Source organism: Mycolicibacterium aubagnense (assembly GCF_010730955.1).
GTDB lineage: Bacteria > Actinomycetota > Actinomycetes > Mycobacteriales > Mycobacteriaceae > Mycobacterium > Mycobacterium aubagnense.
Genome location: NZ_AP022578.1, coordinates 1 through 115,343, shown reverse-complemented (window position 1 = coordinate 115,343; position 115,343 = coordinate 1). Strand labels below are relative to the sequence as shown.

The window sequence follows — 115,343 nt, the reverse complement described above, 5'->3', positions numbered from 1 at the left end:
GAAGCATTTTTCGAATCGGCTCCGCAGACCCGGGTGTCGACGGAGGAGTTGTTGTTCCGCGCGCCCAAGTCGATGACGATGGGCGAGCAGGACTTTCTGGCGACGTTCGCGTCGCTGGCGGGCGATTTCCTCGCCGACCTCGATGACCGGTCGAAGCTGCCGCCGGTGAAGATTCCGACGATGGCTCCCGAAGAGCTGACGCACCGGTCGATCGCCGCGGCCGCGGCACGTCTGCGAGCAGCGATGGGCGTGGAACACGATGAGCCCCTTGATGATTTGATGTACGAGGCCGAGCGCCTCGGTGCACCGGTGATCGTGCGGCGCCGGGTGGCCGGGGAATGGGAAAGCGAGTTCGCCGCATCCCCGGCTCCGGCCCGCGACGAGAAGCATCTGGGTTATTCGAGCTGGGTGGGCCGGATGCGGGACCGGCCGCTGATTGTGTTGCGGGACAGTGATTCCTGGGAGCGGACCCGGTTCACGATCGCCCACGAGCTCGGGCATTTGGTGTTGCATTCGCACGCATACTGCTCGGTGAGCTCGGCCGATGAGCTCGAAGCCAACCGGTTCGCCACCGAACTGCTGGCCCCGGCGGCGGTGATCGCCGATGAGCTGCCCCGGTTGTTGTCGCTACTGAATCTGCGGCCGCTCAAAGACAAGTGGGGGTTGTCGCTGGGCTCGCTGATCATGCATCTGCGCGATTCGGGGTTGATCCCGGCAGAGCGAGCGAAAATGCTGACCACGCAACTGCATCGGCGGATCAACCCGGCCACCGGGCACACGTGGGGCATGACCGAGCCCGGCTTTAATGACCGTGCCCCGGAGCGGCCGCGGCTGCTGCGCAAGTGGGTGGAACGCTGCTACGGCGGCGCCTCGGTGCCGATGCTGGCCGCGCGGGAGTCGATGATTTATCCGGCCGACGTACTGGACTGGTTCCTGGCGACCCAGCGGCCGGCGCCGGCCGCCGAGCGCCAGCCGATGGCGGCGAGCGTCGTGCGGGCCGCACTCCTCGCCGGTGGGCGTGGCCCCGTCGCGGGTGGTGCGGCTCGATGATTTCCGTAAGGGCCGGCCGCGGTGACCGCGCCGGCGCGGGGGCGCTGCTGACGATGGCTGCGGTGCAGCGGATGTGCTTTGCCGATCGCCCGCCCACCTACACGGTGGTGGGCGTCGACAAGCTGCCCGTTGCCCCGGCCCGCGAGTACCTTGCGTTTCTTCGTGATCAGGGTGCGTCGCCAAATACGGTGCGCGCGTACGCCTATGGGCTGGCCGCGTGGTGGACGGTGCTGGAGCACACAGGTACCGCCTGGGATGACTTCCCGGCCAGCCTGTTCGGCACATTCCTGACCTACATGCGCCGCGGAGACTTACCGGGGGTGGCGCGCATCGGCGAACCCGAGACGATCAGAGCGGAGTCCACGCTGGGGCCGCGCAGCGCCGCGGTGTTGGCGATGTACCGGTATTTCGCCGATGCGCATGATTTGGAGCGCCCGTACCGCCGGTTGTATTCGACGCATGCCCGCAGCAGCCGCCGGGGCCGCTATGCGCCGTTTCTGGCCGGCGTGGGGCCCCATCCCGAGACCAACGGGCCGTTGTATCGGCTGCGGGCGGTGCAACGTTCCGAGACGCCGGTGCTGCTGCCCGAGCAGGTCAACGCGATCCTGGATGCGTGCAGCGTGCAAACGGTCACCGGCGCATGGTCGCGGGGCCCGGCGGGGCTGCGGGACCGGTTCTTTTTCGCGTTGCTCGCTGAGACCGGGATGCGGATCGGTGAGGCATTGTCGTTGCGGCACCAGGATTTTGACATCGCCGGTGGCGGTACCCCGTCGGTGCTGGTGGCCGGGCGTGATGATCATCGGCGCGGCCTGCGGGCCAAGTCGGGGCCGCGGCGCATCTTCATCGGCGATGACCTGGTCGCCCTCTACAGCGAGTACGTGTGGCAGCTGATCGCCGACGGCGCCGATATCGCGGTCGGGGACCTGTCGACGCATTTCGTGTTCGTGAACCTGGTGCGCGGGTGAAGTACGCGGCGCTGAGCGCGGACACCATCTACGACAAGGTCGATCTGATCACGGCGCGCTGCCCGGACATGCTGCCGGCGGACTGGACACCGCACTGGTTGCGGCACACCCATGCCACGGCGCTGCTGTTGGCCGGGGTGGAGCCGCATGTGGTGATGCGCCGTCTGGGTCACGCCGATGTGCAGACGACGTTGTCGATTTACGGGAACGCTCGGGAATTGCATCTGATGGGCGAGAATCACCTGGTTGCCTGATGGAGTCGGGGTTTTAGGCTAGCGGATATAGGGCATGAAAAGGGCTGCTGGCCAGTCTATTTGCCAAAGTGATCTCGTTTGATGCATGATTCGATCACTGTTCGGTGGCGTTGGGGGTCGGGTTGCGGCAGGTTGATCTGGCTGGGGCAGCACATCTGGAGCTGGTGTCCGGTATCGCACACCTGCGTCCGCAAGATGCGATGGCGGAGGCGATGTTTCGTGGCTGGCGTGCTCAGCAGGCTGCTCGGGGCTTCGTGAGGAGACAGTCACGGCGCGGGAGAAGCTGGTCCGTCGGTTCATGGATTTCGTCAATGACTATCCGTGGCAGTGGACCCCGACGCATATCGACGAGTGGTCGCTCTGGTTGGTCAGCGAGAAGCACCTGGCACCGTCGACGATCCGCGGCTACCAATGCTCGTTACGGCTGTTCAGCGAGTTTCTGATCGACGGCCGCTACGGGTGGGCGTTGGCATGCGAGGAAGAGTTCGGCACCCATCCGGTGGCGATCTGCCACGAATGGAACACGATCGCGCATTTGAACGACTACGAGGGTCGGCCGGAGGCCAGGCCGTTCACACGTGAGGAGATGCAGCGGTTCCTGGACTACGCCGACGACCAGGTCGATCGTGCGGTGCGGGCGAAACGTAAAGGGGCCCTTGCTGCTTTCCGCGATGCCACCGTCTTCAAGGTGATCTACGGGTGGGGGTTGCGTCGGACCGAGACCGCCAAACTTGACCTGGTGGATTTCGGCCGCAATCCTGCGGCGCCGCAGTTCGGCAGGTTCGGCACGCTCAACGTGCGTTACGGCAAGGCGAAACGGGGACAGCCGCCGCGGCGGCGGAACGTGTTGTCGGTGATGGATTGGGCGGTAGAGGCGGTCGCTGATTATGTCGAGAATGTGCGGCCGAAGTTCGGCTGCCCCGATCATCCGGCGCTGTGGGTGACCGAGCGGGGCGGGCGGATCAAGGCCGCGGAGATCAACGCTCGGTTCGTCTCCTATCGGGATGCGCTGAAGTTGCCGAAAGACCTTGTGCCCCACTCAATCCGTCACTCCTTTGTCACGCACCTCACCGAAGATGGTGTTGACCGGCGGTTCATCCAATCCCAGGTTGGGCACGAATGCGACAGTTCCACGGCCATCTACACCCACGTCAGCTCCGATTTCATGAACACCATGCTGCACAAGGCGCTCGCGCCCGTGCTTGGTCGGACCCCTCCAGCAGACAAGGACTGATGATGCCCGCCAAGCTCGACTACCACTGGCATCTGCGCACGGTCATGGCCGCCGGCGGCATGTTCGCGACCACCGATCTGATCGAGCCGCTGGAGCAGCGCGGCATCACCTTGTCGTCCAGTCAGGTCTACCGGCTCGTGGTCGAGCGACCCGAACGGCTGAGCCTGAAGATCCTGATGGCGCTGCTGGACATCCTCGACTGCACGATGGACGACTTGATCGAGCCGGCCGTCTCGGCCCGAGCGGGCGCCCGCGGGAAGAAGGCGGTCGGCGCCGAAGCCGGCCTCGGGGGCTTGCGACCCAAGCGGGCGCGCATTCGCGGCGCCGAGTGACCACCAGCGATCGGTCGGTTTCAGACCCGGTCGGGTTCATCACGGACTTGGTCGCGGCGGTCGATGATCGGCTCACACTCGAGCGGGCCAGGTCCGTCATCACCCGCGTCGCGGGTGGGCGAGCGAAATCGCGGCGCCTGGCAGCGTTTCTTGCCCAGCGCCCAGCGGTGCTGACCGATGGACGCTCTCCGGCGCCGCGGGCGGTCGGTGACCTGCTGATCGCCCTGAGAAAGGCCGGCGCAGAGGTTTCGCCGCCGGTCTGCGCCGAGTGCGGCACGCCGATGCGGACCCTCCAGCGTCGTGGTCAGGACTGGTTCTGCGGGGCCTGTAGCGTGCGTCCGGCCCCGTGTGCGGCCTGCGGGCAGCTTCGGCATGTCTCGACCCGGGATCGCGCCGGTGGGGCCGCTGCGCGCAATGCCCTGACCGCGACGACCGCGATCCGATCTCGGTCATCCACACCGTGGTGGCCCGGCTGGATCCGGCCGTCGACCGCGACCTCGTCGCCAGTGCGGTCAGCAGACTTGCGTCCCGGCCCGCGCATCAACGCAAGGTCGCCTGGGCCTTGGAAGCTGCACCCGAATTACTCACCGGCGCCGGGCATCTCGCCCCATCCGGGCGATCATCCCGCTGATCGATGCCCTGCACGCAGCAGGAGTCGCCGGGATCGTGCGGCCGGCATGCCCGCGCTGCGGTCGCGTCGTGCGGATCGACAAACCTCTTGACGGGCAACGTGTGCCGCACCTGCATCGCCCACACCCGCATCGAAGAATGCGCACGCTGCGGCGCGCGCCGCGAACCGGCCACTCGTGACCAGCAGGGCCGACCACTATGTCCAAACTGTTTGGTCACCGACCCTGACAACCTCGAAGACTGCCTCAACTGCGGTCGCCGCCGTCCGGTCAGCCTCCGGACCCCAGACGGGCCGATCTGCAGCACCTGCCCGTCCTTGCCGACCGCTTCCTGCTCGATCTGCGGCGACGAAAAGCCCTGCGGCACATCTCGAATCACCGGCCGACCATGGTGTCCTGCCTGCCAGCGCCGCACCGCCCGATGCAGCTCGTGCGGACGGACCGCCGCAGTGATCTCGGGCACCCTCGCCCAGCCGCACTGCGAGGACTGCACCACCCGCGCCATCTGGCGCGATTGCCCAACCTGCAGCGACCCGTCCTATCCGCACCCTGGTCAATGCGTTCGATGCCGAATCAATCAGCGTCTCAACGAGATCATCGGTCCGCCGTCGGCATCGCTTCATCCGGGGCTGCAGGCTTTGCGGCACAACATCGCTACCGCAGAACACCCCATCACCGCCATGCGATGGCTGAAGAAGAAGTCCGTCGCGCCGGTGCTGGCCGATCTCGCTGCCGGGCGCAGGGCGTTGACCCACGAAGCGCTCGACGAGCTGCCCCACAGTCAGCCTCTGGCGCACCTGCGCCATGTCCTCATCGGCGTGGGCGCCCTGCCGCGACGCGATGAGCACATGGTCCGCATCGAGCGGTTCATCGATCAGACCCTGGCTGCGCACGCGAACCTCGAGCAGCGGCAGGCGCTGCACCGCTACACGGTCTGGCACCTGATCCGTCGACTGCGGCAACGCAACAACGGGCACGCCATCACCATCCAGCAGTTCAACTCGGTGCGCCAACGCACCCACGCGGCCATCGCCTTCCTGGACTGGCTCACCGAACACCAGCTCACCCTCGGCAGCTGTCAGCAGGCCGACCTGGATCGCTGGCTCACCGACGCCGCCGCGACACATCGCGGGGCAGCGGGACACTTCATCCGATGGGCGCACAAGAACAAGCTGACCAGCGTCCGCATCGGCGCACACCGCTGGATGGGCCCCACCCGACCGCTCGATGACCAGAACCGCTGGAACATCGCGCGCCGCCTGTTGCACGACGACAGCCTCAAGCCCGATGACCGGCTGGCCGGCCTGCTCGTTCTCCTCTACGCGCAGACACCGGCTGCGATCTGCCGAATGACCATCGTCGATATCGAACTCGACGCTGATCCGGTCCGGCTGCACCTCGGCAGCTCGCCGATACACCTACCCGAGCCGGTTGCCGGCCTGGCCCGATTGAATATGTCAAATCGCAAGGGCCACGCAACCATTGGCGCGCTGACCCCCTCGATCTGGCTCTTTCCGGGCGGCCAACCCGGCCGGCCCATCAGCACCGGCCAGCTGACCCAACGATTGAACCGACTCGGCATCCGTCCCGGCGCCGCCCGCAGCACCGCACTGTTTCAACTCGCCACCGAGATCCCGGCAGCAATCCTGGCCCGCACCCTCGGCATCCATACCGACGTCGCCGTCTCCTGGCAACGCCTCTCCGCCGGCGACTGGACCAACTACGCCGCCGTCATCAGCAGCCGACCACAATCGCTGGCCCGCAACACGGAAACACGGGCATAGTGCCTACATGCGACACACCCCAACAGTGAACATCCCGGGGCTGGTTCTGGTCGCGAAATCGGACGCCGTTTCATCGCGAATCTCGACAATACGTAGGTGTGGGGAAAGTTCGAGTCCGTGAAATATTACGTCACCGCGGGTCTTTGACGGACGGCATGGGGTGTGGTCTCTCACTGGCGAAGAAGTACAGGCCGATGACCGCGGCGAGTGCCGCCCGGTACTGAACGTGGCCAGTGCTGCGGTGAACCCGGTGGTGAGCAGCGCTTGGAACAGGAGGCTTCCGGCGCCGAAGCCGATGAACAGGGTGCAGACGTTGAGGCCCATCGCCTGGCCGCGTTGGGCGGACAGCTGGGTGACGATCCCGGCCAGCAGCGGCTGGGTCAGGTCGTAGCCCAGGGACAGCATGCCGACAGCGAGGGCAGCCAGGATCAGCGGAACAGGGAGTGCGAGGAGCAGGGCGGCAGTGGACGCGACGGCCAGACCGAGGGGGATGAGTCGGGTGCGCCCGTATCGGTCGGCGAGCCGGCCGATGGCAGGACCGAAGAGGAAACCGGGAACGCCGTAGAGCAGCAACGCCAGGCCGATACCGACCAGCGTCAGACCGAATCGCTGGCTGAAATAGACGCCCAGCCAGGTATAGATGCCGGAGTGGATCACCGCGTTGATCAGGACATAGCCGTAGGTGCGGCGGGCACGCTGTTGGCGCAGCAGCGTGAAGTAGCCGCGCGCGATCTGCCCGACGCTTCGACGCTGCAGCGCGGACCCACCCTGCAGCTGCGAGCGCCGAAGCGTAAGTGCCACAAGCACGATCGCGGCGAGCCCGGCCACCCGAGAAACAGACCCTGCCAGCCGATCAGCGGTTCCAGCAGCGCCCCGGCACTGGAACCGAAGGCCATACCGCCAGCCATCGCGCCGAAAAGCCAGCCCAGCGCATGACCGCGCCGCTCGTAGGGGAACACATCACCGATCAGGGCCAGGGAGATCGGCACCACCCCGCTGGCGCCGAGCGCGGTCAGCAGCCGGAACGCGATAAACATGCGGGGGCCATCGGCCAGGGCGGTCAGCGCGGTGAGCACGACGAACCCGCAGCAGACCCCAGGATCACCCGTTTCCGGCCGATCCGATCCGAGAGCGGACCCCACAACAAGGTCATCGCCCCGTAGGGCACCAGGTAGGCGGGAACAGCGAGCCCAAGCAGATCGGTTGAGCTGCCGAACTCGTGCGCCAGTTGCGGAATGAGCGGCGCCACCATGAACGCCTGAAAGAAAATCAGGAACGTAGCGGCGGCCAAAGTCCGCAACAACCATTCCCGTGACCGCTGCGGTGAAGCCGGGGACGACAACGCGTGCCTCCTCTTTGCTCAGATCGCTGGCAATGCGTGCCGGCGGCAACCGGGTGAGGTCACTGTCAGGCCCCACCCCGGTGCGTTGGTGCCTAGCTGACTTTCTCCATCGTCTGTCCGCAGCAGCAGGTCGGATTCTGCTGTCCCTGACAGTCCGGCGGGGCACTCTTAGTCACCGTCACCTCGCATCCGCATTCGGGCACCGGGCAGCGATACACCTCACCCTCACGAAATGGCATGATCTACCTCCTTGTCGTGTTGTTCCAGCTAGACGACAGTAAGAGCTGGCCCTCGGGGCCAGGTCAAGTTGATCAGGAGGAAATCATGGCCTCGGACACTCTCACCGCCGGGCAGGCCGCCTCCCGCGCCGGCATCACGCGCAAGGCGCTGCGCTTATACGTGGCGAAAGGCCTCGTGGACGAACCCCCGCGCACCCCGGCCGGCTACCGCCTCTACGGCGCCGACGACGTCGCCGTGCTCACCTTCATCCGTCAGGCCCGCACACTGGGCCTACGCCTGGATGACATCGCCGCCATCCTGGACATCCGCCGTCACGGCTCGGCGCCATGCACCGCGGTTCGCGCGTTCATCGACACGCGCGTTGACGAGATCGATGCCGCGATCGCCGACCTGCGCGCCCTACGCCGCAGTCTCGTCAACACTCGAAATGCCCATCCAGTCGACGGTGCCACCGCGACCGTGCCGGCCACAATATGCCCCATCGTCGAGCACACCACCGAAAGCTGACCACAGGTTCCCCGACCGATCCCACTGACCGTGGGGCGGTTCCCATCCAGCCGACACTGCGGCAATCAAGATGACGTCAATATGGCGATAAGCGATCTTGAAACTCCACCAACACCGCCAGAATTCGCGATCAACTAGCGTCAGAATTCGCGATCAATGCCACGGGCATTCGGACAGTTCTGATATCCGACGTCACCATTATGGGTGACCGCCGATGCGGCGATGCGCACGGTGGCCGAATGGACGAACTATGTGGCGGGGTGGAAGGTGCACAGTGGCGGGCAATGACCGACTTACACACAGCGGGCAGCAGGGCGGCGCCGAGGAACACTGGACCGCGCAGTGGGATCGGGTCCCGGCGCCGTGGCGGACTCTGGTGTATCACCTCGATCAGGCCCCAGCCAACGCGCTGTTTGCGCCCAACCCCCGGTATCGGCCGGTCAGCGAGGGGCACGACTTCACTCCTGCCGATGTGCCGCAACGGATCTGCGACGAGCTGGCCTGGTGGGTGTGGCTGTGCGGTGAGGAGGACACCCGCAAGGTCGAGCCGTCACTGTTGAGATGGACCAGCCGCGCGCTGGGGATCGCGGCGGCCGACTACCGCCAGCAGCATCGCCGGCCGCTGGCCTCCATCGCCGATCTGACGCCGGAATCGATGGTGCGCCACGGGGTACTCGATTTCGAACGCCGCAACGGGCGGCTGCCCTCGGCGGGTTTTCGCACCAACGTCACCAATTTCGTCGAACACCTGCACCTGTATGTGGCGGTGCGCTGCACCGGGCGGCCCTGGTGGGACCACGACATCTGGAACTTGTACGCCGACCCGAGGATTCCGCGGCGCGAACATGAACCCCAGCACGACCAGGTGGTGCGCCTGGGCGGGGTCGAACCGGCGTGGTTGCGCGACGGTGTGCGGTTCTGGCTGCGCACCGCGCTGACCGCGGAACTGTTGCGGTGGTCCTCGCTCACCTCACGGGTCCGCGACATGAGCCGTCATCTGGGCCCGTTCCTGGCCGCACGCCGGATCGACGACCCGGCCCTGCACGCCGACCGGGCGGCGGTGCGGTTGCTGTTCACCGATTTCACCGACTACCTGAAATCACCGGCGGCGCAGGCGAAACCGGACCGGCCGTTGTCCTCGACCGCGATCGCCGGGATCCAGTCGCGTATCCAGACGTTCTACACGTTCATGGTCGATCATGCCGAGGAAGCCGCGGTCGCGACCGGTGAGCCGCGGTGGGCCGGCTTGACCGACACGCACACGCGGCTGTGGGGTGCGGCGTTCCGCCCGCCGCAGCCGCACCCGACGGAGCTGACCTGGTATTCGACCGCCGAGCTGCAGCAGATGCTGTGCTATCTGGATGTTTTGGCCGCCGACAAGGACATCCCCGTGGTCATCACCCACCCTGATTCGACCATTTCGGTGGTCGCAGGCCTGGGAGACCCCCAAGCGGCCCGGGCGTGGCTGCTGCAAGCGCTGACCGGGCGGCGGGCCTCGGAAATCTTGATGCTCGATGCCGATCCGCTGGAGGCGATCCCCGGCCGTGACCGCGCTGCCGCCGCGGACCCGGAAGGTTTTGTGGCCAAGCTGCGCTACCAGCAGACCAAGGTCGACGGGGTGTGCCCGACCATCCTGGTCGAGCAGGCCATCGTCAACGTCATTGTCGAGCAACAAGACTGGGTGCGCCGGCACCACCCGGGCCTGGCCCCGAAGTACCTGTTCTTGGGGGTGCGGTTCCAGCACCAGGGGCAGCGGGCCCGTAGCTACAACTCCTACCGCCTAATCCTCGACAAGCTCGATGGCATCCACGGCCTCACCGACAGCGCCGGGCGACCGCTCAAGTTCAGCCAAACCCACCGGCTGCGGCACACCCGGGCCACCGAACTGCTCAACGACGGGGTACCCATCCATGTGGTGCAGCGCTACCTCGGACATGCCTCCCCGGAGATGACGCTGCGCTACGCGGCGACCCTGCAGGCCACCGCCGAAGCAGAATTCTTGAAACACAAGAAGATCGGTGCCCACGGCACCGACATCACGATCAGCCCATCGGACATCTACGACATGACCCAACTCGCGGCGCGCACCGACCGGGTGTTGCCCAACGGGGTGTGCCTGCTGCCCCCGGTGACCACCTGCGACAAAGGCAACGCCTGCCTGTCCTGCGGGCATTTCGCCACCGACGCCACCCACCTGGACGAACTGATCGACCAGCGCACCAAAACCCTCACCCTCATCGACGTGCGCCGCGACCAATTCCACGCCCGCACCGGCCGCGAGCTGACCGACGACAATGTCTGGATTCACCAACGGCGCCGCGAGGTGGCTTCGTTGGACGCCATCATCGGGCGCATCGAAGCCACCGACACCGACGAGGCCGCCGGGGTCGGTGGCGCGGGCACCGCGGGTCGTCAACCCGGCTTACAGGTCAGCACCCGGGGCAGTCACGAATCGGTGCTGCGCAAAGCTGACCCGGGAACGCCCCGGTGACCCGCACACCCCCGCCGCCGCCGACCGCCAAAGCCAAAGCGGCGCTGGCCAAATACCGTGACGGTGTCAGCGCCGACAAGCGCCGCGACATCGAAAAGGCCATCGCCTACCTGCGCAAAACCAAGGCCACCATCAACGTCTCCGCGGTGGCCCGCCGCGCCAAGGTAACCCGCAAAACGGTCCTCAAACATGACGACCTGATGGTGATCATCAACCAGTACCGCAACCGGCCCGCCGCCGGCGGCGACCACCCGCCGGCCACGAGCCGCGAAAGCAGCATCATGGCCGCGTTGCGCCGCAAGATCGCCGCTCAAGAAGCCGAAATCAACAACCTCAAAACCACGGTGGCACAACAGCAAGCCACCATCGAACTGCTCTACGGTCAACTGGAGGACCGGCACTACGGCGACCCCGCTGGTTAGGTGCAGCAGTTGGGGTCCAGCACGACGCAGAGGGCGACCAGGGCGTCGCGGTGGGCGATGTGAAAGACGTTCATGCCGCCCACCGCGGGGGCCGCGGACCGGCCGGGCTACCGATAGGTCAGCAGCCGCAGCCCTCACCGCGCCAGGATTCGATGCCCTCCCGCACCGCCGCAGCAGCGATGAGCAGACCGATGGCCGGATCGAGCCACCAACCCCCGGGCCAGATCGCGGTGACCGCCAAACCGATCAGTACCGCGGCGGCTTGGGCGGCGCACAGGTAGTTCTGGGTGCCTTCACCGGCGGTGGCCCCCGAGCCCAGGATCACTGCCAGCCGGTGTTTGGCATAGCCCAGCAGCGGCATGATCACCAGCGCCAGGGCGGTCAGCGCGATGCCGATGGCGCTGGTCTCGCTGTGCTGCCCGCCAGCAGGTGATGGATGGATTCCGCGGCGATGTAGGGGGCGATCAGCCAAAACGACACCGCCACCGCGTATTGGGCGCGCCGCTCGGCGGTCGATGACAGGGTGCGCGCCCCGGTGAACCGCCACACCACAATCAGGCTCGCGAGCCCCTCCACCGCGCTGCCCAGCGCCCATCCGGTTAACGCGATCGACCCGGCCATCAGGCCCTGCCAGAGCCCGACGAGCCCCTCGGTGAGCATCCAGGCCAGGCTGACCCAGGCCAGCAACCGTGCCCACCGTGCAGCCCGATGCCACCGCGCATCGCGCACCGGCCCCGCCGGCACGGACCCGCACCCGTCGTCGCACGCACCGTCGGGGGGCACGCTGGTGGGACGGGCGGCCGGGCCGCCGTGGGTGGTCATTGCGGCTGCCCGGCGGCCGGGTCTGCGCCGTAGGTGGGGCATAGCGCCACCAGGTTGCCGGTGGCCTGCAATACGGCCTCGGCGGCGGCCAGCACCTCGGTCAGCGCCGGCTGGGTGAGCCGAAACACCGAAGCCCGGCCCGCCGGCTCGGAGTCCACCAGGCCGCACTCACGCAGGCAGCCAAGGTGTCTGGACACCGTGGACTGTGCCAATCCCACCGCGGTCGCCAAGTCGGTGACCCGCGCCGGGCCGGTGGCCAGCCGGCGCACGATCGCCAGCCGGGTGGGATCGCCCAACGACCGAAACAGCGCCGCGGCCGGCGCCAACTCGACACGATCAACCACAACATTGGGCGTTGTCATCGTCATTTGACGATGCTATAGCAGGACGGCGAAGTGGGGACCTTCGCCTCTGGAGGCCCGGCACCCACCGGATGCATGCTGGCGGCAGCGATCACGTGGTCAAGCGATCGACTTGTTCCTACGACACGGCCCAGGAGGCGTCATGTGCGGTTGGGGTGGTAATGGCTGGATGTGGAACGGCGGCTACGGCGGCGGATGGGGTTGGGGCGGCTGGATTCTGACTGCCGTGGTCGCGGTGCTGTTTTTCGCGGTGCTGATCACCGCGATCGTGGCGGCGGTGCGCTACCTGAGCGGCACCCATCACGGGGCCGCGGGCGCCGCACCCGGGGCCCGCACCGCCGAGGACATGCTGGCCGAACGCCTGGCGCGGGGGGAGATCGATGACACCGAATACCGCCAGCGCATGACGGCACTGCGCGAACACCGTTGAACGCCATGAAAACTCACCGTTTGTGGCTGGTCGTGGCCATCGCGGCCAGCTCGCTGGTGCTCGGGCTGGGCGCCACCGCGATCGCGTACCGCACCGGCCCCGGTGCCCGCCCGATCCCACCGGCCAGCGCCGGCCCCTACCCGGCCTGGCCCGCCTACCGCGGGTATCCGGGCGGCACGGGAATGTGGGGGTCGTGGGGCCCGGCGATGATGGGCCCGTGGCGCCAATACCCGGGCGGCCCGACGTCCTGCGCGGCGCCGGCGCTGCCGGGGACGGTTGTCGATGTCAACGTCACCGACATGGGCTCGATGATGGGCCCCGGCAGGCACATGATGATGGGGCCGCGGATGATGCCCGGCATGGGCATGATGCGGATCTACCTGTCCCCGGCCACGGTGCCCGCCGGACCGGTGTCATTCCGCGTCCTGAACACCGGTGCGATGGTGCACGAGCTGGTGGTACTGCCGCTGCCCGCAGGACAATTCGCGGGCCGGCGCCCCAGCGGCCCCGACGGCACCGTCGATGAGACCGGCAGCCTCGGTGAAGCCTCCCGCAGCTGCGCCGCCGACCGTGGCGACGAACAATCACCGGACTACGGCATCGCCCCCGGCGCCCTGGGCTGGACCACCATCACCCTGCCGCCGGGCCGCTACGAGCTGGTCTGCAACATCGCCGGTCACTACGTCTCGGGTATGTCCGCCGAACTCGACGTCACCGGGCCGCCCCGATAAGCACCAGGAAAGGACCGCCGCCATGTTCACCGCACGCACCACGATCACGGCACTGGCCGCCGCCGCGCTGGTCAGCGCGCTGGTCCCTACATTCACCGCCGTCAGCAGCGCTGACACCGCTACCCCGCAACCGCGAACCGGAGTGTGGGCGCCGATCGGCTCGGACCTTCCGACGCAAGGCCCGCCGGGCTGCTGGACCCCCAACGGCTGGGACCCCGGATGCTATTGGGGCCCAGGCATGATGGGGCCCGGTTCCTGGGGCCCAGGCATGATGGGGCCCGGCCCCATGATGGGACCCGGCTCCTGGGGACCGATGATGGGCCCCGGCCCTTGGGGACCGATGATGGACCCCTGGTGACACCACTAACCCACCAATCACGCAGGGGCACAACACATACCAACGAGGCGCACCGGTCTCACCCGGGCAGCCCGCGCACGCCGCCACACCCATCTCATCGACGTATCTGCCGTCGTGAACGATCAGCACCCAGAGGAATCCACCGATGAACATCGCGATCTCCACCACGCTGCACACCGACTTCGATGACGCCGTCACCCGCACACGAAACGCCCTGCAACAACAAGGCTTTGGCGTGCTCACCGAGATCGACATGAAAGCGACCATCAAAGCCAAACTCGGCACCGACATGGAGGACTACCTCATCCTGGGCGCCTGCAACCCCCCGCTCGCCCACCAGGCCGTCACCATTGACCGCCAGATCGGGTTACTGCTGCCCTGCAACGTCGTCGTGCGCGCCCACCCCACCGACACGGGCACGGTGATCATCGAAGCAATGAACCCCATGCTGATGGTCGACGTCACCGACGAACCCGCACTCAAAGACATCGCCGACCAAGCCACGACAAAACTGCAAGCCGCAATCGACGCCCTCACCGCATAAAACCCAACCCGAAACCGCAGCGCCGACCTGCCCGAATCGCGAACAGAGTGCGCAGGCGCGGAATTCCAGGCACCGCCAAACCAATCCGGCGCGCCACCACTTCAGCCACAAGAGCCGCCGAATCGCCACCTAAACGGAAACACCCTGCAACGCAATCGTATCCGCTTACGCCCAGACCAGTCCCATAACCTAAGGGGGAACAACAGAACACACCCGAATACAACCCCAGATAAACAACCAGCAATCCGACCTCACCGCCACACGCCAACGCCACAACCCAGGCGACGGCGGCGACACTGACCACGGTGGACGGCAAAACCGTCGAACTGCCCGCTGCCGCCCCGACCGCGATCCTGTTCTTCTCCTACGGGTGCGGCGAATGCGTCGGCGGCGGTAAATCCCTGGCCGCTGCTCGGGCGGCCGTGGAGAAAGCCGGAGGCAGCGCCAAGTTCCTAGCCGTCGACATCGTCCCCACCGAGAAACCCGCCGATGTTCGCCACTTCCTGGACCAGATCGGCGGCACCAGCCTGCCCGCGGTCGTCGATACTAACGGGGCCCTGACCAGCCGCTACCAGGTGACCGCGCCGACCACCGCCCTCGTCATCGACCCGTCCGGGCAGATCAGCTACCGCGGCCACGCCCCGTCCCAGGATCAGATCCTGGCCGCCCTCGGCAGCAGCGCCGCACGGTGAACCTGCTCGCGCTCGCGTTTACCGCTGGCATGCTCGCCCCGGTCAACCCCTGCGGGTTCGCGCTGCTACCGGCGTGGATCACCGGCACCATCGCCACCGGCGGCACCGATGCGGTGCTCGTGCGGCTGGCCCGGGCACTGCGCACCGGGGCCGTCCTGACCATCGGGTTCACCGGCACCCTCACCCTCGCCGGTATCGCGATCAGTGCCGGTGCCCGGACCCTGGTGACGGCTGCTCCCTGGCTCGGGATCACGATCGGGCTCACCCTGGCCATCTTGGGCGGCTTCATGCTCACCGGCCGCACCATCGGTCTGCGTATGCCTGCCCGGACGCGTCATCGGCCGGACTCCCCAACAGCCGGTGGTGTGCTCGCGGCCGGAATCGGCTACGCCCTGGCGTCACTGTCCTGCACCTTCGGGGTACTGCTCGCGGTGATCGCCCAGGCCCAGGCCACCAGCGGATGGGGCGGTCTGCTGGCAGTGTTCACCGCATACACAGCCGGTGCCGCCACCATCTTGATGCTGGTCAGCGTCGGCACCGCCATCGCCGGCACGGCCCTGACCCGGCATCTGGGTATCCTCGCCCGCCACGGGACCCGCGTCACCGCCGTTGTCCTCATCGCCACCGGCGCCTACCTCGCGTGGTACTGGCTGCCCGCGGCCACCGGGCACACCGCCAGCGGCGGCAACCTGCTCACCGGCTGGTCGGCCACCGCGACCGGATGGCTGCAGGACCACGCCCTCCCGGCCAGCGTCATTGCCGCCTTCGCTGTGGTGGTCAGCGCGGTGGCCGCGTGCTGGACCACCCACCGCCGGCCAATCACCGGCAAGCAGCGCCGCCGGTGATGATTCACCGGCCGATACACCCAGCCAGATACCACTGTCCCTAACGATTAGAAAGCCGATAGATACAACCGTCGGACACAGTCAGATGCACACCACAAGTGCCTTACTGATAAGGCACATTCAAGACTGCCGACCCCTAAGCGCGACACGCCAGTTCTGCGCCGTCTGAGCGTGTCGTCAATACGGCAGTGGCGAATAGGCGTCGGTACTGCGCCCATTGCTCGACGGGGGTGGCGTCGGCATGGTGGGCGCCGGTGCGTTCGTTGATGCGGTCGAGCAGTAGCGTCGGCCAGGCGGGTTCCGTTGGCGTCCTGGGCTGTTCAACCCGAGGGCGAGCTGTGAGCAATGTTGCGGCTACGGCGATCACATCGGGGTAGGCCACCACGTGCGCTTCTAGGCCATTCTGCAGAATCCCCGCCGCCACGTGACGCTCTGCGTGAGCCCAGAAGACCAGGATGTGGCGGGCGTCGCCCAAGGCGTCATGAAGGTCGACCTCTGAATACTGACGGGCCAAGCGCCGATGCGTGCGCCCGGCACTGAGCACCGTGGGCCGGTCACGAAGATCCACCTGGTCGTCAAGAACGCGCGTTGGTGAACCGATCCAGCGTCGGTGACGGTGGCATACGGAGACATGTGCAGGCAGGTAGCAGTAGACGGGTTCGTGTATTCCCTTGCGTGCCATACATCTTTGACACAAAGGGCGGCGGAGATATTGCTTGAGCGCGGTGGGGTCGCCAGCAAGCCCGCAGAGACGGGACCGGATTACCTGCTCAGGTTGGCCGCTGACGACGGCCAACCAGTCCGGTCGCGGCCGGGCTGCGCATGATTCGGCGACATGGCCGCGCAGTGTGGAGACGCCGATATGGTTGGCGCGGGCCAGCCTGTCGATGTAGGACGATACGGCTTCCCAACGGAACGGTGCGATCGTTCGCGGGAGCCGCTGGCGTGGTCCGCGCGGCCACGGCCTGACAGTTGCCACGTCAGCTGGCCGTGCGGGCCGCGGCCGTGTGGGCGGCGTAGTCGATCAAAATATCGTCCATGGCCTCGCGGGTGATGTGCTCGGTGCCGTCGAGCATCGCTTGGATTGCTGAAGCCCGGATCAAGTGGGCCAGGCTGCCGATCATCCCGCCGGTGCGGCGGTGCAGGTAACGGGCCTGGGCGACAAGGCTTCCCGGTTCGTGTCGATGCAGACGCAAGGTACCTTCCATGGCGGCGACGAGTTGTCGCCACTCCTTGGCGTCGGGGAATGCGCTGGTGTGGATCACCCCGCAACGGCCGGCCAACTGCCGTCCCCGCGTGCCGGTGAACAGCCCCGAGCGTTCCACTTCGATCCCGGCGTAAACGAATGTCGCAGGCAGATGCTCGGTGAAGTATTTGAGGTGGTCGGACAGTTCTTCGCCGGCGCGGGTGTCGAGGTTGAGGTTGTGGATTTCATCGACCACCACGATGTCGGTACGGGCATCGATGAGCACCTGGCACACGGCATCGGAAATATCGGTCACGTTCATCCGCTGATTGAGCGTGGGAAGCCCCAGAAACCGTGCGAACTCCATCGCCAACTTGCGGGGCGACCCTTTCGGCGGGGCCGTCACATACACCACCGGAATCCGGCTCTCATCGCCGGGAAACCGTGCACGGGTGCGCAATTCGTGAAACCGACCCAGTTGCTTGATCGCCGTAGTTTTCCCCGTCGCTGCCCCGCCGGAGATGATCAGCCCGCGCCGGGCCCCGATCTCGCGCTGGTTGAGCAATGTCAACAGCCGGCCCTGATGGGTGATCGCTTCGATCGCCGACGTGGTGACCACCACCAGCTCCGAATGATGCGCAACCCGGGCCTCGTTGTAGGCCGTCCGCTCGTCCTCACCGAGGCTGGCCCACTCGTCGTCGGCGAGCAACGTGAACTCCGGCGGATCGGCATCAACAAAACGCCGCCAGCCCTCCAGCGTCGTGGTCGGCTGGCGGCGATCCTCTAACTGACCCACCGCCGCAATCTCGGTCACAGTCGCCACGTTTGGGCCTCCTTGCGTGCATCAAACACCGGCAGGGGTATGACCTCCGCCATCTCGCCGTCATCGTCGAAAGTCTCGTTGTCGGCGGCCCGTTCCGACGGTGACGGGCCATGATGTTCGGATGATTCCGTCGGGTCCGGCCAGTCCCGGCCGGCGCTCGCGGCGCTGGTCCGTCCAGTCACTCGGCGCTCGGCTTTCGTCTGCTGCTGCGGCCCAGCGGCGGCGCGGTCCAGCAAGTCCTCCGCGATGGCCGCAATCTCCGCTTCCTGGGTCTTCTGGGCCCCTCTGCGGTCGGCTACGGAGCGGGCGTGGCGCCACAGTGTCTCGCCGAACGGCACCGGCGAGGACCGAAGGTGCGTCCACGTCGCGGCCAGCCATCCGTCTTCGTGGTGATTGCGCACCCAAATCCTCGACACGTCATACGGGTCGTAGTGCACTTCCCACTGTCCGTTACGGGCATCGACCCCGGAATGCTGGCGCCGGTATGGGTTGAGCGCCTTGGCGTCATAGGTGCGATGGTTGATCCGGACCCCGTAACTGTTGATTGTGCGCCACTGCACGGGAAGCAATTCGATATAGTCGTCGGCGTCCAGTGGGACCGGTACATAGCCAGCCACCTCAACGAGGGCAGTGTATTTCTCGTTGGGAGACAACGCTTTCCCCGGCGTCACCGGATCCCGCAGGCCATCGTGGGGGCGGTTCTGCCACACCGCGATGATCCACTCGTCCAGCAGCGCCTGCAGCTCAATCATCGACCACACCGCGTCGTCCTCGGCGTTTTTCCCACGCCGCTCCACCGATGAACCGACGTAACCGGCCACGTACTGTGCGAACAGGGTGCCCACCGACTGCAATGTCCGCTCGATCTTCGGCTTATCGGTCGGGCAGTCGGGATGAGCCGGCTGCAGATTGATCCCCAATGTGCAGCACGCTTGCCGAAATGTTTGGGACAGATACGCTTTCCCGTGATCGCAGACGATCGTCTCGGGAGCGATCACCGGCCTGGCCGCAGCATCGGCCAGGCGCTGATCGACACTGGTCAGGCTGTGGTGCGGAAGTACCGACCGGGACATCCGCAGCGCATCGGCCCATCCCGGGCGCATCGGTTCGGGCGTCAATGCCCGCGCCAAGAGCAGTGACGCGTCCACTGCTTTGGTCGTCGGTCGCAGCACCGCGGCCGGGATGGACCGCGTAGCGTTGTCGACCATCGCAGTCAGCTCGACTCGGTCTACCATGCCGTCATCGAGCACTACCCGTACATCCAGAAGGGTTGAATCGATTTCCACCATCTCGCCGGGGCGCACCACGGTGATCGACCCGAATGGGCCATCGGGCTGCTTGGACAGCGATCGCCGCGTCCGTGCTGACCCGAACGTGTGCCGTCCTTCCGCGAGGCGCTTGACCAGCCGGTAGAAGGTGGGCTGCGACGGCATCGCGGGCGCGTCGTCGGCACCATAGGTGGCCACCAGCGTCTTGGCGACCCGCCGTTGCAGACGCTGCACCGTTCCCGTTGACAGGTCGGTCTCGCCCTCGATCGCATCCCGCACCGCGGCGACGACACGGTCGTCCACACGGCCGAATACCGCGCGCCGCCGATTATGGCGCCCGTCAACCACTCCCAGGAGCCCGTCCCGTTCGTAGGCAAATCGGCGACGCTGCAACGCATTCCGACTCACGTCGTGGCCGGCGGCACGCAGCTCGTCCAACTTGGCCAGCTCACGCTGCCGCAGAGATCGTTTCGCCGTGTCGAACTCTGGGCGGGGACGAATGCCCGCGGCCGTCCCAGGCGGGCGGCCGCTGAGGATCTCCACGATGTGGCGCTCCCACCACCGTGCTTGCTCGACGGCTGCCTCGGGAATGCCAGCCAGCATTTCCTCAGAACACAGTGGCGGTCGCGACCCCGACACCAATTCCAATGCCGGATCAACCATCAGCTGCGAGAGCGGCACCACAATCTGCTCGCCGACAGCGTCAACCAGTCGAGCTGATCCGCCCGACAGGGTTACGACGGTGAAAACACCTGCTGATAAACGGATTTCGTCTCCCTCTCGGACGACACCCGTTCGCACGTCAGGTCACCACCCGGTCCCGAGGCCAATCGCCGTGTCGTCGCCAAGTGCCGCTCCTTGCAGATCGGCAACTAAACGGCCGTGCCAGAGCAGATGAAACAGTACGGGCAGCACCACCAAAGGAGTCCCGACCGCGTGCACACCAGCCATCAACGGACGGACCCGAGCGAAGACCTCCGCCAGTTGATCAGCCAAACCGATCTTCAATACTCGCGGATGCCGATAACCCGACAACCAACGTAGATTCGCCCGCAGCACTGGATCGAGGGAACCGACACGCAGGTAATCCCAACCGACCATCGCGCACGTGGCGGCAGACCGATCGAACACGTCCCGATCAGCGTCAGAGATCCGGTCGTCCTCACGAACGTCGACTACGACGACAGATCCATCGCGGCGCCGCACGAAGTAGTCAGGAGCATGCCGCGTGCCGTCACGCCAATGAATCCAAAATGGTTGCGACAGAACACCAACAACATCCGGATCGGCATCCAACGCCATCAACTGGTCACGTTCTACCCAGGACTCGTGACCTACATGTGCGCCGGTTGTGGCGAACCACCACAGCCCGGGAAAGTTACGCTGACCTCGAAACGAGGGGAAATTCCGCACTGGTGAACAGTCCAACTCAAACCGGGTTGCAGCACATCGGTCCAGCGATTGCCGCGTGCATCCCTCGCGGGTGTTGAACTCCAAGTCCACTGCACTCGCTACACCTGGCCCAGCCGAAACAGCCGACGTCAGCACACATAAACGCTAAGCCTCGTGCCCCAGATTCAATGAGAAAGACACGCACTTACCCCAGATTCAATGAGAATGCCCCAGAATCAATGAGAACGGACATCAACGGCAGGAGGTTCGCGCCCGTGGACCACAGCGTGCTGCGCGAACCCTGGACCGCCATTCGCGTACCTATGGCAGCTTCAAAATATTCGTCACTGTGACGGAATTGCGCAGGCCCTGACATAACGGTCTCCGGCGGGCTCCGCCGCACTCAGAGAATAGCCGGGATTTCCACCGAACGGATATGCGCGGCACCCTCAGCTGTGACACGGACGCCCAACTCAAGGCTCTCGCGAAGACCATTGATACGCCGGGATGCTGCACCATGCATCCTCGCGCCGGCACCCTCGATCTCCTCGGCGTTGCGCACGAGAGCATCGCGCGTGGCTCCCCTCACGGCGGTGGTCTCGTAGATACTCGCAGCGAACTGCTCGGTGGCGTCCCGGTAATGGTCGAGCAGATCGCCGAGAGGAGCGATCTGGGGCAGCAGCTGTGTTGCATCCCGCTGGGCCAGGTATGGCATGGCAGTTCCCTTCGGAGAATCGGTTTCGTCCCTTAGGGATCACGCTAGCCGCTTACGGGGCGCTGCGCGGACGACTTTTTCCGGCGCACCACCGCCAGCTCGCACCCCGCACCAGGGCATGCCCGCCGCCTGGGCTCATTCGACCGCGCTGTTCGCCCGACGTCGTCGAACCACCCATCTCAGAGTCCGCACGAGCATCACAACGATGGTTACCGCGATCGCGGCCAGGCCCGCCACGTCGATGGCGGAGACGACAAACAGCCTCCCCGCTTCCGAACCGCACAGGTCCCAGAAGCTGTGCGCCACAACGACTCCTGTCATAGCCGCCCACACCATCGCTGGGATAGGCGTGTTACTGGCTCTCTTGCGCAGGTCAATCCGCATGACGACAAAGCCAAGGACCAGTATCCCGCCCGACCAAATCGCAATCCACAGCGCCCACCGGCCGACGTTGTCCATCTGCGCGTAGTACAGGTGCGGAAGCAGACGCGCAACGATATTGATTGCGAGAGCGCCCAATTGAGTCCGCATTCGGGCGCGGGCAAACAGTGCCCAGGCCACGCCAGTGAACGCAAACTCCTCTTGGAAGCCCGCGAGGATGGAGTCCATGATCGCCGGCCCCGGCGGGAGCGCCTGCATTGTTGCGATGTGACACCACGGCTCAGCTCCGAAACCACTCTTGACGTAAGCGTTACCTGCCACCTGTGTCGCCAGCATCGCCAGGAAGGCGCACCCAGACAGGCGAAGCAGCGCCGATTCCCGCCAAAAAGGTTGCAGCCGTGCGGCACTAGGATATGTGGCAGCCAGGACGGCGGCCAGAACGAAGGCCCCCGCCGACCCTTCGAGAAGCCGGCTGAACACGTCCGGGAACGCCGCGCCGCCACCGCTGCACCGATGAGAAACCCAGCCCACGAGACCACCTGCGGCACGGGAACCAAACACCGCCACCAGGCTCAAGGCGTACACCGACAGGGCGACCGTTGAACGACTGACTGCTCTGCGGGTCAGTAGTGCCGCAACGGTGAGAGCAGCCACTAGTTGCACGAGGACGATCGCCGCTGCAGCCGCCCGGTGCGGCGGTCGGGCGTCGACCAGACCGATCACTCCGTCGACGCCGATCAGCGCGATCGCTGCTGCCATGAGCGCATTGACACCCGAAACGACTGGTGTCACTTGTCGATCCAGACCTTGAAACCCGGCCCGAACTTCGCTGAGTGCTGCCGGATCAGATGGATCACTGACCAAATGGGTTGCGCCTGACTGCCCTCATCGTCGCCGCCGCCGCGGCCGACGGCCACACCGAGACCATCCTTGAGCGCGTCGCCCAGCGCGGCATGTGGCCCGACGCCGCGCGCCGGTGGTGCACCTCCGACCACAAGCGCGGCCCGATCCGCACCGTGATGACCAAGCTGGTCGCCGAACTGCGCGACAGCGGCCGCGTCACCGGCCGCCCAGTGCGCCTACTCAAAGTCATGGGGTTGCGCGCCGAGGAAAGCAGCGCCCGCGCCCGACGCGCCGTCTACACGGCCAACCCGTCGGCATCCAATGGCCGCCGCCGCGTCGACGAGTGGTACCCCATCCACCACCTCACCGTGACCGAAGTCTGGGAGCGCATCGCCGCCGCCGGCACCCGGGCACACCCCGCCTACGCCGCAGGCATGACCCGCCTGTCGTGCCGATTCTGCGTCCTCGCATCCCGCGCCGATCTGGTGTGCTCCGCGCGCCTCAACCCGATCCTGGCCGACCGGTACGCCGCGGTCGAGGAAGCCGCCGGTCACCGCTTCCGTGCCGACCTGTCGATGGCCGACATCATCGCCGAGGCACGCGGCCTACAGCCCCAGCTCGCACTCCTCGACCTAGCCGACATCGCCTGAAGCGGTCGTATCTGCTGCTGTCCGGCGGATCGAGTCATTGACCGCCAGGGCTGGCGATATCACCACAGTTTGAGCTCAGTGCCCAACAGTGCTGCCTCAACAGCGACCGCGTCCCATCCATGGCGCACCGCAGCGCGCAGCGCCACCGAGCGCTCCCGCCGCTCCTGTAATCCATTACTGGGCACGACCGCCCGACCCCCGCCGCGCCGCATCCGAGCCATCCTGGTCATGTTGTCGCGCTGACTGCCTGCCACCACGTGCTGGCGCAGACTCCCCGGGCTGCTGATCTTCACGCACAGCGGGATATCGCACTCGTGCAGCGCCAGCACGGTGCCCTCCAGCGGACGCCCCAGCGAGCGAGCCAACGCGTATCTGTTGGGCCGCACGCACAATTCGACACCATCGCGGTAGATGCACAACCGCCCATAGCCGTCCTTGCCGATCGCGCCCGCGAAAATGTCACAGTCAGCCTCCGTCGGCCCCCGCACGATGAAACTGTCGAAACGCGCGCACTCCGCCCGGTGAATGAACGTAGCGACCCACAAGGCAGAAGCCATGGCAACCCGCATTCCCGCACAATAGGCATCGGCACCGACAAGCCGGACTGTCCCAACACATTTGGACACAGGTCCCGACCGTTGGTCGCAGCGCCCCCGCTGGACACGACAATCGTGACTGGATGTCCACGAGCCGCCGGCGCCCGGTCAGCTCAGCGATGACGTCGCGGCCGCCGGACGTCTGCCCCCTGTGAAAGCGGCCATCCACTACGTCGATTGCGTAGCGACCAGTCGTTGAATGGCCGGTCGCGTGCCGCGCCCGGCCATTCATGCCGTAGGCCCAGCGGTCGACGCGCCCGCCAGGACCTCACCTAGTGCTTCCGCGCCCGAGCCGTTGGCGCCGCCAGCTCGCGTGCCGGCCTCTCCGCCAACCTCCTGGCCCGCGCCGCCACCTAGTGCGTCCGGCGCCGCGCCGACCCCGTCGGAACCCGCGCCCACATCGTCGCTGACCAAGGTCGCCCCTGACGCGGCGACCTTGGTCAGCACACGCAGTTCCGCGACCGGCACGCCCACCAATTCGCTGATCGCGGTGAGTGTTTCGCCCCGATCCTGCATCCGTCGCAATGCCGTCGCCGCCTCGCTGCGACGTTCATCCCGACGCCGCTCAGCTTCGACCCGCACTTCGCGCAGCTGCTCCGCTTCCCAGGTATCGACCGCCCCGACCTTTCCGAGCTCGACCATCACCACGGCCGCATCTTCAACGTTGTCGCGTTCGCGCTTCACCCGCTCGGCGTTGGCCTGGGCTTGCGCTTCTTTGATTTTCCGGCGCGCTTGCGCCATCGACTTAACTTCCATGTCCCGCACCCTAGAACCGCCGCGCAATCCATCTCCAGCAACGCAACCAACTTCGCCGTCCGTCAGTTGTTGTCGTCCCCGCGCCTTTTCGTGAATCCCAACTCGCCGCCCCGTTCACAGTCAACCCACAGAAACCGATTACCGGTTTCCATTTCCAGGAACCTCACAGCCCCACCAGAAACGACACACCTCTTGCATTAAGGTCACGTTTTGGTAACAACCACCGGGGTGTTGATGGAAACCGGTGCGCCCCAGTTCATAACGTCCGGCCTGATGGGAGACCAACGGCCGTGATGTCCTTGCACAAGCTGACCGCCGGAGACGGGTACAAGTACCTGATCCGGCAGGTCGCTGCTGTCGACGCCACCGAACGCGGCCGCACCAGCCTGTCGGACTACTACACCGCCAAAGGCGAAACGCCCGGCCGCTGGGTCGGCTCCGGGCTGGGCTCGTTGACCGACACCGGAGCCCGCTGGGTACCGACCGAAACCCTCACCAAACTCTGGACGGTTGACGCCGGCTCAGAGGTCACCGAAGCACAGATGGAGGCCCTGTTCGGGGAGGGCTACCACCCCAACGCAGAAGCGATTTCGCTGTACGTCACCGGACGAGGCATGCACGGCCGCGCGGCCCAAAACGCGGCCAAACTCGGTCGCGAGTTCTACATCGGCGACGACGACAACGAATTTCTTCGCGCCCTGGCCAAGGCCTACCGCGAACACAACAACGCAGCCGGACTGCCCGGCGACACCCCGATCGCCGCGCCCGTACGCGCCACGATTCGCACCACCATCGCGCGCGAAAAGTTCGCCGAACAATACGGCCGCGCGCCCGCCGACGACCGCGAATTGTCAGGCTTCCTCGCCCGCGAAACCCGTACGCGCACAACCGCCGTCGCCGGATACGACCTCACATTTTCGCCGGTGAAGTCCGTCTCGGTGCTGTGGGCGGTCGCCCCGATGGATACCGCGCGCGAGATCGAAGGCGCCCACGATGCGGCGGTTGCCGAGTCCCTGGCTTGGCTCGAAGGTCAGGCGGCGCTGACGCGCTCGGGCACCAACGGCATCGCGCAACTGGACACCACCGGCTTCATCGGCGCGGCGTTCACGCACCGCGATTCGCGCGCCGGCGACCCTGATCTGCATACGCACGTGGCCATCTCCAACAAGGTCGCCACCGTCGATCAGCACGGCGTGGTGCGCTGGCTGGCGCTGGACGGACAGCCCCTGCACCGGTTCGGGGTGGCGGCCTCGGAGTTCTACAACACCCGCCTAGAGGCGCACATGGTGCGCCGCGTCGGGGTCCGATTCAACGAGGTCAACTCGAACCGTCGCGGCAAGCGCCCAGTCCGCGAAATCGTCGGCGTCCCGGCCGAACTCAACGACGCGATGTCCTCGCGGCGCGCCGCGATCACCGCCCGCAAGGCCGATCTGGCCAAGCAGTTTCACGCCGCACACGGCCGCGAGCCAACGATGGCCGAGTCGATCGCCCTCGATCAGCAGGCCACGTTGGAGACCCGCGAAGCCAAGCACGAGCCGCGCTCGCTGGTCGAGCAGCGGCAAGCCTGGTACACCCAGGCCGTCGAGGTTCTCGGCGATGTGCGCGCCGTTACCCGCATGCTCGGCGCGACGTTGTCCACGCCGGCCCAGCAGGTCGAGGTTGCCACCGACGCGTGGATCAGCGACCGGGCACGCGAGGTCATCGCCACCGTGTCGGCGGCCCGCGCGACCTGGCAGCGCCACCATGTGCTCGCCGAGGCGCAGCGGATCATCCGGGCCACCGGGCACGCTGCCGATACCGACTTGGCCGAGAAGATCAGTGACGCCGCGCTCTCGGAGCCGTTGTCGGTGGCGCATGCGCGGATCAGCGACGGGGATCTGTCCGAGCCCGAACTGTTGCGGCGCCGCGACGGTGCCAGCGTCTACACCCGCCACGGGGCGGCCATGTTCACCTCGGCCGAAGTGCTCTCTGCGGAGCGGCGGATCATCGCCGCGGCGCACCAGCAGAGCGGCCGGGCGATCAGCGACGCCGATGTTGAACTGGCACTGGCGGATTCGGCAGCGCGTGGCAAAACGCTCAATCCTGGGCAGGTTGCCCTCGTTGAAGAGATGGCCACCAGCGGCCGAAGTCTCGCGCTGGCGCTCGCCCCGGCCGGCACCGGCAAGACCACGGCGACGGCGGCCCTGTCGCACGCCTGGCGTACCTCCGGTGGTCAGGTGATCGGTCTGGCTCCCACCGCCGCCGCCGCGATCGAGCTGTCCACCGACTTGTCCGCGCCCACTGACACCCTCGCCAAGTACGCCGACCTCGCCGCCGGACGAACGTTGTGGACCGCGCCGGAATGGTTCGATCAGATCACCCCCGAGACGCTGCTGATCATCGACGAGGCCGGAAAAGCCGACACCCTCGCGCTGGACGCGGTCATTTCCCACGCGATCGCGCGCGGTGCGACGGTGCGCCTGGTCGGCGACGACGCACAGCTCGCGTCGGTGTCGGCCGGCGGTGTCCTGCGCGACATCGCGGCCGAGACCGACGCGCTGACCCTCACCGAATTGGTGCGGTTCGTCTCGCCCGCCGAAGGCGCTGCGACACTGGCGCTTCGGCGCGGCGACCCGATGGGACTGGGCTTTTACGTCGACAACGGGCGCGTCCACGTCGGCGCCGAAGAGACCGCCGCGGACATGGCATACCGCTCGTGGGCCGCCGATCTGGACGCCGGCCGCGACAGTGTTCTGCTCGCCCCGACCAACGACATCGTCGATGCGCTCAACGAGCGGGCCCGCCGGGATCGGCTCGCCGCCGCCGAGCCCGGCACGCTGCACGGGCACGAAATCGTGCTCGCGGACCTGCTGCACGCCTCCCCCGGTGACATCATCCGGACCCGCAAGAACGCGCGGCATCTGCGGTTGAGCCGCACCGACTTCGTGCGCAACGGCTACCGCTTCCAGATCATCGAAACCCACGAAGACGGCGCCATCGACGCCAAGCATCTGGGCACCGGCCGGATGGTGCATCTGCCCGCAAAATACGTCAAAACGCAAGTCACCCTGGGCTATGCGTCCACCATCGACTCCGCCCAAGGCCTCACTGCCGGGCACGCCTGCCACGTTGTCGGGGCGGGGTCGCTGTTCCGTCAGTTGCTGTACGTGGCCATGACCCGCGGCCGCGTCGAGAACCACATTTACCTGTCCACCGCCGAGTCCGACCCGCACCGGGTGCTCGCCCCCAAGGCCACGCACCCCGAGACCGCCGTGGACGTGCTGTCCAAAGCACTCGCCCGCGACGGCGCCCAAATCTCGGCCACCACGGCCGCACGCGACGCCCTCGATCCGTTCAAACGACTTGGCCCAGCAGCCGAAATGTACGACGACGCGCTCGGCACCTTCGCCGAAAACCTCGCCGGCGCCGACACGATGGCCGCGATCGACGCCGCCGCCGACGAGCTCCACGCCGGACTGACCGGCATGCCCGCCTGGCCCACGTTGCGCAAGCACCTGGCCACCGTCGCGGTCAAGGGCCGCGACGCCGTCGCGGCCTTGCAGGAGGCCGCCGGCCGCCGCGAACTGGGCACCGCCGCCGACATGGCTGCGGTCCTGGACTGGCGCCTGGACACCGCCGGTGAGCACTCCTTGGGCATCGGGCCGCTGCGGTGGCTGCCCTCCATTCCCGAGCAGATGGCCGCGATCAACCAGTGGGGCCCCTACCTAGCCAACCGTGACGCCCTGATCACCGAACTGGCGAACGACATTCGCGCCCAAGTGGCCAGCTGGACACCCTCGACCGCGCCCGCCTGGTCCAAACCGATCCTGTCCGCCAACCCTCAACTGGCCGCCGAAATCGCGGTGTTCCGCGCCGCACACAACGTCGAAACCGAAGACACCCGACTGCTCGGCGCACCCCAATACGCGGCGCGGCCCCGCAAGATTCAACTGCTGCTGGAAAAGCACGCTGTCGAAGCGATCGCGCAACACAACCCCGACACGCGCCGCTGGGAACGGCTCATCGACCACATCGACCCGCGCATCCGCACCGACGCCTACTGGCCGCAACTGGCCGTACGCCTGGCCCAAGTCGCCCCCAGCCGCCCCGACCTGGCCACGCTGATCACCACGGCGGCCGAAGCCGGCCCCCTGCCCGACGAACTGCCCGCCGCGGCGCTGTGGTACCGGCTCGACGGGGAACTTTCCCCCATCGCCACCCTGGACACCACCCACGCTCACCTGCGCCCGCCCTGGACACGCGAGCTGCACAACAGCTTCGGTTCCGCTGCCGCACAGGCGATCACAGCCGACGAAGCCTGGCCGGCATTGGTTGCCGCCATTGCTGCCGCCGATCCCCGCCGCTGGACCGCCACAGATCTGCTGCACGTCGCCGCCGAACAGCTCGCCGACGCCGACCCCGACCGAACCATCCCGACGTACCACTACGCCCGGCTGATCACCTACACCGTGGACCTGCTGTGCACCCCGCACCAAGCTAGCGCCGACCTGCCCGAGCACCCGCCGCTGTCCCTCGAAGAAGAGGAACTTCTCCCCCACGACCCCGAGGCCCCATGGATCGACATGTCCGCAGAACCGCACCCCTACCACGACGTCGAGCCCTGGCCTGACCAAGCAGACCACCCCGCCAACGATGCCTCGGTCATCGACTTCAACGACCTATCGCGCACCCGACCGGCAGTCCCGGCCGTGCCCGTCGCGGTGTCCAACGTCTATCTGCTGCGCGACCAATACGCCGCCACCACAGCTCATTTGGCCGCTCTCGAACGCGACGTCGCGATCTTCAACGGCCCGGCGATGCGCGCCGCCGCCGAGCAGATCAGCGCCATGCGCGAACGCGCCGACGCGGACCGCCCCTACCTGATGGCCGTCCACGAAGTCATCGCAGCATGGGCCGACGCCGACCACGACTACGACGAAGCCCTCACGTTCCACGCCTGGACCCGTGACCAGCTCGCTGCCCTGCACGCCGACCCCGACGCCGACGAACTCGACATCACCTCCGCGCGCGGCATGGTCGAGCTCGCGGCGATGCGCTTGGGCACCACCCCCGCCGAGCGATACCAGCCCCAACTGGCCGCCGCGCACGCCGCCCGCGCCGAAGCTGCCGGCGGCGCGCAGAACATCATCAGCAACCACGACATCGACAACTTCCTCGCCGAACTTCATGCGCGTGATCTCGAAATGGTCGACCAGGCCCGCTACGACAACCAGCTGGTACGCAAGCACCTTGACGCCGCTGAACGCACCGTCGCAGCCGCCTTCGCCGACGCCGAAACCCGCACCGCCGAGCATGTCGCCGCCCAAATCGATGACCTGGACACAGAACTACGCGTGCTCGACGTCGCCGGACAACATCAAAGCGCCCGGGCGCTGCGCATCGCCCCCACCGCGACCGCCGGCCTGACGGACAACACCGCCGCGGCGCTGCGCAGCATCGCCGAACTACCGTTCACGGTGAGCGTCGTGCACGCGCACCCCGACACCGAACGCACGACCGCGCTGCACATCCTGCACAGCGCCGCGACCGATGCTGGCCGAAAAGTGTTGTGGTGCGGCCCGACCGAGGAACAAGCCGCCGCCGCCCAGCGCGACAACCTCGCCGACGGCGCCACCACCATCGACGCGGCCCACGCCGAATTCACCAGTGACAGCGCCAGTGCAATGCCCGCCGGTGGCCTCATCATCGTCGACCACGCGCAGGCCGCCCAACCAGAGCAGATCGCCGACCTCGCCGAACACGCGGCACAAGCCAATGCCGGTCTGATCCTCATCGACACGAGCTCCGGCACGTGGCCGCCCGAACCGGCGGACCGCATGATGAAACTGCTCTCGGCTGAGTTGCCGTGGAACCGCGCCCTGACCACGGCCCCGTCGGTGGCCACCAGCCACGCCGGCGCACCCGACCTCGATCCCGTCGTGGCCCAGCTGCGCCGCGTCACCCCCGACGTCCTCACCGACCAGCTGCGCGACGCGCTCGAGCACGCCGACCGGGTTCGCGCCGAGAATCTGGCCGCCTACCGGCGCCACCAGGACGCCAACTGGCTGCGCACACGCAGCCATAATCAAGGTCTGCAGCGCACCCAAGCCAACACCGTCGACCTCACCGACGACTAGCGGCGAAGCCAGCTACTGCCACCGGCGCTAGTAGCCCACTGCTGGCAGAAAGCAAAGAACCCGGGTCGACCGCAGGGGTCGAATACCGGGCTCTTCAACGTCTTTAACCGGGTCACGCAAGGCGTTGTACCGGTCTGTGTGCTTCCAAATAGTACGGGCATTCCTGAAAGAAACCCAGTATCCGATGGTCGCGAGCCACCGAGCGAAAACGTAGGTTTCCTAGGCGAAATTCGCACTCGCGAGCAGCCTAACGCCAAGCGCCAAGATGTATCGTCGGCCGTTTCAAAGGTGAGTTGCGGTGATTTCTCGACAGCAATACCGTCCCGAGCCATGGACGCCAATCGCATACACAGCCGGATCAACTACGCCCGGTGCAACCTTCAGGCGCTCGGCGACAAACTCGCCGCGGCCGACTATGTCAACCTAACGGCGCAACTCGACGCACTCGAAAAGCAGCCCATATACCCAGGATTCAAAGCACGCTATCTGTTCGGCCGCGTCCTGCAGGTAGAGCGTCAGTTCATTGCCGCTGTCAAGCGTCGGAGCGCATCAACCTGATCGCTCGCGCATTTCAGTCCGATAGCGTTGCAGGACACCATTTTCCATATGCACACCCCTCCGTGCCTTCGCCCCAGTCAGAGTTAGGCATCAGAGCGCTCGATAACGCCCATCAGCTGTTAGCAGGGGCGCCCCCGTCGAGCTAAGGAAAGCCCGTTTCAGTGCCTCGAGGTCCTCGACCAGAATGAAGTGGGACAACGGCACCAGCTTCACCAGACTCAAGGTTTCGTCGCGAGCAGCGGCGACGGGCCGGCCGTTGGTGCGGCTGAGGGTGCGATACCCCCGCGCGAAGGGACCCAGTGTGAAGCCCGGGGCAACGAGTTCGGCCGTCCACGGCAAGTCCAGGTAGTCGAGGTCGAGGTCTTCGCGTATCCCGTCTCTGAGTATTCTATCGCCAGTTTGGATTGTTGCAGTGCGTCCCAATGAGCGCAGAGAACGACGACTTTGTCGTACCAACAGTGATCATCGAGCGGTGCAACAGCTATTCGGGTCCCGGGTGGGCCACCGAGCTGGTCACGATATCGACGAACGCCAGACAGTGTTCAATGCCGCCGCTCAAGTGCAAGTCCCAGGCGTACTGTCCGCACACGGGTACGATTACTATCTAGGTACGTAGATAGTGGCAGCGGAAACAGGCTGAGGTGCAACGCTGATCGCTGACACCGCGAGCGGAGATGAGGGGCGAGCGTGCGGGTGCGAGGATTCGGTGAACTTGAGGCGGTCATCATGGACCGTATGTGGAATCGGGACCCGGGCGCGCCAACGACGGTGCGTGAGGTGTTCGACGAGCTGGCCAGCGAGCGGGACATCGCCTACACGACGGTCATGTCGACGATGGACAACCTGCACACTAAGGGCTGGCTGACCCGTAAGCGTCAGGGCAAGGCCTATGACTATTGGGTGGCGCTTACGCGTGAGGAGTACACGGCGCGCATGATGCACAACGCGCTCGACGGCGGCGGTAGCAGCGAATTGGTGCTCACGCATTTCGTGGAACAGATGAGTCCTGAGGAATCTGCAGGACTACGCGCGGCATTGCGGCGTCTGGCCAATCGGGCGGCCACGCAGTGAGCACGGTGGTGTGTCTGCTCGGGTATAGCCTCGTGGTCCTCGTTCTCGGACCTCCGGTGTTGCGGCGGCTGACCGCAAGCGGACCGGCTCCCCGGCTCGGGGTAGCGGCTTGGCTGAGCGCGATCGTCAGTGTGCTCGCGACGTGGGCGGCCACGACGGCGATTATTGCAGCCCAACTGATCGGCCATTGGGGCCATCTGGATCGGCTCATCGTGATGTGTCTGACGTGGCTGTGCCGTGCGGTTAGCGGTGGCGTGAGCGGGGTGGGGCAGGCGGTCGTAGGCGGTGTGCTGGCCGCGGCAGCGGTGGCTGCGGTCGTCGCCACGATACGGCTGGTCCGCGCCGTGGGTGTGCTGCGTCGGCGTGCCCGTCAGCACGCCGAGGACGTGCGGCTGGTGGGGCGCGGTACCTCTGACGACGGCGTCGTGGTGATCGATGTGCCGCGGCCGGCGGCCTACTGTGTGTCCGGTAGCCCGCCGGCGATCGTGTTCACCAGCGGGGCGCTCGATGTGCTCGATGAGCGGGCGCGGGCGGCGGTGTTGGCTCACGAGCGCGCCCACCTGGCCGGGCACCACCTCGCGGTGATGACATTTCTGCGTGCCGTGGCCCGGGTGTTTCCGGGTGTCGCGCTGATGGCTGAAGGCGCACAGCAGGTTTCGCGGTTGCTGGAGATGTGCGCCGACGATGCAGCGGCCCGGCGCCATGGCGGTGCGGCACTGTTGTCCGGGCTGATCGCATTGTGCGGAGCGGCGCCCGCCGAGGCGCTCGGTGCTGCCGATGTCGCGGTGCTCGATCGCGCAGAGCGTCTCGCTGGGCCGCGCGCACCATTTGGCGTCGCCACCCAGATTGCGCTGGTATCGGCGATCGTGCTGGCGGGCCTCGGGCCCGTGATGATTGGTGCCCTGGCGGCTACCGGCGTGAGCTTGTGCATGGGGTAACCACCCCAACCACCGATGTACATGTAGACATCCACCCCCGTTCGACCGAGGAACCACCACAACCCAAGGACAGGCGGTACCGGGCATGGCCATCAGTGACACGCAGTGCGCAGATGATGCGCGTCTCCGCAACCCGATCCCGAACCTGGGGCGGTGAGTCCCATGTATTTTGGTCACCTGAGCCGGCGGGCGGCGCTGGCCACGATGGGTGCTGGCGTGGTCGCAGCGGCGGCGTACGTGCTGCGCGGGTTGGTTGAATCACCACGGTCGGCGGTGCGCCTGGCCGACGGCGGCTCGATGATGGGGGTCCGCGGCACCGACATGGCTCGGTACATGGAGATGTTTAACCGGCACACCGAGCTACGCCGCACCGTTGACGACATTCCCGGCGGGGTCCGCACCACCACCGAATCGGACGCCCCGGAATTGGCCGCCCAGCTCAAGGCCCACGTGTCGAGCATGTACGGCCACCTGGCGCAGGGCTCGGAAGTGATGTGCATGAGCGAGAGCCTGCCGACCTTGTTCCAGAACGCACGCGGGTACCGCCGCCAGCTGACGTTCACCGCGGCCGGGGTGGTGGCCGAGGAAACCTCTGATGATCCCCAGCTCGCCGAGGCGATCCGGGCCCATGCCCGCGAGGTTAGCGGGTTCGTGCGCGACGGCATGCCGGCCATGATGGGTGGTTCGGGGGGATGATGGGGCCAGGCTCAATGATGGGCCCGCGCTAACGCCGCCCCGGGATGCGCCGACGCGTCGCGACGGTGTTGGTACAGCCTGCAGACGCCGGAACATGGAGTGCATAAATGAGACCGAAGGCGACGGCACATGACCGCTTCTGATGATCGCTTGAGTAGGTGGAACCGGTACTGGGATAAGAAGTCCCGCAATTACGACCGGGAAATGGGTTTCTTCGATCGACACGAGCCTGTCAAGTTTTCTGTGTAAATCGCCTGTCTGATTGTCCGTATGTGAGTTGTTGTGGTGCTTACAGATAACGTTCGATGCGCTCTGGGTAGACCAGTGCGAGTTGCTCGAGTGCCTTCTTCCAGTTGGTGACCACCTGTCCTTCCACGAGGCGTCCGGGGGCTGTGCGGCCCTGTTTCTGGCCGCGTTCCTTGGCCCGCTGTGCAGCGCGTTTGTCTTCGATGTTGCAGATCGCCAGCCACAGCAATTTCACCGCCGAGGCATCGTTGGGAAACTGTCCGCGGTTCTTGATGATCTTGCGCAGCTGATAGTTCAACGACTCGATCGAGTTGGTCGTGTAGATCACCCGGCGCAGCTCAGGCGGGAACGCCAAAAACGGGATGAACTGCTCCCACGCGCGTTCGAAAACCATTGTCACCGTGGGATTTTTCTTCCCCAGCTCCGAGGCGGCGAACGCGTCCAACTCGACGCGGGCAGCGTCGGCATCGGGTGCGGTGTAGATCGGCTTGAGCGCCGCGGCCACGGCCTTGCGGTCGGCATAGGACACGAACCGCAGCGCGTTGCGGATCAGATGCACCACGCAGGTCTGCACCGCGGCCTGCGACCAGGTCGCGGCGATCGCCTCCGGGAAGCCCGTGAGCCCGTCGCAGCACACGATCAGCACGTCCTTGACACCCCGGTTGGCCAGGTCCGCGCACACCGACGCCCAGAACGATGCGCCTTCGTTGGGCTGGACCCAGATGCCCAGGACGTGCTTGACCCCGGCCATGTCGACGCCCACAGCGATGTGCGCGGCCTTGTTGCGGGTGTGGCCGCCGTCTTTGACCTTCACGATCATCGCGTCGAGGTAGATCACCGGATACAGCGGCTCCAACGGCCGGCGCTGCCAAGCCAGCACCTCATCGGAGATCTCGTCGACGATCTTGGAGATCGTCTCGTGCGACACCTCGGTCCCGATCGTCGATTGAAGATGAAATTGTATGTCCCGCAACGTCATTCCACCCGCATACAGTGAAACGATCATGTCATCGAGACCACCGATACGGCGGGTGCCTTTGGGCACCAGCGTCGGGGTGAACGAGCCATCGCGGTCCCGCGGCACATCCAGGGGCACCGGGCCGGCCTCGGTGAGCACAGTCTTGGGTGAGCTGCCGTTGCGGGCGTTGGGCAGCACCCGGCCGGCCGGGTCGCCCTTCTCATACCCCAGATGATCGGTCAGCTCGGCGGCCAGGCCGCGTTCGAGAGCGAGCTTGATCAGCCCGGGCAGCAGCCCGCCTTCGCCGGTCAGCGCCACCTCGCCGGTATCGATCTGCGCCAGCAGATCATCGACCGCGCCCGACGCCCGAAGCGCCTCGGCCATCTCCACCGTGGAGACCGCCTCAACCAGCACCCCATCCATGTCCTTGCCTGTTGTCACGTCCTGCGATCCTTCCGTTAACAGGACTTACACAGACCATTTGACACGCCCATCGACACCTGTTCGGCAACTCCCGGCAATGGGCCTGCAGCCAGGCCAGCGGCGCTGTCCTGGAGGTCGCGGTCGGCACCGGGCTCAACCTGACCTTCTATCCCGATGACGTCACCGTGACCGGAATCGACTGGAGTCAGGGAATGCTGGACCTGGCTCGACAGCGCGCCGCCAACCTCGGCCGCACGGTCGATCTACGCCAGGCCGACGCTCACCATCTCCCGTTTACCGACGCATCATTCGACACTGTGGTGTGCACGTTCGGGCTCTGTGCGATCCCCGACCACGCGCAAGCTCTCGCCGAGATGACTCGAGTCCTGCGCTCCGGCGGCAACCTGATCCTCGTCGATCACATCGAAAGCAGCTCTGCTCCAGTGCGAATCGTCCAACGACTACTCGAGGGCGTCACTGTCCCCCTTGGTGGGGAACACTTTATGCGCCGCCCGCTCACCCTGATTCGCCGCAGCGCGGCACTGACCGTCACCCAGGTGCAACGCTTCCACCTCGGGCTGGTCGAACGCGTCACCGCCCGGAAAAACTGACAACCCGCGGGTATTCAGACCATTAGGCCACGGACGATATAATCGCTCTGTGGCGATGAATACTGTTCCTGCTGAGATGCAGCGCATCGAGCTGGCTCCGGCGGCGGCGCTGTTTCGGTCGCTGGGCGATCCCACGCGGCTGGCGATTGTGCGACGGCTGTCTGCCGGGCCCGCGCGGGTCGCCGACCTCGTCGACGCGGTCGGGCTGGCGCAGTCGACGGTCTCTAAACATCTTGTCTGTCTTCGGGATTGCGGCCTGGTGACCTCCGATCCGGTAGGCCGATCCTCGGTGTTTCAGCTCGCCCAGCCCGCCCTGATCGACGTGCTCGCCGCCGCCGAGACGGTCCTGGCGGCCACCGGCAACGCCGTCGAACTCTGCCCCACCTACGGCACCGGAGGACAACCGTGACCGACAAAAGCATCGACGAAACAGCGGCCGAGCGGGCCTCACACTGCCAGCGCGGGCCTGCTTGCGCCGATGACTGCTGCGTCCCGGTCACGGTCCCCGGCCATGACGCGGCCTGGCATGCCGCCGCACGCAAAGCCAAACTGCTGTCCTGGATTTCGCTGGGCTACATGGCCGCCGAAGGCATCGTTGCGGTAGTGGCCTCGTGGCTAGCCAATTCTGTGGCCCTGCTCGGCTTCGGCCTGGACTCTCTGATCGAGGGCCTGGCGTCGGTCATCATCGTCTGGCGCTTTACCGGCTCGCGCACCGTGTCCCCGGACGCGGAGGCTCGTGCGCAGAAGGCGGTCGCCGGGACGTTTTTCCTGCTCGCCCCATACATCGCGTATGACGCCATCACCACCCTGATCGCGGGCGAACACCCTCGAACCAGCTGGCTCGGGATCGCGTTGTCGATCACGTCGCTGATCGTCATGCCGATCCTGGGCCGCGCTAAACGCCGGCTGGGCGCGCAATTGGGATCGGCGGCCACCTCCGGGGAAGGAACCCAGAATCTGTTGTGCGCCTACCTTGCTGGCGCGGTGTTGATCGGACTGGTGGCCAACACCGCATTCGGACTGTGGTGGCTCGATCCCGCCGTCGGGCTGCTCGTGGCGGCCCTGGCCGTGCGTGAAGGAATTGAGGCCTGGCGCGGCGAAGAATGCGCCTGCTGATGTGACGCGGTGACCAGCGTCTGCTTCCCGGGACCCGAATTACGCGTCGCGGGGGAAATTGTATGTGCTCGGAATGCTCTCACCAAGCTCCGGCGTGCCGTAGACGACGGCGATCTCATCATGCGGTTTCAACAGGATGGCGGCCGGATTGCCGGTCTGCGGTGCGCCGTTGACGAAGACCCGCAGGCTCTTGCCGTCGGCCGCGCGCAGTGCGCCAATGTTGTTGGCCGACAAGCTAACCTGCCATTCGGAGAAGAATTCGCCGAGGCTGAATTGTCGGTGTGCCGGAGATTCGACGTGGATTACGCCGGTGCTGTCATGGGTGTGTAGCGGGCTGATCGTGCGGTGTGTGCCGTCGATGCCGATGCGGGCCGGCACCGGCACCGCCCGGCCATTGACCAACACGTCCAGGTGGGTATGAACGTGTTCGACCATGCCCTCCTCACCGAGCATCGGCAGGCCTGCTGCGGCGACGGCGGCCGCAGCATCGGTGGGCGCGGGCCACGGCGGCATGCTGTCGGCGCCGGCGGCGACCGTCGCTGGGGAGTGATCGAGGCCGGTCGATGTCGTTGCCGCGTGGTTGCCGTTTCTGGCGGGCAGCCAGATGATCGTCGCGGCCAGCAGCGCCGCCGCGGTGACCGCGAATGCTGCGATCCACACGAGTCTGCTGCGCTGCCCACCCGATCCTAGCTGGGCGAGCGTTTTGCGTTGTGCGCGTTCGGCTTTCGCCATATTGCGTGGTGTGCGTGCGGTACCCATGCGATGCCCTCTCCCGTCCTTGCCGCTCACGTCAGGCCGACACGGGGCCGGCGTCGCGTGAGGGCGCCGAACACAGCGCCGATGCCCCCTCCCGCAGCGGCGATCGCGACTCCCGCGGCCACGATCGCCCACGGCGCGCGTGTAGGGGTGCTGGCGGCCGTCAACTGCGGGCCGTCGGCAGGGGCCGCGGCCTTCGGTGGGCTTGGCGTGTCGATGGCCGCGACCGTTGGATCGGGGCGCCCGGTAGCGGCTGCGGTGACTTTGCCAGCAGGCATCGCGGCGACGGCGGTGCGCTCGTGCATGCCGCCGGGCATCGGGTGGCTGCTCATCACACGATCACCCATGGCGCCGCTGCCCATGGCGCTGCTGGGCATGGGTGCGCCGCTGGGTTTCATCGCGCCGCTTCCCATGGCGCCGCCGGTGGGCATGCCGCCTTTCATGCCACCGCTTTTCATGCCGCCGGCGGTCCCGGTGGGCATGCCGCTGTTCGCCGGGCCGGTCGTGCCGTTGGTGCCCGTTGCCCCAGTGGTGCCGCCGACCGTTGGGTCAGTAGTCGACCCGTCCGCGCCGTGGCCGGTCGTGGTCGTGGGGCCGGTGGTGGTCGTGGGGCCGGTGGTGGTCGATCCGCTGCTACCGGTCGTGGCAGCACCGCCATCGGTGTGCGTCCCGCTGCTGGTGCCGCCAGTGGTGGTCCCGCCTGTTGTGGTCCCGCCTGCGGTGATTCCACTGGTTTGGGTGTGGCCGGTTCCGGTGGTGGTCGCGCTGCCGCTGGTGCTCGTTTCGCCGCTGGACATCTGGCTGTGCGACGCATCGCCGCGAGTGGTGGTCCCACCGCCGACGGTGTCGGCGGCCGGGCTCTGGGCAACCGGTGTCAGCGGTGTGGTGGTGGCGTGCGGTGCCAGGACCGTGGCAGAGGCGAACAAGCCGAGTGCCCCAATGGTCAGCGCTGCTATTTGCGGCCGCAGCCATCGCGTCGCGGTCACCGATACGCCTTCTTTCTTGTGGTTGTCCGTCGGCCAACGTGCCGCGGCGGTCCGTGAATTCGGCTAGGGGGCAAGCAGTTCGGCCTGGTAGCCGAGTTCGGTGATCGCTGCGGTGACCTGTTCGGTGGTGGTGGCGGTGGTGTCGAGTTCGACGGTGGTGCGCGCGTTTTTGACCGAGGTGTGCGACGTGGCGACACCGGGCAGGTCTTCGAGTGTTTCGTCGATCAGCATTGAGCAGCTGGCGCAGTGCATTCCGTCGACGCGGAAGGTGTGGGTGGTCGGCATGTGGTGTGCTCCTGGGGTTTCGCAGATGGTGTCGAGGTTGGTTGGTTGTTAGGTGACGGTGAGGTAGCCGCCGTACATGCCCATGCCGCAGTGATAGGTCAGCTGCCCGGGCTGCAGAACCCCGAGGTCGATGCGGGTGTCCCCGGTGACCGGCAGGATGCGTTCGTCCCCGGTCCGGTCGATCAGGAAAGACCGGATGCAGCCTTCGGCGTTATCGGAGTGCACGGTCAGGGTGGTGGGTATGCCGGATTTCAGTTGGATGTTCTCGGGGCTGTAGCCGCCGGGGCCGGCGGTGATGACCGCGTTCTGGTGTCCGGCGGTGATGGTCACGGTGGCCGCGTCGGCGACGGCGGCCGACCCGGTCAGGCCCAGGGTCCGGCCGAGGTGGCTCGCGGCCAGCGGTGACCCTGCCAATTCCAGACCGCCGTTGAGGGTGAACAGGCCCATCGCCACGACCGCGACACCGGTCGCCGCGGCCAGGCGCCCACTCCACACCGTGGCCAATTTGCGGGCCGCGTAACCGATCAGCGCGAACAGCGGGCTGGTGCCGGCGATGAACACCGCCATGATCAGCGCGCCCTGCAGCGGCGACCCGGACGCCAGGGCCAGCGCCTCCACCGACAGTGTCACCCCGCACGGGATGAGGATCGTGGCCATCCCGAGTAGGGCCGGCGCGACCGCGGTCTGCGAGCGGGCACGGCCTCGCACGAACCGCATCCAGGAGGCGGGCGGTTCGATCACGATGCGCCGAAAACCCGGGACACCCAATTGGGCCAGGCCGAAGCTGATGATGAGCAGGCCGGCGACGATCTGGATCCCGGTGCGGGCCCCGATCGACAGTTGCACCGCTGCCCCGGCCGCCCCCAACAGGGCACCTAAGACGGTGTGGGACAACAGTTTCCCGGCCAGGAATCCGCCCACCGGGGTTAGGTCGTCACGGATCGCCTCCAGCGTCGACCCGCCGGGGCGGGTCCCGGTGGCCGCCTCGGCCGCGGCGACCTCGGTGGCCCGTTGGCGGGTGATCAGTCCGGTCAGCAGCCCGCCCTGCACGGCCGCGCACGACACGCCTCCGGCGAGCAGCCCGGTGATCAATACGGCGGTCAGATTCATTCGTGGTCCTTGTTCGCTTGAGTCGATCAGAATTCGGTTGGGGTGGAGGCGGTGTCAGTTGCGGTTGCGGGCGGCCAGGAAGCCGGTGACGGTGCCGGCGATGCCGATCACCCCTCCCGCGGCCAGCAGGGTGAGCGTGGTGGCCGCGCTGGCCGGTGCCCAATGCTGCACGCCGACCACCACTGCCGCCACAACACCGGCCAGCATGATCGCGGCAGCGGCCGGCACCCACCGTGGCCGCCGGGCGGGCGGTGTTGCCGCAGAACCGGATTCGGGGGTGGCGGTGCTGGTGAACGTGCGTAGTCGCAGGCTGTTGGTCACGACGAAGACGCTGGAGAAGGCCATTGCGCCGCCGGCGAGCATCGGGTTGAGCAGGCCGAGCGCGGCCAGCGGGATCGCGGCCACGTTGTAGGCGAACGCCCAGAACAGGTTGCCTTTGATGGTGCGCAGGGTGCGCCGCGACAACCGGATGGCGTCGACCGCCGAGCGCAGATCCCCACGCACCAACGTGAGGTCGCTGGCCTCGATCGCGGCGTCGGTACCGGTGCCCATCGACAGTCCCAGATCGGCCTGGGCCAGAGCGGCGGCGTCGTTGACGCCGTCGCCGACCATCGCCACGACCGCGCCGCCCTGTTGTAGCCGGGCGACCGTGTCGACTTTGTCTTTGGGCATGACTTCGGCGATCACCTGGTCGATGCCGACCTCGGCGGCCACTGCGCGAGCGACGGCCTCGTTGTCCCCGGTGAGCAGCACCGGGGTCAGGCCGAGCGCCCGCAGGCCGCCGATCGCTTCAGCGGAGGTCGGTTTGACGGTGTCGGCGACCATCAGCACGGCTTGGGCCTGCCCGCCCCAGGCAACCACAACTGAGGTGCGGCCGCGGGTTTCAGCGTCCTGTTTGGCGGCGACCAGCTCCGCCGGCACGGTGATCTCGTAACTGTCCATGAGACCGTCGCGGCCCACCAGCGCGGGCAGCCCGTCGACCTCGCCGGTGACACCGAGACCCTCATGGTTGACAAATCCCGCAACCGTGGGCAGGTCGCCGACCCGTTCGCGGGCCCCGGCGGCGATCGCCTTGGCGATCGGATGCTCCGAAGCATCCTCCAACGCCCCGGCCACCTGCAGCACCTGCGCCTCGGACACCCCGGCGGCGGTGTGCACGCCGATCAGGCTCATCTTGCCGGTGGTGACTGTGCCGGTCTTGTCCAGCACGACCGTGTCGACGCGGCGGGTGGATTCGAGGACCTCGGGTCCTTTGATCACGATACCCAGCTGCGCGCCGCGCCCCGTCCCAACCAAAAGTGCTGTGGGCGTGGCCAATCCGAGCCCGCAGGGGCACGCGATGATCAGCACCGCCACCGCCGCGGCGAACCCGGCCGCCACGCCGTGACCGGTGCCGATCCAGACCCCCAACGTCAGCAGCGCTATCGCGATGACGACGGGCACGAACACCGCCGACACCCGGTCAGCGAGCCGCTGAACCTGGGCTTTGCCCTGTTGGGCTTCGGTCACCAGGCGGGCGATCTGGGCGAGTTGGGTGTCGGCGCCGACGCGGGTCGCCCGAACCACCAGCCGCCCGCCGACGTTGACCGTGGCCCCGGTGACCGCATCGCCCGGGCCGACCTCGATCGGTACCGATTCGCCGGTGAGCATGGACTCATCGACCGCCGAGCCGCCCTCGACGATCACCCCGTCGGTGGCGACCTTCTCACCCGGGCGCACCACGAACCGGTCGCCGACAGCCAATTGTTCTGTCGGGATGCGGATTTCACCACCACCGCGCAGCACTGCGACGTCTTTGGCGCCCAACTCCAACAGTGATCGCAGGGCCGCGCCCGCGCGGCGTTTGGCGCGGGCCTCGAAGAATCGGCCCAGCAGGATCGCCGCGGTGACGGCGGTGGCCACTTCGAAGTAGACGTTGCCGGTGGCATCCCCGCGGCCGGCGGTCAGGCTGAACTCGTGGTGCATCCCCGGTTGGCCGGCGGTGCCGAAAAACAGCGCGAACAGCGACCATAGGAACGCCGCGCCGACACCGACGGAGATGAGGGTGTCCATCGTAGCGGTGCCGTGCCGGGCGTTGAGGGCGGCGGCCCGGTGGAACGGCCACGCGCCCCACACCACGACCGGCGCGGCCAAGGTCAGGGACAGCCACTGCCAGTTGGCGATCTGCAGCGGCGGAATCATCGCCATCGCGATCACCGGGATCGCCAGCGCCACCGACACCTGCATGCGTTGGCGTAGCGAGCGCAGATGCTCATCGTGCTCGCCGGCGCCATCACCGGCCTCGACGGCGGGCGTCGTGGTCGGCGTGGGAGGGGTGGCGGTGTAGCCGGCGTCGGCAATGGCACCGGTGAGGTCAGCGACCGACATCCCGGCCGGGAAGGCCACGATCGCTTTCTCGGTGGCGAAGTTCACCGCGGCGGTCACGCCGTCGATCTTGTTGAGCCGGCGCTCGATCCGCGCGGCACAGGACGCGCACGTCATCCCGCCGATCATCAACTCCACCCGCTCGACGGCGGGTGCCATCGGCGCTTGGGGAAAGGGGTGGGTTTCAGTTGTCTGGTCGGTGCGATCGGTCACGCGCCCTGATCTCTCTGTTCACGCAACTGCGCCAACTCCTTACGTAACTCGGCCACCTCGGCGCTCGTCGTGGACGTACCGGCACAACTCGAGCTTTTGCCTCGCCGCATCGGCCGCACGCAAAAGACATAGGTCAGCACCACCGCCGCGGTGACGATCAGCACCGCGCCCCAGCTTGACATCAGAGCTGGTGCGCCCGTGAGGACTTCAGTTCGGCGATGTCGGCCCGCAGCTGGGCCACCTCACGCTGTTCTGCGTCGGCGGGGCTGTGATTGCCGCGCATCATCATCCACATCATCACACCCATCCCAATCGGGCAGGCCAAAGGCGCCGCCGCTAGCAGAAACTGAGTCATCGTGGCATCCCTCTCGCGTTCCGACCCGTACTTTTGGTGCACCGGATCAACACCGTCTACTATCTCCGTACCTAGATAGTAGACGTTGTCTAGTGTCACCGCCATCGAAGGGACCTCATGCTGAACCGGTTGCGCGTGAGGGCACTGGCTGTCGTGCTGGCCGGTGTGCCGATCCTGGCCGGCTGCAGCATCGGCACGGACGCTGTCGCGCAAGGTGGCACCTTCGAATTCGTCTCCCCCGGCGGCAAGACTGACATCTTTTACGACCCGCCACCATCGCGCCGCGTCATCGGGGACCTCGGTGGCATCGCCCTGATGGACTACCGGCCCATTGCGGTGTCTGACTTTGCGGGCAAGGTCGTCGTCGTCAACGTCTGGGGAGCGTGGTGCGCACCGTGCCGCACCGAAACCCCGGAACTGGAGAAAGTGTTCACTGCCACCGAACCGCTCGGCGTCGCATTTCTGGGTGTAGACGTACGCGACAACCGTGCCACGGCACAGGATTTCGTTACGGACCGCCACGTGATGCATCCATCGATCTTCGACCCCGCGATGCGTAGCGTCATCGCGTTGGGCAAGGGCTATCCGACGAGCGTGGTACCCACCACACTGATTCTCGATCGCCACCGACGCGTCGCTGCGGTGTTCCTCAAAGAACTGCTCGCCACGGATCTGCAGCCGGTCGTCGAACGGATCGCCGCGGAGTCCTGAGGGGCGTCGCATTAGCGGTCCTGCATGACCACACCGGCGCTGGCCAAACGATCCGATCCCGCCAACGCCTTCAGGCGCGACTCAAACCCGAACCAGAGGTTCGATGCGTGCCCCTCTGATGACCACAACCGAATTCCACAGCGCCTGGCTCCACGGGAATAGACGTACCCGAACCCGGCCGCATACACGGTCATCGGCCGCGCCGATACAGCCCTGCCACGGTCTGGCTACCAATGGGCTCGTGGCGGGTTCGGATCAGTGGTGCCAGACTCGGCGGCCTGTGCGGTGAGCAGGACGCGTAGCCATGTCCTGCGAGCGTGGCCGATGAGCCGGCGCAGCAGTGGTCGCGCCAGGGCGTACCCGGCCAGACTGATCGCGAACCCCAGCGTGAGCCCGGCAAGCACATCGCCGGGATAGTGTGCGCCGACGTACACGCGAGCGAACGCCATGAACGCGGCCGCCAGCACGGTGATGATGCCCAGGTATCGGTTCACCAGCCACATTCCCGCTGCGACCGCCGCGGCGATAACGGTGTGGACGCTGGGGAAACCGCCATCGGTGTTGCAGTGCAGGACCACGATGTCGTGCAGCGCATTGCATGGACGGGTCTCGTTCACCGCCAAAGCGATCGGATCGTAGACCACCAGCGCGGCAAGGACGCCCAGTGGCGTCCACAGCGCCGCGGCCATCGCCGCCGGACCGCTGCTCTTGCGAGCGACCCACCAACCGGCGATCATCAGCGCGGCGAACACCAGAATCCCGTTGTTGGCGTATCCGGCGACAACCGGCTGCAGCCACGGAGTGTTCCGGGCAAAACCGTTGATGACGTAGAAGATTCGCGTGTCGAGGTTCATTATGGTCTTTCAATCAAAAGCGGAGCATCGGTGAAGTGGAGCTCGCGCGAATAGTCGAGTACACCGCATCGCGGCGGCCGGTGCCACGATCGGCTATTCGGACAAGCCGGCGCCCCCGGCGCGGTATCGGGTTGAGGGATCCCTGACTCTAATGCGCCCACGCAATGGCCGCCATCATGAGAATTGGATATGAACTACGTGACAACTACGTACTTCGGCCCGATACTCAACCCATGATCTGGACCGTGGAAGCAAACGCAGTCCCGCAATCGGAGGTGCCGTCGATAGGCAGTCGCAGCTGGGCAGGATGGCCGGATGCCCAGAACCTCTGTGCTGCACCGCATACGGGTGCACATTCACGTGGCCAGCGGCAAGAGTTGGGGTGAGATTGGCCCATCATCGGTCCCGCTGGGGCCTGCGCAAGTTGAGTACTCAGCTGGTTCTGGGCGTGTCGGCACTCGTGTCCGCGCTGGTATTGGCTCTTGGCGCGCTATCGATCTACACGCTTCACGCATATGTAACAGCCATGGGCGACAACGCGGTTCGTTCTTCGCTCGCAGTGTTCCAGCATATGTACGACGGGTCGCTCGCCAGCGCAGCGCGCCATGCCGGCCTGGCTGGGTTGACAGGCCAGGCGCCTGGCACGGTCATCGCCGTCATGCGCGGCGGCCATGTCGCTGAGGCGGCGATGTTTACCGATACTGGCCCCGGCCTGCCCCCGATGACTGCGGTGAACTCGCTTGAGTCGTTAAGTTCACTTGCGACGGCCTCGCCGCACACCGTCAGCCTCGGGGAGCTGGGAACTTATCGACTGGCAGGCGCCGATGTCGGCCCCGGCGTGCGTCTGATCTCCGCCGTCTCGATGCACGCGGCGAACCAGATGATCGCAACGAAAACGGTTGCTGTAGTTGTTATTACGATCATCGCCGCGCTGACTGCCGCCGCGTGCACCGTCATCTTGGTCCGACGCGCATTGCGCCCCTTGCATCGGGTCGCGGCCGTTGCTGCTCAGGCGTCTCAAGCGCCGCTGGGCGAAGCCGGTCACCGCATCACGATGCGTGTCCGGCGCGATGACGCGGCCCCTGACAACGAGGTGGGCATTGTCGGGGACGCATTGAATCGGCTGTTGTCCAGTGTCGATGCCGGACTGGTGGCGCGCGGGCGGGAGGAGCGGCGTATGCGGCGCTTTCTCAGTGATGCGAGCCATGAACTGCGCACTCCGCTGGCTTCCATCCGCGGCTACGCCGAACTGACCAGGCAGGATAGCGCAGCGCTTCCTCAGACTACCGAGTATGCGCTGGCACGCATCGAAGCCGAATCCTGCAGGATGACCGCGCTAGTCGACGACATGTTGCTGCTCTCGCGCCTGGATGAGGGACGCGCCCTCGATTTCTCAAGCGTGGAATTGAGTGCATTGGTCAGCGACGCCGTGAGCGATGCCGCCGTTGCCGCGCCGGACCATCGGTACACATCCGAGCTACCGGAAACCCCGGTGTGGGTGCGGGGGGACGCTGCCGCCCTGCACCAAGTGGTGATGAATCTGCTCGCGAATGTGCGGGCACATACGCCGCCGGGCTCCACAGCCGTTGTCTCGCTGCGGGTTTTGAGCGGTGAGAACATCGCTGAACTTTCCGTCTCTGATGATGGCCCCGGCATTGACCACACGATGGTGGGCGACATCTTCGGCAGATTTGTCCGGGCCCGAACACCGGGACCCGAGGGAAGTCCCAGCACCGGGCTGGGGCTGGCGATCGCCAAAGCCATCACCGAGGCCCACGACGGCAGCATCGGCGTCGACGCAAGTCCGGGGCAGACCACCTTCCGCGTGCGCCTTCCCCTGGGCGATCCATCGATGTCGGAGGTGGAGGTGCACCGGTAGCGGCCGCTGCCGAGTCGTCAGATACACGCCGGGTCGGCGCTCGGTGGCATGCGCGAGGGGCGGGCGACGATCAAAGGAGAAGCTCGGTCACGTCAATGTTCCCGGCGCACACGGCGCCCTGCACCCTCGGCGCATACCACTGCACATCGGGCTGCAACGCTGACGCGCCCGCACGAGCGGATCAGTGATTGCCTGGGCGGGAGCTCGCGTGTCCCAGGCAGCGAAAACGCCGCGATCTAGCCGTGCCGAAGTCGCGGCTAATCCACAGGGCACCAACTCATTTCGACCGATGATCGGCTACCGTCCCATCGTCCGGTACGCCACACAGCGTCTACTATATTTGTCAGTAGTTCATGGCATGGTCGTGCGCAGCCGCGGTCCGAATGTCGAAGACAGGGGGCGGTGTTGGGCATCAGCGGGAAAACCTGGGCGCGGGCGGTGGCCTCGGTGTTGTTGGCGGTGGCGCTGATCGGCGGCGGGGTCATCATCTTCACGCAGCGCTGCGGGTTCGGTTGTGCCGGTGACCGTGGCAGCGCCGCGCAGTCGACGGCCCGGCCGCCCACCGTGCCTGTCACGCTTGTCCTGGCTCCGCCATCTGGGGCTGAGCAGGTCGACCCGTTGGCGCCGGTCACCGTGACGGCGGCATCGGGCACCGTGACCGAGGTGGTCATGGTCAACGACCAAGGCCGACGAATCGATGGCGTGCTGACACCCGATGCGACGGTCTGGAAACCGGTCGCCGCGCTGGGGTACGGGCGCACCTATACCGTCACAGCGACGGCCGTCGGTGCCGCGGGCACCCCGATTCAACAGACGTCGACGTTTTCCACCCTCGTACCCGGCAACCAGACGGCCGTGTCGCTGCGGACCACCGGCGGCGCACCGCTGCGCGATGGACAGCGTTACGGCATCGGCACGGTCGTCGTGGCACGGTTCGATGAACCGATTACCGACAAGGCCGCTGCGGAACGCCGACTGGTGGTGACCACGAGTCCGCCGGTGCAGGGCTCCTGGTACTGGCTCGATGACCAGACCGCGCATTGGCGTCCGCCGCAGTACTTTTCCCCGGGCACTACGGTCACCGTCGAAGCGAACATCTACGGCGTGGCGGTCGGCGACGGGCTCTACGGGCAGGAGGACGCCCGGGTCAGCTTCCAGATCGGGGACGCCCACGTGGCGATCGCCGACGACAACACCAAACAGGTCACGGTGTTCGACAACGGAGCGCTGGTGCGCACCATGCCGACATCAATGGGTATGGGCGGCAGCCAGACGATCAACGGACAGACGATCTCGTTCTGGACCCAGCGCGGCATCTACACCGTGCTGGACAAGGCCAACCCGGTCATCATGGATTCCTCGACCTACGGGCTACCGATCAACTCTCGCCTGGGTTACCGCGAAAAGATTTCCTGGGCCACGCGGATCAGCATTGACGGGATCTACCTGCACCAGCTCGACAGCACGGTGTGGGCGCAGGGCAACACCGATGTCTCGCATGGTTGCTTGAACCTCAATGCCGAAAACGCCCAATGGTTCTACGACTTTTCGGTGCCCGGCGACGTCGTGGAGGTACGCAACACCGGCGGTGAGCCGCTACAGATCTGGCAGAACGGCGATTGGAGCATGCCCTGGGAGCAGTGGCGCCGCGGCAGCGCGCTGCCCTGATATATCCCGTCAATGGTGCTGCTGCGCAACAACACTCACGGCGCGGGCAGCGGGCACACGTCGCGGGCGGTCAGGCGCCGCCGCAACGCCCATCCCAGCGCGAGCAGGGACGCGATCGCGATCAGCGGCTGCAGCGGGGCCCACATGCTCAGCGCCCCACTGATCCCGACCGCGGCCACGACCAGTTTGTTGCACACCGGACAACCCACGGCCAGCAGTGACCCAATGTTGGCGACCGCGCCGGCGCCGGTGCGGCGCTGCACAGGACCGGCACCCGGTCGCCGCACGTAGGTGGCGATGAACAAGCCGCTCATGACGGCGGTGGCCACCCACACGAGGTAGCTCCACCAGGTGGGCGGTGTCATGCGGGTGTACCAGGGGGTGGCGAGCAGACCGGTGGGGATACCGATCGCCAGCCACACCACCGCCGCTCCCGCCGCGGCCACCAGCCAATGAACCGACGTCCACCGTGTCACGGCCGCCTCCCGCTCCCGATAACTACTAAGCTGCATAGTACTAATGCAAATAGTAAATCGCTGGGGCTGGACCGGCAGCCGGTCACCCCCCGCGAACGAGAAGGGAAGCGGTGACGATCGAGACCGTACGCAGCCACGCGAGATGTCGGGTGCTGATTGTCAATGACGCGGCGGCGCCGAGCTCCGAGGTGACTGACTGTCTGCAGCGAGCAGGCTTCGAGGTCGCCATCACTCCCGACGGTACGGGGGCGCTGCGGTTGGCCCGGAGCACCGCGCCCGACGTTGTGGTTCTCGACGTCGTGCTGCCGGACATTGACGGGCTGTGGGTATGCCGCGAGTTGCGCTCGTTCTCCGATGCCTATGTGGTGCTGGGCAGTATGTGCGATTCCGCGTCGAGTGTGATTGCCGGCCTCACGGCCGGCGCCGACGATGTCGTCAGGCTGCCCTGGCATGCCGAAGAGCTGCTTGCGCGGATACGGGCAATGCTGCGTCGGCCCCGACGGCACGACGGTCACGCCGAAGCCGACACCGGGGCGGGCCGCGGCGAGGTTCGGGTCTTTGGCACATTATCGATCGACGTCGAGGCGCGCCGGGTCGTTGTCGGCGATGAACCGGTGGCGCTGACCCGCACCGAGTTCGACATCCTGGCCGCATTGTCGGCGCGGCCAGCGGCAGTGGTGAGTCGGCACGAATTGCTGGCAACCGTGTGGGGCCGGTCGTGGGCGGGTGAAAAGAACGTGATCGACGTGCATATCGGGCATCTGCGCCGCAAGCTCGAGGACGACCCCGCAGTACCTCGCTTTGTGGTGAATGTGCGTGGCGCTGGTTACCGGATGGGTACCGGATGACGCGGTGCATCCATCACGCCGAGTAGCCCCGCTTTCACCAAAGCCGGGCCGGGGGTCCCACAGGCGACCGGCATACACCGCGCTGTCGCTGTGTGGATGTGGTGGACGAGGGCGCGGCTGCCCGCCCTACCGGGGGTGCCGCGGTAGGCTCGCCGACAAGGCGTGTGAAGGGTGTACCGGGTGCGAGTACGAGGGTTCGGGGAACTGGAAGCGGTTGTCATGGAGCGGGTGTGGAATCACCTGCCGGATGCGGTCACGGTACGCGAGATTTTCGACGAGCTCAGCGAGCAGCGGCGCATCGCATACACCACGGTGATGTCGACGATGGACAATCTGCACACCAAGGGCTGGCTGGAACGCGAACGCGACGGCCGGGCCTACCGCTACTTGCCGGTGATGAGTCGTGAAGAGCACACCGCGCAGTTGATGCGCGATGCGCTCGACGGCGGCGGACGGTCGGATCTGGTGTTGAGCTATTTCATCGAGCAGATCGAGCCCGATGACTCCGAGCATCTGCGCACAGCGCTGCGCCGCATCGCGCGACGGTCCGGCAAGCCGAAAACATCATGAACGCCGCCGGCCTGCTGGTTGCCCACGGCATCGTGCTGGGCGTGGCCGGTCCGCCGGTGCTGGCGCGACTGACCCATGGCGGCCACGCGCCGCGCAGCGGCATCGCGGCATGGCTGGTCGCGATCGTGGCGTTTCTGGTCAGCTGGCTCGCCGTCGGCGTGCTGGTCGCCGGTGACGTGCTGCGGCACTGGCACCAGACCCGGTCGCTGGTCGCCTCGTGCGTGGAATTGCTGTGCGACCTGGCGGCGGGCCGGGCCGGGGGCATCGCGCAGGTAACGGTGCTGGCCGCGGTAGCGGCCGCGGCCGCGGGTGTCGTGTTCTCGGGTGCGCGCCTGACCCGCACCATCGTGCGACTGCGGGCCAAGGCACATCGGCATTCCGAGGCCATCCGCTTGGTGGGCCAACCAACCGCTGACGCGGACGTGTATGTGATGCAGACCCCCGAGCGGGCCGCATATTGCGTGTCGGGCCGCCCGGCGACCATCGTGGTCACCAGTGCGGCGGTGGCGGCCCTCGGGGAACGTGAACTGGCCGCCGTGATCGCCCACGAACGCGCCCATGTCGCGGGCCGGCACCTGGCCATCGTCACGGCGATGCGCGGCGTGGCGTTGATCCTGCCGCGGGTGCGTCTGATCACCCGCGGCGCCACCGAAGTCGCGCGGCTGCTGGAGATGTGCGCCGACGACGCCGCCGCGGCCCGCTACGGCAGGCGGGCCCTGCTGGACGGCTTGATGGCCCTGGTCGGTGCGGCTCCTGCCTCGGCGCTGGGGGCCGCCGACGTCGCCGTCTTGCACCGCGCCGAGCGCCTGGCCTGCCCGGCCACCCAGCGGGTGCGGATCGGCACCCAAGCAGCCCTGGGCAGTGCCTCCACCCTGATCGCTGTGGGTCCACTGGCCGTCGCGGCCTTGTGCGCCTCGGGCGTGTGGATGTGCGCCCTCTAACGCAGCGCGCTACCGACGCACAAGGCCGCGGCCCCAGGGGGCCGGCGCTGGCGCTACGTTTCGATGATGCGGGTGACGTACGGGGTCATGCCGCCGCGGCGCACCGGCGAAATCTTCACGGGCACACCGGTTTGTTGGGCTTCGAGCATCTGGCCGCCGCCCAGGTAGATGGCTTCGTGCTGCCCCCCTCCGGGGCCCCAGAACAGCAGATCGCCGCGTTTGGCTTCCGACGGCGGCACTTTGCGTCCCGCGTTGTACTGATCGCCAGAGAAGCGCGGCAGGTTGATACCCACGCCGGCGTAGGCATACCGGGTCAGCCCGGAACAGTCGAATCCGACCGTGTCCGCACCGGAGTCGATGCCGCGGCTCGGGCCGGTCAGGCTGCCGCCACCCCAGGAGTAGGGGACACCAATCTGTGAACCGGCCCGGCGGATCACATACTCGATCGCTTGCTTGCCGTAGACCCGGTTGCCCCGCACCGTCGCGGCGGGCGCCGCCGTGGGACTGCCGATGCCCAGGGTGCTCAGAAATTTGTGGCCGAGGTCCATGGTGGTCTGGGCCGCCATCGCCGTCGCTTGCAGCGACGCATTGGCGATCGCCAGCGGGTCGCCCGGCGCCCCGGCGCTGAGCACGCTCGGCAATGACGGGTCCCATCCTCCCGCGGCCAAAGGTTCGGCCTGAGCCGGCGTGGCCATCGCGACCACCGTCGACACCGTCGCTGCCACATAACCGATCCGCCGCAGCCATCCTCGTGCCCGAAGGCGCGCAGGGGCCGCGGTTCGGCGTCGGGAACGATCCGTGCGCGATAGTGAGGCCATCGGCTCAGTTCTCCTTATGCCCGGGTGTGCTGCCCGCCATCACATGAGTGATCTACGGCCAGTCCAAGTACGTAGTTGCGCCGTACTGTGAGCCACGGTACATCACTTTCGTCACACTGGTTAACTCTCGCACCAAATTTCATTGATGTAATTTGTTGCGGCAGCGGACTTTACGCGCCGTGGTGACGGTGTGGACTGCGACGGACCGCGGCGGCGCCGAGCCCGAGCAGGGCGATGCCGACCAGATAAATGGGTGTGCCGGCGGCGATTTCGGCGCTGCGGTGCCCGGCCCCGGTGCCCGCGGGCCGGTACAGCACCCGGGTCTGAGTGAGCTGTCCGGCGGTGCCCGCGTCGACCGGCAGCCAGGCCTCGGTGTTGTCATCGCCCTCGCGCAGTTCGACGTAGGTGAACCAGCGGCCGGACCCGGGCACCGTCACTGTCCCGGCGTAGCGGCACAGGCCGGTTTGACGCAGGTCACCGGTGAACGTCTGGCCGGCGCGCCGGGCGGCTAGACGGATCGGCGTGGTGTGTTCACAGTCGCCGGTGTCGGTCAAGCGGGCGGTCATGGTGATCTGGCCGCGCCCGTCGGTGTCGGCGGTGAGGTCGACGGTGGCTACCGCCGGGCCCTGCCCCGGGTCGTGGGCGTGCGCACGCCCCGCGCCGGTGGCCAAGGCGCTACCGCTGATCAGCACCGCCACGGCGGCGGGCAGCGCGGCCCGCGACCGGCGCGACGACCCGAGGGCCAGGACAAGGGTGCTGATCACGATCACCGGCACGGCGGTGATCGCCACCGCGTCGGGATGGGCGCTGGCCAGCCTGAGCGCGCTGGCACCCCATGCGAGGGTGGCGGTGGCCAGTGCGGCGGCCGCAGGGCGTGCCAGCCGTCCGGGCAGTGGCAGGTCGTAGACCGCCAAGCCGAGCACCGCGAGCGGCAGGTCCGGGGTGCTGCGCCCCAGTGTCGCCAGCGCCGCGATGATCAGCAGCCGCAGCGCGGCGTAGCCGGCGACCGCGAGCGTGACCGGGGCGCCGCCCGGGACCGCGCGCCCGATCACGTGGGCGGCCAGCAGGCCGGCGGCCAGCATGATCGGCAGGTAGAGGGTCTCGGTGAACTGCGGGACCCCGGTTTCGTACTCGAAGACCAGTGCCTCGGCGTTCGCCAGCAGCAGAGCACCGGCCGCGGCCCGCAACGCCGCGGCGTTCGGGTCGATACCCGCCAGTGCGCCCAGGGCGATGGCGATTGCGGCGAAGATCACCAGCATGTGCGGCGGGCTCCACTCCACCGCGTCGCGGCCGAACGCGTCATGCCACGCATTGTCGATCGGCGCCGCCGCCAGCGCGGTGACACCGCCGAGGCACGCCGTGACCACCGGCCGCTGGGACAGGGTGGCCCGCAGCGAGCGCAGCGCCACCAGAACCCGCACACCCCACGCAGCGATCGCCAGGCCGACCACCGCCATCGCCCCGTACAGCATCAGATGGGCGGGGGTCCAGAAACTGTCGCGGCCGATGTCGGTGTGCCAGGACTCATCCCAATAGGTGGCCACAATCCCGAGGGCCCCGGCCGCGCAGACCGTCCAGCCCAGACCCACCGGCAGGCTGAGACTATTACGAGTCACTACTGAGACATTCATGTCTCAACTATGATGAGGGCATGCCTCAACGTCAAGGAGTTGTCGACCAGTCCCTGCTCGATGCCACCGCCGCGGCGATCGCCCGGTGGGGACTGCACGCCCTGACCCTGGAACGAGTCGGCATCGAGGCCGGGATGTCACGGGCCACGATCTACCGGCGCGGTGTCACCCGCGACGATCTGATCGCCGCGGTCACCGCGCAGGCGGCCGACACCTACACCCGCGCCATGCTGCCGGCGTTGGCCCAACCGGGCTCGGCGGCCGACCGGCTGCGCATTGCCCTACAGGCCTTGTGCGCCACAGCCGATGAGCACCTGCATGTGCTGGCCGGGTTTTTTCTCGCCCGCGGCGAGGTGTTCCACCAGCCCGGACCCGACGCGCTGATCGTCGATGTCTTCGCCGAACCATTCGAACGGCTGCTCCGCGATGGCGCCGCCGACGGCAGCCTGCGGGACCTGCCCCCCACCGTGACCGCCACCGTGCTGTTCAACCTGGTCGGCTGGGGCTATATCCACCTGCGCGCCGCGCACGATTGGAACGCGGCCACCGCCGCGGACGCCATTATCGGCATCATCTTGCGCGGCACCCTCGCCTGCGGTGCCCACCCATGACCGTCGGCGCGTGGACGTTCACCATGATCGACCTGGCCGGGTTCACCGCCCTTACCGAGGCGCACGGCGACGAATACGCCGCCGACCTCGCGGTCGACTTCGCCGACCTCGCCCGAACCGCCCTGGCGCCGGGCGATCGGTTCATCAAGTCGATCGGCGATGCGGTACTCCTGGCGTCCCCCGATCCCACCGCAGGGATCTACCTGACACAGCGGGTCCTCGAGCGCTGCGCCACGAAAGACCACTACCTGCTGACCAGGACGGCCCTGCACCACGGCCCCGCCGCCGGGCGCGGCAACGACTTCTTCGGCGCCGCGATCAACCTGACCGCGCGCCTGGCCGCACATGCCGGCGCCGGACAGACGTTGGCCACCGATACCGTCGCCGGTGCGGCCCGCGCCCTCGGCGTGCCCGTCGAGGATTTAGGCGAAACCACCTTCAAAAACCTCAGCGAACCCATCGGTGTTCACGCATTGCACCTCGGCGCCCCCTCGCCGGTGTCAACGGTCGACCCCATCTGCCGGATGCGCATCGAGCATCAGCAGGCCGCCGGATACCTGCGCCACCACGGCCACGAATACTGGTTCTGCTCACTGAAGTGCGCGGCGCAATTCGCGCGCGAGGCCGCCGACCAGCCGTAGCCGGTGCACCCCCGACCTCGGGTCCATTGCCTTTGGGCGTCGCCGCTGGCATCGCCCGCCGACATCGTCCGCGCCACGGCTTTCGACTCCAAAAGTGTTGGCCAGCACCAGATGCGCACCCATCCACCCGCGCCGGCAGCCCGGGCGCCGGGCGCCGGGCGGGGACGAGCCGGTCGCGGCGAGTCGCAACTGGCCGATGTCGGTCGGCACTGACGGCCCCTTCACAGGTCCACCATTTACTATGCAACTCAGTACTACCGCGATCCATAGTGAAGGTGAGCCACGATGAGTCCGATCCGTCGCGTACGTCCCACCCGCGCGTCGCTGTACACCGCGGGCTACCGGCGTGAGCGCCGCCGGCGGCTGGTGGGGTGGGCCCTGGTCGGCATCGGGGCGGTGATGGCCGTCGTGCACGGCATCACTCACCTCGGCCGGCTCACCCTCATCGGCTACCAGGACCTGCTGCTGGGCTATCCCATGGCCAGCGTGCTGGTGCTCGGCGGTTTCATCCTGGTCGGCTGGACTGCGAAACCAACACGGTGACAGCAACCTGCTACCCCCGGCGGGATGCGGTGGTTCCCGCGGCCGGATTGCGGCCGTTCGGGGGCTACCACAGCGAACCAGGGTCATCATCGCGACGCGATACACGGCGCGCGGCGCCGTGCACGAGAGATCAGAGGTAGGACCATGCCCATACAACGCACCGCCTTCGGCCGGTGGTGGAAGCTGGGCTCGTTCCTGGTCGTGCTGGTGACCGTGTCGGCCGTGCTGGTGGTCGTGGCCCGCCGGCAATGGGACCGCGACGCCGACCACATCGACTGCGCCACCAACAAATGCATCGCCTTGACCTTCGACGACGGCCCGTCCCCCTTCACCGACCGGCTCCTTCGGGTGCTAGCCGCCCGCGGCGCCAAAGCAACGTTCTTCCTTATCGGCAACAAAGTGGCCGCCAACCCCGATGCCGCGCGCCGAATCGACAACGCCGGCATGGAAATCGGCAGCCACACCTGGGAACACCCCAACATGTCCACGATCCCGATCGCCGACATCCCCGCGCAACTACGCAAAGCCACCCAGGCACTGCAGGCCGCCACCGGCCGTACCCCCGACCTGTACCGGCCCGCCGGCGGGCTGTCCTCGCCAGCCGTGCGCGCCGAAGCCGGCCGGCAAGGACTCGCTGAAATACTGTGGGACGTCATCCCGTTCGACTGGATCAACGACGCCAACCTGGCCGCGAGCACGTACATGCTCAAGACCCAAATCCGACCCGGATCGGTGGTGCTGCTGCACGACACCTACTCCAGCACCGTCGACCTGGTGTACCAATTTCTTCCGGTCTTGATCGCCAACGGCTACCACATGGTGACCGTCAGTCACCTGCTCGGCCACCGCGAACCCGGGACCAGCTACGGCGGCCGGGAAAACGGCCCACCCGCCAACGCCCTCGTCGACATCGCCCCGGACAAGATCCCCACCCTGGCGCCGACCCCATCGCCCAAACCGGCCCCCAACCTGCCGATCACCGACATCCCCAACCAAAACCCCGGCGGCCCACCCGCATAGGCGACCCCGCCTCCCAAACAAGGACCACCCTCACAGTCAGTGGGCGCCGACGGCCTGCAGGGCCAATCGTCCGGTCTTGTGCAGCCGGTACAGGGCCAGCGCGACCAGCAGGCTGATCGCCGTGAGCGACACCCAGACCAGTTCCGGCCGGCCGGCATGGCGCGCCGTCTCCATCAGCGCACCCGTGGCGAGATTTCCCACCAGGATGCCGACGCCGACGATGGTGTTGTAGAAGCCGTAATACGTCGCGACCAGCCGGTCGCCCGCCAGCGACACCACGGTGTCCATCTCGAACGGATAGACCGCGGCCGAGCCGACGGCCAGCAGCGCGGCCGTCAGCAACAGCGCGGCCACCGCGGCCGGTTGCCCCCACCGGTCATCGGGCACCACGATGAGCGGGACGAACGCCGCCGCGAGCACCAGCACGCCGATGGTCAGCGACTGGGCGCGGCCGTAGCGTGCCGTGAACCAGGCCGTGATGCGGATCTGTCCACCGATGGCGACCAGCCCCGATACCGCGAAAACTGCTGCCACGATGGCCGATTCATGGTGCGGCGACAGCACCGCGGCGTGTAGCGGCAGCGCCAGGTACACCTGGAACGTCACCACGTAGGTGCCCACCATCGACGCCGCGAACAGCAGGAACGGGCGGTTGGCGAGCACGGTGCGCCAGTCGTGCAGGATCGAGACCCGTTCGGTGACAGCATGATCGGCGTGGTCCTTCGGCAGCGCGAACAGCTGCGCGATGGTCAGGACTGCAAACACCACCGCCGCCATGCCCGCCGTCACCCGGAAGTCCAGCGCCATCAGGGCCAGGCCCACGAGCGGGCCGGCCAGGATGCCGCCCTGATAGAAGACGTTGAACACCGTGAACGCCGCCACCCGGCGCTCGCCCGAGTCCGCGGCCAGGTAGGCCCGCACCGCCGGGTTGAACAGCGCCCCCGCGAAACCGGTTGCCGCCGAGGCGATCAGCAGCGCCGGCAGGGACTGTGCGACCGCCAGCAGCCCGAACGCGGCCGTGCGCAACAGACAGCCCGCCACGATCAGCGGCTTGTATCCCAGCCGGTCGGCCAGCGTCCCGCCGACGATGAACATGCCCTGCTGCGAGAAGTTCCGTACCCCGAGCACCAGCCCGACAGCCCAGCCGGCCAGGCCGAGCGGGCCGGCCAGGTACCCGGCCAGATACGGCATCAGCATGTAGAAGCCGAGGTTGATGCCGAACTGGTTGAGCATCAGCACCCGGCTGGGCCAGCCGAAGCTGCGGAACTGGGTGAGCACCGGCATCACAGCGATGCCGCGTCGGGCCTGCGCACCGTCGTGCAGCGGGTCCACGAATCCACCACGCGCTCAGCGTGGTCCGCGATCACCGCGGGCTCGGCGGGCGGCTCGATGCCGAGGAGGTTGTGCTGTCGGCAGTAGTCGTCGTTGTAGACGGTGTCGAAATACCGTTGCGGCCCATCGGGAAAGATCGCGGCGATGGTGGTGTCCGCGTCGTGGTGACGCGCCGCCCAACCGGCGACCAGCGCCACCGCGCCGCCGCTCCAGCCGCTGCTGGCGTAGCTGGTCGAGGCCAGGGCCCGGCACGCCCACACCGCCTCGGCGGGTGCCACCCAGTGCACCTCGGAGAACGCGGCGTAGTCGACGTTGTCGGGGTAGATGCTCGACCCCAGGCCACGCATCAGCCGGCTCTGCGCGGGCTGGCCGAAGATGGTCGACCCGATGGTGTCGACGCCGATCAACTTGAGGTCGGGATTGAACTCGCGCAACACTTTTGCCACGCCTGCCGAATGCCCGCCGGTGCCGACCGAGCACACCAGGATGTCGACGGTGCCCAGTTGCGACTGCAATTCGAGGGCGAGGTCGCGGTACGCGTCGACGTTGTCGGGGTTGTTGTACTGGTCGGGGTACCAGGCGGTGGGGTCACCGGCCAGGATCTGGGCGACCCGGTCGCGGCGGGCCTGCTGCCAGCCGCCGGTCGGGTGCGGTTCGGTGACCAGGTCGATGTCGGCGCCGTATGCGGCCAGCATCCGGTGCATCATCGGTTCCATGCCGGGATCGGTCACCAGCGTGACCGGGTGCCCGTACACGGTGCCGGCCAGGGCCAGACCGAGTCCGAGTGTGCCGCTGGTGGATTCGACGATCCGGGCGCCGGGCAGCAGGTCGCCGCGGGCCCGGCCGCGTTCGACCATGTACATGGCGGGCCGGTCTTTCATGCCGCCGGGGTTGACGCCTTCGAGCTTGGCCCAGAAGCCGCGGTTGTCGGTGGTGAACGGGGCGGTGATCCGCAGCACCGGGGTGCCGCCGACCATGGTGCCGGGCCGGTCGTAGCGGGCCAGCCGGCACGGCCGGGCTACCGAGTGGGAGTTGGTGGACTTTCTGGGCAGGACAAGATTGGTTGAACTATTCATGGGTGCATCACTTTTCACTGATTCCGCCGCGTGGCGCGGAGGAGAAGAATTGGCGGCGGACACCGACCGGCCACACGACGCGGGCGGTCTGCGCTAGCCGATCAGCGTCGAGAAATGCACAGGCGAGTTAACAACCTTCGGCCGTTCTCAACGAGGACATCAGGTTCGGGCGGGCCGCGGCCGGCGGCCAGCCGGTGCGCACGCCAGCACATCAACGCGGTGCGCAGCAATACGGCAACACCGAGTTCCAGGAGAGTGGAGTTGGCCCGCGGTAGTCCGGCGGTGGCTTCCATGTCTGGCGCTAATGCAGTCACCACGTCCCGAAGGTGGGGGTGCTGCTCAACCATCGTCGATGGCGCCAGCGGGCTTGCCGTGATCGACGCTTGAGCAGGATGGGCGTGGGGTGGGTCGACATGGCGAGCACCCAGCTGAATGCCGATCGCGAGCGCGATAACGGTGACGAGCAGCGCGGCGATTGCATGCCGTCGCGTCGTCGGGGAAGTCACGTTCGCGACTGTACCGGCAGATCGATGGCCGTGGCTGTGCCGCAGATCACCAAAATACGAAACGTTACCGAGTTCAAAGAACATTCAAATCTGTTGTGGCACTGAGCTACTGAGCTAGTCCGGGTCGGCGCGCGGATCTGTATCCCAGCGCGCATCGCGCCCGGCGATGTGCGCTGGGATACAGGCCTCGGGCGGTCAGCCTTCCCCGGCTCCTAGGGAAGGCTGACCGCTGGACAGAGGGTTCACCGGCGCTGCCGCGACGTGGGCGTGCTACAACGCAATCCCAAAATGCTGATCACGCCCCGCGCCAGGCCGGCCGGCACGGCATGCGGATAGTGTGCGGCGACGCAGACACGCGCGACGGCCATGCCGATCGCTGCGACTGTGGCGAGGAGGGTGAGCCACCGGTCGATGCGCCACAGGCGCGGACTGTGGGTAACGCGCCGCCGGAGGCGCAACGCAAGACCGTGATGTCGTGGCACGCGTTGCGCGGACGGGTTTCGTTGATGCTGACTGCGATCGGGCGGTAGACCACCAGCGCCGCGTGTCCACCGAGCGGGGCCCACAGGACTGTCACCATCGGCGCCGGACCGTCGGCTGTGCGGGCGAGCACCGTGCCGCAACCAGCAGGGCCACAAAGACCACGCCGCCGGCATTGGCTCAGCCCGTCAGCAGGCCTTGTGGCCACGGCGTGGGCCGAGCGAACTCCCTGAGGGCTCATCCGGGACCTCCGTTAACGCGATCGCTGACGGCTCGCAGCGCCGCCTGTGGGTTCGAGGCCATCTCGCGTCTACCTAGTGTCGCGCGTCTGAATTTGTTTTACGGGCGTGGGGCAGGATTTCGTCGGCGGTCTTGGTCCACACGAATGGGTGGCAACGTTGGTTCCAACCGTCGATGAATGCGCCGATGGCTGCGATGAGTTCTTTGACGCTGTCGAACGATCCCCGGCGGATCGCTTGGCGGGTGATGATCGAGATGAACCGCCCCAGGTTCTCTGCCGCTGCTATACGGGTTGACGCTCTCGGTTGAGGGCGTCGTAGTGGGCTTGCTCGTACTCGACTGGGGTGACCATGCCCAGGGTTGAGTGCAGCCGCCGGTTGTTGTACCACTCGACCCAGGCCGCTGTCGCGTACTCGACGTCGGCGACGGTGCGGAACGGGCCCGGCTGGAACACGGTAGTGCGGATGCATTCGGTCTTGTACAGGCCGTTGATGGTTTCCATCAACGCATTGTCATAGGCGTCTCCCGCGCTGCCGATTGATGGTGAAATCCCTTCCAGTTCAAGGTGTTCGGTGAATTTGATTGAGGTGTACTGGCTGCCCGCGTCGCTGTGATGGATCAGTGCGCCGGCCGTGGTGGGGTGGCCTTCGTGGTCGCGTTGCCATACCGCCATGCGTAATGGGGTCATGACCAGATCTGTGGCCTTGGACGTGGAGGCGTGCCAGGCCACGATCCGCTGGGCGAACACGTCCACGATGAACGCCACGTAGACGAATCCGGCCCAGCTGCGCACGTAGGTGAAGTCGGTGACCCACACCCGGTTCGGGGCATCGGCACAGAAGTTGCGGTTGAGCAGATCCGGTGCCCGAGAGCCGCCGGCGTCCGCGATGGTGGTTCGCACCTTCTTGGACCGGCGGATGCCCTGTAAACCCAATGTGCGCATGGCGCGGTCCACTGACCCGGCGGATGCGTCCGCCACGGCGGTACGGCGGATGAGGGCGGTCATTTTGCGCCGCCCGTAGAGCCCCTCGGGCGCCAGGACCTTCTGCCCGGCCGCGTTAGTCGACCAGGCGACCTCGTGGATAGCGTCGATGACCTGGGCGTCGGTGATGGTGCGGGCCGCTACGATACGGCCCGGTTGCTTCCAGGACCGGTAGGTGCGCGCGGCGATCTGGCAGCCCTGCTCGTGCAGGACCCGGCAGATCGACTCGACCGCGTGCCCGGCGGCGCGTTGATCGTCGATGAACGCGGCGATCAACGGTTGCGGGGGTCGAGTTCCCCCGCGAAGAAAGTTGTTGCTGCTTTCAGAATCGCGACATCCTCACGGAGCCTTCGGTTTTCAGCCTTCAGGCGTTTGATTTCGTCGTTTTCTTCGCTGGTTACACCCGGGCGTTGTCCGCCATCAATCTGGGCTTGGACCACCCAACGACGCACCGATTCCTTGCCCACGCCGAGTTGACGCGCGACCGCCTCGGAGGCCGCGGTCAACGACGAGTACTCCTGCTGATGTTCGGTCACCAACCGCACCGCACGGTCACGCAACGCAGGATCGATCTTCTTGGGCATGCTGTTCATCCTTCCGGACTCAAACAGCAGCGGCATCAAACCTGGGGCGGTTCAAGAAGAACACTTCGACCATGTTCAGCCAGGAACCTGATGTCGGGGTGAAATGCAGTGTCACACGCGGATTCTTGGCTAGCCACGCGTTGATGTCCGCATGCTTGTGGGTGTGGTAGTTGTCGCACACCACATGTAGCCGGCGCCTCGGATACGCCCGGGCCACGGTCTTGAGGAAGTCGAGGAACTCGGCTTTGCCGTGACGTTCATAGCAGCGGTCGGTCACTTTCCCGGTCGCGATCTCCAGTGCCGCGAACAGGGTCGCGGTGCCGTTGCGCTGGTAGTCGTGTGTGGCCTTCTCTGGCAGACCCGGGCGCATCGGCAGGATCGGTTGGGTCCGGTTCAGTGCCTGAATCTGCGATTTTTCGTCTACGCACAAAACGATCGCTTTCTCGGGCGGGTTCAGATACAGCCCGACGACGTCACGAACTTTGGCTTCCAGTTCGGGGTCGGTGGAAAACTTGAACGTCTGGCGGCGCCACGGTTTGACCCCGTAGCGTCGCCACGCCCGGGCCACGGTGGCATCCCCGACGCCGAGGTACTTACCCAGCAGACGACTCGACCAGTGCGTCACCGCCAACGAATCCGGCGGCGGATCGAGTGTGGCCGCCAGGATCGCCGCGTCATCGACAGTCTTAGGTCGACCACTACGGGGTTCATCGTCCAGACCGTCAATGCCTAACGCGGCGAACCGATCCCGCCACTTGATCACCGTCGGCCGCGACACCCCCACCAGTCGGGCCGCTCCCGACGTGCCCGCACCATCGCCCACGGCCAACACGATCCGGGCCCGCTCAACATGGCCGGCAGGCATCGTCGAGGACCGTGTCCACGACTGCAATGTCGCACGATCCTCATCACTGATCACCAACGCAGATGACGGCATACACCATCATCGCACACTGTAAACTAATTAATGACGCGCGACACTAGTTCATGTTCCAGGGCTCACCGTACGTGGTCACCGAGTCGCCGGTCTTTGCTATGAGTCGGGCGAACGGACGAACCATCACACCACCAGCTGCACCAGTCACGGTGCCGTGGGCGTTGGCCACGGCCACCCCGCCGGCCGGGCCGGACACGTCCACCGAGAACGTCGCCACCTCCTGGACACCCGGACCGTTGCCCAGGTCCGCGGAGATCGACGCGCCCGGGAACAGGTTCGGCGTGATGACGCCACCCCAACGGTTACCGATGCCGATACCAGGAAAGAAAGTCTCCGGCGTCACGTTGTCGAGCAGGATGTTCGGCGTGGTGTAGGCGAAGTTGATACCCACACCCAACGACCACGGAAAGCCGATCTGATAACCCAATTCCAAGGTCCCGGCGAACTCGTCGCAGGCCTTACCGGCGCAGCTGTACTTGGCCCGACCCGAATGGAACCACTCACGTGTCAACCGGTTGTGGTCCATCGGAAACACCCCATTGAGGAAGGTGTCCCACTGCTGCACCGTCAACGTCCGATCCTGGCCGTCGGCCAGACTCTGCTCATTATCGAGGCTCGCATGGGACGCGCCCGCGCCCAGCAATAGCGACGACACCGTCGCGCCGGTCACCACCAGCAGCCGACTGAAAGCCTTCATGGTCTCCTTCTGGGCCTTGGTTTGATCGAACTGCGCACCGCTGCTGGCGACGAGCGACGTCGACCGGATTCGAGAGGCCGTCGGTGCTTCCCCGACTGCGGCGCCGGCGCCGAGTTTTGTCCTAGGCCGCCGCGGGGCCGCAATCCAACCTGACGTAGACCGTTGCCCGCGGCGGGTACGCGCCGCGGGTAGGCCTGAGGTTGGGGGTGGCTTTGACCCGCGACACCGAGGTGACCGCGCAGTGTTCCATCGGGCCATCACCGACCTTGCTGACGATGACGCGGTTGCCTTCCGATTGGAGCCGGTCAATCGTCTCGCTCGCCGAGCCGTGCGACGGCGGGGACGCTGCGGCGGCTCCGGTTCCCAGCACGAGCACGGTGGCCACACTTGCCGCGCCGAGCGCGAACATGCCTGCAGTTCTTCTCATGATGTGTCTGCTCCTTGACTGCCGGACTCTGCGCCGCCATGCGGCGACATGCTGCTGATGTAGGAATGCCTGTCGGTGAACCAGGTCTGAATACCCGTCACCTGAATGGCAGATGTGTGTATTAGCCTCCAGCGCAGGAGGATTCGCTGACCGCGGACTTCGGTCGCCTATGGCCACGAACGCGCAGACGGTGTGGCCGGATCGCGTCCGCCAGTGCCGACCGTGGTGTCCGCGGGCGGGACCACCCGAGCGACCCGTGTTGAGCGTTCATGAACATGCGTTGGATGGTGACGGCGTTTGCCTCCCGGTAGATCGCGGCCCGGCGGATGTATCCGTTGTCAGCCGCAATATGGTTGCTTCGTAACGGATTAGAGAAGTGCAGTGATCCAGTTACTGAGTTAGACCGTATTTTGCGGTGTTGCACGCGTCAATCGCGATGAACGGACGCATAGAGGATTCATACCAAGATCGGCGCAGCCACGTCGCAACACCGCGAAGGCGGCGACAACCTGTCAAAAGTGTTGGTAATTGGTGTGTTAGCGCGTCCGCTTCACCCGCGGCCTGCCCGCGCTGCATCCAGGCCCCTTTAGAGTTCCCTATGAACTACGTGACAACTACGTACTGAGGTTCAACGATGAACAGTGCGTGTACCGGTGCGCCGACCCAGCCGCACCGGTCAGGCCAAGGCCGTTGCTCGCGATGTGCGTATCCCACTGGGCTACCGATGATTTCGGAGCGCGCAGCGGTCTGGAGCACAAACGGGGTGTGCAGCCGCAATGTGGCGGCCGCCCATGTGGAATTCTCTGAAAGGAAGACCCGACATGATCCGAAACCGAAAGGTGCCTCGTCCGACTCGTGTGCTGATCGGCGCCGTTGCCGTCGCCGGCGGACTCGCACTGGGCGCCGGTGTGGTCCCCGCTGCAGCGCTGGCGGCACCGGGGTCCGGCCCGAGCGTCGACTACGGCTTCAACCGGCCGCACGGGGGTGGACACGGCCATGGTGGACACGGCCACGGTGGACCGGGGTATGGCGGGCCGGGGCATGGTGGCGGCGGTCACGGGTTCGTTCCGCTGGCTCCGCCGCCGCATCTGTGCGTACCGTTCGTGGCGTGCTGAGGATCTCCTGTCGTCGGGCAGGCACGGCCGCCTTCTAGATCGACGGTGGCTTCATAGTTTTGCTGGGGGCGCCAGAGGCCCGGGGTGGGCATTGTTGGCCAGCACATGTGGCCGGGGCTGGTCCAAAACAGCAGTCGGTCAACGAAACCCGATTCGTTTCGATGCCTGCGGCGAGGGCGCAGCCGCCGTCCCGTACCGGCTCCCTGCCGGGCCCACCGGCGGTGGGTGCGCGGTGCCCGGCCGCGCGGTGCAACGCGCGCTAGGACCGATCCGGGGTCGGGGTTTCGGCGTCACGAATCGGCGACCGCATGCAGGCGTCATACGTCAGTCACAACCTCGGAAGGGGGAGCACGTTGCTCCACGCGTACCACATGACTCCACGCACACCACAAAGGGTGCGGATGTGAAGCGAGCAATTGAGCAGACATTCGCCGGCGTTGACGAGGTGGGCGTTTCGCCGCCTAGTCCTGCGCTCGTGACCAAGCCAAGCGGACTCGAAATGCACACCGGCTTGTGCGTAGGTCAATGGCCGCGCACCCTGTCGACGGCCGTCACACCGACGTGACAGGGCAGCGTGAAATGGCCGCAACGGCAACCGTTCCAGTCTCGTCGGCGTCACGGCTCGCGTATTGTGCCGTGCTCGCCGGCATTGCCGGATTTATCAATTCGGTGGCATTGTTGGTGTGGGCGTTTCCGGTCGGCAACCTCACCGCATTGACCACGCAAGCGGGCATGCACAGCACGTATCCGCTGATGTACCAGGGCCGCATGATTGCCGCGATCGTGTTCGGATTTTTCCTGGGCGCGACGGCAGCGGGTCAGGTGCTCGCTGCCGGGAGCGCAGTTGTAGGCCCACGTCACGCCGTGATCTTGATGGCCGAGGCTGGTTTGCTTGTCGCCGCCGCGGGCGTGGAGCACCCGATCGCCAGGGCCGCACTCGCCGCGGCCGCGTGCGGACTACAAAACGCGATGACGTCCAATTTTCCTGGGATGCCGGTGCGCACCACGCACTTTACTGGAACGATCACCGACCTCGGGCTACTGGTGGGTCGCAGCTCCCGTCATGGACTGGACAGGTGGAAAGCCGCTGTGCTGACCGCCACGGGGGTACTGTTCGTCGGCGGTGCGGCAGTGGGCGTGCTGGTCGGAAACCGGATCGGTGACCACGCGCTGATTCCTCCCGCCCTGGCGTGTCTGACTATTGCCGCGGCCCTGGTGCTGCAGGACCGTCGACGTAGCACCCGAGCGGCTGCGGTGGCCGCCGAGGCCAAGCCCACCGACCCAGCCTTCCCTTCGCCGCCATCGCCCACAGGTTCACGCGGGATCGCCCGCGTGGGGTAAGCCGCCGGAGAAGTCCCGACACGGCCGAAGGGTGCCACCTGGTGGAATATGGTGCAGGACAGCGTCATCACACCATCCTCGACACCAGTGAGCTGAAACGTGCGGCTACGCCGACGGCATCGCCGTGTGTCTCGCACCGCCATTGCAACAGTCCGCTGGCACGCATCCACCCGGCAAAGGTACGGGCGTGCGGCGAATCCATTCCCGCCCAGGTGATCCCGGGCGAACATCGGCAACAACCTCGCAGTCACCATCGCCAATCATGTCGATCGCTCGACCTTCATCTCGAATCGGGCTATCGCTCCGACGCACCAGTGTGACAATGCACGACAAGAATCGTTCTGATCGACACTGAAACCAAGCACTACCAACGGCATACGTTGCAACGCTGTAAGTCGATTCTCGGTGTCAGCGACGGGATCGAGAACACCGGAAAACGGCCACGGCATGGTCAGTCCGATAACCGTCGACAGACAGCTCTCACATCGCTTAACCAGGCCGCTTAACCGCGCCCAACGATGTCCACAAAAGCGGGGTAAACCCCAGGGGTAGTGCCGATTTCGTGAGTGTCAGGAAATCACCCCGCCCCTGCCGCCGCCACTGGGGCGACGAGTTGACACGCCCGCTAGCCTATCCACGGCAAATGCGGAGGTCCACCGCCAGGTCCAATGTTGGGATTGTTGGGCGGCGCCGGCGGCGGGACGTGGATCTGCGCGTGGCCCGGCGAGGTGCATTCGTGAACGCCGGTGGACGGTTCCAGGCATTCCTGTGGCTGTGCCACTGCCGATGGAGCAGTGAGCGCGATCGCAGCGCCGAGCGTGGCTGCGGCGCCAGATGAAAGCATCAGGCGGAATAGGGTTTTCACGGTAGTTCTCCTGTCGTTGCCGCTACAACCAGCGTCGCGCCAACTCCGAAGAGGACCCAGTGCCAAAAGTCCCTAATCCCGCCGCCATGGGACACCACATACTGCCGTACGACATAGGCCAGTGGTCGGTGCCCGCGTGGTGGGTCCAACGGCCCGGGCGCCGCAAGGGCGCCCGGCCCGGGCGCCGCAAGGGCGCGTCGATTAACGGCGCGGGGCGCGGATAAGAGCCGCTACCGAGCTCCGACTCCCGCCTGCGGTCGGCGTTCCAGCGCCCTTCGTATTGTCAACGTACAGAATCGATGGGACGTCGTGGCAACGGGATTCGCAGGGACATGCAGCTTTGCGCTGCGATCAGCCCAGTGCGGCGATGAGGTCGCGACATGCCTGTTCACAATCTCGACATTGGTCAGCACAGGCTTTGCAGTGCTGGTGGTGCGCTGCATGGCGTTCGCACTCAGCGCCGCACACCCGGCAGGCAACCGCACAGCCTGCGAGCATTGCTTTGGCCAACTCCGAGTCGAATCCGGTCAGGCGCGCGTTGACGTTCGCAGTGACAGCGCACACGTCGGCGCAGTCGAGGTTGACGGCGATACACACAGCAAGCTGATCGACCGACGGCTCGCTGAGGCACGCATCGGCGCACTGGGTGCACGATTGTGCGCAATCCCTGCACGCATCGAGGCATTGCGCCAGAACTGCCGTGAGATTGTCGGGGGCCCTGCGCGGATGGGTTTCGAGGATCGTGCATGAAGTGCTCATTGGTGTGCTCCATTCTGCTGGGGACGGTCCGATGGGCCTACCCCGATAGCGTGTTGTGAAACCGCCCTTGAGCCGTCGGACTACACGTGCGATGTCGCCTGTCGCGCCTCAGCGGCCACGGAGCGCGTCGTGCGTTTAGGGTTTCGCCAACACTGCAACGCGAGGTCACCCGTGGCGCGCGCCGGGTGTCCACCGCGCGGTGAGCTCTGGGTGAGCACGGCTTCGAACAGGAACCCGGACGCTGCTGTGTGAATACGCTCACGCCGACAACGCCGGCTTCGACTGGAAAATGGGTCGCCACGCATGATCGGCAACCGGTCATACGATGGCCCTAACGCCTCAGGGGACCCAATGAGTTCGGCCCGCCACGCGCAGCGCCGTCCGGGCCGTTACCAGGGAGCATGCGATGTGCCGACGCGCACGTCGTAGGTCTCAGCCCTGCGCACCGCCGGCCGCAGCATGTACCCCACACCGCGGACCGTGTGGATCGTCGGTTCGCGTCCGGTGTCGATCTTCTTGCGCAGATACGAGATGTACAGGTCCACGATTGTGGGCTTGCCGCCGAAGCCATAGCTCCACACCCGGTCGACAATCTCATTGCGCCTGATCGCCCGACAAGGATTGCGCATCAGATATCGCAAGAGCTCGAACTCGGTGACAGTCAAGGAGATCGGCTCACCAGCACGGGTCACTTCCCGGCTGACGCTATTGAGTTCCAGGTCACCGACGGTGAGCATTTCGTCGGCCACCGGCGCCAGCTGACTGGCGCGGCGCAGCAACCCGCGCAGCCGCGCCACAAGCTCCTCTGAGCTGAAAGGTTTGGACATGTAATCGTCAGCACCACCGACCGCTCCCGACATCCGGCATGTCACCGAATCCCGGTCCGCTAGAACCAAGGTGGGCGTGTACCGCCGCGTCTCGCGAATCCGCTGCAGGAGCTGCCAGCCGTCGGCTCCGGGCAATCTGACATCGAGCACCAACACGTCCGGTTCCATCTCGGCGACCTTGGCTACCGCATCCCGGACATTGTGCGCAATCTCGACGACCCACCCCTCGTAGTGCAGGGCCATCTTCACCCGGTTCGCCAGCGACGGCTCCCCATCGACCAACAGCACCCTGATCATCGACCCGGCGCCCCTCTCCCCGGGCGTGGGCTGGCCAAGTCCCACAGCATCGTCGTAACGCTCTCGTAGTGGCACCGAGGTCGCAATCATTGTCTTATCTTGTTGGTCGCACAGAACATTGTCACCCCGTTCATGCTAAGTTCAAATGTTGATGGACCTTTACGCTTGCGCGAAAGGTTGTGCCATGCAGTCGGATTGGGCATTGCTCATCGCAAGATCGACCGCCAGTATCAGGTACGCCACGGGTATCGACGCATGCGGACTGGGGCCAACCGACGACCGAGCGGGTTCTCCGTATCCGGCTTGGGATATCACGGTGCAAACGATTGTCGTCGCGGCCGTCAATCGTCAACGGCTTTGACGGACGGTTGAATCGACTTTCGGCGCATGCGCATGCGGTTGCCTGCTGGCGAGCCACAACTGCAGAGTCGACCCCCGGCTGGCCGGCCACACGGCCCCAGGAACCTGGGTGCCATGGGTTTCCAGGCTTCGGGTGCCCGGGGTCGCCCTCATCGCAGGTCCACGGACATTGCTCGCCGAATGTTGATCAGATCGCGACTGATGTGACGACGTGTGACTGGCCGAGGCGCTGGGTGCAACCATGGTCATCATGCCGAAAATCGCTGCGGCCGCGAGGATTGTCGATCCACCTCTACGCATTGCTCCTGCCCTTCCCGCTTGAATCATCTACGTACGTACTACGTTTCTTGGTATCACCGGATCGGCCGCAAGTGTGTTCTTACTAAGCAGATACATAGATTGCTGCCGTGCCGGCAAAGCAACCGCCGGCTGCGATCGAGCTGGGTGTGGCGCCGGGCAAGTCGAGGAGGGCAAGAGCGATAGGGGTTTCGACAATCGGTCGGCGTCGAGGTGGCCGTGATGGAACGGAGCTGATCAGATCAATCCCGAGCTACCAGGGGTTGAGTTGGCATGCGTGGGGACGCGTTTGGGACCCCGCTGGCGAGTGTGAGATCGCCGACACCACGGCGACCTCACCCCGGGATGATCGACGCGCCATGGGGTGCTGCGCTCGCGAGCGCACCGGCAAGCATCGGTACAGGCCCGAAAACTGTCGCGCTGTGAGTGCGGCGCCGCATGTGCGACGCGCTGCCCGGCGGCGCCAGTGACGGTGGTACTCAGGCATGCCGTCCAGCAGATCAACGCCTGGGCGTCCGATCGGCTGCGAGCGATCGCCGATCTCACCGCCCGCGCCGCCATGGCGGTCACTCACATCCTTCCGTATACCCATACCGGGTAAGACGGAGGCGCATCGGGCGGTTGCGTGAGCATCGATGCGAGGCCGATCCAACGACGCCTGCGCGAATACCCGCTAGGCGGTATACGCCGTGGTGGTAGGCATCCGCTCGGCATGTTCAGTAGGAGGAACACGCCTTGCCACATACCCCAGCGGGGTATACATTCGACGTGTGCATTGGTGGGCGTACCCCAGGTGGGTATTCATGTCGCAGTCGCAACAAGAAGGAGTGTGCACCATGACGACCATCGAATTCGAAGTGAGCGGGATGACCTGCGGGCACTGCGAAATGTCGGTTCGCGAAGAGGTGGGCCGGGTGCCCGGCGTGAGCGGAATCGAGGTCAGTGCCCAGACGGGACGCCTCGCAGTCACCGGGGCCGACATCGATGTCGATGACGTCGTGTCCGCGGTCAGTGAAGCCGGGTATGCGGCCGTGCGGGTCTCATGAACGCTGCGGGACGGCTGGCGGCGTACGGCGCCGGATTGGTGGTGGCGTTCGGCGGCGCGTTCGCCGTGTCGAACGCGGTTGTCCCTGGCAGTGCTGTTCACGCGTGGCAACAGGAAAGCCAGGCGCCGGGCCATGGCACGCACCGGCCCGACGCGGCTGCACCGGAGTTGCCCGGCCTGTCCCTGAGCCAGAACGGATACCTGCTGTCGGAGGTGAGCGCACCGGGCGCCGTTGACGTCGACGGGGTTCTGCGATTCCGGATTCACACCGCGAGCGGGACGCCGCTGACCACATTCGCCACCACCCACGATCGTGACCTACACCTGATCGTGGTGCGGGCCGACGGCAGCCAATTCCGGCACGTTCACCCGACGCTGGACGCAGCGACGGGAACATGGTCGATTCCCTGGCGGTGGCGGGCCGCTGGCACATACCGCGTGTTCACCGACTTCCAGCCGGCCGACGCACCCGCTGCACCGAAGCTGACCTTGACCCGCTCGGTGGAGGTCGCGGGAGCGTTCACCCCCGTGGATCCGGGCATTGCGCGGACCGTCGACCAGGTGGCGGGGTACACCGTGACCCTCGCGGGCGATCTGGTTGCCGGTGCCACCCGCAATCTCGCTGCGACCGTGTCGCGTAACGGGACACCCGTCACCAACCTGCAGCCCTATCTGGGTGCGTTCGGCCACCTCGTGGCGCTGCGCGGCGGCGACTTGGCCTACCTGCACGTGCACCCCGAAGGCAGTGAACCCACGCCGGGGCAAACCGGTGGACCTACGATCTCGTTCGCAGCCGAAGCCCCGACTCCCGGAAAGTACTTGCTGTACCTGGATTTTCAGATCGACGGAACGGTGCGCACGGCTACGTTCGTCGTAGACGCACAGTCTGGCGATGGCAGCCAGCCCGCCGGCGGCCAGCGAGACGACAGTCATGCCGGTACGCACTGATCGAAACATCAACGCCCATCGAATCATTGAGAGGAGCGGCACCATGACTGTCTCCACGTCTACCTCCACGTCGACAACTGGTACCCATGTCGAATTGCAGATCAGCGGAATGACCTGCGCCTCCTGCGCAAACCGGATCGAACGCAACTTGAACAAGCTCGAGGGCGTCGAAGCCACCGTCAACTACGCCACGGAGAAGGCAACCGTCAGCGTGCCCGACGGATACGACCCTGCACAGCTCGTCGAGGCGGTCGAAAAGACCGGCTATACAGCCACTGTGCGACGGCCCCGAGAGGACGAGCACGAAGAGCACCAAGACCGCGATGAAGACCCTGAGCTGATGTCGCTGCGCAACCGGCTCATCGGATCAATCGTGCTGGCCGTACCGGTCATTGCGGTGGCGATGGTTCCGGCGCTGCAGTTCACCAACTGGCAGTGGGCCTCACTGACGTTGGCTGCGCCGGTCATCGTGTGGGCCGCATGGCCGTTCCACAAAGCCGCGTGGGCCAACCTCCGCCACGGCACCGCCACCATGGACACGCTGATCTCCATGGGCACACTCAGTGCATTCCTGTGGTCGCTGTATGCGCTGTTCTTCGGAACCGCGGGAACCCCGGGCATGAAGCACCCGTTCGAGCTGACCCTGCAGCCCTCCGACGGAGCCGCCAACATCTACCTCGAAGTCGCGGCCGGCGTCACGATGTTCATCCTGGCCGGACGCTATTTCGAAAAGCGGTCCAAGCGCCAGGCCGGCGCGGCCCTGCGGGCCCTGTTGGAGCTCGGCGCCAAAGAAGTATCGGTGCTGCGCAACGGCATTGAGACGAAGATCCCGGTCGGCGAGCTGGTGGTCGGCGACGAGTTCGTCGTGCGGCCGGGCGAGAAGATCGCCACCGACGGCGTCGTGGTGTCGGGCAGCTCGGCCGTGGATGCCTCGATGCTGACCGGTGAATCGGTACCGGTCGAGGTCGGCGAGGGTGACGCCGTCACCGGCGCAACCGTCAACGCCGGCGGGCGACTGGTCGTCCGAACCACCCGCGTCGGCTCCGACACACAACTGGCGCAAATGGCCAAGCTGGTCGAGGACGCCCAAACCGGCAAGGCCGAGGTGCAACGCCTGGCCGACCGGGTCTCAGGGGTGTTCGTGCCCATCGTCATCGCCATCGCGGTCATCGCCCTGGGTGCGTGGCTGGGAGCCGGGTTCCCGGCCGCGGCCGCGTTCACCGCAGCAGTCGCGGTGCTGGTGATCGCGTGCCCCTGCGCCCTGGGGCTGGCGACACCGACGGCGTTGTTGGTGGGTACCGGCCGCGGCGCCCAGCTGGGCATCCTGATCAAAGGCCCCGAAGTGCTGGAGTCCACCCGCACGGTCGACACCGTCGTGCTGGACAAGACCGGAACAGTGACGACCGGCAAGATGACGCTGGTCGATGTGCTGACCGAGCCCGGCGTTGACCGCGCCCAGTTGCTGCGCCTGGCCGGCGCTTTGGAGAACGCTTCCGAGCACCCCATCGCTGCGGCCATCGCCAAGGCAGCTGCCGAGGAGACCGGAACCCTGCCCACCGCGGAAGGTTTCGCCAACATCGAGGGCAGAGGTGTCCAGGGCATCATCGACGGCCGCGCTGTCGTCATCGGACGCGAGGCGCTGCTGGCCGATTGGTCGCAGCACCTGAGTTCTGAGGTGGCACAAGCCAAGTCCCGTGCCGAGGGCCAGGGCAAGACCGTCGTTGCCGTCGGGTGGGACGGCGCCGCGCGGGGTGCTCTGGTGATCGCCGACACCGTCAAACCGACCAGCGCCGAGGCGGTTTCGCGATTGCGTGAGCTCGGGTTGACGCCGGTGCTGCTGACCGGTGACAACGAGGCCGTGGCCCGCCAGATCGCGTCCGAGGTCGGTATCGACGAGGTGATCGCCGAAGTACTGCCAGAAGACAAGGTCGACGTGGTGGCCCGGCTGCAAGCCCGGGGCAAGATCGTCGCGATGGTCGGCGACGGCGTCAACGACGCGCCCGCGCTCGCGCAGGCTGACCTGGGACTGGCGATGGGCACCGGGACTGACGTCGCGATCGAGGCGTCCGACATCACCCTGGTGCGCGGTGATCTGCTCAGCGCCGTGGATGCAATCAGGTTGTCCCGCAAGACATTGTCGACCATCAAGATCAACCTGTTCTGGGCGTTCGCCTACAACGTGGCAGCGATCCCGGTAGCGGCGCTCGGCATGCTCAACCCCATGCTCGCCGGCGCCGCCATGGCGTTCTCCAGCGTGTTCGTCGTCGGCAACAGCCTGAGACTGCGCGGCTTCACGAGCATCTCGACAGGCACCGGCCGCTAACCCGTGCACCCATCCCAACGCCCCGAAGGAAACACCATGCCCGGTCCCACCCCGCCCGTCTGCTGCTGCAGCGGGGCCACCCCCGAGATCAACCAAGCGGCCGAAAACCTCAGAGGTACAAGGAATCTCCTTGATGCCGGAGACCAGGGTGTGCGCGCGGCCGGCGGGCACTCTAAAGGTCCGCAATCGGACGCGGGACCCACAACGAATGACACCGAGACCGACTCTGGCGTCGACATTGACGACGGTGGTCGGTCGTCGTCACACCCTTGACACCGCGCAGTCCCCGTGTTCGGGCAACCAGTGAAGTCGTGGTAGCCCGAAACCGCACGAAGCCACACCTTGCCCCATGGACGGATACTCGTGCGTTAACACGTGGCCTTGCATAGGGATTCGTCCCGACCGCCCATGAGACCCGCGGCGCTGCAGGGTTCCCCCGCTCGAAGATACTCCGGGTTCAGCACCACGGTTCACCCGATCCAGTCAGACCGGTGATCGGTCGATGTTCCCGATCCGATCAGTCACCTCGGTGCGACCAGCGGTGCCGGTCGGCCTCGGCCCGGCCCTCATCGTGGCTACCGCCACGACAAGCACAACCTCAACGAGCGCGGTGGAGTCATCCGGCGCGCCATCACCGCCTGGATGAAGATGAAACGGTTATGAACCACGCCCGACCGGCACGCACAAAGCGCCGCACCGGCAACGTGGAGGTGGCATAGGGCGCCCTGCGGTGGGCCGTGGATGATCCCTCGGGACTGGCTGCTACCTGGAGGGTGTCAAGGTGAGTACCTCGGCGTACCGCCCCGCACGTCATCACCGGGGCGGCACTATCGTGACAGTGCCGACGAACCGACGGCGCTGGCCGCCCCGAAGCTCACCGTGCGCGAAAAGCTGTCGGGTTCAAAGGAGCTTCACGCGAACTTCACGCTGACGTCGTCGCATCGCGGACCAAGGTGGCGTCAGCGCAAGTACGTCGCGGGTATTCGCCCGCCCGCGCGGCACCTGGTGCTAGTGTACGTAGTATCTACGTAGGTTTGAGGAAAGGTGAATGGCTATGGTGCGTGCGGTCCGGCGGCTGATCATGGCGGCGGTGGCGCTGTTTGCGCTGATGACGATGGGGGCGCCGCTTGCCGCCGCGGCGATGAAATGTCCGCACCAGCTTGGGTCACAGCAACAGTTGACCGATGCCGGTGGGGCGGCGACCGCCGAGTGGACATTGACCGACCTCCGCCCGAGTAGCGATGCCGCTCCGGGCTACCCGCTGGCCGGGCGGTTGTGGGAAGCGACGGTGACGGTGCGCGCTGCGGCCGGTGCGGTGACACCGGTGATCCCCAACTTCGGCGCGATGGGTGCCGGGCACACGCAGTACCCGGTCCTGTGGCAGTTGGCCACCCCGGCCGGTATCTCCGCCGCCACCCTGTCCGAGGGCCAATCGGCAACGGGCAAAATCTATTTCGATGTCACCGGGCCCGATCCGATGGCCGTGGCGTACAACGCCGGTGGCCCGAAGCCGGCGATGATGTGGTGCAACATGGCGGCCATGGCGCCGATGATGTCCAAGCCCATGACGATGTCCATGCCGATGGATGACTGCCCGTGCTGCGACGCCGGCTGCCCCGGCTGTCCCGAGCGGCGCTGACCGTCACTGCGAATCGGAACGTGCCAGCCGTCCGTTCTGCCGGCGACCGGGCTACGGTCACCCGCAGAACGACGGCGGCCCGGCCGTCAGGGCCGGTAGTTGAGACTGGTCATCATCCCGGCGGCCTGGTGATAGGTGTTGTGGCAGTGCATCATCCACACACCCGGATTGTCGGCGACCAGCGCGACCGCGAGCTTCTGCTTGGGCAGCACGACCGCGGTGTCTTTACGAGCGCCGAGGCTGCCGTCAGGTTTGATGATCTGGAATGTGTGGCCGTGCAGATGCATGGGGTGCCACATCTCGGTGTTGTTGGTAAAGGTCAGCACGGCGCGCTGGCCCTGGTTGATCTGCAGCGGCTGGGTTTTGTCGAATGCGGCGCCGTTGATGGTCCAGTTGTATTGCATCATGTCGCCCGCCAACACCGCTTCCAGGTTGACGTCGGGGGTGCGTGCGCCAAGGTCGACCGGCGCGGTGGCGGTGAACATCGCGACCGTACCGACCCGCTTGGTCAGCTCGGTCGGCTGAAAGCCGGGATCGGGCGGGCTTCCCGTGCCCGTGGACAGCAGGGCACGCGCCACCGCGTTTTTGCCTTCAGCCAGCGCCACCAGCGGAAAGACGCCGTCGGCGGCGGTGACCAGGACGTCGTAGCGTTCGCCCATCCCCACCAGCAGGGCGTCCACCTCGGTCGGGATCACCGCAAAACCGTCGGTGTGCGTGACCGTCATCGTGTGCCCGGCCAGCGCCACCCGAAACGCCGTGTCCGACCCGGCGTTGATGATGCGCAGGCGGATCCGCTGGCCGGGTTTAGCGGTGAACGTGGTCGGCGCACCCGGGATACGCCCGTTAATCAGGTAGTAGGGGTAGTTCACGTCGCCCGCGTCCCCACCGAGCAACGCGCTGGTGTACATCCCGCCCATCGGCGCCATGCCACCGGCGCTCGGAGTACCTCCCATGCCCGGCATATCGCCCATACCCGGCATATCCCCCATACCGGGCATGCCGCCCATGCCGTTCTTGCGCAGCTCATCGAAAATCTGCTGCGGCGTCTTCCCGATGCCGTCAGTCCAGTCATCCAGCACGACAATCCATTCGGCGTCGTAGCCGCCCGCCTCGCGCGGGTCGTCGACGATCACTGGGACATACAGTCCGTAGTCGGCGTCGAGTTCAACGTGCGGATGAGCCCAGTAGGTGCCCGAATGTGGTACCGAGAACCGGTAAGTGAACTCCTTGCCAGCATCGATGTTCGGGGTGGCCGGCGGTGCACCATCCATGTCGTTGCGCAGCGCGATGCCGTGCCAGTGCACCGACGTGGGGTGATCGAGCCGGTTGGTCACGGTGACCGCAAGCTCATCGCCCACGTTGGCTCGGATCACCGGAGCCGGGATGGTGGCGCCGTAGGTCAGCGTGCGCAGCGTGGGGCCGCCCAGGTCCACGGTGGCCGCCTGCGGGGTCAACGCCGCGGTGACGGCGCGGCCCGTATGCGGCCGCGCCGCCTCCGCCGCGGCGATCGCGGCAGACAACCCGCCACTAGGCGCGGCGGGCGGGGCTGGTGGCCGGCTACTGCAGCCGGCGAGCGCGAACCCACCCGCGATAGTGGCGGCCAGGAAGCCGCGGCGGCCCAATTGCACGTTTAGCGGGGACGGTCCCATTGCGATCCTTCTCTCCTGTATCCAGCACATCAGTCACGCCGGCCACCGTCGAAGGCCCGACCAGCGGAGTCAAAGAACACACTGGCCAATATACCCCAATGGGGTATATTGGCCAGGCGCATGGCGACCCGATTTCCGACCACGGAAGGACTTCGATATGAGCACGATGATGGGGGCGATCGGTCATGCACTGGCCCTGGCCGGTTCGATGACGTGGGAGATTCTCTGGGCGCTGATCCTCGGGTTCGCGCTGTCGGCGGTGGTGCAGGCCGTCGTCCGGAAATCGACCATCGTCCGCCTCCTCGGCGACGACAAGCCCAAGACCCTCGCCGTGGCCGCGGGACTCGGCGCGGCATCGTCGTCGTGCTCGTACGCGGCAGTGGCGTTGGCGCGCTCGCTGTTTCGCAAAGGCGCCAACTTCACCGCGGCCATGGCATTCGAGATCGGCTCCACCAACCTCGTCGTCGAACTCGGCATCATCCTGGCGCTGCTGATGGGCTGGCAGTTCACCGCCGCCGAATTCGTCGGCGGCCCGATCATGATCGTCGTGCTGGCGGTGCTGTTCCGCTTGTTCGTGCGCAGCCGCCTCATCGACGAGGCCCGCGTGCAGGCAGACCAGGGCATCGCGGGCTCGATGGAAGGGCATGCGGCCATGGACATGTCGGTGCAGGGCGAGGGCTCGTTCGTCAGGCGCCTGTTCTCGGGACCTGGCCTCACGTCGGTCTCGCATGTGTTCGTCATGGAGTGGGCGGCGATCCTGCGCGACCTGATAATCGGTCTGCTCATCGCCGGTGCCATCGCCGCGTGGGTGCCAAATGCGTTCTGGGAGAACTTCTTTCTCGCCGACGATCCGACGTGGTCGGCGATCTGGGGGCCGATCGTCGGGCCCGTCGTGGCGATCGTGTCGTTCGTCTGCTCCATCGGGAACGTGCCCCTGGCGGCGGTGCTGTGGAACGGCGGTATCAGCTTCGGCGGCGTGGTCGCGTTCATCTTTGCCGACCTGCTGATCCTGCCGATCCTCAACATCTACCGGAAGTACTACGGCACCCGGATGATGCTGACGCTGCTGGCCACGTTCTACGTCTCGATGGTCGCGGCGGGTTACCTCGTCGAATTGCTTTTCGGTGCAACGGGTCTCATTCCCACGCAGCGCAACGCCATGGTGATGGAGAGCGGCATCTCCTGGAACTACACCACGTGGCTCAACATCGTCTTCCTGCTGCTCGCCGCGGGTCTGGTGTTGCGCTTCGTCCGCACCGGCGGCATCCCGATGCTGCGCATGATGGGCGGCTCACCCGACGCGGGGCACGACGGCGGCCACGGTCATGAAGGCCATACCAGTCACGATCACCACCAGCCAGGTTTGCCCGCCAACCATGACCACGTTCATCACTACCATCGAGAGAGCGACGATGAAGATCATGACGACCTCGGCCATCACTGAAAATCCAACCTGACTGTGCTGGTACCGATTCCGGCCGATCGGAGGCAGGCCAGTCGGCCCGCTGGTGAGTTGACCGACAAGGATGTGGAGAGCGCGACGATGAACACAACCCCGCGGCGGCCACGCCGCAGCCGCACACGCATCGGGTTGATGGCGGCGGTGGTGATCCTGGTCGCGTTGGCGGTGGCAGTGGTGATCGTCCTCAACACGCGCGCTTCGGGGCCTGTCAACTCGATCGAGCGTACCGCGCAAGACCGGTGCGACGCTGAGGTCCGCAACCGGCTCGTCGCACCGGCGGCCGCTACGCTGTCGAACACCGACGTGGCCACCAGCCCTCTCGACCCGGACGCCAAAGACCTGTTCACCCTCACGCAAGGTCCCCTCAGCGGCATCGATCACTCCCGCATCACGGTGTGGAGCGTGACGGTCGCAGTAGACGCTCCCAACGAAGTCGGAGGCAGCCTGCACGACCGATACGACTGCCGCGCCTACTTCGTGGACGGCACTCTGACAGACACCCTCGTGCTCGCCGGCCACGACCACTAACAACGACCTCTCGATCCACTGCGTCTCTCTGCAACGGGATGTTCACGGCCGGCGTTCCGTGGGCCCGGTCGAGCTGGGCGATCGAGCCGTTCGACCGTCGATTTCAGTTCCGCCACCGTGGTATTGAGCCCTTTGGATCCGTGCGCCCTTTCCGATATAAGGCGGCGCGGCGCCATGCTGCCGTCGCGCCCCGCGCCGAGCACGGGGCGTCGTTGGCTACCGGTGGTGTTTGTGGCGCGCGGTTATGCTGTGCTGGCTACACCTCGCGACCGTTTAGCGTGGCGTCATCCGGCGCGAAGCAATATCGGTCACAGGCCGCCCCTGCAGCTTCGTCGCCCGCTCCGCGGCAAGGAGTTGAATAACGTTGGCGTACAACGTGATTTTCCGCTCCAACTCGGCGCAGTGTGCTTGTAGCGCTCGATGTGCTTGTTGCAGATCATCGAACGCGTCGGCGGTGCCCCGGTACGGGGCCGGCGTCGTGCCTTCGTTGCGGACGTGCGCTTGGAACATCTCTTTGAGATCAACGTGCTGATGGGTGAGGTGCCATCGCGCAACACCGGCCTCGACGGCCAACTGGGATACGTTGAGCCGACCGGTTGATCGCAGCGGTTTGCCGGCCATCAAGCGGTCCATGGCCGCTACGATCTTTTTGCGTACCGGGTCTGTTTCAGTGGCCGTCATCGTGGTCCTTGATGATTGTCTCGATCCGATCGAGTTCTCGTTGTTCGCGTTGGTGCCGTAGTGGTGGGGCGGCTCGGTCCAACACTGTTGTTGCAAGCCGGTCCCGGTGTTGGCGGACTGTGGCCATGTTGCGATCGGTCCGAGCAATGTTGCGGCAGCTGGGCCGGCAGTCGTCGATGTCGGGTGTCACGAGCGGATCGTCGCGGGCTCCTCGCAGCTGGCAGGCCGCTTTGGTCGCGTCGAATACGCAGGTCATTCCCTCGCCGTGGTAGATCTGCAGCAATGGATTGGACAGCAAGTCGCGGGTTTGCCTCTTGCTGGTCAGGGTGTAGCCGGCGAAGCGGCCGTTGGCTGCGCTCAGACGCTGGCGGTAGGTTTGTGAGGCTGGTCCGGATACGTGTTCCCCATCGCTCAGGGCCTGCTCGTCGTCGGCGAATTGTTCCAACCTGGCCAGGAAATCCTCGAAGGCCAGCTCGTCAGGGAAACCTGAGTCGTAGGCGCCGGCGTAGCCCTGAATCATCCGTGTGTGTACGTGACCGTATTGGATCGACGCGGCGACCAGCCCGCGAGGTCGGCGGCGGATGAACCATGCCAGTGTGCGGCGAAATCGGCTGATGGTCAGCTGGCCGTGCGGGTCCGGCGGAATGGGATCGATGTGGTGGTGGGCACACAGCCGGTCAACGAAATCGATGAATCGGTGCACACTGTCGGTGGCTGCCTGAGTGTTTAGCGCTAGTCCCCCCGATCGACGCGGGGCGTAGATGCGTGTCAGATCGAATCGATTGGTGAACAGTAGTTCTTCGTCGTGGAGGCGTTCGAGTACCCGGATGGCGTCGGCAACCGGCTGCACCACCACCCACGGGTCGGCCCGCTGTAGGCCGGCGGGCACTTTGTTGCCTTGCTCGTCGACGGCGTTCTTGAAATAGACGCCTGACATCAGATACATGTCGTTGGCATCGTCCCGTTCGATGCAACCACGACGAATGTTCAAGACCTCCGCGGGCCGAGCACCGGAGAGGTAGGCGACCACGATCAGGCAGGCGGTGTGCAGATGCCGGATCAGGTGGCGGGTCTGGTTGTAAGAGAAGCGTCCAGGATGCCAGGGCCGTCCCTGCAGTGTGGCGATGATCGGGGTGGACAGGTACGCGTCATCATCGATCGGCAAGCCTGAGGTGGTTAACACCGACCGGGCGGTCGAGTAGGACGCCGCCGGCAGCCGTGGGATACCGATGAGCCGGCCGATATAAGGGAAGTTGATTTCGCGCTCACCTTGCTCGTTGATCCTGCCCGGCAGCAATCCCTGTTCTTGCCGAAGCGATTCGGCGTATTCGGCGACGATCTTGATCGCCCCACCCTGTGGCAGCCGGGTCCTGTCTTGCTCCGCAATGGGCGTCACGTCCGGCCCGCGTGCATGCAGGAAGAGGAACTCCTCGTGGGCGGCGATGATGTCATCGGCAAAGTCTTCGACGAATCGCAGTGCCCACAGTAGTAGTGCCTGCATCGTGTTCTCGTTGATTCGTGGCGTGAGGTTCTCCATGTATGAGCGGGCATTGCCCAGAAGGGCGCCGGCCGATTCACCGCCCCAGGGCGGCATCTCGGGTAGCCGCATCGATTCCGGTAGTGCCGAGCGGTATCCCCAGAGTCGACGGACCTCGCCGACGCATCGGTGCATCTGCTCGACGCTGGGCTGAGTGCTGCCGACGTAGACCAGATAGTCATCGAGCAACTCGGGTGTCACTTCGCAGAACGCTGTAATACGTTGTTTGTGAAGCCAATTCAAGAACGTGCGGAACGGATACCAGCACATCCTGATGGTGTACAGCGATGGGCGTGTGGCCGTGGTCCTTCGGAGCTGCATCGGCGGGTCGGTGTTGACCAGCACCCACACGTAGCGTTTTGCGCATTCTCGCAAGGATTTTGGGGCCAGCTTGAAGTTGATGCTGGTGATCTTCGCGCTTTCCTCGAAGATTCCGTGATCGAAGCGCCACACATCGTCTGCATACCGAGACAGCACAGCGGTGTCGGCATCTGGGCGTAATACGCGCCGCAGGAGAACCGGTGTGGTCGGGTCGGGACATTCAACCTGGTCGTGGTGGCGCGTAGCGCGCCGATGCGGTGTCGTCATCGCATGTCCAACTCCCGGTTGAGGAATCGGTCCACGATCTCGCGATGGTCATCGGTGGTGGCGGCGCGCGCTGCGCTGAGTTGGTCTTCGTCATAATTCGACAGCAGATCGGATAGCTGGGCGTGTGGGAGGGCAAAACGCGTCGTCCACGTCAGCGGGGTCATCTGGTGTCGACGTTCAGCCAGACGATCGAACACCAGGGTCTGCACGGGCAGGTGCCGAGGCAACGCGCGAGCGCATGGACAACTGAGGCACAGCATGAATGAGGCGCGGCACGGGTTGCGTCCATCAAGGTGGTGTACGAGTCGGACCTGATCAGCGGTACCGGCGTGTCGTAGCCGAGTGATTGAAGGTCATCGCGTGATTCTTCGAGAGACCGTCCAAAGTCACTCGAGCAAAGGAATCGACGCGATGACCACTGCCCACAATATCGATCTGCCCACTGTGCTGGCCGAACGACTCACCACTGCCCATCCCGACGTGCTGCGCGAGCTGCTGGCCACGTTCATCCACACCCTGATGGGCGCCGAAGCCGACGCCCTATGCGGTGCCGGCTACGGCGAACGCTCGGCTGAGCGCACCAATTCCCGCAACGGCTACCGACACCGTCAATTCGACACCCGTGCAGGGACTTTGGATCTTGCGATCCCGAAGCTGCGGCAAGGATCCTACTTCCCGGACTGGCTGCTGGAGCGCCGTAAACGCGCCGAGCGGGCCCTGACCACGGTGGTGGCGACGTGTTACCTGCTTGGTGTCTCGACGCGGCGGATGGACAAGCTGGTCGAGACCCTGGGCATCACGTCGTTGTCGAAGTCGCAGGTGTCGGTGATGGCCAGGAACTCGACGCCGCCGTGGAGGCGTTCCGGACCCGGCCGCTCGATGCCGGCCCGTATACGTTCGTCGCTGCGGACGCTCTGGTGCTCAAGGTGCGTGAAGCCGGCCGGGTGGTCAACGTGCACGCCCTGATCGCCGTCGGGGTCAACGCCGAGGGCTACCGCGAGATCCTGGGAATCGATGTCACGACCGCTGAGGACGGGGCGGGCTGGTTGACGTTCTGGCGGTCGTTGACCGCCCGCGGCCTGTCCGGGGTCAAACTGGTCACCAGCGACGCCCACGCCGGGCTGGTCGCCGCCATCGGGGCCACCCTGCCCGGAGCGGCGTGGCAGCGCTGCAGAACCCACTACACGACCAACCTGATGTCCGTCACTCCCAAGAGTTCGTGGCCCTGGGTGCGCACCCTGCTGCACTCGGTGTTCGACCAACCTGACGCTGAATCCGTTGCTGCTCAATATGATCGGATCATCGACGCATTGTCCGACAAGCTGCCCAATGTCGCCGATCACCTCGAAGCGGCGCGGCCGGATCTGCTGGCGTTCACCGCGTTCCCCAAGCAGATCTGGCGCCAGATCTGGAGCAACAATCCCCAGGAACGACTCAACAAGGAGATCCGCCGGCGCACCGACGTCGTGGGCATCTTCCCCGACCGCGCGGCCCTGATCCGTCTCGTCGGAGCAGTGCTGGCCGAACAACACGACGAATGGGCCGAGTCGCGGCGCTACCTCGGCCTCGACGTTCTGAGCAAATCACGCACCGTCAACGACACCCCAACCGAACAGGAGGCTACCCCCGCGGCACTGCCCGCCTGACCCAACTACCTCGAAGAATCACACGACGACGTCATACACCACGTCCCTGGACTTGACCGCGGCACGGCTGGCCCGGGTCACCGTAGGGTCCGTGGTGATTGTCGATGCAGGCATTCATCACGGTGTCCAACTTGCCCTGGAGCATGCGGCGAACATCGGTGTGGGACAACGATAATTCCGATGCCAACGCCGTCGGATCGGCGTGCGCCTGAGCAACTTCGGCCGCCGACAGCGCGGACATGACGGGCAAGGCGCGGGCTTTGGCGACCTGTTCGCTCAAGGCATCGGCGACAACTCGGCGGTATTCAACCAGGTTGCCGCGGTTTCGCCCCAGATAGTCGTCAATGAGGGTTTGTTCGGTGTGCGCCACCGGTTTCTGGTGTAGCTCAAGGTAAGTCATTCGTAGTCGAACTAGCGACACCTCGAGTGGCTTGGGTGGTACGCCCTCGACAGAATCGCACAGTAGCCCCTGTTGTCGCGACCATGGCCGTATCCATCCTTCAGCCGATCCATGCGCGCGGATACCCCTACCATGGGCGCCATTTGAACAGTAGGCAACCATCAACCGGCCACTGCCTTCGATTCTGCGCGTCGATGCGGTCAGCTCATACAACAACATGTAGACACCGAAGGCCGTGTGCAGTTCATCGCGGCGCGACAGCGTGGTCGGGTCGTCGGGGATGCTGATCCAATCTGGAACGGCGGCAAGTGCGACGTCCATGTCGGCGCGGCTGCCACGACGGGGCTTGCGCATCCCGACAATGGCGGTCTTCGGTCCGCCCGCATCGCCGTCGGCGCGGTGATGTGTAGCAGGACATTTCATGATGACGTACGGATTTTGCCCGGTCAGCACGGCCAACAACACGGCACCGGCGCTGACTTCCAGCGGATTCAAATGTGCCCACCGAATGATGTCCCGGGTCCCTCCGAAACCGCGCACCCACTTGGCAGTCAACTGCGCCTTGCTCGGGAAGTCGCCGCCTCGGCGTGGCACGTCGGCGTGCCGTTCCACATAGTCGAGCAATTCGAGTCGGCGGGTCGGATCATCTAACTGGCCCAATCGGTACTGCTCCAACAACGCACGATTATCTCGGATGCGTTGCGCGGCCCGCCGCAGGTCGGCGCGCGCCGCTGCGGCGATCCGCTGGAATTCGGTACGGCTGTAGCTCTGGTGACGCTTACCGGACCGCACTGGTCGCGGATGGGGCTCGGCGAGTTTGGCCACCATGTCCGGATTCCACGAATCGAGCTGGCGCAGAGTCATTTTCACTCCGCGCGACTCCTCGGTGAGCTTCCAGATGGCACCCGCAGCGCGACGCTCGGCCAAGAAGCCGTCGATGTGGCGCGGACGCAGGCCCGATCGGCTCACGGGTGGACGCGGTAGACCCGAAAGATATTGCGCAAAGTGGTGCATCGCTCGAAACGCGTCGCCGATCGACGCCATCGACCGTAAAGTGCCGCCCGGGCCTGTGCGTTTGGCGAACGCCTCGGCAAACATGCGTTGCAGCTCCGGGCTCACCGGCAAACGTGAACAGTCGAAGTCTTTTGGCTGACTGTTGCCGTCCTCGAAGCAGCGGACCGTCGTTCCGTCGGCGAGAACACCGCGCGGTGTTGCGTGTGCTGGTTCGGGAAGCCGAGCGGCGCGACCACGCCGACTCATTTGCGCGCCACCGGGTCTCCGAGGACCATTGCGTGGCCGCCGAAAAGTTCGGCCATCAATCCCGCCACCGGTAAGCCCTGGGTCTGCGCAAGCAACACCTCGACGTCGAGCGCCCGGAAGGGTTCTAATGGTGACGTCGGATATCAGAACTGTCCGAATGCCCGTGGCATTGATCGCGAATTCTGACGCTAGTTGATCGCGAATTCTGGCGGTGTTGGTGGAGTTTCAAGATCGCTTATCGCCATATTGACGTCATCTTGATTGCCGCAGTGTCGGCTGGATGGGAACCGCCCCACGGTCAGTGGGATCGGTCGGGGAACCTGTGGTCAGCTTTCGGTGGTGTGCTCGACGATGGGGCATATTGTGGCCGGCACGGTCGCGGTGGCACCGTCGACTGGATGGGCATTTCGAGTGTTGACGAGACTGCGGCGTAGGGCGCGCAGGTCGGCGATCGCGGCATCGATCTCGTCAACGCGCGTGTCGATGAACGCGCGAACCGCGGTGCATGGCGCCGAGCCGTGACGGCGGATGTCCAGGATGGCGGCGATGTCATCCAGGCGTAGGCCCAGTGTGCGGGCCTGACGGATGAAGGTGAGCACGGCGACGTCGTCGGCGCCGTAGAGGCGGTAGCCGGCCGGGGTGCGCGGGGGTTCGTCCACGAGGCCTTTCGCCACGTATAAGCGCAGCGCCTTGCGCGTGATGCCGGCGCGGGAGGCGGCCTGCCCGGCGGTGAGAGTGTCCGAGGCCATGATTTCCTCCTGATCAACTTGACCTGGCCCCGAGGGCCAGCTCTTACTGTCGTCTAGCTGGAACAACACGACAAGGAGGTAGATCATGCCATTTCGTGAGGGTGAGGTGTATCGCTGCCCGGTGCCCGAATGCGGATGCGAGGTGACGGTGACTAAGAGTGCCCCGCCGGACTGTCAGGGACAGCAGAATCCGACCTGCTGCTGCGGACAGACGATGGAGAAAGTCAGCTAGGCACCAACGCACCGGGGTGGGGCCTGACAGTGACCTCACCCCGGTTGCCGCCGGCACGCATTGCCAGCGATCTGAGCAAAGAGGAGGCACGCGTTGTCGTCCCCGGCTTCACCGCAGCGGTCACGGGAATGGTTGTTGCGGACTTTGGCCGCCGCTACGTTCCTGATTTTCTTTCAGGCGTTCATGGTGGCGCCGCTCATTCCGCAACTGGCGCACGAGTTCGGCAGCTCAACCGATCTGCTTGGGCTCGCTGTTCCCGCCTACCTGGTGCCCTACGGGGCGATGACCTTGTTGTGGGGTCCGCTCTCGGATCGGATCGGCCGGAAACGGGTGATCCTGGGGTCTGCTGCGGGGTTCGTCGTGCTCACCGCGCTGACCGCCCTGGCCGATGGCCCCCGCATGTTTATCGCGTTCCGGCTGCTGACCGCGCTCGGCGCCAGCGGGGTGGTGCCGATCTCCCTGGCCCTGATCGGTGATGTGTCCCCTACGAGCGGCGCGGTCATGCGCTGGGCTGGCTTTTCGGCGCGATGGCTGGCGGTATGGCCTTCGGTTCCAGTGCCGGGGCGCTGCTGGAACCGCTGATCGGCTGGCAGGGTCTGTTTCTCGGGGTGGCCGGGCTCGCCGCGATCGTGCTTGTGGCACTTACGCTTCGGCGCTCGCAGCTGCAGGGTGGGTCCGCGCTGCAGCGTCGAAGCGTCGGGCAGATCGCGCGCGGCTACTTCACGCTGCTGCGCCAACAGCGTGCCCGCCGCACCTACGGCTATGTCCTGATCAACGCGGTGATCCACTCCGGCATCTATACCTGGCTGGGCGTCTATTTCAGCCAGCGATTCGGTCTGACGCTGGTCGGTATCGGCCTGGCGTTGCTGCTCTACGGCGTTCCCGGTTTCCTCTTCGGTCCTGCCATCGGCCGGCTCGCCGACCGATACGGGCGCACCCGACTCATCCCCCTCGGTCTGGCCGTCGCGTCCACTGCCGCCCTGCTCCTCGCACTCCCTGTTCCGCTGATCCTGGCTGCCCTCGCTGTCGGCATGCTGTCCCTGGGCTACGACCTGACCCAGCCGCTGCTGGCCGGGATCGTCACCCAGCTGTCCGCCCAACGCGGCCAGGCGATGGGCCTCAACGTCTGCACCCTGTTCATCGGCTTCGGCGCCGGAAGCCTCCTGTTCCAAGCGCTGCTCACCACCGGGTTCACCGCAGCACTGGCCACGTTCAGTACCGGGCGGCACTCGCCGCGGTCATCGGCCTGTACTTCTTCGCCAGTGAGAGACCACACCCCATGCCGTCCGTCAAAGACCCGCGGTGACGTAATATTTCACGGACTCGAACTTTCCCCACACCTACGTATTGTCGAGATTCGCGATGAAACGGCGTCCGATTTCGCGACCAGAACCAGCCCCGGGATGTTCACTGTTGGGGTGTGTCGCATGTAGGCACTATGCCCGTGTTTCCGTGTTGCGGGCCAGCGATTGTGGTCGGCTGCTGATGACGGCGGCGTAGTTGGTCCAGTCGCCGGCGGAGAGGCGTTGCCAGGAGACGGCGACGTCGGTATGGATGCCGAGGGTGCGGGCCAGGATTGCTGCCGGGATCTCGGTGGCGAGTTGAAACAGTGCGGTGCTGCGGGCGGCGCCGGGACGGATGCCGAGTCGGTTCAATCGTTGGGTCAGCTGGCCGGTGCTGATGGGCCGGCCGGGTTGGCCGCCCGGAAAGAGCCAGATCGAGGGGGTCAGCGCGCCAATGGTTGCGTGGCCCTTGCGATTTGACATATTCAATCGGGCCAGGCCGGCAACCGGCTCGGGTAGGTGTATCGGCGAGCTGCCGAGGTGCAGCCGGACCGGATCAGCGTCGAGTTCGATATCGACGATGGTCATTCGGCAGATCGCAGCCGGTGTCTGCGCGTAGAGGAGAACGAGCAGGCCGGCCAGCCGGTCATCGGGCTTGAGGCTGTCGTCGTGCAACAGGCGGCGCGCGATGTTCCAGCGGTTCTGGTCATCGAGCGGTCGGGTGGGGCCCATCCAGCGGTGTGCGCCGATGCGGACGCTGGTCAGCTTGTTCTTGTGCGCCCATCGGATGAAGTGTCCCGCTGCCCCGCGATGTGTCGCGGCGGCGTCGGTGAGCCAGCGATCCAGGTCGGCCTGCTGACAGCTGCCGAGGGTGAGCTGGTGTTCGGTGAGCCAGTCCAGGAAGGCGATGGCCGCGTGGGTGCGTTGGCGCACCGAGTTGAACTGCTGGATGGTGATGGCGTGCCCGTTGTTGCGTTGCCGCAGTCGACGGATCAGGTGCCAGACCGTGTAGCGGTGCAGCGCCTGCCGCTGCTCGAGGTTCGCGTGCGCAGCCAGGGTCTGATCGATGAACCGCTCGATGCGGACCATGTGCTCATCGCGTCGCGGCAGGGCGCCCACGCCGATGAGGACATGGCGCAGGTGCGCCAGAGGCTGACTGTGGGGCAGCTCGTCGAGCGCTTCGTGGGTCAACGCCCTGCGCCCGGCAGCGAGATCGGCCAGCACCGGCGCGACGGACTTCTTCTTCAGCCATCGCATGGCGGTGATGGGGTGTTCTGCGGTAGCGATGTTGTGCCGCAAAGCCTGCAGCCCCGGATGAAGCGATGCCGACGGCGGACCGATGATCTCGTTGAGACGCTGATTGATTCGGCATCGAACGCATTGACCAGGGTGCGGATAGGACGGGTCGCTGCAGGTTAGCAATCGCGCCAGATGGCGCGGGTGGTGCAGTCCTCGCAGTGCGGCTGGGCGAGGGTGCCCGAGATCACTGCGGCGGTCCGTCCGCACGAGCTGCATCGGGCGGTGCGGCGCTGGCAGGCAGGACACCATGGTCGGCCGGTGATTCGAGATGTGCCGCAGGGCTTTTCGTCGCCGCAGATCGAGCAGGAAGCGGTCGGCAAGGACGGGCAGGTGCTGCAGATCGGCCCGTCTGGGGTCCGGAGGCTGACCGGACGGCGGCGACCGCAGTTGAGGCAGTCTTCGAGGTTGTCAGGGTCGGTGACCAAACAGTTTGGACATAGTGGTCGGCCCTGCTGGTCACGAGTGGCCGGTTCGCGGCGCGCGCCGCAGCGTGCGCATTCTTCGATGCGGGTGTGGGCGATGCAGGTGCGGCACACGCGTTGCCCGTCAAGAGGTTTGTCGATCCGCACGACGCGACCGCAGCGCGGGCATGCCGGCCGCACGATCCCGGCGACTCCTGCTGCGTGCAGGGCATCGATCAGCGGGATGATCGCCCGGATGGGGCGAGATGCCCGGCGCCGGTGAGTAATTCGGGTGCAGCTTCCAAGGCCCAGGCGACCTTGCGTTGATGCGCGGGCCGGGACGCAAGTCTGCTGACCGCACTGGCGACGAGGTCGCGGTCGACGGCCGGATCCAGCCGGGCCACCACGGTGTGGATGACCGAGATCGGATCGCGGTCGTCGCGGTCAGGGCATTGCGCGCAGCGGGCCCCACCGGCGCGATCCCGGGTCGAGACATGCCGAAGCTGCCCGCAGGCCGCACACGGGGCCGGACGCACGCTACAGGCCCCGCAGAACCAGTCCTGACCACGACGCTGGAGGGTCCGCATCGGCGTGCCGCACTCGGCGCAGACCGGCGGCGAAACCTCTGCGCCGGCCTTCTCAGGGCGATCAGCAGGTCACCGACCGCCCGCGGCGCCGGAGAGCGTCCATCGGTCAGCACCGCTGGGCGCTGGGCAAGAAACGCTGCCAGGCGCCGCGATTTCGCTCGCCCACCCGCGACGCGGGTGATGACGGACCTGGCCCGCTCGAGTGTGAGCCGATCATCGACCGCCGCGACCAAGTCCGTGATGAACCCGACCGGGTCTGAAACCGACCGATCGCTGGTGGTCACTCGGCGCCGCGAATGCGCGCCCGCTTGGGTCGCAAGCCCCCGAGGCCGGCTTCGGCGCCGACCGCCTTCTTCCGCGGGCGCCCGCTCGGGCCGAGACGGCCGGCTCGATCAAGTCGTCCATCGTGCAGTCGAGGATGTCCAGCAGCGCCATCAGGATCTTCAGGCTCAGCCGTTCGGGTCGCTCGACCACGAGCCGGTAGACCTGACTGGACGACAAGGTGATGCCGCGCTGCTCCAGCGGCTCGATCAGATCGGTGGTCGCGAACATGCCGCCGGCGGCCATGACCGTGCGCAGATGCCAGTGGTAGTCGAGCTTGGCGGGCATCATCAGTCCTTGTCTGCTGGAGGGGTCCGACCAAGCACGGGCGCGAGCGCCTTGTGCAGCATGGTGTTCATGAAATCGGAGCTGACGTGGGTGTAGATGGCCGTGGAACTGTCGCATTCGTGCCCAACCTGGGATTGGATGAACCGCCGGTCAACACCATCTTCGGTGAGGTGCGTGACAAAGGAGTGACGGATTGAGTGGGGCACAAGGTCTTTCGGCAACTTCAGCGCATCCCGATAGGAGACGAACCGAGCGTTGATCTCCGCGGCCTTGATCCGCCCGCCCCGCTCGGTCACCCACAGCGCCGGATGATCGGGGCAGCCGAACTTCGGCCGCACATTCTCGACATAATCAGCGACCGCCTCTACCGCCCAATCCATCACCGACAACACGTTCCGCCGCCGCGGCGGCTGTCCCCGTTTCGCCTTGCCGTAACGCACGTTGAGCGTGCCGAACCTGCCGAACTGCGGCGCCGCAGGATTGCGGCCGAAATCCACCAGGTCAAGTTTGGCGGTCTCGGTCCGACGCAACCCCCACCCGTAGATCACCTTGAAGACGGTGGCATCGCGGAAAGCAGCCCCTTTACGTTTCGCCCGCACCGCACGATCGACCTGGTCGTCGGCGTAGTCCAGGAACCGCTGCATCTCCTCACGTGTGAACGGCCTGGCCTCCGGCCGACCCTCGTAGTCGTTCAAATGCGCGATCGTGTTCCATTCGTGGCAGATCGCCACCGGATGGGTGCCGAACTCTTCCTCGCATGCCAACGCCCACCCGTAGCGGCCGTCGATCAGAAACTCGCTGAACAGCCGTAACGAGCATTGGTAGCCGCGGATCGTCGACGGTGCCAGGTGCTTCGCTGACCAACCAGAGCGACCACTCGTCGATATGCGTCGGGGTCCACTGCCACGGATAGTCATTGACGAAATCCATGAACCGACGGACCAGCTTCTCCCGCGCCGTGACTGTCTCCTCACGAAGCCCCGAGCAGCCTGCTGAGCACGCCAGCCACGAAACATCGCCTCCGCCATCGCATCTTGCGGACGCAGGTGTGCGATACCGGACACCAGCTCCAGATGTGCTGCCCCAGCCAGATCAACCTGCCGCAACCCGACCCCCAACGCCACCGAACAGTGATCGAATCATGCATCAAACGAGATCACTTTGGCAAATAGACTGGCCAGCAGCCCTTTTCATGCCCTATATCCGCTAGCCTAAAACCCCGACTCCATCAGGCAACCAGGTGATTCTCGCCCATCAGATGCAATTCCCGAGCGTTCAGGTAGACGTTCCTGGTAGTTTCGACATGCCGGTGCCCCAACATCGTCTGCACCAGGTGCCAGGTATCACCGAATTGGACTCGGAAATCACGGGCCTCCTCCTCTGAGAGGTGACCGAGTCTCGAGGAATAGACCAGTTTCCCAATGGAGAACCACCGCAGGGCGAAGGAGTGCCGCAGCATATGCGGTGTGCAGGTGAAGTTCTCCACACCCAGTGCGGCGATACGATCGTTCGCTGCAGCGAACGTGTGGTGCCATCCGTGCGCGTCGCGCGGGAGACCATTTTCGTTCAGCCACAACCACAATGGCTCCAGACCAGCTTGCGTGCGGCGAAATAGCCTGCGGCGCAACGCTGGACCGGTCGTGTTCCAAGCGCGGTCGATGAATCCACCGTTACCGTCGGGCAGTCTTACCGTTCCTGGTCGCTTCGCGACGCCCACGACGATCGCGTCGCCCAGTTGCGCGTAGCGACCGCTCTCTTGGGCGCCGCGAACAGCCCGGGCCCTGGAACCCTCCACATACGCACAAATCCCCGCCAGCACGTGCCGCGGCATCCAATACGGGTGGCCATAGCCACCCTTGGCACATTTGTCGGCCAAGTGACACTTATAGAAGGGCCGGTCGACACCCAGTGTTGGAAGTTCATCGATCGTGACCGAAGCCCATTCCGACAGCCGTAACCCCGTTCCATACAGTCCGTCGAAAAACGCGACATCGCGCTGCTCATTGCGGGTGCGGCACGATCGGTCCCTGTGGCCCCGAAGATCCCGGCCACGCAACCCAACATCGCGCCAACGATCTACCGCGGCAGGATCGAGCCATCGAACTCTGGCCGACCGCTTAGACGGCGGCGAATCAACGGACAGGAAGATGTCGACGACATCTGCGAACCGCTCCGCGGCCCACGAATAGAATTTCTTGCACGCCGCAATATCCTTCGAAAAAGCCGAAGCGCCAACAGGAGTCAGGTTGTTCGGGTCGGTGCGCCTCCAGAACTCGAAATCCTCTGTGTCTTCCTCGGTCGCTTCAGACCACACGCGTCCACTGGTCTGCAAGAAGTTCAGCCACAAACACAGCGACTGTGCGTAGTCACGGTTTGTGTTACTCGCAAGCACTCGCATCCGAGCGGAAGCCAAGAACGCGTTGACTCGAACATCGACAAACCCGTCGCTGCGTATGAGAAAGCGCTGTCCATCAACGTCTTTCCAACGCGACAACACGTCGCCGATGTCAGGAATCGGGCCCGTGATCTCCGTCGGCCAACCGTGAGCGAGCACGTTGATGTCGTAGCGAACCACCGACCATGTCTGCATGTTGGCTCCCAGCCCGAGGGTGGAGCGAGCATAGCAACAACAAGTCAGTGGCTATAGAACCAGCGGACCGATGAGGAAGCGCTCCAAGATGTCGATGCCTGCGGCGTAGAGCTCGGTATGCTCATCCCCGTCTGCGTCGATTTCGGTCAGCTCGACCCGGCCTTGCCCGCGGTCGCGGATTTGGTACCAACTGGTGCCGTGACCGGTCGTGGGTCGCAGCGTGGTCGCGCACTCGTGAGTGCCGACGGTGAATCCAGCGGTGCTGGCCCATCCCGCGCAGGTGCGGGACAGTGTCGGGGCCGGGTTTACCACGGCGCCACCGTAGCCGCACGCCCGCATCAGGATCGATCTGCGCATAGGATCGGCGCCATGGGCAGCAACTTCGCACCCAATCCAGGTGCGGCGATCGACACCGCGGCTCTGCCACTGTGGCGAGCAACTGGACACAAGCACTTTCCGTTCGCTGCGCACGAAGACCGGTGTTGGTGGGTACTGCGGCTGAACTTTGGGTTCCCCAAGCACGACATGTACACACTGTTTGTCGATGGCAGGGCTGCGGCCGACATCACGGCCAGCCCTCATGACCGCATGCCGCTGGTGGCCAGCATCGGCGCCCTTCACTGGCCCAGCGCTGACCCGGCCATCCCGATGCTCGATGAAGCCGCCGCAGCCGCCGTGGTGAGCACCGTCGCCGGCTACGCCGACTACGGAAGCGAACACGGCGACCCGTGCATATTCTGCTCCAGCAATGGCTGAGCGGCGTTCTGGGACACAACTGAAAATTACTGCACGGCAACGTTATACATGCGCAGAACTTGCGCGATAGCGGACTTCATGTCCACCTCGGAAATCGTTAGCACTGTGTCCAACCCGGCAGTGTCGACGTCGATCGCCTCGTCGAGCATGACGCGGACCTTGGCTTTGACGATGGCGGCCTCAATGACGTTGCGCGCGAATCGACCGTTGTTGATGTAATCAACCATGGCCGGGACCTCGGGGTCCGGCGATGTCGAGTTGCAGGCCCATTCGGCTGTGCTTGCGAATGCCGCCCGCGCTTCGGCGGAAAGATTGAACGCCATCCGCTTGCTGGCGGAAAGCTTGAACGGGCTTTGAGCGGTCATCGTCTCGGCGATGGCCACCAGCTCAGACTTTGTGTTGGAACGGAATTCGAGCATGTTCGGGAACCGTCCCCGCATACCCGGGTTGTAGCCGAACATGCCATCGAGCTTGTCTCGGTAACCGGCGAGGAAGATCACGGTGTCGTGGCGGTGATCTTCGGCGAACTTCATGATGATGTCGATTGCGAGGCGTCCGAAGTCACGCTCGTTATCGGCGATGAACAGAGTGTAGGCCTCATCGATGAAAAGCCCACGGCCCCTGGCCTGTGCGAGTATTGCTCCAGTCTTGGCTTCGGTCTCGCCAATCACGCCGCCGACTAGATCAGGCCGAGACTTCTCGATCACCTCCGGGGAGTCGAGAATCCCGAGGCCGAAGTAAATCTTTGCCACAACGCGGGCAATCGAGGTCTTACCGGTACCGGGCGGGCCCGGGACCGCGTGCAGAGCGGAGCGCTCACCCATCTGGACGCCTCTGGCGGCCATTTTTTGGTCGAACATCTGCACGGCCTTGAGCTCGCGCACGTGGTCTTTGACTTCGTCGAGACCGATGAACTTGTCAAGTTCGGCCTCAGCATCGGTGAGAGCCTTCGCGCGTGCTTCCTGCTGTCGCGAGGAACTGAACTCGGCCACCGTCGGTCCGGACGTTTCGTCCCACCGATTGGTGCGCGCCGCGAGTACTTCGCGCGTGGTGACCACGGCGGTGTAGGTCGGGTCCGCCAGCGCCGCAACGGCTTCGTTGTGCGGCACACCGTTGGCGGTGGCCTGAGCGAACGCGGTGCGAGCGGCGTCCTCCTTGCCTAGCGAGCGCTGGCACATGCCGCGCTGAAACGCCGCTTCGGACAAAATCAGCGCCGCGGGGCCATCGGGTCCGCCGATGCCGGCCTGCTCGGCGATCGTGTCAACGCGTTGCAGGTGTTGGAGTGCTTCGCCGTATTCGCCGAGCCCGGTGTGCGCAATACCCGTCAACAACGCGGCGGCCGCGCCCACGATGTCCGGCCTAACTGAGGGGATCGGCTGTGCGGTCCAACCCAACAAGTCGTCCCACCGCCGCGCTACGTAGTAGAGGCAGGCACCGACGTACACGCGCAGCAGAGCCGTGGAAGGCAGCTCGCCCGTGAGGTCGATCTCGGCGAGCAACTGCTCGGCCTGACCGAATTGGCGCTCCACGGTGAGCAGCGCCGCCAGCGCTATACCAATCAAGGCACCGGTGTAGGGGTAGATGGTGATGTACCCGGCGGTGGGTACCGTCGGGGCCAGGTCGGTTTCACCCAGCCCGAGGCGTCGTACCTCCCAGTGCAGGTAGTCGCGGGACTCGTAAGCGCCGCGCAGCGTCTCCACGGTCACCTCGCCGCTCATCGCCAGACCCATCCACGCATCGCACATCTTGGGCTCTGATGTGATTGCTTGCCGGAACGATTCACGGGCCGCTGCCATGTCGGCTGATCCCGAATGCAGGCCCAGGCGAGCGACACCGTCATCGAAGTAGTTGCGAGCGTTCACTGCTTAGGGCCTTTCGCATTGGTCGGATCTATGTCCTGCCGCGCTGGCGTTGAAGGAAATTCTAGGGCCGGATCGTCGTCGGCTCCGCCGCCGGCCAAGTGTTCGATCCCCGGGGCCTCCTGACCGGTGGCCGCTACGTCGTACCCGCCGCTGCCGTCACCGCCTGATGACGGAGTGTCTTGATCCCACACCTTGCTCGGACGACGCCCGTTGGTATCCACAGACTGCGAGCGAGCCGCGACCGTCGGATACGCGGCTTCGCGCCCCGTGGTCTCGTTGAGGAAGTCATAGTCCGCGTCGGTGGGCGGGGCGGCTTCGGCGTCAGGCCATTGGTACCCAGGCTCAGGCCGTGCCCCGTTGCTGTGGTGACGGCCGCCATCGTGCGGCGCATGTTCCTGTCCGGAGCGCTTGTCGTGGTGCCGGTGCGCCAGGTGTGCAGCTTCAACGGCCGCCGCAGCGGGCAACACCACCTCCGGCGCGACGACGGCAGCCGCCCCCTCAGCGGCTACCGTCCCGACCTCCGCAACCTCAGCTCCCTCCGTGGCCGCCGCGCCCGCGTCAGCAGCCTTGCCCGACTTCGCTGCACCGCCCGACGCCCCGCCGTCGGTGGGCCGTGGCTTGACCACGTCGAAGCCCGGAGCGGACTTCTCCGCCTCGGCGCTCGCTCGCACCTCGTCTTCCTCCGAGTCGTAGTCGTCGTCGATGCCGCGGTTCCGCCAATCGCGGTACCGGCGGTGTGCCTTGCGGCCCTGGTCCACCGCCGAGCGCGCATCGTCGTACTGTCCACGGGCTGCGCCCGCGGTGGCGTGGTAAGCGCCGGAGACGTAGTGCCCGATCGTTCCCAGCCCGTCAGCATGAAACTTCTTGTCGATGAAGTGGAACAGCAGCGCGACCACCACTGAGCTCAGCCCGAGCATGATCATCCGCGGTGTCACCATCGCGTCGGGCGATCCGACGCTGCTGGTGGTGAGAAGCCACATGATCCAGCCGGTCACGATGCCCAGATACGCGGTGAACGCCGTCATTTCAACCGCGTGGATACCGATCTGCCACCCGCAATGCTTGGCGAACGCGTGCGCGAGCCAAACCGGCGATACCGAATAGAAACGCTGGGCCGACGATGATGCCGAAAAACAGGGCCTTGAGGCCCACCAGCATCACCGTCACACCGACGTACGTCAGGAACAGCGAGAACAAGGTGATCATCAGCACGTATACGGCACCCAGCATCATGTCGTTGGCGCCGAGGAACTGCGCATGTGCCAGAGCCTCCGTATATCCACATACGCCGCCCTGCTGGTCGCCGGCAGGGCCCATAGCGTGTGCCGGGCCGTCGCCTTGTCCGTTGGCATTGCGAATCGCGGTCGACCAGGCGTCGGCGCAGTTTCCGTGGTTGTCGACCACGGTCCCGAAGTTCAAGGCCTGCAAGGGCCAGCGCACCGCGGCAGTGACAATGTTCGAGGTCAGGTGATCGAGCTGGGCGTCGAGGCCCTGACCCGGTACGTAGCTCCCGTTGCGGGCCATCAGGGCCAGATCGAAGCCGGTAGAGCGGCCCATCGCCATGATGCCGTGATCGGAATAGAGATCCTCAACCGGGTTGCGGAACAAGGTCAACAGCAGAACTGCCATAACCACCCCAGTGCCCCACACCGACCAAGCACTGCCATGGCGGCCGCGTGCCCAGTGCGCGGCGCCGACCGCGATGCACAGCACCACGGCCATCGGGCCGAGCCACATGTCATCGACCAACTTGTGGACCGCCGCGAAGACCGGCTGACCGATCTGGGCGATGGTGACCAGCCACGTGCTCGACAACGTAAACCGCAGGAACCACAAGGCAACTCCCGCGATGAACACCATCGCGGCGGCTTCGGTGGTGAGCACCGTAGCGATCGCGCCGTGGGTGGTCGCGGTTGTCATCGCCGAGCCGATCCATTTCACCCACGTACTCGGGTCGGTGAAGCTGACGCCTTGACCGTTGTTGGTTGCAGCCTCGCTGGTACTGACCACCGACAGGAAGTAGTCCTTGAGCGGCACCCCATAGGTGTCATGCAAACCTGTCCAGCCCAGCCCCGCCGCACCGGTCTCGGCCACGGCGTGCGGGGCAGCCATCAACGCCCACAACGACAAGAACTGCAGGCCGCACGCCAGCATCAGTGGCCGGCGCACGCGCGGATGAAGCGCCAGCCACACCGCGAACTTCTCGGTCATGGTCATGCTGCCTGTCCCACCGTCGGCGTGCTGTCGAAGTCCTCGGCCAATTCGTCGGTGGCGGCGCCGAAAAACTTGACTCGGGCCGCTTCACCGAACTCGTCGATGAGGAAGCCTTCGCCGCGTCGAGACGGGTGAACCTGCCCGTATTCGATGTCGCCGCTGCCAATGTCGCGCCTATCGGCGGGGGACGTGTCGTTGGCGTAGGCCTCGATCAGGTCGGGATACAGCGAGGGGTCAATCTTGGCCCACCGCAACGTCTTCTCGGCCAGCTCCGGGTCCGAAATGCGGAACAGCCATTTCTGGGTGAGGAACTTGTCGCCCATATTTTCGATGTGTCGGTAGTCCTGAACGATGAACGTCCCGCCGGTGGCGTGCTTGCGGCCCTGCAACGTGATTTTGTGGGCGGTGCGCGCCCCTGCCGGGTAGGCCAGCATTTCTTTGGCTTCCTCGAAGATCATCTCGCTGTACTGCTGAGGATTGGCGAACATGTACCGCTGCTCGAGGTCGATCAACAACCCGTAGATGGCCATCCCAGCCAGCTGGCGCAGTTGCAGCCGACGGTACTTCTCAGGGTCGGCGATGTCTTCCTCGTCGGGCAGGCCGAGCCGTTGGTGAGCCAGATCGTCGCCGGGTTACCGCCGGGCCGATACGGCTCGCGGCTGTCGTCAAACACCGCGCGGGTGTACGAGGACGCGGCGGCCGCCTCCAGTCGAATCAGCAGCTCGTTTTCGTCCGGGTTCGGTTGGCGCCGCAGGTATTCGATCAGCCCGCGACTGCTATGAATGCCGTTGCCCGTGCGGTGATCCGGGCGCACGGCCAGCGTGAATTCGGCCTGCATGCGACTGTGGTTGGGTACACCGATCATCGGCAAGAGATGGTCCGCCGCCACGTCTCCTGCTTCCTCGTACGGAAAGTCCACGCACACACGGTCTTTGGTCGGGTTGTACGCCACAGCACCGGGGACATGGCGGAAAGCCTTGCGCCACTCCTCCAACGGACCGGGATCGAACGCGACGATCTGAGCGCCGCGCTTGACCTTCTCGACGCCGGATTTCTTTGTCGCGGCGGACTTTCCGCTCCCCGGATCGCCCACCACCCCGGTGCCGGTGTTGTGGTTGCGTGCCGCCGCGCCTTCGGGGTCGTGCAAGATGATGCGGGGGCGCATCGTGCTCTGATCGACTGCCAGCGCGCTGCCCGTCGAGTTGCCGACCCGCTCGGTCAGCAGCGGCATGAACCGCGACCAGCGGTGCGCGGTCGTCGGGTCCCGAAATTCCTCAACTGGGCCGTTATGGTCGCTGCCCTGATTCCAAGCCTTCCAGAACTCAGCTTGTGATCCACGGAACCGCACGAAGCTGATGCCGACCTGGTCGAGTTCCTGTCCGATCTTCTTGACCGCCTGTTCCAGGTTATGCGGTGAGTCGGCGCCGACCGCGATAACCACGGCGACGTCGAGCTCGCGTTCGCTGGGATTGTGGCGCAGCTCCCTGCCGTATTCGCGTGTCCCGCGCAGCTTGCCGGCGAGCTCCCGACCGGAATCCTCGTCGTTACCGCGTTGCACGCCTTGATCTTTGATGTTCTTGGCGTTGGTCTTGTTGAGGTTCTGGGCTTGTTCGGGAGTCCGCACCGTCAGGTCCTGCAGCCAATCGATGACCGCCGGGGCGGACACGTTGTCCAGGGCATGTAGATAGGCGGCGCCGGTGAACTTCAACCCGGATTCAGGGAAGTGGTTGATCACCAGGAAGCTCTGATAGCTCGGCGGTGCGCTCAGGTTCGCTGGGTCATAGACCCGCACCACCGGACGCATCGTCGGCCACCACCCGCGCCGGCCGATGTTGGCGCCCTCGTCGAGTCCCACACGCCCAAAATCAGCCTGCTGCAACGTGGTCGGGCCACCTCGTCCGGGCATCGGCGTGTGATCGACGCCCAGGCCCACCTGGTGGCGATACTGCCAACGAATCTGTGCCGGTGTCGCCGGGGTGAAGCCGATTTCGTCCGGCAGTGACCCGATGATGTCGGCGGCGAGCGTCTGATAGCGGCCCACCGACTGGTCGGAGTCATGGTCGCGACCGGCGATCCAATCCCACGCCTTCTGCGAGCGCCCGCCCACGGTGCGGCCTTCGCGTCCGGAGTCCACCGGAATCGACAACCACAGCTGTCGACGCACGGGCCCGAGATATTCGCGGCCTTTCTGTTCCTTGTCCAGCGGGTTGGCAATTCGAGGCACCCACAAACGGCAGTACGACACCCACTGCTCTACCCGCGAGTACCGGCCCACCATGTTGCGCAAAATCCGGTCCTGGTCATCGGCGCTGATCATGCCGGACAGTCGGCTGCCCGAGGGCAGATTGCGACCCATCTGCCGCGTCAGCTTGGCTGCCCGCTCGTGCGTGGCCAGCGAGCGCATCGTCACCGCCAACCCCTCAACAAGGTATTCGGCGGTCACCCCCGATGCGGTGAACCGGATATTGCCGATGACCTGCTTCGGTGGATCGAGATCGGCGTCGGTTCGCGCCCCTTTCAGGCTGGAGCCGCCGTCGTAGGACGTACTGACCAGGTGCGGAGCAAACAGTGAATTCTTGAACCATCGCCACCGAATACTCAGTGACGGGCGGGATTTCGGCAACACCAGACGCAGAAGAAAACATGCCACCACGGCGGCGGCCAGACCGCCAAGGAACACCGGCAGCGCATAACCCGAGTCCATATTCACCCGTGCCCAAGTCACCGTGGGAGCCACGATGACGCCGATCGCAATCAGCTCGGGTTTACGGTACGGGCCGCCGGGCCAGCGGCTGCCGGACCCGTCCTCGCCGACAGCGATGTCGACGTCGCGGATACCGCTCCACGTTTTTGCGGTATCACCGACGGCCGGTGCTGCCACCGTTCCACTGTTCTGGGTGACTGTCATCGGCCGTACACACTGCTGCGGTCGGAGTGGATGCCGGTGTCCTTTTGGAACTCGGTGTTACCCCAGTCGCGGATACCGACGGCGTTGACGATCAGGATCGAGAAGAACACGAAACCGAAGAATGTGCCGATGCCCGCGCCAGCCCCTTTACGCCACCCGTGATGCAAACCGCGCACGATGGCGATCGCCAGCGCCGCGGTCGCGCTGACCCCGGCGATGATGTAGTACACGTGATGTGATGCCGAGATGATGTCCATGAGAAGTGCTCCGTCCTAAAAGGGTTTCAGTTCGGCTGTGCCGCAGCCGTCGGTGTTATGGGCGCGATCGACACAGCTGTGATCACGTAGGTCCGGCCCAGGTCGATGTGCAGAAGTTGCCCGCCAACATCGCGAACGCAGATCCACCGGGCGGGCTTGAGGAACGGCGAGGCCGCCGGACGGCGTCGAATCCGTTGAGCATCCCGCACTCGCGGAATGGCCCGAGTCGCTGCTAGCGCCCACGTCGCGAACCCCGAGCGCGTATACCGCCAGAATCGACAAGAACACGAAACCGGCGTATGCGACGACGGAGGACGCGATTGTTCTCCAAAATCTGCCCCGTCGAGCCGCCAGGAACCCCGCTAGCAGGGCTGGGACCGCCCCAATTGCGAGGATAACGAGATACACGTTGTGCGAAACCAAGTGAAGAAGTCCATGAGACGTGCTCCGTTCTAAAGGGTTTCGGTTCCGGCTTTCTTGTTGCCTGCGGTGTTCTAGGTGTGATTTCCGCGGATTTCCACGGCTGAGATCAGATAGTCGTGGCCAAGGTCGATGTGCAGACCGTTCCCGCCAGTTCGCGAGACACAGACACCCTGCGACGGACTCGAATTGACCAGGCAACGCGCCGTGTCGGCGCGGGCCGAATTGCGGGTGTAGATCCCACGGATGTCGCCGCCGCTGACGAAGAAGAACGACATGATCGCGGCAATAAAGAATGCGACGATGCCCGACGCAGCACCCTTGCGCCACCCGTACCCAAGCGTTTGCAGGATTGCTACCGCAGCGGCCACCAAGCCCGACCCCGCGCAGAAGAAGTAAATGTGGTGCGACGCCCACGTGAAGAAACTGAGAAATAAGTCTTTGAAGGTGTTCATCAGATCTGCTCCGTTCCAAAGGGTTTCAGTTCGGCTGTGCCGCAGCCGTCGGCGCGGCCGGAGAGGCCGTCGAATGGGTGGACATCTCCGGTACCGGGTCGATACCGGAGACAAACCAGGCGCCGCCGCTGGCACGCAACGTCACCGCGATCGACCAATCACCGGGGGTGTATTGCTCGTCGTGGGTCGACACTTCTAAACGCACCTGCAGTTCGGTGTTATCCGGCGGATTGTCAACAGGATTGGACGCGGCGGTCACCGTGGTCAGGGTCGCGGCCGCGTAGCGGTGCAACGCCTGCAATCCCGAATCGGTGGTGACAAAACGTTCCAGCCCAGCGGAATTGGTCAGATAGCACGATGCAAACCCCGAGAGCATCGTGAACAGCGGCGCGTTCGACGGGATGCTCACCGGGTAGTTCAGCTCAATCTTGACCCCGGTCGGGGGCGCCCCGATCGGGGTCAGATTGTCCAAAGCCATTGGTGCGGCGTGGTCATAGACCCCGACCGACAACTGAAAGTAGTTGCGTACCCTGGGTGCGGTGGCATACGCCTGCTCGGTCACCCCGACCACTACCGCGTACGTGGTGACGTGCGGCAAGGACGGGCCCCACGGGTTGGCGTAGGCCCCCGCATTGGACACGATCACTGCCGGCGTGGTGGGCAGCGTGAACTTCTCCGGGCGTGGAAAGCACTGCCCCAGGTTCTGGGTATCGACCGCGCTACTCGTCAAATACCGTGTCACACAGTCGATCGCGAAGGCCTTCGCCAGATCGGCTTGGCTGTCGACGGTGTGCGCGATGGCCGCTACCGGTAGCGGTGGGTCCGGAAACACAGCCTTCCAGGCGATGTGCAGTCCGTTGATCGACGACGACCCGATCAAGAGGGCCAACGCTGTACGGCGCGTAAGGAGACCCCCCGTGCTCAGACGCTTGCGCCAGGTGTTGGTGATAGGTGACATCAGCTCGCCCTATGTCCGATGATCTTGATGGAGCTGACGGCGAACGTGCCGCCGCTGGGGTCCTGCGAATCCGGATCGGAATTGGCAGTGGTCGCCGGCGGGGGATTGTCGCTGTTCGGTGAGCCAAGAATCGATCCCAGCATTCCCCCGCCCGGGCCCGCCGGTGCGGTCGGGGTCGGTGCCGCTACAGGCGGTCGGCTGGTCTGCTGAATCGTGACCGTGATCGCCGATGCGTGAACACTCGGGATCGCCATGACCACCTCGCCGCGCTTGTTGCCGGTGTCCTGCGGTTTGGTTGTCTGCTGCAGATCGTTGAAGCCCCACTGCAATCGGCTCACCACGCGGTGCAATAACCACGGGTCGCCCTGGTCGCCCGGGCCGGGTTTGACCGCGCCCGGCACGATCGCCACAGCCGTGATCACGTAGTCCCGGCCCAGGTCGATGTGCACGACTTGCCCGTCAACAGGACGCACGCAAATCCACGGGGCCAGGGCCTGAGGGTCGGAGAGGCTGTTGGCCGACGTCGACCCGACCGGGCAGTCTGCGCTTGCAGTGAACGGAATCGGCGCGTCGGCCGATGCCGGATTGGCGCCGGTCGGTGGCGGCGGCACTTGCTGAACCGGCATGCGCGCTGCGGCCTGAGGGCGAGACGGGGGCGGCGCCGGCGTAGAGGTCAGCACGGTCACGCCCCAGGTCACTAGCGTGCACGCGGCGACGGCCCCGAGTGAGACCGCAGCGACCCAGGGGTTGAAGCGCCACGACCGGCGTTCCGGATCATTGCCGGAATCATCTGAATTGCCCGGTGCAGCTTCACCGTTGGCTGCCACCCCCGCACGGTCTGCGACATCGGCCGGCGCTGGCTCACCTGATCGGGCCGCGCGCCAGCCGGCTCGCTGGAGTCCCCGATCGTGGGCGCGCCGTCCTCGGGATCAGCCGCTGCCGAGGGTGGGGTTGGCGTCGGCGCTGCCGGTAGTTCGTGGTCGGCCTCGTCATCATCAAGGTCCACCGGGTCCAGGTTGCGTTCAGCCGCGGTGCTGACGCCGATCGAACGTAGCCAGTCCTTATCACTACCAATGCTCACGGCCGAGCCCTCCGCACCGCGCGCCGGTGTACGCGCCCCGAGGTCGGCCGCGCTGTACGTCGCGCAGGAGCGTGGGCATCGCGAGCCGGGGGCAGCTGGGCGGCGGCCACTTTCACGTAGCCGTCCTCGCGGCCGCTGCTCAAACCGCTGTCGTCTCCGCGCACCAGGTACACCCGCCCGCGAGGTGCGCTTCGGACCGGCAGCGGTACCGCCGGACGAGCCACCGCAGGCTCAGTGGTGATTCGGGACCACTGGGTGCGCAGCCGGGCATCATCGGCGCACTGCTGCGCTTTTCGGCCCCGCCGCCAGTGCACCACCGCCACCGCGACCAAGACCAGCACGATCAGCGGCAACAGCTTGACGATGGCGTCCACCACCACGGCGATCAGCGCCGCAACGATGCTCAGCAACAACACAACGGCACTGGCGAGAACCGCCCCGGCCGCCATCAACGTCTTCATGACGGTTTCCCTGCCTTTCCTGGTCTACTCCGGCGCTCGTGTCCTACCGACGAAACCCGGACATGAGTAGCTTCATGGGTGACAGTAGACGTTTATGGGTGAATATGTCGACATTGATAGACGAATTAGGAGGAAAATAGGTAGCTTCATGGGTGTGAAGATTCCATCGTCAGGGCCGGCCCGGCTCGATCACTACGTATCCATCCGCATCGGCGCCCTGCGGATGAGCCGCATCGAGCTCGCCCGCCGCGGCGGGCCGGACCGCAGCACCCTGCACAAAGCCACCACCGGCGACCGCACCCTGTCCACGCGCACACTGACCCGCCTGGACCAGGCCCTCGGATGGGCCGAAGGCACCTCGGCGGCGATTCTCGACGGCGGCGAACCGGTATGCGCCAGCAGCGACGCCGCCCACGTCCAGACCGTCCTGAAAGTCTGCGAAGACCTCGTCGAGCAGAGCGTCGAGTCCTCACCGACGTGCGCAAACTGCTGGCCGAGATGCGGCCGCCGCAGGAGGTCGACGTCAATGCCCGCTGAGGTTTTCGACGACCAGCGCCGCGCCTGGATCGCCGCGCACACCGGCGTTTTCATGTTTCAAACCCGCCGCGCCGAGCTCCTCGGTAAGCGAATCCGCGCCCGCGTCCGCGGCGAAGTCGGCGCACGGCCCGATCCCCACGACGACAAAATCACCCCACCGCTGATCTACCGCCTCGACGGCAGCGGCGTGGGCGCCGTAGAAATCGTTCTGGTCTTGGTCTGCGCCGCCATCGCCCCGATCGGCTGGGCACTCGAAAAGTCCTCTACCACCAACTCACCCGGCTCATTCCCGAACGCCTACGCGCCTACCCCATCCCCGCCCTGATCTGGGCCTCCATCCCCTGCGCGCTTCCGCTGCCGTTCTACGACCCCACCTCGGTCGCACTCACCGCCACGATCCTGATCCCCTGGCTGGTCGCACAACTGCCCGCGATCTTTCTGGCCGCCGGCCTACGGCCTTCTCGAAGGTTGGCTCGCCGTTGATGGCTCGTCCGACTGGTGGCCCCTCACCCCCGAAGCCGGCGACGTCGACGACACCCTGTTCCTCGGCGCCGACACCCATGCACCGATGGTCACCATCTTGGACCCCAGTCCAGCCCCGCCGCCGCGCCGCCGCGTATCCCCCTCGACCACCAACCGATTCCGCACGCCGCCCACCATCCGCTGGTGGCCCATGATCGTCGGCACCGGCGCCGCGTCCCTGTTGGCCGTCTGGACATTCTTCGCACTGCTGTCTGCGGTCTTGACCATCCCGAGCCACCTGCACGACACCACCTACACCGACCCGTTCACCGGCACCACCACGCTGACCGAACGCTAACGACGCTCCCGTTGGGGCTGCGAAAGGCTGTGCACCACACCATGACTGCACCTGTCACCACGCATCAAGCCCCTACGGAGAGCCGGGCGACACCCGGAACACTCCGGCAGCCAGCGGACCGCCGAACGCATCGTGCCCGCCGACGGTCCCCTGCCGCTACCACTAGGACGTCCAACATCTTTCGCGCCACCGGCGACCCGATGGCCGGCGTGCACCGAATGCGGACAGCCGGTGACCTGCGGACAAGGCATCCGCCACTTGTCCTGCTCGCCGCGACGCCAGACCTGCTTTGAACCGATGCCGTCAACCGGCCACAAATGCCGAACACGCAAGCAGGACAAGGGATCGTGACCATACCCGGGACGCCACGGCAAACCCTGCAGTACCGCAAGGAGAGTCAGCACATGCACACGCCGGCAACCGATGCCCTGCGGGCGCACCTGACCACGCCGATGGGATCGCCGCTGTCGACTACGCGCATCCGCCGCTGATGGTGCCCGGCGAAAACCCGAACGCGCGCAACACCGAAGTGGTGTTTCTGACCGTCTCGATCATCACCTGGCCCCATCCCTACAACAACAACCAAACTCCGTCATCGCCGGCCGCATCCCCGCATTCAGTGATCGGCTCTTCTACGTTGCGCTGGCGTACCTCGCGCACTTCCGCCATCAATGCGACCAATGCGACCGCATGTGGAGAGCCAACGACCAACGCTGGACCGACATCCCCGACAACAACGCCCTCGGACACGTCGGGCGACACGACTTAAGTCGGCAGTCGCCGTGACTCGCTGAAGATGCGGGTCGTAATCAAGACGCAGGCCCAAGCTCGCGTACACCTCGGCGCGTTCGGCCCCGGTCGCCTCACCAAGTACGGCAGATAAACCACCTAGCGCTTCGACTATCTCGCTGATCTGTGTTGCCGACAGGACGTTTGGCAGCTCAGTTCGCTCAAGGCTGGCCCTTAGCTCGTCACGTTCAGCGGTGCGACGCCGTAACGCAGCCGTCAAATCCTCAACGGCCACACCAGATTCCACCGCGCTGACCAAGGCAGCGATCTTGTGATTCACTTCACCTAGTTAGCGCTGCAGAGCGGCGTAGCCGGTCCCTGCAGTTGGGTCAATGTCCTGCCCCCGCGCCAGGTCGTCAGGATTTGCAAGACTGGCGATCCAGTTATCGAGCCGAGGCGTCAACACGTCCTTACGGAGGTAGACACTGCGCGGGTGATCGCTCAGATCGACAGGTACCGAACGCGACTTACCAAACTCGCAGCGATAGAGAATGCGCGTTGTTTGCTTTCCTGGACGCGCTGCGCCCTGCATACGCCGGCCGCACGCGGCGCAGTAGAGCAGCCCACGCAGCGCGTACGGCACGGTCGATTCTCTGCTGCATACAAGACCTGGACCCCGCCGGCTCTGTATCCGAAGACGAACAGCTTCTGCCAGTTCATCGGAAACCAAGGCCGCGTGCGTCCGCCGGTCGGGGGTGATCCAGTCCCCATGGTTCCGCCATCGCATTCGCGTGGCATACCCAGCGGCGACGTCATCGGGGTCGACCAGCACCTCGTATTTCTCCTGCTTGCCCCATACGCGGACACCCGATAGGCAGGGTTGTCGAGAATCGCGCGGATCGCTGAATGGGACCATCCACGCGGATCGCGATGACTATTCCGGGCCGGGTCATACTGGCTCGGCGACGGTACGCCATCATCGGTGAGCTGCTGCGCGATGTACCGCAGGCCAGCCCCATCGGCGTACATTCGGTAGATCCGCTCGACGATCGGAGCGGTCACCGGGTCGCGTTCGAGGCGGTGAAGCCGCTGGCCAAGATTCGCTTTTGCAGGGTTCGGGTGCGGGCTGGCGTCGACGAGCCGGTAGCCGTACGGTGGTCGACCACCGAGATATCGGGACGTGTCCTGCGCGAGCGGACATCGCCGTACGGACGCGCATCTGGATTCGCGCACGCTCGCCCTTGCTCATCCCGCCGAAAAGCGTCATCACCAAGTCGTGCGCTTCGGAGCCGGGGGCAACCGCGCCGCCAACCGCCGGCACCCATAGGCCGACGCCGTAGTGCGTGAGCCGGGAAGGTGAGGGCGAACTGCGGCCCATAGAAGGCACGGGCCGGTTCCCCGATCACTACAGCATCGAAGCCGCGGTCTCTGGTCGTGACATCAGCGAGGAGTCGCGAGGCCTCGGGCCTGCGCTTCCACGGGAGAGAACGACTCTGTCCGATATCGAAGTAATCAGTGACGATTGCGCCCCCGTGCGGAGCGATCAGATCGACTGCCCGTCGCTTCTGCCAACTACGGCTCGCCTCGATCTTGAGCGTCCTCGGTGCTTACTCGGCCATAAAAGGCGAACCTCATGCTCACGCGACTCCCCTGTCTCCTCCGAGCGTCCGGTCCCGTATAGCCAGTATTACGCGGATCAGGGCGCGGTTAGCTTCGCACGGGAGGACATAGTCTTCGGGCACCACGATTTCAGCACCTCCCTCTGACAAAATCCGAGCACTGACTTGGTCGCCGCCTTCGGAGTGCGGGTGCGCGGTGTTGGAGTTGTCAATCATCACGGCGCCTTGGTCGATCCGATTGCTGGTCACGGACCTCCACCAATCCGGTGCGCCTGGTCTTGATATGTCGCAGGCTGGCCGAAACAGCCGGACTCGGTCGCCTGTCGTAGCATGACCAGCGCGATCGATTTCCCATCCAATCTGGTCCGCGGTATCCATCTGATCATGTTGCGCTGCTGCGGTTTTGGCGTCTTGGTTGCGGTCCATTCAGCGCGGTGGACACGTAGTGCTGTCATGGTGGTCGAGTAGTGGCGAGATTTGGTGGTGATGTGGCCGCGGTAGCCAGGTGTGTAGCCACCGGCCTATCCCGGTCCATGGCGACTCGCGCGCGGCATCGGTGACGGCGTGGTGATCAAGAGCAGCAATCGCGAACAGAATAGACCGGGTGTGCTCGGTAACATCAAGGGCGGCAATGGCTTCGGTGGACAGGCGGCGGGCGGCTATCCCGAAGTCCTGCAGGCTCTTGGTGACGTATTTGGCGAGGTAGCAGGCCACGCGGCGCGCAGAAAACCCGCTGGCCAGGCCGGCATTTGAAGCATCGTGGATGACCGATGATTCGGCAGTCAGCGATTGAGTGTCGATCTGAGTGCCGAACCGCACGGCAACCGCGGCAGCAGTGTCCTCATCGCCGGGAGTGTGAATGGTGTGACCAGCAACTGCCCGGTGCGGGTTCGGGACGGTGATCGCGATGCCGTGGTCTCGTCGTTGGCGGGGTCGAGGCGAATGAGAGCGTGGATGTGCGGGACGGCGCGAGCTTGCTTTTCGACGACTTTGACGAAACTGACGCGCACCGAATCCAGATCACAACCTAGGACCTTCAGTTCCTGCCGAACGGCGCGGCGCAGGGCGATCGTAAAGCGCCGCCACGGTTCGGGCAGGTGCCAGCTGAAAAACAGCACGTGGGACAGGTAGTCGTAGCAGGGTCCGCACAAGGGCTGGCCGACAAGTGGATCAGTGTGGTCGTGAATGTGGTTGCACGACAACAGTTTCCCATGGATGCACCGTTCGGGCTGGCCGGTGTGGCGCCATGCACGGCGCCGAAGCCAGGCGCAGTCAACGTCAGAAACACCTGCGGGCGGACACTGACGCTGGCGGGACGTTGTGGTGGCCACCGGCGGCGCCGGCATGCACCAGCTGCCAGGTGTCCCGGGCATAGAGATCCGAACACGATGGGCAGATGTGGGCACGGCGATTGTTGCAGCGGGTCCACGCCACCTGCGCACGCCCGAAGCGGTCGACACCGGCCAGTTGGATGGGGTGGGCGCAGAACCCGACTGATTCGGCGCGCCGCCACCACTGATCGAACCCTACTGTGGAGGCGCGCCGCACCATCTGGCTGATCACCGTATCGACGTCCAGGACGGTGCCGGGCGTTGTGGGGATACCCGGCAGCGTGATCGCCGGTTACCGATCCTGTCCAGTCGATGACGCCGCGGCGGTGGCCATCGTTTACCCCTGGTCCTCGGTGCCGGTGCTGTCGTTGCCCGTCGCGGTGCGTCCGCGGCCCGGGTGCACGAAACGAGCGGACCAGTGCGGCGATGTCAGGATCAGTGACGTGGAACGCCCGCACCCGCGTAGGTTGTGCGGCGCCGTCGATCATCACGTAGCCCACGCCGGGGGTGCGGTCATCTATTTCCTCGCGCACCGCCCCGGCATCACGGGCGCCCTGGCCCAGGACCATGGCTGTTTGAGTGAAGCGTCCTGGTCTGGATGGAGACCTTAGTTAGGCCACCTCCGGTACGGCGGTGACGGTGTCACGGTAGCCGTTTTCGTAGGCAGTCGGCGAGAGATAGCCGAGCGAAGAGTGCAAGCGGGTGGTGTTGTACCAATGCACCCAGGTGGCTGTTTCGCGTTCGACTTCGGCCCGGCCGGTCCAGGATTGGTCGCGGTCGATCAGTTCGGTTTTGTAGAGTCCGATCGCTGATTCCATCAACGCGTTGTCGAGGGCATCACCGATCGAACCGATGGACCCGGCGATGCCAGAGTCGCGTAGTGCGTCAGTGAACGCCAGTGAGGTGTACTGGCTGCCGGCATCGGAGTGATGGACCAAGGGCGTGTCAAATGGTCTGTGTAAGTCCTGTTAACGGAAGGATCGCAGGACGTGACGACAGGCAAGAACATGGATTCGGCGCTGGTTGAGGCGGCGTCCACGGTGGAGATGGCCGAGGCGCTTCGGGCATCGGGCGCGGTCGATGAGCTGCTGGCGCAGGTCGATACTGGTGAGTCGCGCTGACCGGTGAAGGCGGGCTGCTGCCCGGGCTGATCAAGCTGGCCCTCGAACGCGGGCTGGCCGCCGAGCTGACCGACCATCTGGGCTACGAGAAGGGCGACCCGGCCGGCCGGGTGCTGCCCAACGCCCGCAACGGCTCCTCGCCCAAGACGGTGCTCACCGAGGCCGGCCCGGTGCCTCTGGAGGTGCCGCGAGACCGTGACGGCTCGTTCACCCCGACCCTGGTACCTAAAGGCCAGCGCCGGATCGGCGGGCTCGATGACATGATCATCTCCTGTATGCCGGTGGAATGACATTGCGGGACATACAATTTCACCTTCAGTCCACGATTGGGACCGAGGTGTCGCATGAGACGATCTCCAAGATCGTCGACGAGATCTCCGACGAGGTCCTGTCGTGGCAGCGTCGGCCGCTGGAGCCGTTGTATCCGGTGATCTACCTTGACGCACTGATCGTGAAGGTCAAAGACGGCGGGCACACCAGCAAGGCCGCCCATATCGCGGTCGGCGGTGGATATGGCCGGGGTCAAGCATGTTCTGGGGATTTGGGTCCAGCCCAACGAGGGCGCCTCGTTCTGGGCGTCGGTATGCGCGGACCTGGCCAACCGGGGTGTCAGGACGTGCTGATCGTGTGCTGCGACGGGCTGACGGGGTTCCCCGAGGCCATCGCGGCGACCTGGTCGCACGCGTGCAGACCTGTGTGGTGCATCTGATCCGCAACGCACTGCGGTTCGTGTCCTACGCCGATCGTGGGCGGTGGCCGCCGCCCTCAAGCCGATCTACACCGCACCCAATGCCGAGGCTGCACAGGTGGAGTTGGACGCGTTCACCGCATCGGAGCTGGGAAGAAACCCCACGGTGACTATGGTTTTCGAACGCGCGTGGGAACAGTTCATCCGTTTCTGGCGTTCCCGCCCGAGCTGCGCCGGGTGATCTACACGACCAACTCGATCGAGTCGCTGAACTATCAACTGCGCAAGATCATCAAGAACCGCGGCCAGTTCCCCAACGATGCCTCAGTGGTGAAATTGCTGTGGCTGGCGATCTGCAACATCGAAGACAAACGCGCCGCGCAGCGGGCCAAAGAGCGCGGCAAGAAGCAGGGCCGGACAGCTCCCGGACGCCTCGTGGAAGGACAGGTGGTCACCAACTGGAAGAAGGCACTCGAACAACTCGCCCTGGTTTACCCAGAGCGCATCGAACGCTATCTGTAAGCACCACAACAACTACTCAGACGAACAATCAGACAGGCGATTTACACAGAAAACTTGACAGGCTCTGGACCAAACCTGTTGTGGTGAAACGGAAATCTGTTCTCTTGCGGGTGAACACAGCCTGTTCCAGGACGCTGGTCACCAACGGTGTGGCCTTTGTCGACATGACCCGCCATCCCAGAATCCGGCGGGAGAACACATCAACACAGAACGCCGTGTAAACGAACCCTGCAGTGTCCACACGTAGGTGAAATCAGCGACCCACCATTGATCGGGCCGGGTCGGGGCACCCACTTTCGGTCGATCAAATCAGGGTGCCGCGCTGCACCGGGTCTGCGGCGGTGGTGATCGTGGACCGCTTGCCGCGCACGGTTCCCGTGATGCCGCAGATCCGCATCAACCGGGCCACCTGGTCCTGCCCATCTCGTGACCAGCATGTTTCATCGCGTGCCACAGCTTGCGGACCCCGTAGAGCCGGCGGTTGGCCACATAGAGCCGGTGCACGGTGTTGGCGGCGGGCCTCGGCCCAGGCGGCGTCGCTGACCGGGCCACGGGCTTTGGCCGCGTAGTACGTGGACGGGGCGATCGGCAGGCCGTGCTCGACGATCACCGAAGTCGGCGGTCGACCTCCGCCGCCGCGAAAAACGCTGTCGCGGTCTTCAAAATCTCATTGGCCCTGCGTAATTCAGCGTTCTCCCTGCGTAATGCTGTGAGCTCAGCAGCCGGGTCCTGGCCCTCATCGCGGGGTGTGGAAGTGCTCGTCCCGTAGCGAGCTTCGACCCAGTTGCGCAACGTGGCCTCATTGATCCCGAGAATCTCCCCGACATGCCGACGAGCGCCCCTGCGGAACCACCAACCTGCGCAATCCGGTCCTGATACATCCGTACCGCCCGCTCACGGGTCTCCGGGTCGAACTTCCTCTGTGCAGCCACAGCCACATCCTCCTGGTGCGATCACGGACTCCACCAGACCCAGGACGGTTCACGGCGGCAACGCCGTACTCACCAACAGCGTTCAGCAAGCCAACCGGTCCGGCGCCGCCATCACACTAGGCCTCTACCCCAGCCGAGAAGACTGGGACCACGCCCGCACCGCTGCGGCACTGGTGAGCACCATGCACGACGACATACATGCAAGTGAGCTGGAAGCGTCGATCCTGCTGGCCGCCTACCCCGACTACCTGCGCGACGGATGGGCCAGCGCCGAACACGCCGCCACCGACCTGCGCTACCTGACCACCGTCGGCATGCGCGCCTATACCTCCAGTGGTGTCATCTACCCGTCATACGCCACCGCCGACAAGGCTACCGCATCCTCGATGACCTGGGGCAGGCCGCGAAATCCCTCATCGACCTCGTGACAGCACGGGGCCTTTAGCCCAACGACACCGTGGCGGCTACCGTCCGCTGGCGCTCCCGTCCGCTGCCACGAACCACAAGCCAATATCCCGAACAACGCCGGCTCTCTACACCAAGCCCAAGTCACGCAAGCCGCGCCACTGCGCCCTAGGCGCACGCTTGTCCCTCGTCACCTCTTGCCGGGTCCGGCGCGCAGCCCACCCTGCGACACCATGCCCCGTCCAGAACCTTGCAAGCGCCCGCAACCCGACCGTGAGGGACTCTTTACTGGGATCAAGTCGATGCGGCACGTTGCCACCAGCTGGACACCGAAGCCGCCCGACTCGAACGCCGCGTCGACACCATCACCGCCATCGCCGCATCCGAGCTAAAGCGTCGGGCCCGACACCGCTGCCAGGCTACTGACCGCCCTCGGCGACAACCCCGCTCGGATCGGCAGCGACGCCGCTTTGGCCAAACTCTGCGGTCAGCCCACTGGAAGCCCCCAGCGGCAAAACGATCCGCCATCGGCTCAACTGGGGAGGCCATCGCGACGCCAACCGTGCCCCGCACGTCATCCTGGTGGTGCGCATGCGCCGTCATCAGCCCACCCGCGACTAGTTCGTTCACCGCCTGGCCGAAGGCAAAACCAAGAATGAGATCATGCGCTCCATCAAGCGTTACATCGCCCGCGAGATCTACCACGCCCTCCGCCAACCCAGCAGAAGAACCAACGAACTCATTGCCTGAAGATAGGAGCATCTGGTATCAAGTCCCGAAGGGCACCCGATCCGCAGTGTCCACTCATTTCGTGGCGATATGGCACCGCTGTAGATGCCATCAATCCTCCTCCCAGGTGAGTAATGTGCAGGTGGCAAATCGTTCAGGGTCATAGGGAACGCGAGATGATTTCCTTCATCACCTCATTTGTGCCGGCGTAGATTTTCTGCACGCGCTGGTCCACCCAATCTCGAGATGGGGTACTCGGTCATGTACCCGTATCCGCCGTGAAGCTGCAAACAGTCATCGAGCACCTTCATCGCTCGCTCAGTGGTCCACCATTTCGCCATGGCGACGGTCTGGACGTCGAGTTGGCCCGCGAGGTGTAGGTCGATGCAGTAGTCCAAAATACTCGTGCAATGCGCGTTTCGGTTGCAGCTTCGGCCAAGATGAATTTCGTGTTCTGGAAGCCGAAGACGGGCCGTCCGAACGCTTCCCGCTCACGGGTGTATTTGAGTGTCTGCTCCACGGCAAGTTCCATCGCCGCGACCGCCCCAACCGCGACGATGAGCCGCTCTTGAGGTAGCTGCGTCATCAGCTGACTGAAACCGTGACCCTCGGTCTCGCCCAGGAGGTGCGAGCGGGGAACTCTTACGTCGTCGAAGAACAACTCGGAGGTGTCTTGTCCGCGTTGGCCGATTTTGTCGAGGACCTTGCCGCGCCGGAATCCGGGTCGATCGGCTTCGGCGACGATCAGCGAGATGCCGGCGGCGCCCTGACGGATCTGTCTTGGCGACGACGATGATCAGGTCGGCTTGCTGACCGTTGGTGATGAAGGTCTTTGCGCCGGTGATCACGTACTCGTCACCGTCAAGAATTGCTTTGGTCTTGACACTGCAGATCAGAACCGGTCCCTGGCTCCGTCATGGCGATCGCACCGATCATTTCGCCTGAGGCCATCTTGGGCAGCCACTGCCTCCGTAGTTCTTCGGCCGCATACTGGAGGATGTAGTGCGCGACGATTCCGCTGTGCAGCCCTGCGCCCCATGAGCTGTCCCCGACTCGGGCTTGCTTTTCGAGTACGACGGCTTCGTGCGCGAATGTGCCGCCTCCCCCGCCGTATTCTTCGGGTATGGACATGCAGAGCAGGCCTAGTTCGCCGGCTTTGTGCCACAATTCTCGGTCAACTTGGTGCTGGTCTGCGAAACGTTGCGCATGTGGTGCCAATTCGGTCGAGAAGAACTTCGCGGCAAGGTCACGAAGCTCGATCAATTCGGCGCTCATCCAGGAGAAATTGATGCTGTCACAGGAT

At 65.7% G+C, this 115,343-nt stretch carries 97 protein-coding genes, 23 pseudogenes and 1 other annotated feature (1 of these 121 running past the window's edge); of the genes and pseudogenes, 55 read left to right on the top strand and 65 right to left on the bottom strand.

The window, feature by feature from the left end; all coding sequences use genetic code 11:
• The 6 genes and pseudogenes from G6N59_RS29685 to G6N59_RS31405 form a co-directional block, all read left to right on the top strand.
• Positions 1–1,050, top strand: partial view of a helix-turn-helix domain-containing protein gene (locus tag G6N59_RS29685; RefSeq protein WP_163912248.1) — the 3' portion only. Its footprint begins 180 nt before the window's first position; only the last 1,050 of its 1,230 coding nucleotides appear in the window; its start codon lies off the left edge, out of view; the stop codon is at positions 1,048–1,050.
• A 53-nt stretch (positions 1,051–1,103) separates the two neighbouring features.
• Positions 1,104–2,221: pseudogene (locus G6N59_RS29680) on the top strand (tyrosine-type recombinase/integrase); the annotation flags it as partial.
• A gap of 248 nt (positions 2,222–2,469) precedes the next feature.
• Positions 2,470–3,503 (top strand): annotated as a pseudogene (locus G6N59_RS29675) (tyrosine-type recombinase/integrase).
• Between the two features lie 2 nt (positions 3,504–3,505).
• Complete coding sequence (locus G6N59_RS29670; protein ID WP_179970297.1) at positions 3,506–3,835, top strand: helix-turn-helix domain-containing protein; 330 nt, start codon at positions 3,506–3,508, stop codon at positions 3,833–3,835.
• A 346-nt stretch (positions 3,836–4,181) separates the two neighbouring features.
• On the top strand, positions 4,182–4,466 hold the full coding sequence (locus G6N59_RS31410) for a hypothetical protein (RefSeq protein WP_235678781.1): 285 nt from the start codon (positions 4,182–4,184) through the stop codon (positions 4,464–4,466).
• A 678-nt stretch (positions 4,467–5,144) separates the two neighbouring features.
• Positions 5,145–6,248, top strand: coding sequence for a site-specific integrase (locus G6N59_RS31405; RefSeq protein ID WP_197907899.1), 1,104 nt, complete (start codon positions 5,145–5,147; stop codon positions 6,246–6,248).
• 3 nt (positions 6,249–6,251) lie between these two features.
• Here G6N59_RS31405 and G6N59_RS31740 read toward each other — a convergent pair whose 3' ends face one another.
• From G6N59_RS31740 to G6N59_RS31730, 3 genes and pseudogenes are all read right to left on the bottom strand, one after another.
• Entirely contained in the window at positions 6,252–7,076 is an 825-nt protein-coding gene (locus G6N59_RS31740; protein WP_306789653.1) for an MFS transporter, read from the bottom strand.
• A gap of 62 nt (positions 7,077–7,138) precedes the next feature.
• Positions 7,139–7,285 (bottom strand): annotated as a pseudogene (locus tag G6N59_RS31735) (MFS transporter); the annotation flags it as partial.
• Between the two features lie 23 nt (positions 7,286–7,308).
• Positions 7,309–7,590 carry an MFS transporter gene (locus G6N59_RS31730; protein ID WP_163912240.1) on the bottom strand — a complete coding sequence of 94 codons (282 nt, stop codon included), beginning with the start codon at positions 7,588–7,590 and terminating at the stop codon, positions 7,309–7,311.
• Positions 7,591–7,914: 324 nt separating this feature from the next.
• Between G6N59_RS31730 and G6N59_RS29645 the strand changes: the two genes are divergently transcribed.
• The 3 genes from G6N59_RS29645 to G6N59_RS29635 all read left to right on the top strand — a co-directional run bounded on the left by G6N59_RS29645 (position 7,915) and on the right by G6N59_RS29635 (position 11,250).
• Positions 7,915–8,337 (top strand): MerR family DNA-binding protein, encoded by a 423-nt coding sequence (locus G6N59_RS29645; RefSeq protein WP_163911226.1) that lies wholly within the window; start codon positions 7,915–7,917, stop codon positions 8,335–8,337.
• A gap of 274 nt (positions 8,338–8,611) precedes the next feature.
• Positions 8,612–10,828 (top strand): tyrosine-type recombinase/integrase, encoded by a 2,217-nt coding sequence (locus G6N59_RS29640; protein ID WP_163912237.1) that lies wholly within the window; start codon positions 8,612–8,614, stop codon positions 10,826–10,828.
• A complete protein-coding gene (locus G6N59_RS29635) occupies positions 10,825–11,250 on the top strand; it encodes a transposase (RefSeq protein WP_138232146.1) in 426 nt (141 codons plus the stop codon). Before G6N59_RS29640 ends, G6N59_RS29635 begins: the two co-directional genes overlap by 4 nt.
• Here G6N59_RS29635 and G6N59_RS31400 read toward each other — a convergent pair.
• The 3 genes and pseudogenes from G6N59_RS31400 to G6N59_RS29620 all read right to left on the bottom strand — a co-directional run.
• Positions 11,247–11,327, bottom strand: a pseudogene (locus G6N59_RS31400) (Rv2640c family ArsR-like transcriptional regulator); the annotation flags it as partial. The gene G6N59_RS29635 and the pseudogene G6N59_RS31400 sit on opposite strands and share 4 nt — an antisense overlap.
• A gap of 41 nt (positions 11,328–11,368) precedes the next feature.
• Positions 11,369–12,072 (bottom strand): annotated as a pseudogene (locus G6N59_RS29625) (hypothetical protein).
• Entirely contained in the window at positions 12,069–12,434 is a 366-nt protein-coding gene (locus G6N59_RS29620; RefSeq protein WP_138232344.1) for an ArsR/SmtB family transcription factor, read from the bottom strand. Before G6N59_RS29620 ends, G6N59_RS29625 begins: the two are co-directional and overlap by 4 nt.
• A gap of 142 nt (positions 12,435–12,576) precedes the next feature.
• On the opposite strand from G6N59_RS29620, the gene G6N59_RS29615 reads away from it, so the two are divergent.
• The 6 genes and pseudogenes from G6N59_RS29615 to G6N59_RS29590 all read left to right on the top strand — a co-directional run bounded on the left by G6N59_RS29615 (position 12,577) and on the right by G6N59_RS29590 (position 16,034).
• Positions 12,577–12,864, top strand: a complete 288-nt coding sequence (locus G6N59_RS29615; protein ID WP_234884381.1) for an SHOCT domain-containing protein — start codon at positions 12,577–12,579, stop codon at positions 12,862–12,864.
• A 5-nt stretch (positions 12,865–12,869) separates the two neighbouring features.
• Positions 12,870–13,595 (top strand): sulfocyanin, encoded by a 726-nt coding sequence (locus G6N59_RS29610; RefSeq protein WP_138232148.1) that lies wholly within the window; start codon positions 12,870–12,872, stop codon positions 13,593–13,595.
• A 22-nt stretch (positions 13,596–13,617) separates the two neighbouring features.
• Complete coding sequence (locus G6N59_RS30760; RefSeq protein ID WP_179970298.1) at positions 13,618–13,953, top strand: hypothetical protein; 336 nt, start codon at positions 13,618–13,620, stop codon at positions 13,951–13,953.
• Between the two features lie 145 nt (positions 13,954–14,098).
• Positions 14,099–14,497: a DUF302 domain-containing protein gene (locus G6N59_RS29600; protein WP_138232149.1), complete on the top strand. Its 399-nt coding sequence runs from the start codon at positions 14,099–14,101 to the stop codon at positions 14,495–14,497.
• Between the two features lie 287 nt (positions 14,498–14,784).
• Positions 14,785–15,189: pseudogene (locus G6N59_RS29595) on the top strand (TlpA family protein disulfide reductase); the annotation flags it as partial.
• Positions 15,186–16,034 (top strand): cytochrome c biogenesis CcdA family protein, encoded by an 849-nt coding sequence (locus G6N59_RS29590; protein WP_024444598.1) that lies wholly within the window; start codon positions 15,186–15,188, stop codon positions 16,032–16,034. The pseudogene G6N59_RS29595 and the gene G6N59_RS29590, both read left to right, overlap by 4 nt.
• A gap of 136 nt (positions 16,035–16,170) precedes the next feature.
• On the opposite strand, the gene G6N59_RS31395 is transcribed toward G6N59_RS29590, so the two are convergent.
• From G6N59_RS31395 to G6N59_RS29560, 6 genes are all read right to left on the bottom strand, one after another.
• On the bottom strand, positions 16,171–16,716 hold the full coding sequence (locus tag G6N59_RS31395; protein WP_226522004.1) for a hypothetical protein: 546 nt from the start codon (positions 16,714–16,716) through the stop codon (positions 16,171–16,173).
• A 298-nt stretch (positions 16,717–17,014) separates the two neighbouring features.
• Complete coding sequence (locus G6N59_RS29580; RefSeq protein WP_005148661.1) at positions 17,015–18,043, bottom strand: TniB family NTP-binding protein; 1,029 nt, start codon at positions 18,041–18,043, stop codon at positions 17,015–17,017.
• Entirely contained in the window at positions 18,031–19,995 is a 1,965-nt protein-coding gene (locus G6N59_RS29575; protein WP_005148662.1) for a TnsB C-terminal domain-containing protein, read from the bottom strand. The genes G6N59_RS29580 and G6N59_RS29575 overlap by 13 nt, the downstream gene beginning before the upstream one ends.
• A gap of 123 nt (positions 19,996–20,118) precedes the next feature.
• Positions 20,119–20,859 carry a TnsA-like heteromeric transposase endonuclease subunit gene (locus G6N59_RS29570; protein WP_011894084.1) on the bottom strand — a complete coding sequence of 247 codons (741 nt, stop codon included), beginning with the start codon at positions 20,857–20,859 and terminating at the stop codon, positions 20,119–20,121.
• Between the two features lie 247 nt (positions 20,860–21,106).
• On the bottom strand, positions 21,107–21,418 hold the full coding sequence (locus tag G6N59_RS29565; protein WP_138230761.1) for a hypothetical protein: 312 nt from the start codon (positions 21,416–21,418) through the stop codon (positions 21,107–21,109).
• Positions 21,419–21,553: 135 nt separating this feature from the next.
• Complete coding sequence (locus G6N59_RS29560) at positions 21,554–22,558, bottom strand: hypothetical protein (protein ID WP_138230760.1); 1,005 nt, start codon at positions 22,556–22,558, stop codon at positions 21,554–21,556.
• A 110-nt stretch (positions 22,559–22,668) separates the two neighbouring features.
• On the opposite strand from G6N59_RS29560, the gene G6N59_RS29555 reads away from it, so the two are divergent.
• Positions 22,669–23,292 carry a phosphoadenosine phosphosulfate reductase domain-containing protein gene (locus G6N59_RS29555; protein ID WP_234884247.1) on the top strand — a complete coding sequence of 208 codons (624 nt, stop codon included), beginning with the start codon at positions 22,669–22,671 and terminating at the stop codon, positions 23,290–23,292.
• A gap of 59 nt (positions 23,293–23,351) precedes the next feature.
• On the opposite strand, the gene G6N59_RS29550 is transcribed toward G6N59_RS29555, so the two are convergent.
• Positions 23,352–23,861, bottom strand: a complete 510-nt coding sequence (locus G6N59_RS29550) for a hypothetical protein (RefSeq protein ID WP_179970401.1) — start codon at positions 23,859–23,861, stop codon at positions 23,352–23,354.
• A 255-nt stretch (positions 23,862–24,116) separates the two neighbouring features.
• The gene (locus G6N59_RS29545) at positions 24,117–24,629 is read right to left on the bottom strand and encodes a hypothetical protein (protein ID WP_138230758.1); all 513 of its coding nucleotides are present in this window, start codon (positions 24,627–24,629) and stop codon (positions 24,117–24,119) included.
• Between the two features lie 308 nt (positions 24,630–24,937).
• Here G6N59_RS29545 and mobF point away from each other — a divergent pair, with 308 nt between their 5' ends.
• Positions 24,938–30,760: a MobF family relaxase gene (mobF, locus tag G6N59_RS29540; RefSeq protein WP_138230757.1), complete on the top strand. Its 5,823-nt coding sequence runs from the start codon at positions 24,938–24,940 to the stop codon at positions 30,758–30,760.
• A 330-nt stretch (positions 30,761–31,090) separates the two neighbouring features.
• Complete coding sequence (locus tag G6N59_RS29535; RefSeq protein WP_138230756.1) at positions 31,091–31,318, top strand: hypothetical protein; 228 nt, start codon at positions 31,091–31,093, stop codon at positions 31,316–31,318.
• Between the two features lie 90 nt (positions 31,319–31,408).
• Here the strand turns inward: G6N59_RS29535 and G6N59_RS31990 are convergent, their stop codons facing one another.
• Positions 31,409–31,741, bottom strand: a complete 333-nt coding sequence (locus tag G6N59_RS31990; protein WP_163912234.1) for an Imm61 family immunity protein — start codon at positions 31,739–31,741, stop codon at positions 31,409–31,411.
• Positions 31,742–32,005: 264 nt separating this feature from the next.
• Here G6N59_RS31990 and G6N59_RS29525 point away from each other — a divergent pair, with 264 nt between their 5' ends.
• The 4 genes and pseudogenes from G6N59_RS29525 to G6N59_RS31390 form a co-directional block, all read left to right on the top strand.
• Positions 32,006–32,389: a BlaI/MecI/CopY family transcriptional regulator gene (locus G6N59_RS29525; RefSeq protein ID WP_061005443.1), complete on the top strand. Its 384-nt coding sequence runs from the start codon at positions 32,006–32,008 to the stop codon at positions 32,387–32,389.
• Between the two features lie 32 nt (positions 32,390–32,421).
• Positions 32,422–33,327: a M56 family metallopeptidase gene (locus G6N59_RS29520; RefSeq protein ID WP_234785383.1), complete on the top strand. Its 906-nt coding sequence runs from the start codon at positions 32,422–32,424 to the stop codon at positions 33,325–33,327.
• A 162-nt stretch (positions 33,328–33,489) separates the two neighbouring features.
• Positions 33,490–34,055: pseudogene (locus tag G6N59_RS29515) on the top strand (hypothetical protein).
• A gap of 97 nt (positions 34,056–34,152) precedes the next feature.
• Positions 34,153–34,248 (top strand): annotated as a pseudogene (locus G6N59_RS31390) (class I SAM-dependent methyltransferase); the annotation flags it as partial.
• A gap of 64 nt (positions 34,249–34,312) precedes the next feature.
• Here G6N59_RS31390 and G6N59_RS29505 read toward each other — a convergent pair.
• Complete coding sequence (locus G6N59_RS29505; protein ID WP_079890061.1) at positions 34,313–35,668, bottom strand: IS256 family transposase; 1,356 nt, start codon at positions 35,666–35,668, stop codon at positions 34,313–34,315.
• 53 nt (positions 35,669–35,721) lie between these two features.
• On the opposite strand from G6N59_RS29505, the pseudogene G6N59_RS29500 reads away from it, so the two are divergent.
• From G6N59_RS29500 to G6N59_RS29490, 3 genes and pseudogenes are all read left to right on the top strand, one after another.
• Positions 35,722–36,261: pseudogene (locus G6N59_RS29500) on the top strand (class I SAM-dependent methyltransferase); the annotation flags it as partial.
• 55 nt (positions 36,262–36,316) lie between these two features.
• On the top strand, positions 36,317–36,670 hold the full coding sequence (locus G6N59_RS29495; RefSeq protein WP_061005451.1) for an ArsR/SmtB family transcription factor: 354 nt from the start codon (positions 36,317–36,319) through the stop codon (positions 36,668–36,670).
• Positions 36,667–37,377 carry a cation diffusion facilitator family transporter gene (locus G6N59_RS29490; RefSeq protein WP_191248101.1) on the top strand — a complete coding sequence of 237 codons (711 nt, stop codon included), beginning with the start codon at positions 36,667–36,669 and terminating at the stop codon, positions 37,375–37,377. Before G6N59_RS29495 ends, G6N59_RS29490 begins: the two co-directional genes overlap by 4 nt.
• 39 nt (positions 37,378–37,416) lie before the next feature.
• Here the strand turns inward: G6N59_RS29490 and G6N59_RS29485 are convergent, their stop codons facing one another.
• Together G6N59_RS29485 and G6N59_RS29480 are read right to left on the bottom strand one after the other, a co-directional pair.
• Positions 37,417–38,109: a hypothetical protein gene (locus tag G6N59_RS29485; RefSeq protein WP_235678779.1), complete on the bottom strand. Its 693-nt coding sequence runs from the start codon at positions 38,107–38,109 to the stop codon at positions 37,417–37,419.
• A 53-nt stretch (positions 38,110–38,162) separates the two neighbouring features.
• Positions 38,163–38,480 (bottom strand): hypothetical protein, encoded by a 318-nt coding sequence (locus G6N59_RS29480; protein ID WP_170212400.1) that lies wholly within the window; start codon positions 38,478–38,480, stop codon positions 38,163–38,165.
• On the opposite strand from G6N59_RS29480, the gene G6N59_RS29475 reads away from it, so the two are divergent.
• Positions 38,479–39,186, top strand: coding sequence for a hypothetical protein (locus G6N59_RS29475; RefSeq protein ID WP_138230753.1), 708 nt, complete (start codon positions 38,479–38,481; stop codon positions 39,184–39,186). The genes G6N59_RS29480 and G6N59_RS29475 overlap by 2 nt on opposite strands.
• Here the strand turns inward: G6N59_RS29475 and G6N59_RS29470 are convergent.
• The 5 genes from G6N59_RS29470 to G6N59_RS30650 are packed head-to-tail and all read right to left on the bottom strand — an operon-like array spanning position 39,183 to position 43,446.
• Positions 39,183–39,404 carry a heavy-metal-associated domain-containing protein gene (locus G6N59_RS29470; protein WP_061006725.1) on the bottom strand — a complete coding sequence of 74 codons (222 nt, stop codon included), beginning with the start codon at positions 39,402–39,404 and terminating at the stop codon, positions 39,183–39,185. The two genes, G6N59_RS29475 and G6N59_RS29470, sit on opposite strands and share 4 nt — an antisense overlap.
• 48 nt (positions 39,405–39,452) lie before the next feature.
• Positions 39,453–40,514, bottom strand: a complete 1,062-nt coding sequence (locus G6N59_RS29465) for a sulfite exporter TauE/SafE family protein (RefSeq protein WP_138230752.1) — start codon at positions 40,512–40,514, stop codon at positions 39,453–39,455.
• 54 nt (positions 40,515–40,568) lie between these two features.
• A complete protein-coding gene (locus G6N59_RS29460) occupies positions 40,569–43,037 on the bottom strand; it encodes a heavy metal translocating P-type ATPase (protein ID WP_082761868.1) in 2,469 nt (822 codons plus the stop codon).
• A gap of 50 nt (positions 43,038–43,087) precedes the next feature.
• Positions 43,088–43,255: a hypothetical protein gene (locus G6N59_RS29455; RefSeq protein WP_162563658.1), complete on the bottom strand. Its 168-nt coding sequence runs from the start codon at positions 43,253–43,255 to the stop codon at positions 43,088–43,090.
• Between the two features lie 17 nt (positions 43,256–43,272).
• Complete coding sequence (locus tag G6N59_RS30650) at positions 43,273–43,446, bottom strand: hypothetical protein (protein ID WP_170212399.1); 174 nt, start codon at positions 43,444–43,446, stop codon at positions 43,273–43,275.
• Between the two features lie 117 nt (positions 43,447–43,563).
• Here G6N59_RS30650 and G6N59_RS29450 point away from each other — a divergent pair, with 117 nt between their 5' ends.
• A complete protein-coding gene (locus tag G6N59_RS29450) occupies positions 43,564–44,157 on the top strand; it encodes a TlpA family protein disulfide reductase (protein ID WP_061006721.1) in 594 nt (197 codons plus the stop codon).
• 227 nt (positions 44,158–44,384) lie between these two features.
• Here G6N59_RS29450 and G6N59_RS29445 read toward each other — a convergent pair whose 3' ends face one another.
• Positions 44,385–45,011, bottom strand: coding sequence for a phosphatase PAP2 family protein (locus G6N59_RS29445; protein WP_061006720.1), 627 nt, complete (start codon positions 45,009–45,011; stop codon positions 44,385–44,387).
• Between the two features lie 448 nt (positions 45,012–45,459).
• Between G6N59_RS29445 and G6N59_RS29440 the strand changes: the two genes are divergently transcribed.
• Both G6N59_RS29440 and G6N59_RS29435 read left to right on the top strand, forming a co-directional pair.
• On the top strand, positions 45,460–46,890 hold the full coding sequence (locus G6N59_RS29440) for a sensor histidine kinase (protein WP_234785385.1): 1,431 nt from the start codon (positions 45,460–45,462) through the stop codon (positions 46,888–46,890).
• Positions 46,891–47,292: 402 nt separating this feature from the next.
• Positions 47,293–48,558, top strand: a complete 1,266-nt coding sequence (locus tag G6N59_RS29435) for a L,D-transpeptidase (RefSeq protein ID WP_110917513.1) — start codon at positions 47,293–47,295, stop codon at positions 48,556–48,558.
• 35 nt (positions 48,559–48,593) lie between these two features.
• Here G6N59_RS29435 and G6N59_RS29430 read toward each other — a convergent pair whose 3' ends face one another.
• Complete coding sequence (locus G6N59_RS29430; RefSeq protein ID WP_110784132.1) at positions 48,594–49,034, bottom strand: hypothetical protein; 441 nt, start codon at positions 49,032–49,034, stop codon at positions 48,594–48,596.
• Between the two features lie 110 nt (positions 49,035–49,144).
• Here G6N59_RS29430 and G6N59_RS29425 point away from each other — a divergent pair, with 110 nt between their 5' ends.
• The 3 genes from G6N59_RS29425 to G6N59_RS29415 all read left to right on the top strand — a co-directional run bounded on the left by G6N59_RS29425 (position 49,145) and on the right by G6N59_RS29415 (position 51,393).
• Entirely contained in the window at positions 49,145–49,882 is a 738-nt protein-coding gene (locus G6N59_RS29425) for a response regulator transcription factor (protein ID WP_061006718.1), read from the top strand.
• A gap of 180 nt (positions 49,883–50,062) precedes the next feature.
• Complete coding sequence (locus G6N59_RS29420; RefSeq protein WP_061006727.1) at positions 50,063–50,452, top strand: BlaI/MecI/CopY family transcriptional regulator; 390 nt, start codon at positions 50,063–50,065, stop codon at positions 50,450–50,452.
• Complete coding sequence (locus G6N59_RS29415; protein ID WP_138230751.1) at positions 50,449–51,393, top strand: M56 family metallopeptidase; 945 nt, start codon at positions 50,449–50,451, stop codon at positions 51,391–51,393. The genes G6N59_RS29420 and G6N59_RS29415 overlap by 4 nt, the downstream gene beginning before the upstream one ends.
• Before the next feature lie 53 nt (positions 51,394–51,446).
• Here G6N59_RS29415 and ripB read toward each other — a convergent pair whose 3' ends face one another.
• Together ripB and G6N59_RS29405 are read right to left on the bottom strand one after the other, a co-directional pair.
• On the bottom strand, positions 51,447–52,088 hold the full coding sequence (gene ripB / locus G6N59_RS29410; protein ID WP_234785388.1) for an NlpC/P60 family peptidoglycan endopeptidase RipB: 642 nt from the start codon (positions 52,086–52,088) through the stop codon (positions 51,447–51,449).
• A gap of 293 nt (positions 52,089–52,381) precedes the next feature.
• A complete protein-coding gene (locus tag G6N59_RS29405) occupies positions 52,382–53,827 on the bottom strand; it encodes a hypothetical protein (protein WP_138230750.1) in 1,446 nt (481 codons plus the stop codon).
• A 35-nt stretch (positions 53,828–53,862) separates the two neighbouring features.
• On the opposite strand from G6N59_RS29405, the gene G6N59_RS29400 reads away from it, so the two are divergent.
• The 4 genes from G6N59_RS29400 (at position 53,863) to G6N59_RS29385 (ending at position 56,657) form a co-directional block, all read left to right on the top strand.
• Positions 53,863–54,453, top strand: a complete 591-nt coding sequence (locus G6N59_RS29400) for a TetR/AcrR family transcriptional regulator (RefSeq protein WP_061009838.1) — start codon at positions 53,863–53,865, stop codon at positions 54,451–54,453.
• The gene (locus G6N59_RS29395) at positions 54,450–55,094 is read left to right on the top strand and encodes a YHS domain-containing protein (protein WP_061004513.1); all 645 of its coding nucleotides are present in this window, start codon (positions 54,450–54,452) and stop codon (positions 55,092–55,094) included. Before G6N59_RS29400 ends, G6N59_RS29395 begins: the two co-directional genes overlap by 4 nt.
• 285 nt (positions 55,095–55,379) lie before the next feature.
• Positions 55,380–55,637 (top strand): hypothetical protein, encoded by a 258-nt coding sequence (locus G6N59_RS29390; protein WP_061004511.1) that lies wholly within the window; start codon positions 55,380–55,382, stop codon positions 55,635–55,637.
• 144 nt (positions 55,638–55,781) lie between these two features.
• Positions 55,782–56,657 carry a polysaccharide deacetylase family protein gene (locus G6N59_RS29385; protein WP_082761872.1) on the top strand — a complete coding sequence of 292 codons (876 nt, stop codon included), beginning with the start codon at positions 55,782–55,784 and terminating at the stop codon, positions 56,655–56,657.
• Between the two features lie 36 nt (positions 56,658–56,693).
• Here the strand turns inward: G6N59_RS29385 and G6N59_RS29380 are convergent, their stop codons facing one another.
• The 9 genes and pseudogenes from G6N59_RS29380 to G6N59_RS29345 form a co-directional block, all read right to left on the bottom strand.
• The gene (locus tag G6N59_RS29380) at positions 56,694–57,941 is read right to left on the bottom strand and encodes an MFS transporter (RefSeq protein ID WP_179970404.1); all 1,248 of its coding nucleotides are present in this window, start codon (positions 57,939–57,941) and stop codon (positions 56,694–56,696) included.
• Positions 57,941–59,065, bottom strand: coding sequence for a PLP-dependent cysteine synthase family protein (locus G6N59_RS29375; RefSeq protein ID WP_407665931.1), 1,125 nt, complete (start codon positions 59,063–59,065; stop codon positions 57,941–57,943). Before G6N59_RS29375 ends, G6N59_RS29380 begins: the two co-directional genes overlap by 1 nt.
• Positions 59,066–59,166: 101 nt before the next feature.
• Positions 59,167–59,571 (bottom strand): putative copper homeostasis (lipo)protein LpqS, encoded by a 405-nt coding sequence (lpqS, locus tag G6N59_RS29370; RefSeq protein ID WP_138230749.1) that lies wholly within the window; start codon positions 59,569–59,571, stop codon positions 59,167–59,169.
• Positions 59,572–59,813: 242 nt separating this feature from the next.
• Positions 59,814–60,227, bottom strand: a complete 414-nt coding sequence (locus G6N59_RS31985; protein WP_406802934.1) for a phosphatase PAP2 family protein — start codon at positions 60,225–60,227, stop codon at positions 59,814–59,816.
• 138 nt (positions 60,228–60,365) lie between these two features.
• Positions 60,366–60,551, bottom strand: a pseudogene (locus G6N59_RS29365) (IS630 family transposase); the annotation flags it as partial.
• A gap of 23 nt (positions 60,552–60,574) precedes the next feature.
• A protein-coding gene (locus G6N59_RS29360) for an IS3 family transposase (RefSeq protein WP_138230748.1) occupies positions 60,575–61,857 on the bottom strand; the annotation gives its coding sequence in 2 pieces (ribosomal slippage) (positions 60,575–61,584 and positions 61,584–61,857; 1,284 coding nt in all).
• Positions 61,454–61,585, bottom strand: a sequence feature (AL1L pseudoknot). (Overlaps the previous gene by 132 nt.)
• Positions 61,858–61,912: 55 nt before the next feature.
• Positions 61,913–62,794: pseudogene (locus G6N59_RS29355) on the bottom strand (IS630 family transposase); the annotation flags it as partial.
• A 43-nt stretch (positions 62,795–62,837) separates the two neighbouring features.
• Positions 62,838–63,491: a porin MspA gene (locus tag G6N59_RS29350; RefSeq protein WP_138230747.1), complete on the bottom strand. Its 654-nt coding sequence runs from the start codon at positions 63,489–63,491 to the stop codon at positions 62,838–62,840.
• 121 nt (positions 63,492–63,612) lie between these two features.
• Positions 63,613–63,918: a hypothetical protein gene (locus G6N59_RS29345; RefSeq protein ID WP_138230746.1), complete on the bottom strand. Its 306-nt coding sequence runs from the start codon at positions 63,916–63,918 to the stop codon at positions 63,613–63,615.
• Positions 63,919–64,739: 821 nt separating this feature from the next.
• Here G6N59_RS29345 and G6N59_RS29340 point away from each other — a divergent pair.
• The gene (locus G6N59_RS29340) at positions 64,740–65,033 is read left to right on the top strand and encodes a hypothetical protein (protein WP_138230745.1); all 294 of its coding nucleotides are present in this window, start codon (positions 64,740–64,742) and stop codon (positions 65,031–65,033) included.
• A gap of 579 nt (positions 65,034–65,612) precedes the next feature.
• Complete coding sequence (locus G6N59_RS29335; protein WP_082762141.1) at positions 65,613–66,374, top strand: YoaK family protein; 762 nt, start codon at positions 65,613–65,615, stop codon at positions 66,372–66,374.
• A gap of 2,013 nt (positions 66,375–68,387) precedes the next feature.
• Here the strand turns inward: G6N59_RS29335 and G6N59_RS29330 are convergent.
• Positions 68,388–69,212: a response regulator transcription factor gene (locus G6N59_RS29330; protein WP_061007240.1), complete on the bottom strand. Its 825-nt coding sequence runs from the start codon at positions 69,210–69,212 to the stop codon at positions 68,388–68,390.
• A gap of 1,033 nt (positions 69,213–70,245) precedes the next feature.
• On the opposite strand from G6N59_RS29330, the gene G6N59_RS31725 reads away from it, so the two are divergent.
• The 5 genes from G6N59_RS31725 (at position 70,246) to G6N59_RS29310 (ending at position 75,734) form a co-directional block, all read left to right on the top strand.
• The gene (locus tag G6N59_RS31725; protein WP_268815801.1) at positions 70,246–70,380 is read left to right on the top strand and encodes a hypothetical protein; all 135 of its coding nucleotides are present in this window, start codon (positions 70,246–70,248) and stop codon (positions 70,378–70,380) included.
• A 235-nt stretch (positions 70,381–70,615) separates the two neighbouring features.
• Positions 70,616–70,825: a heavy-metal-associated domain-containing protein gene (locus G6N59_RS29325; protein WP_061007242.1), complete on the top strand. Its 210-nt coding sequence runs from the start codon at positions 70,616–70,618 to the stop codon at positions 70,823–70,825.
• Positions 70,822–71,772 (top strand): DUF8832 domain-containing protein, encoded by a 951-nt coding sequence (locus G6N59_RS29320; protein WP_061007241.1) that lies wholly within the window; start codon positions 70,822–70,824, stop codon positions 71,770–71,772. Before G6N59_RS29325 ends, G6N59_RS29320 begins: the two co-directional genes overlap by 4 nt.
• A gap of 43 nt (positions 71,773–71,815) precedes the next feature.
• On the top strand, positions 71,816–74,095 hold the full coding sequence (locus G6N59_RS29315) for a heavy metal translocating P-type ATPase (RefSeq protein ID WP_061007243.1): 2,280 nt from the start codon (positions 71,816–71,818) through the stop codon (positions 74,093–74,095).
• A 1,054-nt stretch (positions 74,096–75,149) separates the two neighbouring features.
• Complete coding sequence (locus G6N59_RS29310) at positions 75,150–75,734, top strand: MPT63 family protein (protein WP_061005146.1); 585 nt, start codon at positions 75,150–75,152, stop codon at positions 75,732–75,734.
• Positions 75,735–75,820: 86 nt separating this feature from the next.
• Here the strand turns inward: G6N59_RS29310 and G6N59_RS29305 are convergent, their stop codons facing one another.
• On the bottom strand, positions 75,821–77,383 hold the full coding sequence (locus G6N59_RS29305; RefSeq protein ID WP_061005148.1) for a multicopper oxidase family protein: 1,563 nt from the start codon (positions 77,381–77,383) through the stop codon (positions 75,821–75,823).
• A 157-nt stretch (positions 77,384–77,540) separates the two neighbouring features.
• On the opposite strand from G6N59_RS29305, the gene G6N59_RS29300 reads away from it, so the two are divergent.
• Both G6N59_RS29300 and G6N59_RS29295 read left to right on the top strand, forming a co-directional pair.
• Positions 77,541–78,827 carry a permease gene (locus G6N59_RS29300; protein ID WP_138230744.1) on the top strand — a complete coding sequence of 429 codons (1,287 nt, stop codon included), beginning with the start codon at positions 77,541–77,543 and terminating at the stop codon, positions 78,825–78,827.
• Between the two features lie 99 nt (positions 78,828–78,926).
• Positions 78,927–79,373 carry a hypothetical protein gene (locus tag G6N59_RS29295; protein ID WP_061000276.1) on the top strand — a complete coding sequence of 149 codons (447 nt, stop codon included), beginning with the start codon at positions 78,927–78,929 and terminating at the stop codon, positions 79,371–79,373.
• 273 nt (positions 79,374–79,646) lie between these two features.
• Here the strand turns inward: G6N59_RS29295 and G6N59_RS29290 are convergent, their stop codons facing one another.
• From G6N59_RS29290 to G6N59_RS29280, 3 genes are all read right to left on the bottom strand, one after another.
• Positions 79,647–80,054: a hypothetical protein gene (locus G6N59_RS29290; RefSeq protein ID WP_138230743.1), complete on the bottom strand. Its 408-nt coding sequence runs from the start codon at positions 80,052–80,054 to the stop codon at positions 79,647–79,649.
• Positions 80,041–81,792: a hypothetical protein gene (locus tag G6N59_RS30755; protein ID WP_234884246.1), complete on the bottom strand. Its 1,752-nt coding sequence runs from the start codon at positions 81,790–81,792 to the stop codon at positions 80,041–80,043. The genes G6N59_RS29290 and G6N59_RS30755 overlap by 14 nt, the downstream gene beginning before the upstream one ends.
• Before the next feature lie 383 nt (positions 81,793–82,175).
• Positions 82,176–82,376, bottom strand: a complete 201-nt coding sequence (locus G6N59_RS29280) for a hypothetical protein (protein WP_138230741.1) — start codon at positions 82,374–82,376, stop codon at positions 82,176–82,178.
• Between the two features lie 214 nt (positions 82,377–82,590).
• On the opposite strand from G6N59_RS29280, the pseudogene G6N59_RS29275 reads away from it, so the two are divergent.
• A pseudogene (locus G6N59_RS29275) lies at positions 82,591–83,825 on the top strand (IS256 family transposase).
• A 31-nt stretch (positions 83,826–83,856) separates the two neighbouring features.
• On the opposite strand, the gene G6N59_RS29270 reads toward G6N59_RS29275, so the two are convergent.
• Together G6N59_RS29270 and G6N59_RS29265 are read right to left on the bottom strand one after the other, a co-directional pair.
• The gene (locus tag G6N59_RS29270) at positions 83,857–84,900 is read right to left on the bottom strand and encodes a hypothetical protein (RefSeq protein WP_163912228.1); all 1,044 of its coding nucleotides are present in this window, start codon (positions 84,898–84,900) and stop codon (positions 83,857–83,859) included.
• Between the two features lie 911 nt (positions 84,901–85,811).
• Positions 85,812–86,234, bottom strand: coding sequence for a MerR family DNA-binding protein (locus G6N59_RS29265; RefSeq protein WP_163911226.1), 423 nt, complete (start codon positions 86,232–86,234; stop codon positions 85,812–85,814).
• A 415-nt stretch (positions 86,235–86,649) separates the two neighbouring features.
• Here G6N59_RS29265 and G6N59_RS29260 point away from each other — a divergent pair.
• Positions 86,650–87,899: pseudogene (locus G6N59_RS29260) on the top strand (MFS transporter).
• Between the two features lie 3 nt (positions 87,900–87,902).
• On the opposite strand, the gene G6N59_RS31380 reads toward G6N59_RS29260, so the two are convergent.
• The 6 genes and pseudogenes from G6N59_RS31380 to G6N59_RS29235 form a co-directional block, all read right to left on the bottom strand.
• A complete protein-coding gene (locus tag G6N59_RS31380) occupies positions 87,903–89,006 on the bottom strand; it encodes a site-specific integrase (RefSeq protein ID WP_197907899.1) in 1,104 nt (367 codons plus the stop codon).
• Positions 89,007–89,685: 679 nt separating this feature from the next.
• A complete protein-coding gene (locus G6N59_RS31375) occupies positions 89,686–90,036 on the bottom strand; it encodes a hypothetical protein (RefSeq protein ID WP_235678778.1) in 351 nt (116 codons plus the stop codon).
• 280 nt (positions 90,037–90,316) lie between these two features.
• Positions 90,317–90,645, bottom strand: a pseudogene (locus G6N59_RS29250) (helix-turn-helix domain-containing protein).
• A gap of 2 nt (positions 90,646–90,647) precedes the next feature.
• Positions 90,648–91,673: pseudogene (locus G6N59_RS29245) on the bottom strand (tyrosine-type recombinase/integrase).
• Between the two features lie 200 nt (positions 91,674–91,873).
• The gene (locus tag G6N59_RS29240) at positions 91,874–93,235 is read right to left on the bottom strand and encodes a tyrosine-type recombinase/integrase (protein WP_138233502.1); all 1,362 of its coding nucleotides are present in this window, start codon (positions 93,233–93,235) and stop codon (positions 91,874–91,876) included.
• Between the two features lie 51 nt (positions 93,236–93,286).
• Entirely contained in the window at positions 93,287–93,592 is a 306-nt protein-coding gene (locus G6N59_RS29235; RefSeq protein ID WP_138233501.1) for an Imm61 family immunity protein, read from the bottom strand.
• 12 nt (positions 93,593–93,604) lie between these two features.
• Between G6N59_RS29235 and G6N59_RS29230 the strand changes: the two genes are divergently transcribed.
• The gene (locus G6N59_RS29230; protein WP_138233500.1) at positions 93,605–93,991 is read left to right on the top strand and encodes a hypothetical protein; all 387 of its coding nucleotides are present in this window, start codon (positions 93,605–93,607) and stop codon (positions 93,989–93,991) included.
• Between the two features lie 26 nt (positions 93,992–94,017).
• On the opposite strand, the gene G6N59_RS29225 is transcribed toward G6N59_RS29230, so the two are convergent.
• From G6N59_RS29225 to G6N59_RS29185, 10 genes are all read right to left on the bottom strand, one after another.
• Positions 94,018–95,853, bottom strand: a complete 1,836-nt coding sequence (locus G6N59_RS29225; protein ID WP_163912225.1) for an AAA family ATPase — start codon at positions 95,851–95,853, stop codon at positions 94,018–94,020.
• Positions 95,850–96,878, bottom strand: a complete 1,029-nt coding sequence (locus G6N59_RS29220) for a hypothetical protein (protein WP_163912222.1) — start codon at positions 96,876–96,878, stop codon at positions 95,850–95,852. Before G6N59_RS29220 ends, G6N59_RS29225 begins: the two co-directional genes overlap by 4 nt.
• A 1-nt stretch (position 96,879) precedes the next feature.
• Positions 96,880–98,070 (bottom strand): hypothetical protein, encoded by a 1,191-nt coding sequence (locus G6N59_RS29215; protein ID WP_163912219.1) that lies wholly within the window; start codon positions 98,068–98,070, stop codon positions 96,880–96,882.
• Positions 98,067–98,621 carry an ATP-binding protein gene (locus G6N59_RS31370; protein WP_235678784.1) on the bottom strand — a complete coding sequence of 185 codons (555 nt, stop codon included), beginning with the start codon at positions 98,619–98,621 and terminating at the stop codon, positions 98,067–98,069. The genes G6N59_RS29215 and G6N59_RS31370 overlap by 4 nt, the downstream gene beginning before the upstream one ends.
• The gene (locus tag G6N59_RS29210; RefSeq protein WP_235678776.1) at positions 98,576–100,948 is read right to left on the bottom strand and encodes a putative type IV secretion/conjugal transfer ATPase; all 2,373 of its coding nucleotides are present in this window, start codon (positions 100,946–100,948) and stop codon (positions 98,576–98,578) included. The genes G6N59_RS31370 and G6N59_RS29210 overlap by 46 nt, the downstream gene beginning before the upstream one ends.
• Before the next feature lie 23 nt (positions 100,949–100,971).
• Complete coding sequence (locus G6N59_RS29205; protein WP_138233497.1) at positions 100,972–101,232, bottom strand: hypothetical protein; 261 nt, start codon at positions 101,230–101,232, stop codon at positions 100,972–100,974.
• Between the two features lie 494 nt (positions 101,233–101,726).
• Positions 101,727–102,107 carry a hypothetical protein gene (locus G6N59_RS29200; protein WP_163912216.1) on the bottom strand — a complete coding sequence of 127 codons (381 nt, stop codon included), beginning with the start codon at positions 102,105–102,107 and terminating at the stop codon, positions 101,727–101,729.
• A 25-nt stretch (positions 102,108–102,132) separates the two neighbouring features.
• Positions 102,133–102,996 carry a hypothetical protein gene (locus G6N59_RS29195; protein WP_163912213.1) on the bottom strand — a complete coding sequence of 288 codons (864 nt, stop codon included), beginning with the start codon at positions 102,994–102,996 and terminating at the stop codon, positions 102,133–102,135.
• 68 nt (positions 102,997–103,064) lie between these two features.
• Positions 103,065–103,892: a hypothetical protein gene (locus G6N59_RS29190; protein WP_163912211.1), complete on the bottom strand. Its 828-nt coding sequence runs from the start codon at positions 103,890–103,892 to the stop codon at positions 103,065–103,067.
• A 250-nt stretch (positions 103,893–104,142) separates the two neighbouring features.
• Positions 104,143–104,607 carry a hypothetical protein gene (locus G6N59_RS29185; RefSeq protein WP_138233493.1) on the bottom strand — a complete coding sequence of 155 codons (465 nt, stop codon included), beginning with the start codon at positions 104,605–104,607 and terminating at the stop codon, positions 104,143–104,145.
• 154 nt (positions 104,608–104,761) lie between these two features.
• Between G6N59_RS29185 and G6N59_RS29180 the strand changes: the two genes are divergently transcribed.
• From G6N59_RS29180 to G6N59_RS29170, 3 genes are all read left to right on the top strand, one after another.
• Positions 104,762–105,469 (top strand): helix-turn-helix domain-containing protein, encoded by a 708-nt coding sequence (locus G6N59_RS29180; RefSeq protein WP_163912208.1) that lies wholly within the window; start codon positions 104,762–104,764, stop codon positions 105,467–105,469.
• A gap of 243 nt (positions 105,470–105,712) precedes the next feature.
• The gene (locus G6N59_RS29175; RefSeq protein WP_163912205.1) at positions 105,713–105,964 is read left to right on the top strand and encodes a hypothetical protein; all 252 of its coding nucleotides are present in this window, start codon (positions 105,713–105,715) and stop codon (positions 105,962–105,964) included.
• A 347-nt stretch (positions 105,965–106,311) separates the two neighbouring features.
• Positions 106,312–106,455 carry a hypothetical protein gene (locus G6N59_RS29170; RefSeq protein ID WP_163912202.1) on the top strand — a complete coding sequence of 48 codons (144 nt, stop codon included), beginning with the start codon at positions 106,312–106,314 and terminating at the stop codon, positions 106,453–106,455.
• Between the two features lie 248 nt (positions 106,456–106,703).
• Here the strand turns inward: G6N59_RS29170 and G6N59_RS31715 are convergent.
• The 4 pseudogenes from G6N59_RS31715 to G6N59_RS29150 form a co-directional block, all read right to left on the bottom strand.
• Positions 106,704–108,334 (bottom strand): annotated as a pseudogene (locus G6N59_RS31715) (recombinase family protein); the annotation flags it as partial.
• Between the two features lie 186 nt (positions 108,335–108,520).
• Positions 108,521–109,929: pseudogene (locus G6N59_RS31710) on the bottom strand (replication initiator).
• 105 nt (positions 109,930–110,034) lie between these two features.
• A pseudogene (locus G6N59_RS29155) lies at positions 110,035–110,224 on the bottom strand (FtsK/SpoIIIE domain-containing protein); the annotation flags it as partial.
• 30 nt (positions 110,225–110,254) lie between these two features.
• A pseudogene (locus tag G6N59_RS29150) lies at positions 110,255–110,587 on the bottom strand (transposase); the annotation flags it as partial.
• A gap of 45 nt (positions 110,588–110,632) precedes the next feature.
• Between G6N59_RS29150 and G6N59_RS32055 the strand changes: the two are divergent.
• From G6N59_RS32055 to G6N59_RS32045, 3 genes and pseudogenes are all read left to right on the top strand, one after another.
• Entirely contained in the window at positions 110,633–110,764 is a 132-nt protein-coding gene (locus tag G6N59_RS32055) for a hypothetical protein (RefSeq protein WP_306789649.1), read from the top strand.
• A pseudogene (locus tag G6N59_RS32050) lies at positions 110,761–111,473 on the top strand (IS256 family transposase). The gene G6N59_RS32055 and the pseudogene G6N59_RS32050 overlap by 4 nt, the downstream one beginning before the upstream one ends.
• Positions 111,474–111,516: 43 nt before the next feature.
• A pseudogene (locus G6N59_RS32045) lies at positions 111,517–111,974 on the top strand (transposase).
• 67 nt (positions 111,975–112,041) lie between these two features.
• Here the strand turns inward: G6N59_RS32045 and G6N59_RS29140 are convergent.
• Positions 112,042–112,906: pseudogene (locus G6N59_RS29140) on the bottom strand (IS3 family transposase); the annotation flags it as partial.
• On the opposite strand from G6N59_RS29140, the gene G6N59_RS29135 reads away from it, so the two are divergent.
• Entirely contained in the window at positions 112,897–113,334 is a 438-nt protein-coding gene (locus G6N59_RS29135; RefSeq protein ID WP_235678770.1) for a creatininase family protein, read from the top strand. The pseudogene G6N59_RS29140 and the gene G6N59_RS29135 overlap by 10 nt on opposite strands.
• Before the next feature lie 866 nt (positions 113,335–114,200).
• Here the strand turns inward: G6N59_RS29135 and G6N59_RS29130 are convergent.
• Positions 114,201–115,315 (bottom strand): annotated as a pseudogene (locus G6N59_RS29130) (acyl-CoA dehydrogenase family protein).
• Positions 115,316–115,343 lie beyond the last annotated feature (28 nt).

What these genes read in the sequence shown, in the direction of transcription:
- G6N59_RS29670 (WP_179970297.1), top strand. Translation starts at nt 3,506, where the DNA reads ATGCCCGCCAAGCTCGACTACCACTGGCATCTGCGCACGGTCATGGCC.
- G6N59_RS31405 (WP_197907899.1), top strand. Translation starts at nt 5,145, where the DNA reads ATGCGATGGCTGAAGAAGAAGTCCGTCGCGCCGGTGCTGGCCGATCTC.
- G6N59_RS29645 (WP_163911226.1), top strand. Translation starts at nt 7,915, where the DNA reads ATGGCCTCGGACACTCTCACCGCCGGGCAGGCCGCCTCCCGCGCCGGC.
- G6N59_RS29620 (WP_138232344.1), bottom strand. Translation starts at nt 12,434, where the DNA reads ATGACAACGCCCAATGTTGTGGTTGATCGTGTCGAGTTGGCGCCGGCC.
- G6N59_RS29615 (WP_234884381.1), top strand. Translation starts at nt 12,577, where the DNA reads ATGTGCGGTTGGGGTGGTAATGGCTGGATGTGGAACGGCGGCTACGGC.
- G6N59_RS29610 (WP_138232148.1), top strand. Translation starts at nt 12,870, where the DNA reads ATGAAAACTCACCGTTTGTGGCTGGTCGTGGCCATCGCGGCCAGCTCG.
- G6N59_RS30760 (WP_179970298.1), top strand. Translation starts at nt 13,618, where the DNA reads ATGTTCACCGCACGCACCACGATCACGGCACTGGCCGCCGCCGCGCTG.
- G6N59_RS29600 (WP_138232149.1), top strand. Translation starts at nt 14,099, where the DNA reads ATGAACATCGCGATCTCCACCACGCTGCACACCGACTTCGATGACGCC.
- G6N59_RS31395 (WP_226522004.1), bottom strand. Translation starts at nt 16,716, where the DNA reads ATGGCACGCAAGGGAATACACGAACCCGTCTACTGCTACCTGCCTGCA.
- G6N59_RS29565 (WP_138230761.1), bottom strand. Translation starts at nt 21,418, where the DNA reads ATGCCATACCTGGCCCAGCGGGATGCAACACAGCTGCTGCCCCAGATC.
- G6N59_RS29560 (WP_138230760.1), bottom strand. Translation starts at nt 22,558, where the DNA reads ATGGCAGCAGCGATCGCGCTGATCGGCGTCGACGGAGTGATCGGTCTG.
- G6N59_RS29550 (WP_179970401.1), bottom strand. Translation starts at nt 23,861, where the DNA reads ATGCGGGTTGCCATGGCTTCTGCCTTGTGGGTCGCTACGTTCATTCAC.
- G6N59_RS29545 (WP_138230758.1), bottom strand. Translation starts at nt 24,629, where the DNA reads ATGGCGCAAGCGCGCCGGAAAATCAAAGAAGCGCAAGCCCAGGCCAAC.
- mobF (WP_138230757.1), top strand. Translation starts at nt 24,938, where the DNA reads ATGTCCTTGCACAAGCTGACCGCCGGAGACGGGTACAAGTACCTGATC.
- G6N59_RS29535 (WP_138230756.1), top strand. Translation starts at nt 31,091, where the DNA reads ATGGACGCCAATCGCATACACAGCCGGATCAACTACGCCCGGTGCAAC.
- G6N59_RS29495 (WP_061005451.1), top strand. Translation starts at nt 36,317, where the DNA reads ATGAATACTGTTCCTGCTGAGATGCAGCGCATCGAGCTGGCTCCGGCG.
- G6N59_RS29485 (WP_235678779.1), bottom strand. Translation starts at nt 38,109, where the DNA reads ATGGCGAAAGCCGAACGCGCACAACGCAAAACGCTCGCCCAGCTAGGA.
- G6N59_RS29475 (WP_138230753.1), top strand. Translation starts at nt 38,479, where the DNA reads ATGGCGCCGCTGCCCATGGCGCTGCTGGGCATGGGTGCGCCGCTGGGT.
- G6N59_RS29480 (WP_170212400.1), bottom strand. Translation starts at nt 38,480, where the DNA reads ATGGGTGATCGTGTGATGAGCAGCCACCCGATGCCCGGCGGCATGCAC.
- G6N59_RS29470 (WP_061006725.1), bottom strand. Translation starts at nt 39,404, where the DNA reads ATGCCGACCACCCACACCTTCCGCGTCGACGGAATGCACTGCGCCAGC.
- G6N59_RS29465 (WP_138230752.1), bottom strand. Translation starts at nt 40,514, where the DNA reads ATGAATCTGACCGCCGTATTGATCACCGGGCTGCTCGCCGGAGGCGTG.
- G6N59_RS29460 (WP_082761868.1), bottom strand. Translation starts at nt 43,037, where the DNA reads ATGGCACCCGCCGTCGAGCGGGTGGAGTTGATGATCGGCGGGATGACG.
- G6N59_RS30650 (WP_170212399.1), bottom strand. Translation starts at nt 43,446, where the DNA reads ATGACTCAGTTTCTGCTAGCGGCGGCGCCTTTGGCCTGCCCGATTGGG.
- G6N59_RS29450 (WP_061006721.1), top strand. Translation starts at nt 43,564, where the DNA reads ATGCTGAACCGGTTGCGCGTGAGGGCACTGGCTGTCGTGCTGGCCGGT.
- G6N59_RS29445 (WP_061006720.1), bottom strand. Translation starts at nt 45,011, where the DNA reads ATGAACCTCGACACGCGAATCTTCTACGTCATCAACGGTTTTGCCCGG.
- G6N59_RS29415 (WP_138230751.1), top strand. Translation starts at nt 50,449, where the DNA reads ATGAACGCCGCCGGCCTGCTGGTTGCCCACGGCATCGTGCTGGGCGTG.
- ripB (WP_234785388.1), bottom strand. Translation starts at nt 52,088, where the DNA reads ATGGCCACGCCGGCTCAGGCCGAACCTTTGGCCGCGGGAGGATGGGAC.
- G6N59_RS29400 (WP_061009838.1), top strand. Translation starts at nt 53,863, where the DNA reads ATGCCTCAACGTCAAGGAGTTGTCGACCAGTCCCTGCTCGATGCCACC.
- G6N59_RS29395 (WP_061004513.1), top strand. Translation starts at nt 54,450, where the DNA reads ATGACCGTCGGCGCGTGGACGTTCACCATGATCGACCTGGCCGGGTTC.
- G6N59_RS29390 (WP_061004511.1), top strand. Translation starts at nt 55,380, where the DNA reads ATGAGTCCGATCCGTCGCGTACGTCCCACCCGCGCGTCGCTGTACACC.
- G6N59_RS29385 (WP_082761872.1), top strand. Translation starts at nt 55,782, where the DNA reads ATGCCCATACAACGCACCGCCTTCGGCCGGTGGTGGAAGCTGGGCTCG.
- G6N59_RS29380 (WP_179970404.1), bottom strand. Translation starts at nt 57,941, where the DNA reads ATGCCGGTGCTCACCCAGTTCCGCAGCTTCGGCTGGCCCAGCCGGGTG.
- G6N59_RS29375 (WP_407665931.1), bottom strand. Translation starts at nt 59,065, where the DNA reads ATGAATAGTTCAACCAATCTTGTCCTGCCCAGAAAGTCCACCAACTCC.
- G6N59_RS31985 (WP_406802934.1), bottom strand. Translation starts at nt 60,227, where the DNA reads ATGCCGGCGGCGTGGTCTTTGTGGCCCTGCTGGTTGCGGCACGGTGCT.
- G6N59_RS29350 (WP_138230747.1), bottom strand. Translation starts at nt 63,491, where the DNA reads ATGAAGGCTTTCAGTCGGCTGCTGGTGGTGACCGGCGCGACGGTGTCG.
- G6N59_RS29345 (WP_138230746.1), bottom strand. Translation starts at nt 63,918, where the DNA reads ATGAGAAGAACTGCAGGCATGTTCGCGCTCGGCGCGGCAAGTGTGGCC.
- G6N59_RS29340 (WP_138230745.1), top strand. Translation starts at nt 64,740, where the DNA reads ATGATCCGAAACCGAAAGGTGCCTCGTCCGACTCGTGTGCTGATCGGC.
- G6N59_RS29335 (WP_082762141.1), top strand. Translation starts at nt 65,613, where the DNA reads ATGGCCGCAACGGCAACCGTTCCAGTCTCGTCGGCGTCACGGCTCGCG.
- G6N59_RS29330 (WP_061007240.1), bottom strand. Translation starts at nt 69,212, where the DNA reads ATGATTGCGACCTCGGTGCCACTACGAGAGCGTTACGACGATGCTGTG.
- G6N59_RS29325 (WP_061007242.1), top strand. Translation starts at nt 70,616, where the DNA reads ATGACGACCATCGAATTCGAAGTGAGCGGGATGACCTGCGGGCACTGC.
- G6N59_RS29320 (WP_061007241.1), top strand. Translation starts at nt 70,822, where the DNA reads ATGAACGCTGCGGGACGGCTGGCGGCGTACGGCGCCGGATTGGTGGTG.
- G6N59_RS29315 (WP_061007243.1), top strand. Translation starts at nt 71,816, where the DNA reads ATGACTGTCTCCACGTCTACCTCCACGTCGACAACTGGTACCCATGTC.
- G6N59_RS29310 (WP_061005146.1), top strand. Translation starts at nt 75,150, where the DNA reads ATGGTGCGTGCGGTCCGGCGGCTGATCATGGCGGCGGTGGCGCTGTTT.
- G6N59_RS29305 (WP_061005148.1), bottom strand. Translation starts at nt 77,383, where the DNA reads ATGGGACCGTCCCCGCTAAACGTGCAATTGGGCCGCCGCGGCTTCCTG.
- G6N59_RS29300 (WP_138230744.1), top strand. Translation starts at nt 77,541, where the DNA reads ATGAGCACGATGATGGGGGCGATCGGTCATGCACTGGCCCTGGCCGGT.
- G6N59_RS29295 (WP_061000276.1), top strand. Translation starts at nt 78,927, where the DNA reads ATGAACACAACCCCGCGGCGGCCACGCCGCAGCCGCACACGCATCGGG.
- G6N59_RS29290 (WP_138230743.1), bottom strand. Translation starts at nt 80,054, where the DNA reads ATGACGGCCACTGAAACAGACCCGGTACGCAAAAAGATCGTAGCGGCC.
- G6N59_RS29265 (WP_163911226.1), bottom strand. Translation starts at nt 86,234, where the DNA reads ATGGCCTCGGACACTCTCACCGCCGGGCAGGCCGCCTCCCGCGCCGGC.
- G6N59_RS31380 (WP_197907899.1), bottom strand. Translation starts at nt 89,006, where the DNA reads ATGCGATGGCTGAAGAAGAAGTCCGTCGCGCCGGTGCTGGCCGATCTC.
- G6N59_RS31375 (WP_235678778.1), bottom strand. Translation starts at nt 90,036, where the DNA reads ATGCGGACCCTCCAGCGTCGTGGTCAGGACTGGTTCTGCGGGGCCTGT.
- G6N59_RS29240 (WP_138233502.1), bottom strand. Translation starts at nt 93,235, where the DNA reads ATGCAGACATGGTCGGTGGTTCGCTACGACATCAACGTGCTCGCTCAC.
- G6N59_RS29235 (WP_138233501.1), bottom strand. Translation starts at nt 93,592, where the DNA reads ATGCGCAGATCGATCCTGATGCGGGCGTGCGGCTACGGTGGCGCCGTG.
- G6N59_RS29230 (WP_138233500.1), top strand. Translation starts at nt 93,605, where the DNA reads ATGGGCAGCAACTTCGCACCCAATCCAGGTGCGGCGATCGACACCGCG.
- G6N59_RS29220 (WP_163912222.1), bottom strand. Translation starts at nt 96,878, where the DNA reads ATGACGGCGTTCACCGCGTATCTGGGCATCGTGACCGGCTGGATCATG.
- G6N59_RS29215 (WP_163912219.1), bottom strand. Translation starts at nt 98,070, where the DNA reads ATGACCATGACCGAGAAGTTCGCGGTGTGGCTGGCGCTTCATCCGCGC.
- G6N59_RS29205 (WP_138233497.1), bottom strand. Translation starts at nt 101,232, where the DNA reads ATGGACATCATCTCGGCATCACATCACGTGTACTACATCATCGCCGGG.
- G6N59_RS29200 (WP_163912216.1), bottom strand. Translation starts at nt 102,107, where the DNA reads ATGAACACCTTCAAAGACTTATTTCTCAGTTTCTTCACGTGGGCGTCG.
- G6N59_RS29185 (WP_138233493.1), bottom strand. Translation starts at nt 104,607, where the DNA reads ATGAAGACGTTGATGGCGGCCGGGGCGGTTCTCGCCAGTGCCGTTGTG.
- G6N59_RS29175 (WP_163912205.1), top strand. Translation starts at nt 105,713, where the DNA reads ATGGTCACCATCTTGGACCCCAGTCCAGCCCCGCCGCCGCGCCGCCGC.